Raw genomic sequence first — 112,989 nt, 5'->3', positions numbered from 1 at the left:
TCGAGCTGCGGCGCCTCTTCGAACGTGGTGTCGGCCAGCAACTGCATGCCAGCCAGATCGCGAACCGGGTTCTTGTCCTTCCAGAGCGTAAAGAACGACGAATTGGGCACTCGCGCCAGCGCTTCGAAAGGTCCAGTGAAATCGCACTGGTCCATGCCCGGAAAGATGATGCCGCCAATTTTCAGGTGAACGTCCAGAGGAACAGTCATATCCGTCTCCTTTTGGAAAACAGAACAGCAAGGGTGACCGGCGAGAAGGCGGACAGTCGATTACCGCCCTCTCGCCAGGTGCTTCGGCGCCTGGTGCTTAACCCTGCCAGGCGTATTGCTGGAACATCGCTTCGAGCGGCGGATTGGCGACGCTGCCGGTATAGTTCGTCATGGTCGACGCAGCGCTAACCAGGATGACATCGAGCACCAGCGCCTGCGCGAAACCGGCGGCCGTGAACGACGCGACGTCGTGATCGTCGAGACGGCCACGCTTGTCGATCAACGTGCGTGCGAGATGCGAGAGCGCCGCAAGCTTCTCGTCGGCCGGCAGACGACGGGCGCGGATGGCATGCACATCGGCTTCGCTGAGCCCTTCCTTGAGTGCGAGGCAGGTGTGGAAGGCGACAGCCCAGGTACTGCCATTGGTGACGGCATTCGTGAGCAACAGGGTCTGAACCTGTGCTTCCGTGAAATTGCCGCCATGAACCTGCTGAAACACGCCGGTCAGGCCGTTGATCAGTTTCGGCGAACCGGCAATTGCGCCGGCAATATTGGGGACCATGCCGAATGCTTCAGCAAGCCATTTCAATCCCGGCTTCGAGCCTTCAGGAGCCGATTCGAGTGTATAGACGGGGAAGTTAGCCATGATATTTCCTTGGGAGTTGGACGCATGCATCAAGGGGCGATGAACCGACAAGCAAAGAGTAGTCATGCGCCGCAGGCTCGCCAATTACATAGCGTGTAATAGAAACTGCTCGATGCAAAAAAGGGGAATCGAACAATGCACCATCTAGGCATCGCGGTCATCGTGTTTGCATGCGTGTTTAGTAGCGCCCTGCTCGGCTTGTGTCTGCACGCCTTGCTGCCGGCGCACCATCTCGGCGACGAATCGGTCAGCGTCATTAAACTGACGATTGGATTGATAGCCACGATGGCCGCATTGGTGCTCGGGCTGCTGATCTCGTCGGCGAAAAGCTCATTCGATGCCGCGAACGCCGCGGTCGTACGCGACGCCACCGATATCATTCTGCTCGATCGCACACTGGCCCAGTATGGTCCGGAGACGCAGGAGATCCGCGCCTTGCTGAAGCAGAGCGTCTCCATAGGTGTACAGAAGATCAGCTCTGGCGATCCGGCTCAGCTGGCAAGCATGCGCAGCCCCGAGGAGCTCAAACGCGGCGAAAATATTCAACGCAAGCTGGCGGAACTGTCGCCGAACAACGAAGCGCAACGTCTGCTACAGGCGCGCGCCATCCAGATCGCCGGTGAAGTGCTGGCGATGCGCGAGCTTGCGCTGCTGCAGGCGGCAGGCTCGACTCCGATGCCGCTATTGCTCACGCTTGTGCTGTGGCTGTGCATCATCTTCGGCTCGTTCGGGCTCTTCACGTCACCCAACGCGACGCTCGTCGCCGCGTTCTTTCTCGGCGCGATATCCACTTCCATCGCCATCTTTCTGATCCTGGAAATGAACACGCCACTCGGTGGAATCGTCTCTGTCTCTCTTGCGCCGGTGCATGAGGCGCTCTCCATACTTGGACAGTAGCCGTAGAAAGTTCGGACGAAATCAGACCTTCGCAATGACACGGTTGCGTTCTGTATCGCAGTGTATCTGCTCGCCGCATTGATACGTGCAATCACAAAAGCCCCCCTTCCTCGACACATTCGGGATACGTCTGCGCGCTCAAATACGCCCGTCGCGCGGCGAGTACGCACAGAACGCAATCGCCAGATGTTGCAGATGCAACACGACAAAGACGTTCTGTGCCCGTTGTCATGGGTCGACGTGATCCCACGGACAACCGGTCGCTGGAGATCGGCGGCTGCGCTGTCGCGCAGTCATCGCAATCCATCGTGCGTCAAATCACACCGCTATCAATCGAGAACTGGCTTCATCGCCAATGGGAACACTTATGCCGGACGATATTCTTCTCCCTTCGCCGTCTCGCCGCCGCTTTGTCAGCGTGGCCGCGGCTGCCGTTGCTGCCGGCTCGCTGAGTCAGCTGGCTTTCGCGCAGGAAAATCAATCCATCACGGACGCTGCCGCGGCAACTGGCGACGACAAGACCGCTATCCGTGAGCTTCGCATCCATGTGCCGGAGTCGCAGTTGATCGACTTGCGGCGACGCATCAAGGCGACGCGATGGCCGGACCGCGAGACAGTCGCCGACGATACGCAAGGCGTTCCGCTCGCAATGACTCAGGAAGTCGCGCGACATTGGTCGACCGATTACGACTGGCGCAAGGTCGAAGCGAAACTGAACGCGTTGCCGAACTTCGTGACTGAAATCGACGGCGTGGACATTCATTTCATTCACGTCCGTTCGAAACATGCGAACGCGATGCCGCTCGTGGTCACGCACGGATGGCCCGGCTCGGTCATCGAGCAACTCAAGATCATCGATCCGCTGGTGAATCCGACCGCGTATGGCGCGAGCGCATCGGACGCCTTCCATCTGGTGATTCCGTCCTTGCCGGGCTATGGATTTTCCGGCAAACCGAAAGAGACCGGATGGGGACCGGAGCGGACGGCGCGCGCCTGGGTCGTGCTGATGAAGCGCCTGGGCTATGCGAAATTTGCCGCGCAAGGCGGCGATCTAGGCGGGATCGTGGCGAACATCATGGCGAAGCAGGCGCCGCCTGAGTTGATCGGCATTCACGTCAACTTTCCCGCGACGGTTCCGCCTGCAATAGCAAAAGCGCTTGTAGCCGGCGATCCGGCGCCTGCCGGTCTCTCGGCTGACGAGAGGCTCGCTTACGGCCAGCTCAGCGCCTTGTCGAAGCGGCGCGCCTACGCTCTCGAGCAGGGCACGCGTCCGCAAACGCTCTATGGATTGGCGGACTCGCCCATCGCGCTGGCAAGCTGGCTTCTGGATCACCCGGACGGTTATGCGCAGCCGGCGGCGGCGCTCACGTCAGCGGTGTACGGACGCACGATCAACGGACATTCCTCAGGTGACCTGACCTTGAACGACGTGCTCGACGACATCACGCTGTACTGGCTGACGAATACGGGCGTTTCAGCAGCGCGCTTCTACTGGGAATCGCACTTCAACTTTTACGCTGCCGCAGATGTTTCCGTCCCCGCCGCCATCAGTGCGTTTCCCGGCGAGAACTATCAGGCGCCGCGCAGTTGGACGGAGCAGGCGTATCACAACCTCGTCTATTACAACAGGCCCGATAAAGGCGGTCACTTTGCGGCGTGGGAACAGCCAATTTTGTTCGCGCAAGAGGTTCGCGCGGGCTTGAGACCGCTGCGCACGTAACGGATCTGAAGGAGGCTTGGGCCTCCCCTTGTCTCGCTCCTGAACGGCGCGAGACGCACAGGACACGACGCCACACGCCGTCTCAGTTAGAGACGGCGTGCGCTTCATCGCCAGACCTGGTCAGACGAAAATGCTTACGACCCGCCAAAGAACACCGGCTTCATCCCAGTCGGGCTGGCCGGATGGCCCATCTGCGATGTGCCGTTCATTGCAGGGCCGTAGCCGCTACCCTGGCCTGCCGCACTTGCATCGGCGGCCGGCATATTGGAAGGAAAGTCGACCGTATTCGCATTGGCCGGATTGAAGCCGGCTTGCTGAAGCTGAGCGATCTCGGCCTGCACCTGCGCGCGCGTCAGCCCACCTTCCGACTGCGCCAACGATGCAATTGGCACAGCAATGACGGCGACCGCGCAAACTGTGTGGACTAGCGTCTTCATAGTGGCCCACCTCCGGGTTAGTGACACCGGCTGACACGTGCTGCAAAAGGCCCGTTTATCCGAACCCTGGTTCGACCCCTTGCCAGACTTTGCAGCGCTCAAGCGTTATCGTTGTCGTCTGTTTCGATCGTATGCGCGGGAGATCGTTTTGGCCTCCATCATTTGATGGAGACTGTCAAAAGGCCGGAAGGCAAAATGTGCAGTCCATTGCTCAGGGCGTTACCGCCGAGGCCTGCGAAACTGTGCCGCGAGACTGGCCAGGATGGCCAGTGTTCCCATCGTTTCCAACAAGGCGCAGAGCATGGTGTCCTCACTGATTAGCGATGTAACAGCATGGGCGTATACGTTTTCACGAAGAACGCCAGCGTGATGCAGGAGGTGACAAGCAACGTTATGGCGCGGATGATTCGCGGCGGCGCCCGGCGCCCGATCCGGGCGCCACTGTATCCCCCGATGATTGCGCCCACGAGCATGGAGAGCGTCTCTGGCCAGTGCACCGCGTTGGCCACGATGAAGGCAAGTACCGCCACCAGATTTGCCGCGCTGACCAGCAACGTGCGCGGCGCGTTGAGATGCTTCAGATCCGAGCTGTCGAGCAGTCCCCACATCGCAATCATCATGATGCCGACCGCGCCGCCAAAATAGCCGCCATAGACACCGAGCGCGAACTGAACAGCCAGTACCGCGTTCGCGTGAATGTGCCAGCGTGAGCGCAACGCCTCGCCAATGCGCCGCCCGAACGCGAGCGCGATGGAAGCAACCAGCAGTAGCCATGGCAGCACGAACGTGAACGCTGCCGACGACGTCCACAGCAACAGCAGCGCGCCGGCAAAGCCGCCGCAAAGCGTCGTAGCCAGGAGCGCGCGAAGCGATACGTCGCCCACCGGTCGCAATCCGTCGCGGTATGCCCACGCACTCGCCAGCCCTCCCGGGAACAGCGCTACCGTGCTGGAAGTATTCGCCTGAACCGGAGGCACGCCAGCCGCGATCATCGCCGGCAAACTAACGAACGAGCCGCCGCCGGCCAGCGCATTCATCGCGCCGGCCGCCAATCCTGCGGAAAAAACCAAAGCCATCGAGTTCATGGAAAGGATGTTAATCGCCAGCCTGCGTTCTCACAATCTGGCAATTCCGGTGCTAGACTTCGGAAATTCCGAAGAAATGACAACCAGCTATGCGCTTCGACTTGACGGATATGCGGCTGTTCCTGACCGTGGTGGAATGCGGAAGCCTGACACAAGGTGCCCGCGCGATGCATCTGGCGCTCGCATCGGTGAGCGAACGCATTGCAAGCATGGAAGCCGCATTGGGCGCGCCGCTACTGGAACGCAACCGTCGTGGCGTGCGGACTACCGCTGCAGGCGACGCGCTGGTCCGCCATGCCCGTTCGATCCTGGGTCAGGTCGAAATGATGCGCGGCGAACTGCGAACCTACGCAACGGGCCTGAAAGGCCGCATCAGGTTGCTATCCAACACGGCCGCCATGGCGGCGTTCCTGCCGCCGCAGCTTTGTCGATTCCTGGCGGCTCATCGCGACCTGTCGATCGACCTGGAGGAACGGCCCAGTGCGGACATCGTCCAGACTCTCGTGGACAGGCGCGCAGACCTGGGCGTCGTTGCGGACATAACGGATCTCGGCACACTGCAGACGCATCTGATCGCCAGCGACCAGCTCGTCGTGGTCGTCAGCCGTTCGCATCGTTTCGCCCAGCAGCCGAACGTGGCCTTTGCCGATATCCTCGATGAGCCGATCGTGGGCGTGGCGGACACGGCGCTCGAAACCCATCTCGCGGAGCGTGCGTCACGTCTGGGACGCCAGCTCGACTACCGCATACAGTTGCGCAACATCGAACATGTGGCCATGCACGTCGAGGCAGGCATCGGCATTTCGATCCTTTCCGATGGGTTAGCCAGGAAACTGCGCGGCGGCTTGACCGTCTTGCCGCTGGCGGAAGCCTGGGCCACGCGGCGCCTCTACCTCTGTGCGCGCGACTTCTCCGCGCTGACTCCGCATGCCGGCCTGCTCGCGCAGCAGCTGCGCGAGTGCGCGCCGTAGGCGCCACACATCGTCGTTGCCAGATCTCGGCGCCGGTCTTGGCGGGCGCTTATCGGGCGGGTATCGACAAGTCTTCTTGCGCGAGCCGGGTCAAGACGTCAGCAAGTGTGTGAATCTTGTACTGCCCCGCGCGTTGCGAGGGATAGACGAGGAAATAGCCCAGACCGTTTTGTGCGATCTCACTGAATGGCATGACGAGTGCCCCCGACTCGAGGCGTTCCTTCGCCATTCGAGGGTCGCCAATTGCAACGCCATGCCCCTGTGCCGCGGCAGTGAGCGTCAATTCGAGGGTATCGAGGACGAGTCCGCCATTGGTGTCGATCTGGGTCGCGCCAACATGATCGAGCCAGCATTGCCACTCTCCATGGCCGTGCCCCGGATGCAGCAGTTTGACCCGAGCAAGATCCGCAACGGATTTCAGCGATGCGGCCAGGTCGCTCGTGCACATCGGCGTCAAGCGCTCCTGAAACAAGGGTATCGCGTCCATACCCGTCCAAAGTCCAGCGCCACGCACAACGATTGCATCGACGTCGGGCGTCGTGAAATCCGGCGTGTCGTCTGCCGATGTAAAGATGCGCAATTCTGTCCTGGGCAGCGCGAGATTGATCGCAGACAGCCGCGGCAGCAACCAGCGAATCGCAAATGTGGACGGTAGCCGCAGAGTGAGAACAGACGCGGATTGAGCGAGAACATCTGCGTGTCGAACCAGTTGCGTGAGCAGGTTCACGGCCACCGTCAACAGAGCATTGCCTTCCGCTGTCAGCGTGAGCCCTGACGCATGGCGCACGAACAGCGCACATCGATAATGGGTTTCCAGTTGCTGGACTTGACGGCTCACTGCGCCCTGCGTTCGGCACAGATGGTCGGCGGCCTTGCTGATACTGCCTAGTTCTGCCGCGGCGACGAACGCCTGGTACGCAGACAGTGGAGGCAAGGCGCGCGTGAGGTCGGCCAGAGGATATGCACGATCTGCATACCCGGGTTGCGAATTTTTCGATTGTTCGGTCATCGCTGCGTCGATATCGTGGCTGCGTCAGATCCGCGCCCTTTCGTGCGGGCAGACCTGTCAACATACATTCGGAGAATGCTAGTGGATTCATCATCGGAAGCACTATACACGCGGCAGATTCGCACCTACCTGCGCGAACTGGAGCGCGGCGATGTCGCCGCAATCTGCGCCTTGTTCGCAGCGGACGCACAGATATACTCGCCTTTTCTCGGCTGGATGCACCCCGCGCCCTTCTTCGCCAAGGTGAATGCAGCATCGGGAGAAAGCCGGATCACGCCCATCGATATCTGCGTCAGCACGACGGGAGCCCAACGGGCGACCGGTTATTTCGTCTACGACTGGGGGCTGAAAGACGGTTCGACGGTGAAATTTGAGTGTGTCGACGTATTCGAGTTCGACGAAAGCGGTCGCATCGCGCGGATGATCATCGTGTATGACACGCATCCGGTTCGCACCACGGTGGGCGATAAATACGCGTAGTAAGGGTTGCGCATTTGCCACGCGATGGAATCTCTGGCCTCACCCTTCGAACCGCTCGCCCATGCGTAGCAACATCGCGACGACCATCATCATGCCGGGAACGAGATAAGCAGCATGATGATGGACGCGGGTGAGGAAGGAACCCGCAAAAATAACGGCGAGTATCCACACGCCCGTGAGATGCAGCTTTTTCCAGTTGGCCGGACCAATGAGACGCGCCGGCGTCGCGAACGATGTGATCGAAAGCAGCAGAATCATCAAGTAGCCGATGGAACCCGGTATGTTTGTCGCAGGCGTACGCCCCACCCAGAACGCTTCTGGCGCGATCCTGATGTAGATGATGAGCGCTATCGCGTGCAGTAATTGCGAAGCAGCGAACGACAAACCGATGTAGCGCCGCTCCCTGACCAGGGCGCGGGTTAGCGCCGATGGCACGAGTCTCGCAAACGAGGTGGCCAGGAACACCGCCAGAAACAGGACAAAGGACGTGCGAGCCGTTGCTCGTATCGCGTATTGCAGCGACTCCACGCCGTTCGGCGCTATCGCATAGGCCGTCAGGGCAAATAGCGTGACGATTACGGTTAGTACGCCAAAAAGATTCCAGCGAGTCATATAGCGTGTCCCAGCATAGTTAGGCGACTTGACGACATGGTGTGACAGTCGCCATCTCCACCGATTGACCGGCCTGCACCGGCGTGTGAGTTCGAGTGGCTTAGAGACTACGCGGACCAAACCCCGAATACGAACGCAATTGGCTGATCTGGGGTTGCGCCAGGTAGCCAGCCTTGACCAGAGGGAGTTCGCCCAGGAGTTGTCTCAGCCCGTCTTCGTCATCGGCTTCCGAAATCATGCAGGCGCCCCCTTCTGCCCTCAGCCATACCTGCCGGACGATCCCGGAGGCGTAAAGGCGGCGGACAAACTCAGCCTCCGCCTCGACTTCATCCCTATGAAGTGACATGGATGACGCGTTTTCGGAACGGGAAATCATCACGAGGTATTGCATGTTGCTCTCCTGGGTATGGCACTGCGATCAGGTGGGTGGCTTCGTACGAACAATACGAACAGCGACCTTGAAAACTATGTTTTTCATAGTAGCAACATTTCTCTCCGCATGTAAACCCATCATCTCTCGCTTTGAATCCGCGAAAATATCCGCAACCCCGCTATGGGATTCATGCCTAACTTTACACTATGTTTTTCATATCTACAATGCCGGAACAGAGAGGCTTCACCTCTAGCTGAACCGCCATTGCGACACCTGGGCGCGCTGGTCGACCGCGTCGGCGCGCGCCATGTTGCGACCGCGGGCGCACTCACGGTCGCCATCGCGTTCGCTTTTGTCGCAGCGGGCGCACGCAGCCTGGTGTGGTTGATCGTCGGGATGGTGTTGCTGGATCTGGGCAATCGCGCGAGTTTCATTGCCAACCAGGCGCGGATCTACGCTCTGCGCCCCGAAGCCCGCAGCCGCCTGAACACCGTTTTCATGGTTTCGTACTTTCTTGGCGGCGCAGTCGGTGCGGCACTCGGCGGTGCAGGGGCCCTGCACGCTGCCTGGCTCGGCCTCGCCGCGATCGGCGCCCTGCTCTCGCTCGCCGCCGTGGCGGTCAATACGCTCGCATACGCACGATCCAGTTCAGCCGTTGCTGACGGGCACGCATGACCCGGCCACCCGAAAACATCACTCTCCGTTTGGCAACGGCTCAATAGCTCGAGCCATCGGGAATCAATTTGCTCAGGAGAATCGAATGACCTTCAAAGCACTGCTCGCGACGAAACCGCGTGAAGCGATCTCGACGCGCATCGTCAATATGCGCGAGCAAGACCTCATGCCCGGAGACGTTACCGTTGCGGTCGAATATTCGACTGTGAACTTCAAGGACGCACTCGCCATCTCCGGACGCGCTGAGATCATCCGCGAGTTTCCGTTGATCGCGGGCATCGACCTGGCCGGCACCGTCGAGGCATCCACGTATCCCGGCATCGCCGTCGGCGACCGTGTCGTCCTCAACGGGTGGGAACTCAGCCAGAACCATCACGGCGGGTTCGCGCAAAAGGCACGCGTGAAGGGCGAGTGGCTCGTCAAGCTTCCAGAGGCCTTCTCCACGCGCGACGCGATGGCTATCGGCACGGCCGGATACACGGCCATGCTTGCCGTGTTGGCGCTGGAACATGGCGGCCTCTCGCCACTCAGCGGCGACGTCCTCGTCACGGGCGCCAACGGCGGCGTCGGATCGATCGCAATTGCCGTTCTGTCTGGCCTTGGCTATCGCGTCGTCGCATCAACCGGACGCCCCGCAGAAGCCGACTATCTGCACAGCCTCGGCGCGGCGGAAGTGATCGACCGGCGCACGCTCTCTGAACCAGGTACGCCGCTCGCCCGCGAACGCTGGGCGGGTGCCGTGGATTCCGTCGGCCATCACACACTGGCAAACGTGTTGGCCCAGACGCAGTACCGCGGCGTGGTCGCCGCCTGCGGCCTCGCACAGGGCTCAGGCCTCCCAGGTTCGGTCCTGCCCTTCATCCGGCGCAACGTGACGCTCGCGGGCATCGATTCGGTCAATGCCCCGCGGTCGGTGCGCATCGATGCCTGGACGCGGCTTGCGCGTGACCTCGACTTGAGCAAACTCGGCCGTGCGACGAAGGTCATCGGACTCGCTGACGTTCCTGCTGTCGCGGACCAGATACTGGATGGCAAAGTACAGGGCCGCACAGTCGTAGACGTCAACGCATAGACGTTTTCCCCCGCAACGCGCCTGAGTTCCGGAGTTCATCATGTCTGCCGTTCCTTCCTCGCCCGATCGGAGCGAACCGTCGTCGCTCGATGCCCGCGCGCTTTTCGCGGCGTTCGCCGGGCTCCCGCCTTAACGACTACGCGCTCGTATTCCTGTGCGGCGCGGGTGCACTCGCGCTAGCGTTCGTCGCAGACTTTCTGTTGCAAGCGCGGCGCAGCGTAGATCGGACGATAACCCGTTACGCGCTGACGGAACTATTCAGATCTTGCCTTCGCGGCCCGATATGTCTCGCGCCTTTTCTCGCGCTCTTTCGCAAACGAAGCGCTCAAGGTCGCGTCGAGATCGCGGCGTTCGACGTACTCGCCGCACGACGGGCAGATATAGTCGAGGCCAACCTCGTGCCCGCACACACGATGCGTAAAATGCACAGCGACTTCCTCGCCTTTGCTCTTGCACCAGGTCTCACCCCAAGTGCGTAGCGCCTGGATCACCGGATAGTACGCCCGGCCTTTCTCCGTGAGACGGTACTCGTAGCGCAACGGCCTTTCCTGATACGGATGGCGCTCGACCATCCCGTCCGCTTCGAGGGACTTCAGGCGCGTCGCCAGCATCTGGGGCGTCGCCTCCGTCTGAATCTGGATTTCCTCGAATCGGGTCGCGCCCATGTACAGTTCGCGCAGTACAAGCGTCGTCCACTTGTCACCGACAACTTCGGTCGACCGCGCCACCGGGCACACCGTGGCCGCCCCTCTTTCTCTGCGTTTCATTTTGCCTCCACCGTAACTACGGTTTTCATAGTAGCACGGATTTCGTCGCGGCGATGGCATCGGCATCCGGGGTAAACAAGGCGTTCTATACGCTCGAGACGCGTATGGTGTTTATGCTTCAGTTGAAACTATGAAATTCATATATATACTTTCTTCGTGAGCCATCGAAGTGCTCGACGTTGTGCAACAGTTCCGCGCAACAGGTGTCGGTTGTGCCACGTCCCATCCCGCATCGCTTTTCCGGGGAACATCATGTCGGACCCTGTCTATCACGCCGAACACACCGGTCTTTTGCTGGTCGACCCGTACAACGACTTCCTGTCACATGGCGGCAAGATCTTTCCGATGATCGAGGCAGTCGCCAATGACGTTCGGCTCCTCGACAATTTGCGCGCAACGGTGGGCGCCGCACGCAAGGCTGGTATTCAGGTGTTCTACGTGCCGCATCGCCGCTGGCAGCCTGGCGATTACGAAGACTGGGACCATCCGAACCCGACGCAACGGCTCGTGCAAAAGCGCCAGACCTTCGCAAAGGGCACATGGGGTGGCGAATGGCACCCCGATTTCGTTCCCCAGGAAAACGACATCGTCATCCACGAGCATTGGGCGCAAAGCGGCTTCGCCAACACGGACCTCGACTTCCACCTCAAGCAACACAAGATTTCGCACGTTATTACCGTTGGCCTGCTCGCGAACACCTGCATCGAATCCACCGCGCGATTCGCGATGGAACTCGGCTATCACGTGACACTCGTGCGCGACGCGACCGCCGCCTTCACGCCGGAACTGATGCGGGCCGCCCACGTACTGAACGGACCCACGTTTGCTCATTCGATCGTCACGACGGCCGAATTGCTGGCAGCATTGCCGGCGTAAGCGTCATGCCGACGACGGAGTGAAGCCGTCAATCCACTAATAACAAACACCAAAAGGACTCACGCATGATTACCATTTGGGGACGTGCCAATTCGGTCAACGTCCAGAAGGTCTTGTGGCTTTGCGAAGAGCTTTCCCTACGCTATAACCGGATAGACGCCGGTCTGCAGTTCGGACACAACACCGAAGCCGACTACCTCGCGATGAATCCGATGGGCAAGGTCCCCACCCTCGTCGACGGCGATTTTGTGCTTTGGGAATCGAACTCGATCCTGCGCTATATCGTGATGCAGTACGGTGGACCCGGCACCCTTTATCCCGCCGATCCAAAGGCGCGGGCCAGCATCGACCGCTGGGTGGACTGGTCGCTGTCGACTTTGCAGCCGGCCGAGCGACCCGTGTTCTGGGGAATCGTCCGCACACCCGAGGCCGAGCGGGACATCGAGAAAATCGCCGCCGATGTCGTAAAGGTCGCGGAAGTCTGGAAAGTGCTCGATGCGCAGTTGAGGGGTCGTGGCTTCGTCGAAGGCAAGTCGTTCACGATTGCGGATATCGTGCTCGGCGCCTTCGCGAAGCGGTGGTTTGGCATGCCGGGCATAGAACGTGCTCGAATGCCCGACCTCGAGCGGTGGTATGCGTCGCTCGCCACGCGTCCGGGTTTCAACACGCATGTCGATGTCGAATTGACCTGAATCCATGAAGACCGAACCGATCACGCTCTATGCATGGAACACGCCCAATGGCCGCAAGGCCAGCGTCGCGCTAGAGGAAATGGCGTTACCGTACGTCGTACAGCCTGTGAATATCGGCAACCGCGAGCAGTTCGAGCCGTCATTCCTATCCATCAGCCCGAACAACAAGATTCCGGCCATCGTCGATCCGGACGGCCCCGATGGCCAGCCTATCAGCGTGTTCGAGTCGGGTGCGATTCTTCTCTATCTTGGAGAAAAGACCGGCCGATTTCTCCCACGCGGTCTACGCGAACGGGTGCCCGTGATCGAATGGCTCATGTGGCAGATGGGTGGTTTCGGACCGATGCCCGGACAGGTGCACCACTTCGCCGCCCTCGCTTCCGAAGGCGACAGACGCTACGGTCTCAAGCGCTTCTCAGACGAAACACGGCGGCTTTATTCGGTGCTGAACGAAAGACTCGCCGGCCATGAGTACGTGGCCGGCGAGCTTTCGATCGCCGACTTTGCCATCATTGGTTGGGCTTGGCGGCACGAGCGGCACAAGGTCGATCTTGCGGACTACCCAAACGTCAAGCGATGGTACGACGCCATGTTCGATCGCCCCGCGGTGCGTCGCGGCTTCGAGGTCAAGCTTGACTAAAACAATTCCATAGTCATCCTGATTGACTCTCTATGGAACGTCACCTCCAGGCCCGTGAGTTCAATTCAAGCTGGGTCTGATAACGCGCGATCGGTGAACAGCGCGAGGGATTCCTTCACGAACGCGCGAACGGCGGGGGAAAGCTCTCGCCGCCTGCTGGCCAATGCGAGATGACACGGATACTCGAAATCCGCGATCGGCCGATAGCAAATGCCTGGCTGTGTGAAGTTGCGCATCGATTCCTCGCAGCTTGCGCCGGCGGCGATGCAGACGACCCGATTTGAGTCGCGCGCCGCCCGCCGACAAACGCTCACCCTCTCCGCTCAAGCCTCATCGACAAAACCGCAGAATCGCATCCGCAACGTCCTCGGGCGCCTCGCGCTGCGGAAAGTGGCCTACGCCATCGAGTACCTTCCGCTCATACCGCCCAAGGAAATAAGCCTCGCGCCCGCTGGAAGTGTCGGGATGGTTGCAAGTGTCCGCGCCACCGTGCAGCACCAGCGTTGCCACCGACAACTTCGGTGCGGGATTCAGACGCGCCTCATCCTCTGCATAGGCAGGGTCACCATCGACAAAGCCCCAACGGTGCCGGTAGCCATGGAGCACGACCTCGGCCCAATCGTCGCCCTCGAATGCCTGCGCCGCTTCGTCGAAGTCGGCCGGCGCATACCAGCCGGCTGGCGCCCAGGTATCCCACATCTGCCGGGTGAACGCCTCACGTTCCTCCCGCACCACACGTGCGCCTCGCGGCGTGGCCATGAACCAGTGATACCAGTAATTGCGCACCTGCTGCAGGGTCAGTACCTGGTGCGGATCATTCGTGCCGTATCCCACGGATAGCATCACCAGATGAGAAGCCACACCGTCTCGCAGGCCGCACGCATTCGCTACCGCGCGTGCGCCCCAATCATGGCCGACCAATACCGGCTGCTCGATGCCCAACACGTCGAGGAAATCAAGAAGATCGCGGCCCAATGCGGACAACTGCCCGCTACGCGGTGTGGCCGTATCGCGAAACCGGGTGGGCGCAAACCCGCGCAATGCCGGCGCAAGCACGCGGTAACCCGAATCGGCCAGAATGGGCGCGACGCGTTTCCAGCACTGCGGGCTGTCCGGCCAGCCGTGGAGCACCACGGCTGTGCGCGCGCCGTGCGGGTTCCATTCGAGCCAGGCGATATCGAGGCGCCCGGTGGCGGCGTGGTGGTAGGTGTTCATGGTTTTCCTCGTGTAGACAGCGAAGTCCCACGATAGCTCGACGCCTCGTGCCGATTAGTGAATAATCACTGATCATTGGTGATTTTTCGTGTTGAATGAGCTAATGGACATTCTGCCTACTGCCGACGGTGTTCCGCTCGATACCGTGTTGCTGCGCACCTTTTTTGAAGTCGTGGACAGCGGCAGCTTTGCCACGGCCGCCGAGCGTCTGGCGCTGACCCCTTCGGCCGTGAGCGGACATATCAAGCGCCTGGAACAGATCGCGGGCGTAGGCCTACTGATACGCACGACCCGCCATCTGGAGTTGACGCAGGCCGGCGACACCTTGTACGCCTACGGCCGAAACATCCTGGATCTGGAACGCGAGGTCCGCGCGAAACTACGCGGCACGCCGCTGCGTGGGCTGCTGCGAGTCGGTGCATCGGAGGATTTCGCCGGCACCTGGCTGCCTCAGGTCTTGCAGCGTTTTCGCCAGCAGCATCCCGAAGCGACCATCGACCTGAAAGTCGGCATCACAGCCGATCTGTTGCGCCAGCAGGAACGCGGTCGTCTGGATCTCGTGTTCGGCAAGCAATGCAGCCGCGTCGGAAAAGGCGGCACGCTGCTCTGGGAAGAGCCGCTAGTCTGGACGTACGCGGAAGACGAGACCCTCGATCTTGACCAGCCGCTGCCGCTGGCCGTTTTCCCCGATCCCTGTATTTATCGGGAGTCGGCGATCACCGCACTCAACAAGGCCGGTCGAGCGTGGCGCCTGGTGTTCGAGAGCAGCAGCATGGCGGGCTGCCTGTCGGCGGCGAGCTCGGGTTTTGCAGTCACGGTCATCGCCGATAGTCAGCGAGTCGAAGGCTTGCGCCTGTTGGGTCGCAACGAAGGACTGCCTGCATTGCCGGTTGTGCGTTTCTACGCGTTTTCTCGCTCCGACTCGCCGGCCTGTGCGGCTTTGATCGATGCAGCACGCCGCGCGGGCCAGCAGGGCCGCTTCAGGGCACGCGCAGTTCGCGGGTGACCGGTCCGTCGTTTGTGTCGCGCGGCGACACGGTCAACGAGACGTTGCGCCTGCCGCTCGCACACGGCAAGGATGAAGTCTTGCGGCCATGCTTATCAGTTCAGCGAGCGAGCCGGCGTTCATCTTTCTCATGACGTGCCTGCGGTGCACCTTCACTGTAATCTCGCAGATGCCCAATTCGCCTCCCACTTGCTTGTTCATCAGGCCCGTCACCACCAACGCCATCACCTCGCGCTCGCGTTGACTGAGCGCGGCGTAGCGCTCATGGATCGCCTTCATCTCGGCCTCTTCGCTCAATGCAGCGCGGCTACGCTCGATTGCGTACAGGATGGCATCGAGCATGACCTGATCGTCAAAGGGCTTGGTGAGAAATTCGATCGCGCCCGCTTTCATGGCCCGGACCGTCGTCGGCACATCGCCGTTGCCGGTGATGAAGATGATCGGCATGCCGGTACGCTCGGAAGCAATCAGATTCTGCAGCTCGAGGCCGCTGAGATCGGGAAGACAGACCTCCAGTACCAAGCAATTCGGCCCCCTGGTGGGCGGATGCCCGAGAAAGTCGTACGCGCAGGCGAACGTTTTCGGCTTGTAGCCGGCACAGCGGATCATCGCATCGAGTGACTTGCGCACCGAAAGGTCATCGTCGACGACAAAGACTTCCGGCGTGGCGCTCGCCGGCGGCGATTCCAATTCGCGTTCGACGGGATAGGCTCGTGCCATTGCGAACTCCATTTGTATAACTAAATGAATCATCCGACTGACGCGATCACGATCGCTTCAATTTCGCGAGTCTCGCGTTCGGATTCGCCAAGCCCCGATAACCGGCCTATTACCAGCCTATTGCCGCCTGCGCTGTTGCCGTCGACGGCACAACGGTTGCCGTACACGCCGCCCTCGTATCCGCCCTTCGATACTCCTCATTCATCTATCTATTGAAAGATAGATGTTCGGACCCGAAAAAAGGCGATGTTCGATCGCCTCGGTGCATGAGCTTTACCATATCTACCGCTAGATAGACTGTCAAGCGGTTTTTGTTACCCTATGCCGGAAGAAGAACGCTCGATAGTACGCGCGTCCAACCCTTGCGGTTTGTGCGTCATCTCCCCGCTCGCTTGACCAGAGCCGATCCGAAGTGATGGATCGATTGCCGTTTATACCAACGTACAATTTATTTCTTTCTGGCGCTCCAATAAGCTGAGCGCCAATCATCGAACAAAGGTATCCCGCTCACGCATTCGTTCCGTGTTCCTGGTTCGTGCCGCGGTTCAATTGTGGATTGCTTCCTGACTGAAAGCTAACCAGACAGTCTCCCGGACCGGGGAAGTTCATTTCATTATTAAAGGTGTGCTAAATGATATCTTTGTCCGCCAGCATCCCGAATTCGCTGAAGGCCGCACTGGATCACGAACACGCAAGAACAGGAAGAACGTATTCCTCTATTCTTACGGCCGCCCTATCCCAATACCTGGATGTAACGGTACATACGCTGTTTCAGGTTTCGACTTCGGGGGCCTTGGTCGCGGGCGTATTCGACGCCGAGGTCTGCGTTAAATCTGTTCTCGAACACGGTGATTTCGGTCTCGGTACTTTTGCTAACCTGGATGGAGAAATGGTGGTACTCGATGGGCGCTCGTATCAGGTTCAGGGCAACGGTCACGTCTCGGAAGCGAGCAACGAAGCCGGAGTCCCCTTCGCAGTGGTAACCCGGTTCTCGCCGCAAATCGACGAAGAGTCGGCTCCCGTTTCCAGCTTCAAGGAACTGGAGATGTGCTGCGATCGCTATCGCACGTCGGGCAACATCTTCTATGCGATTCGGGTGGATGGGCACTTCCAACACATTCGGACTCGCGCCGTCAATCCTCCGGAGCCAGGTACGCGCCTCGCCGATGCGGCGAAGGCACAGACCGAATTTCATTTCGAATCGATCGATGGAACACTCGTTGGCCTGTGGTCGCCCGGCTTCTCGAGCGCATTCAGTGTTGCCGGGTATCACTTTCACTTTCTGTCCAGCGATCGCCAGCACGGCGGACATCTTCTGGATGTTTGCGCGGGCCCGCTTCGACTTCGAATTGAAGCGTTGACGAGCTTCCATCTGGCATTGCCGGAATCCGAAGCATTCCTGAAAGCCGACCTCGGCAAGAACACCGCCGAGGAACTCGCCTACGCCGAACAAGCCCATTGAGAGATTGCCATGAACGGAAAACCTGCAGATGCACAGCATATTGGCGCCGACCTGATCGTCAGCGCTCTGGAGGCACACGGCGTCACGCACGTGTTCGGCGTACCTGGTGCCAAGATCGATGCGGTCTTCAACGCGCTGGTCGACTCGAAGATCGAGACCGTCGTTTGCCGACACGAGCAGAACGCCGCCTTCATCGCTGGGGGCATTGGACGCATGACAGGCACAGCCGGTGTTGCCATCGCGACTTCCGGTCCGGGCATCTCCAACCTCGTAACTGGCCTCGCGACGGCCAACTCGGAAGGAGACCCCGTGGTTGCCCTCGGTGGTGCGGTGGCCGCAGACGAAGCGCTCAAACAGATTCACCAGACCATGGACGCCGTATCCATCCTGAAACCGGTGACGAAGTTCAGCGCCACGGTCGGTGCACCCGAGCAGATCAACGAGGTCATGGCCAATGCCTTCAGGGCCGCCGAAGATGGCCGCCCTGGGGCGGCTTACGTCAACTTGCCCAAGGATGTGATGGCCAAACCCTGTGCCAATGCGCCTCTGCTGCCTCCTGCATTTGCAGGCCTGGGTCTGGCCGACAGCGCAGCAATCAGGGAGGCTGCCAGGCTGATCAACGCGGCGTCGACGCCCGTGGTATTGCTCGGCATGCTGGCCAGCAAGCCCGCGAACGCTGACGCCCTGCAGGCGTTCATCGGCAAAGGCAACCTCCCGGTGGTCGGCACGTTCCAGGCGGCCGGTGCCGTTGGTGCGTTGATGTTCAGCAATTTTGGCGGCAGGGTCGGTCAGCTTGCCAATCAGCCAGCGGATCGACTGCTCGATTCCGCCGACCTCGTCATCACGATTGGCTACGACCCGGTGGAGTATTGGCCTGCGTTGTGGAACAAGGGCAAGCAGCGCAGGATTGTCCATGTCGATGTGCTTCCCGCGGACCTCGACAATTCCTATTGTCCTTATGTGGAGTTGACGGGTGACATTGCGCAGACGCTTCAGGCGCTGACGTCGCTGGTCGATCGCGCCGGAAAGTCGGCAATGTCATCGGGGATTCTCGAATTGATCCAGGCAGAGCGCCTTCAACTCGCCAGGGACTCCGCCGCCCGCAACGGCACGCCTGTCCATCCACTTCGGCTTGTCCACGAACTGCAGCAGTTTGTCAGGGACGACATCACCGTATGTCTGGACATGGGCTCTTTCCATCTGTGGATCGCACGCCATTTATACAGCTTCAGGCCGCGGCAGGTACTCATCACCAACGGCCAGCAGACGTTGGGCGTCGCGCTGCCGTGGGCGATCGCCGCCTCGATCGTCCGTCCTCACGAAAAGGTACTGTCCATTTCCGGTGACGGCGGATTCCTCTATTCCTCGATGGAACTGGAAACAGCCGTTCGACTCAAGGCGAACATCGTGCACATGGTCTGGATAGACGGCACATACGACATGGTAGCAACGCAGGAAAAGCTCAAGTACGGAAGATCTTCGGGAACCGACTTTGGTCCTGTCGACTATCTGAAATACGCTGAAGCCTTCGGCGCAAAAGGCCTCATGATCAATAAGCCGGACGAGATCCCTTCCGTCATGAAGACGGCTTTCGACACGGCAGGGCCCGTGATCGTCGGGGTTCATGTGGACTATCGCGACAACTATCAGCTGTTTGAAATGCTAAACGCAGACAGCATCCACTAACGTCAGTTCGCGTTTGGCTCCACAGAGCCTTTCGTGCAGCAGTCGATGGACGGTTGCGGGTATCGTGTGAGCGAGAAAGTCACCATCAATTTTCCCGCGCCGATACCCGCAACGACCGATGCGCTACCGCTGCGGCACGCCGTTGCGCCATTCACCCCAATGCGTGACGATGTCCTGCACTAGCGGATTGCCTGCGAGGAACAGATTGTCGATCGCGATCGTGAAGCCGCCTTGCGACGCGTAGTTGAGCAGATTGTCCGCGCTCGATTGACCTGCGTACGGCCGGTCGAAGTCCGAGCCGGCACGCAGCACCGCGACACGGTTCAGGTCGACGCGATGCACGGTCGCCGCGCGCGTCAGCGCCTCGAAGGTGGCGTTGTCTTCCTGCTGCGTCGTGCAATAAGTGCCCTTGCCGTCGGTCAGGATCTTCGTCCATTGCCGCGCACGCTCGCCGAGGTCGGTGCCCGACCACCAGGTATCGCCTGCCAGCGTGTCGCACTGGATCACGGTCGGAGGACGGTTTGCAGGCGCATAGCTGTATTTGGCGCGTGCGGCCTGCGCCTGTGCGTCGTCGGTGAGCGTCACGTTGCGCGACAGCGCGAATGCCGCATTCGTAAGCGCCGGATTTAGCTGGAACACCTCGGTGCGATAGTCGAGCGGCGGCTTCTGCGTCGGGCCCGTCGTGTTGATGCCGAGATAGCCGGTGTTCCAGCCCGACGGAATTTCGCGTCCGTCGATCTCCCACTGAATGCCGAAGTCGACGAGCCAGTTCGCCCAGGCAGCGGAACCGACGGTCCCCTGAAGCGGATCGATACCCGCGATGCCCGCCACCATGAAATACGTATGGCGTAGATCGAAACGCGGCGAGAACGTCAGCGCCATGATCGACGCGGCGGCGTTCGCGTGCCCCATGCCTGTCGTCATCACGCAGACATCCTGCCGGTTGCAATGCACGGCCGGATAGTCAGGGGACAGACCCGCGACGGTGATGTCCTGCCACGGTCCGAGATGATCCAGCCACACCTGGCCTTCCGGACCGAACATCGAAATGATCATCACCTTGACCGCTCGCCCATGCGACGCGCCGTCGTCCTGCGCGAAGCTGTCGTCGGCATGCGCGATGGATGGTGCAGCGGCGGCGCCGACCACGAGCATCGATGAAATCACTGCGCCAAAAGCACGATTTAGCATAATAGGTCCCACCCGTTATGTAAGAACCGCGGTTGCGAAACGTAAGTCGCGTGCCGTGTTGTCGACTGGCGTCGTGTTTTTTCTCGGCGTGCAGCGTGGGACCTGGGCGTGAGCCAATCAGGCGACAGCGAGTATAAACGGAGAAAAAAAACGGTATTGGCAAACGGCCGCTATTGTCGACAGCGACGACACGGCCAGGTACGGCGGCTATATCGGCGGGTCGGTGACGATCCGTTTCCTCTGTTACGACCTGCAACGACTGCGACTGAACCTCTGCCTCGAACCGTCGTCTCACTCGGAGCATTCGGCAAGGGACCACGCAACTGTCGACGGTCATCGTGCAGCACGACTGCGCTGCATGTAGCAAGCCCCGTCGGCGGTCGAACGCGGTCCCGCCTTTTAACCGCGATTGGAGGAAATAGAACATGCCAAAGAAGCGCTCAGTTCGAACGGCCGCCAGCGGTGGCAGCGACCGCGTTCTCGCCGCACCGGTTTTCTCGCAGCCCCAGCCTACGCCAGATCCGCAAACCTTCATCGTCAGGCACGCATCCGATGTGGCGGCCTACAGAATCATCGACGAACTCAATCGCGAGCACAAACTCAAGGCCCTTCCGTTTCCTGCGCCGCGCGGCGGCGTCGAGCCCCGCCTGACATTCGCGAACGTGATTAACAACGATCAGACCATCCTCGACCAGATCAACGCTAACGGACAGATCGTTTTCCACTCAACGGGCGATTGCGGCAGTACCCGAGGCCCGAAAACACAGAACGAAGTCTCCGACAAGATGGTCAGCGACTTCGACGAAACCGATCCAGCCGAAGTACCGCAATTCAATTTTCTGCTGGGCGACATCGTCTACAGTTTCGGCGAAGCGCAGTACTACTACGATCAGTTCTACGAGCCCTATCGCGACTATCACGCACCGATCCTCGCAGTCGCGGGCAATCATGACGGGATGATCTCGCCTTTGCAGCATGAGAAGAGTCTGCAGGCGTTTCTGCGGAACTTCTGCTCCGACTGCTTTGAGGTCTCTCCCGATGCAGGCAATCTTTCACGTACCGCGCAAATTCAACCGGGAGTCTTCTTTACATTCGAAGCGCCGTTCGTGCGCATTCTCGCGTTGTATAGCAATACACTCGAAGATCCTGGCGTGATTTCGAACAGCGACATCGGCAACAGCCAGCTGAAGTTTCTCAAGGCCGCGCTGACGCGGGTGAAAAAGGAAGGCTATACGGGCGCGTTACTGTTCGCGCATCATCATCCGCCCTATGTCGCGCGCGGACGTCACGGCTGGAGTGTCGAGATGCAGCAGCAGATCGATGCGATCTGCGACGAGGTGGGCGTGTGGCCCCATGCCGATCTTGCGGGACACGCACACAACTATCAGCGCTTTACACGCACACGTCCCGACGGCACCCACATTCCGTACATTGTGTGCGGCAACGGCGGACACAACGTACAGCGACTGACCACCAACGGACAGCCGCCGCTTCGTGCACCGCAGCTGATCCAGGCCGCCTCGAAGGACACGGATGCCGTTGTCATCGAAAACTACGACGACCAGAACTATGGCTATTTGCGCATCGTCGCGAACGCAACCCAGTTGAGGATCGAATATCACGCCGCCGTCGACGGACCGTATACCAAGGCGCCCGACGACCAGGTGACCGTCGATCTGGACACCCGCCAGCTTTCTCATTACGTGGCCCGCAATGCCGGCATACCCGAGCTGGCCACGCGTATCCGTGAATTCGCGCAAAGCGAGAAAGCGAGGCGCTGATCGGGAGGTCAGCGCGGGTGAGTTACCAATCAGCAGACGCGATGACCACAGCGCTATTCGTATGTTTTAGCCGCGGCCATCGCGTCAAGCGAATCGCCTCGCGAGCATGATCAGGCCGTCACGAATGCCTGCTCTCTGGTTTCTGCGCACGGATCTTGCCTTTCCTGAGGTTGATAAAGACTCTTATTCAAACCAAGCACTCGACATGGATCCCACCCGCGACTTGTGGTCGGATCTGTGCGGGACGCCTGGGGATTTTGCTGATGCCAACTTTACACACGGAGGTACCTGGACCGAGTAGCAGTTCCGCACCAATCGCCTGCTCAAAAGAGTTGAGTGTGGCAGACGGCGATGCAACGACAGGATCACCCCGGCCGCATCGGGCATCGCATCAAATTGTTCGTCGTTCTCCTTAGTAGTATCAATTCCTCTCCGACGCCGTGGCACATCGTATGCGCGACGCGGCTGTTGGCGTACGCGCAGAGTTTGTGCGCTGCACCGGCGCACTTTCGAAGCGGTTTGTACGAGGAAAGGGGCGGACGATGAACCTGGCGACGAAACACACGGCGACATGGGTGGTGGTTTTAGCGCTGACCGGTGCGGCTTATGCGGCGGCGGGTGGCAATGGCGGCGGCAACGGTGGTGGTGGCCACGGTGGGGGCGCGGGTGCCGGCGGCAATGGCAATGGCAATGGCAATGGCGGCGGTAACGGCAATGGCAACGGCGGCGGCCATGGTGCGGGTTCGGGCGGCAACGGCAATGGAGCCGGTGCGGGCGTCGGTGCAGGCGTGGGTGGCAATGGTGCTGGAGTGGGCGCGGGCGCAGGCGCAGGTGTGGGTGGCAACGGCGCTGGAGCCGGTGCGGGCGTCGGCGCAGGTGTGGGTGGCAACGGCGCTGGAGCCGGTGCGGGCGTCGGCGCAGGCGCAGGTGGCAATGGCGCTGGAGCCGGTGCTGGCGCAGGCGCAGGCGTGGGTGGTAACGGTGCAGGTGCGGGCGCCGGCGGCAATGGTGCCGGCTCGGGAGGCAGCGGTACCGGTTCGGGTGGCGCTGGCGCTGGTTCGGGCGGCGCGGGTGCTGGTTCGGGTGGCGCTGGTGCGGGTTCCGGCGGCGCGGGTTCGGGTTCGGGAGGGGGCGGCCACGGTGCGGGTAGTTCGGGTGCCGGTAGCTCCGGCGCGGGCAGTTCAGGCACAGGCAATTCAGGCACAGGCAATTCAGGCACAGGCAATTCAGGCACAGGAAACGCAGGTGGAGGCACCGCCGGCGGTGGTAACGCGAGCGCAGGCGGCCCAGGCATGGCATCGGCCAGCGTCCTGGGAAGCATGTTCGCCAGGTTGCGCATGAGGTCGAACACGATCGCGATAGTGCCCCGAACTGCGCCAGCAGCAAACGCCAGAGCGAGCGCCACGCCGGCAACTTACAGCCCACCGACCGCAACGGGTGCGGGCGGCAACATGAACGCCCGGGCGGTGGCGGCCTCGGATGGCGGCTACGGCTCGCCAGGCGTCACTGGCGCGGGGACCGGCGCTCGCAGCGCGGCGGCCGCCGTGCCGATTAGCACCGACTACAGCCCGCCGGGGGGCACCGGCATGAACATCGGTACGGGCCCCTGGGGCGGCTTCGCGGTGGATACCGGCGGTGATGAACCGCCTATCCTGACCCCCAACGGGCCTATGAAGTGATCAAGGATGGTTGCCACGCCGAGCCGCCACAGCGGCTCGTAAGCACCCGCCCCGGTGCGAGTTTGCGAGCCGCTTGCCCTGGCTGCTCTTTTTGATCGGCAGATCGCCACCTCCGCCCTGCTCGCCCGGATCAACACCGGGTGCACGACAGACGTCACGGACGACCTCGTCCACGACCTCGAAGACATGACCAGAGTGCCAATGTCTTCGAGGTCGCAGTTTTTTGGCAGCAAAGCACAATAATGAAAAGAATATCCAACCCACGACGCCAGGTCTTCGTGTGTCATCGCGCTCGGGAGGTCACCCATGAAAGTCCACGGCGTGACGGCAGACCTGTCGTTCCTGATGCGGCAGTCCTGCTATGCCGCAATGTTGCTCGGCTGCCTGACGAATCCCCCGGCAGCGCAGGAGCCAGAACGTGCGCGAGGCACGCCCACGGCCACCGCGCCGAGCTACAAAGTGGGTGACACGTGGACATTTATATGGGGGCGAACAGGCTCCACGCCCGGGACCCCACTTGTCATGACAGTAATCGCGGTAACAGGGACGCAGACGACGATGTCCTCCTCGTGGAACGGCGGCCGACCGAAGGAGGTCCATTACGACAATCAGGGGAACCTCACGCGAGATGGCAACGGAACAACGTACGAGCCGAGCAATGGAACCCTGAGTTTCCCAATGAGTGTGGGCAAGAGCTGGGACTTTCATCATGTCCGGCATTTCGCGTTCGGAACGATTGACGTCAGCGGCCACGATGAGATCGTTGCATTCGAGCGGGTACAGGTACTTGCCGGTTCATTTGACGCCTACAAAATAGTAAGCCATGGGGTGAACGCCAAGCAGCTCGATCGTTTGTACGATGCACCGTTCACCGAAACCTACTGGTATGCGCCAAGCGTCAAAGAGGTCATCAAGTCGGATTACGCGTTGTATCTCGATCATCAAACGCTGCTGACCCGCACTTCCGAATTGAGTGCTTTCTCACTTGCTCCGTGACGCTTGAAAGTGCTGTGCCGGATGCATTCAACCCTTGCTTCGCACTTGCGATCGATACCGGCTGGGGCTCTGACCAAACGTCCTTTTGAACGTCGAACTAAAAGAGGTCTCGGATGCGTAGCCAACGGCGGCGGCGATGCTCGCGAGATTTTCATTGCCCGTCTTCAAGGCATCTCTCGCAATCGTCATGCGCCAGCGAATCAGATATTCCAGTGGAGGCAATCCCACGAGGTCTTTAAAGCGCTCGATGAACGCGGTGCGCGACATGCCGACTTTCGACGCCAATTCGTCCACCTTCCACCGACGAGCCATGTCTTCATGCACCATCTTTAGCGCGGAGCCGATCCTTGGATCCGACAACGCGCCTAGCCAGCCGGTGGACCCCGAACTAGCGGCAAGATGCGCTCGCAGGATGTTCACGAGCACAATATTTGCGAGGCTGCCCGCCATCGCTGCCGCTCCGGGCCGGACTGATTCTGTCTCTGTCCTGATCAATTCAAGGGCCGCACGCAGCGACCTGGCATCCGCAGAATCCGCGGAAACGAGGACAAGCGGGGGCAAGATATTGAGCAACAGGCCGCTCATGTCTCCATCGAATTCGAACGTCCCGCCGACGCTGATCGTGCACATGTCTCCCTGTCCATAGCGAACGATTCCGTCCGCACCCACGTGCCTGGCAAACAGCTTGTCTCCGTCTTGCATTTCCACAGTGGGGTCACTGGCAAAACAGTAAGGCGATCCGTCGGTGAGGAGACAAAAGTCTCCCTCCTCCATTTTTGCGGGCGCGGTGACGCCTTCAATCCATACCCATCGAGCGCCCTTGATGACACCGCCGAACTTCACATGACGATAGGCGGGAAATCTCAGGGCCCACGGACCGGCTGCCTCAAAGCGCGCCGAGAGCACGCTTTTGACTTTCAGCAGCGAGAACACATCGGAAAGCGGGTCCATCAGAGATTTGTACGATTCAATAGAAAATACGATCGATTGATTATGGATTGAACGTACGTCATGAGCAAGAATGGCCGCTCCCAACCACTGCCGCCGCCGACGCACACAGGAGCGAGGTCCAGAATGTCTCAGACCCAATTTGCAACCACCCGTGACGAACTTGTCGCGCGTTTTATCCCCTTGCTGCATGAGATCAAGGACATGACCGCAAGCCCTGAGGTCGAGCAATGGCTGAATGCGAAATATGGCGTTGAAAGCGCGTTATACGGGGATCTGTCGCGACTCATTACCGCCGGCGTTAAGGAAGGCTGGGCAGCCGACACTGAGATCGCGGGTCCGCGCTATCGTCGCTCACGAGTTGTCGTGCCGAGCGCGGAGACGCACTTCTTCAGCGCCACCGCGGTGCTGCTGGACAGCACGGACAACACCCAGGACAACCCGGAAGGCAGCTTCCGCGCCGACTATCATTTGCACCCCTATGGCGAGATCAATCTGGTGGTGCCGCTCAATGAAGGCGCGGCGCTCGCCGGTCCGAATGGCTGGTGCTATGGCGGCTGGACAGCACCCGCGCCGGGCAGCCATCACTTTCCTGAAGTCAAGGGCGGTGCCGTCGTCTCGCTCACTTTTCTGCCTGCGGGACGCATTGCCTTCGACGTCAAGCCGCCGCGGCGCTGAAGTGTTCATGGACCGATCACGTGCCGCTTTTCGAACACAGTTGTGCTCAACGCGGCCAGTGCCTGCGAGAAACGACAGCAAAGCTTATGGCGATCGCACCTGTCGCTGCGCGAGGTTGTGTCTCGTGCGTCACGTCGCCGAAGCGCGCACGGCGACTGCGCCCTTTACGCGAACCGGAGTTGCTGACCAAGGTCGCATCGGACTCGCTGTCGACCGCCGTCTTGCCGATGGCGTCAGATTCAGGCGCCGTCCGGGGGCGGTCAGTCGTCAAGTTTCGGGTTGGCATTGCGAGTGATTTTCGAGTGGGAGACGTCTGTATTGAACTCCTTGCCTGTCAATCAGTAAAATGAATGTTCTTACCAAAATGATTACTTTTCCGAATGGAACTGAAATTACTGAGGACGTTTCTGACGGTCACCGAACTGCGCCATTTCAGTCGCGCGGCGGATGCGCTGCACATGAGCCAGCCGACCCTTAGCAAGCAGATCGGCGCATTGGAGGCGAGCCTTGGTGGCAGGCTGTTCGAGCGGGGTCGGCACGGTGCGCAGCTCACGCCATTTGGCGAGACGTTCCTGGCCGATGCGCAGGCGCTCGTACGCGACGCGGATGAAATCCTGCTGCGTGCGCGAGAAGCAAGCAGCGGCCGGCATGGTCACCTGCGCATCGGGATCTGCCTGTCCGTACTGACGATCGTGCCGAAACTCATTGCCGATTTTCGACAGCAGCATCCTGGTGTCGCCGTCACGCTGAGCGACCTCTCTTCCGCAGAGCAAACTCGCCGTCTTCTGGCGGGCAAGCTGGATGCCGGTTTCCTTCGCTTGCCGGCCGCGGAAGGTCTGTCATCGTTCAAGGTTGTCGACGAGGGACTGGCGCTCGCATTGCCGCCACAGCTTCAATACACACGCCTTCCTGCGAATCTGGACGTGCTCAATGAAATCGGCTTCATCTCGCTGCTGCGTCCACGCGGGCCGGGGCTGGCTGCACAGATCGACCGATGGTGCGCCGGGCATCGCTTTGTGCCGAAAGTGACACAGCAGGCCGAGGACATCCAGTCGGTCCTTACGTCGGTGGCCGCGGGAGTCGGCATCGCCTTCATCCCTTCTCGCGCACGACACCTGCTGCGGGATGCTACGGTACTGCCGCTCCATGGCAAGGAGGCGAAGTGGCGCGTGGGGCTCGCATGGCCTTCCATTCGGAAAGATCCCGTTACGGCGCGCTTTGTTGCGTTCGTACGCGCCGCAATGAAAGGCGGTTAGTGGATGCGGCGGCACGCTGGCTCTGCGGTGCCTGATCGATGAGGAATCCCCAGCTAGTGCGTCTAATTCAGCAGAGCGGCCCGAACATTCCGGGCCGCCCCGCTTCCAGCCAGGACCGACAAGCGGCCCATGCTGGCTTTAGTGCGTCGGCGTGAACGAAACGCCGCGCAACACTTCTGCAAACCCTGCGCTACGCACCGTGACGAACTGCTCCCGGTTGCCTGGAGCGGTCGTATTCTTCACCAGGTCGCGGATTGCCACCAGCTTGTTCGGGTCCGCGCCCTGGTCGCCGCTGCCGCTGACAGTCGACGTGATCGCCCACAGCATCACGGTACCGTCGCCCTCGACCCGGCCCGTCAGGTTACGCAGGCCGTCGGTTGCCGGTCCCCACGGCAGATTTGTTGCCTGGTTCGCTCCGGTCGGATAGCCGTCCACCGTGTACGGCTTGCCGAGGTTCAGGCCGTTCTGCAACGTGTACGCCAGCGTCCAGCTCTGCGTCTTCGCGTTGTACACCCACTTCTGCAAACCGGCGAGTTGCTGCGCGGCCGCATGCGTGTACAGATCCGAACCGCCCGCGTAGCCGTCGCCTTCGTCCGCCACGTACAGCGTATTCGCATCCGCGAACCACACGCCGAATGGGAAGTGCGTCGGATTCGTCGCCTTGTTCGACGTCGTCGGGAAGCCGCGGAGCACGCACATGTTGCTCGGCAGGCCGTTGGCCTGCAGCGTGGCGGCGCTATACGTGAGCGGTTGGGTCGGCAGCTTCGCGTTCGGCGCCGGCACGCCCACGCCATTCGGGCATGCGGTACCTGTCGTATCGAGGAAGTACACGGTGTTCACGCCGTTGCCGCCGCTGCCCTTCGTGTAGTACAGCACGTTGTTGTAGATTGTCAGGCCGCGGAAGTTGTCGTCCTTGCCAATCTTGTCGGCCTTGTCGCCAAGTTCGGTAACGGAAAAGCTGCCGACGGGCGTCGGCGTGCCCGGCGTTTGCTGCGCTTCGTGCTGCCTCGATTCGTCCATCACCTGCGCGCCGGCGCCGAGTACGACGCCGTTCGGCTGCGGGTTCCCACCGTTGCCTGCGTTGCCGGACGTGTAGACGATGTTCTGGCCGTTGCTGTTGTTGAGGATCGCGGCACGGCCATTATTACCGCTGTACGCGTTCGTTTCCGTGAACTTGAACTGGCCGTTTTCATCGACACGCGCCACTGCCCGATAAAAGTTCTCGCCGACCGGATTGGTCGGATCGACTGCGCCCGGCGTGTTCGAGTTGGACACATCGATGGCGTTGACCGGGGCGACGTAGCCCATGAACGTCAGATACTTGCCGTCCGTTGAGAGGTTCAGCGCCATTTCCGACTTCGACGAGAAGCTCGTCACCATCTGGTCGCCACCGTGGCCCGGATGCATGCTGTTCGGCACCTCGAGCGTGTTGACGAGCCGGCCGCCCGGCGTGATCTGGTCAAGGAAGGCTCGTGCAGTGATGCCGAAGCTCCCGTCATAGATCGCGTTGTTGAACACGTACGGAAACGTACCGTCGTTCGTCGCGCCAGTCGCTGCCGAGCAGCCGCCTTGCGTGCTTGCGCAATTCGGCGGCAGCACCGTGCCCGGTTGAACGTTGCTCGACAGATTGTCATAAACGCCGCGGCTGACGACCAGGTTGCCGGGCTGAAACTGGCTTGCATGGGCCACTTGGGTAGCCACGCCGGCCGCGATCAAGGTGAGGGCAATCGCAGGCCGCAGGAAAATTGTTTGCATGTACAGACTCCCAATATTATGAAGAAATCGATTTAATCTTCTGGCTCTCTGTCTGACACAACGTGGGCACGACGCTGCGACTTTAGATATCCCGAATGAAGGAATGATTGCCGCGACCTTTCAAACTTACTGGAACTTACTAACAGGTACGTTGCAGCCGCAACCGGATTCGGCTGCAAGGGGCCGTTTCGGCGTCAACTGGGGAAAGTCAGAAAAGCGCCGGTCATGGCAGCGATCGGAAGCCGCGAACCGGTTCCGCCCGGCTGTCACGGAGCGCAGTCCGTAGTGCAAGAAGATCCTCAGCGGCGCGCAATCGCCACGCGACTGCACCCATTTCCTCAGCGAGTTCGATCGCTTCCAGTAGCAGCCCCTCAGCCCTCCTGGGTGCGCCCTGCAAGGAGCGGATCGCGGCGTCCACACGCAGCAGCTCCGGCAGGCACCACCGCTCGTGCTGCGCCGCTGCGCGCGCGAGTGCTGCTTCGATCGTCGCCCGTGCTTCCTCGACTCTCCCGCCCCGCGCGAGCGCTTCCGCAAGCATGCTCATGTAAATCGGGGCGCGGATGGCAGAGCCGGCAACGAGCAGATCAGAGATCGACTGGTCCAGCAAGTCAATCCCGTTTTGCTGTCCGCGCTGAATCATCAATACGCTTCGCAAGCAACGACTCGACTGTGCCCAAAGCGTTAGTCTGCCACGCTCGAACTGTTGCTGTAGTAGGTCGATATAGCGCTCAGCATCGTCAATCCGGCCGCTCCAGAGTGCAATCGGACACGCGGTGAGCGACAACACGTTACACAGCGAAAGCGCGTGTCCCGATGAGAGCGCCTCCTGGACGGTATTCTCCGCAAGCTCAGCTGCCTTCTCAGGCTCCCCGGTCAACCATAGGAGCATTGCGAGCGTAGTCCTGGTCGCAACTGCGCGATTGATTTGAAAGTGGGCGTGGCCGACGCGCTTTCCCCCTCCCAAACACAAAGCCGACAGACGATCCAGCCGCGCCTTCGCTGCTGGAAAATCGCCGAGGTACATCTCGGCCGCAGCCAAAAGCCGTTCACCGTCTGGGGCCGCGGATTGATCGCTTAGCATTCGACAGAGTTCGCCGAAGAAGTGCAGCCGATGCGCTGCATCCGTCGGTCGGCCGATGTGAATATCGTAGACCGCACGTCCCCAGTGAGCCTTCAGCCGGCATTCGACTTCGCCTGAGCGATCCGCCAATGACAAGGCAAGATTCCATGCGTCATCCGCCGCCTTTGTCAAACCGCGCGCGTACATGAGCGAACTTGCCAGCGCGAGTTGCAGCCGCGCCTCGGCACCAATGTCGGTCAATCCGGCGGCGCGCCCCTCCGAGAGCGCACGCGACAAGTGCGCGATGCCCTCGTCAAGAAGCGATAAATGCTCCCACATCGGGATGGCCGCCACCGTGATCCGAACGCCCAGCGCGACTGCCCCATCGCTGCCGAACGCCCACGTCAAAGCACTGCGCACATCGGCAACTCTTCCAGCGGAATTCGTTAGCCGAACCGCCGTAATGTCATCTTCCCAGTGGCCCTGCAAGCGTTCCAGCAATACACAAATATGCTCCGCATGGCGTTGCCTGATCTGATTGCAGTTCGGGTCATCGAAGAGCCGGTCGGCCGCAAACGCACGGGTACTATCAAGGAAGCGATAGTGCAGCGCGTCCTCCCGCGAGTCAGCGGACAACAGCGACTTTGATATCAGAGCGGCTGTTCCCTCAAGTGCCGCACTGGAAGGAACACCAGCCGCGGGCGCAACAGCGACGACATCGTCCACGGTGAATGCGCCAGCGTAGACGGCCAAAGCTCGAAGGATGGCTGCTTCGTGCGCAGAGAGGAGCCCATAGCTCCATTCAAGTGTCGCGCGAAGTGCCCGATGACGCGCAGGCACCTTGTCAGTGCCATGGTCCAGCAGATCGAATCGATTCCTCAGCAGACTCAGCAGCTTTGCTGGAGCGTAGGTCACCGTCTGTGAGGCGGCGAGTTCAATCGCCAGGGGTATGCCATCGAGCCTGCGACAAATATCGACAATGGTCAAGCAATCGGTATCGACGAGTTTGTAGCCGGACGCTTCAGACGCACGCGTCACAAACAGGTCGACAGCAGAGAAACTGAGGACTGTGACCATATCGCCAGCTTCGATACCGTTCGCTGGAACCTCAAGCGGGTCGATCCTGAGCACTTGCTCCCGCGCCAAGCGCAGGGGTTCACGGCTAGTGATCAGGAATTTTGCGTTTGGGAGGCCCATAGCGAGCCTTTCCGCCGCTGCGGCGACGGCGGGAATCAGGTGTTCGCAATTGTCGAGCACGAGCAGCATCAACTGGTCCTTGATCGATCGCATCGTTGCACCGAGCAGATCCTCACTGTCCGAGCGAATACCGAGTTCGGACGCGGTAGCCGATGCGAGGAATTGGGGATCGTTGACAGTCGCGAGATCGACGAAGGCAACGCAGTCGAAAAACTGATTGGCCAGACACTGAGCAGCGGCAATCGCCACTGAGGTCTTCCCGACGCCGCCCGCGCCCGCAATCGTCAGGAAGCCGCTTTTGTTGATGCCGTTACACACGGCCACGACCTCCTTCGCGCGGCCGATCAACGGGCTCGCAGTCGGAAGTGGTATGTATCGTGCCACTGACTTGTAGGTAATGGTATCCACGTGCTCTTGCCTCACGGGCTCCGTGAAGCGATAGCCGCGGACCGGGACGTTGGCGATATAGGTCTGCCGCCGGTCATACTTCTCGAGCACTCGACGCAGATGCGCGATATTGACCTTCAGGTTGCTGTCATCGACGATCGTGGTCGGCCAGGCTGCGGCGATCAATTCCTCCCTTGTGACGAGCGCACCCGCTCTTTCGACGAGCGAAGTGAGTATTGAGAGTGCCCTGCTTCCGAGATGCACGGGCGTCCCGGCATAGAAGAGAAGTTGTCGATCTCTCAGCAGCTCGAACGCACCAAATCGATAGACTGTCTCGCCGCCCATAGTCCGATATACCTCGCACGCGCTGGATCCATGCTCGACGTGCCGAACAACCCGTCGAAATGCGTTGTACTTCGATATGGAGTCGGTAAAAAACGGCAGGAGGCTATGGAGAGTCCTGGTTCCGCCGGCGGGCAGGATCGCCTGTTCAGTTTAACCAATACGACCATGTGAGGCGACCGAGCACGCGGCGGAGACAGGACCCGTGCGATCCGGCAAAAGTTAGGGGACTTCGCGCACTTGACGGCTTTGGGCAGCCAGGCGGCAGCCGAAACCACTCAGCAAGCGCGCCTGACGCGAGCGAAACGCCTATCGCGCTGCAATCCCCTGCGCTCCAGGCGGCACGCCGGTGACCGAACCGACCGGTTCGAGCGTGCCGTCAGGCATCACGCGAAACCCACTCACCGCGCCGTTGCCCTCACGCACATAGAGGAATTTGCTGCGACTGCTGAGCGCCATGTCGAGCGGAGCGCTGAGCGTACCTGCAGCTGCATTGAGCAGGGTTAGCTTGCCATCCGCGGCAATGCGCAGACTGCTGATCGTGCCGCTACCGGCGTTGGCCGTATAGGCAAACCGTCCATCCCCGGTTGTGACGAGCCAGCACGGAGCGGACTGACCCAGCGGGATCGACGCGCTGATCGAATCAAGAGTTTTGCCGTCCTGGACTTCGTATGAAGAAACCGAACCGGACCCGGCCTCGGAGACAATTGCGTAACCACGTGTCGTGAGGGAAAAGCCGAACGGCGTAACGCCGTTTGAGGCATGGGCGGTGGGAGTCGAGGCGTAGCCGGTAAAGCCGACGGAATACGTGTCGATGATCTGCGTGCCCTTCTCGGTCACCAGCAATTCATTGCCTTCCGGCGCGAACCGGACCTCCGCTGGCTGGGCGGTGGTTCCGCCCGCCAAGGGCCGCTGCGAGCCGGGTAACGCAACGAGGCGCTTGCCGAACGCATCGACAAAATAGCCACTGATGTTCGGTGTGCCGCCGGCATTGAGCACATACGCGATGGGGCCCTTGACCGTCACGCTGACGGGCATTTGACCGCCCGATGGCTTTCTGTCGAGCAGCGTCAGCTTGCTGCCGTCGATTGCGAAGAGCGAAACATCATTGCTGCCAGCATTCACCGCAAGCAGAAAGCCCGAATCCAACGTCAGCGCGCCCTGCGAGCCTAGCGGATCGGCTCCCGTTCCCGCGCCTTTTCCGCCGGTTTGATAGGTGGCCATGTAGGTCAGCGTTCCGTTTGTAGCTCGGGCATAAACAAGAACCGAGTTTCCGGAAGGCTGGTTCGACATGACATAGACTGCCCCGGGCGGATCGACATCAGAAGCGGTTTGCGCAAAGCTGCTTGAAGCGAATCCCAGCGCTGCGGCGAACGCGATGGTTCGCAATGGAAACGATGAAACGTACGTGACAAATGACATGACGAACTCCTTGCCTGATAGACATGACTTCGTTAGGGGAACTGCCACTGCACTGCGCGCTCGCTCTTCTCTCGCAACATCGATCCCGAATGTAATCAGTACGCCGAATTAATTAAAACGCGCTCCTGACAGCATTGATCATCCTCCCGACCGCCTCAATGCGCGCCGTTGGAAACGCGTGCCGCGCCGATAATTGCTCCGTCCGCCGACTGGATCAGTATTGCCGCCTGTTCACCGGCCGGCGCCGCAGGTTCGAGCTTCAACGGAGCACCCGTCCATTCACCGACGGCTTGTATTGAGCGAACGATATTTGACTCCCTGAGCGTACGACCCGTGTTTTCGCCTCGTCCGACCTCGGTCACGTGGTCGGTGTCATATCCAACCAGCAAGACCCGACCATGGCCGGTGCCGGGCCCCACCGTGACTGATAGCGTCCCGCCGTGGCGCACACCGCTGACATCCACCCCTGCCTCGTCCGCTTTCTGTGCGGTCTCGATTGCCGCCTCGGCTGCATGTCGATTCGAACCCACGAGTCCCTTCTGACCGTCGATCACCATTTCCGGCGTATAGGGGCTCTGACCAAAACGCGCGCTGTACTCGGCCTGGCGCTGCGTGGCAGCTTCCAGCGAGTAAGGGTCACGCCAGCCAAGGCCGTCCCAGTACGTCACATGAAACGCGAGTGGAAGCAGTTCCGGACGCCCACGTGATAGCTCAGACAGGTAAGCGTCTGCTGGAGGACACGAGGAGCACCCTTCCGAAGTGAACAGTTCGACAACGACAGGTCTCGCAGACGCCGCAACGGGCGCGACAAGAAAAAGGAACGCAATAGCAACGAGCCGTACGGACATGACCGGTCTCCAGAACGACGGGGCTGCCTCTTAATTCGTTCGAGTACGCATCCCGGTTACAGCCGGAGGTACTTTATTTCATCGGAGAGATCACGGAAGAAGCGCGCCTCGCAAGTCCTTACGGATTGACGTGGCGCGCAGCGCCTGGATCGAGGAAACGGGGAAGCGACGCAATGGCAGGCTTCGGCAGCGGCACGCTGTAGAGAAAGCCCTGCGCAACCTCACACCCATGTGCATCGAGAAACGCAGCCTGCTCTATCGTCTCGACGCCTTCGGCAACAACCCGCTGCCCGAGGCAACGCGCGATGGAAAGGATGGCCTTCACGAGTTCGGCATGGCGCCGGTCAGTCGTGACTCGCTGCACGAACGTACGATCGATCTTGAGCGTATCGATAGGGAATCGGGTCAAATAGCTGAGCGCGGAATAGCCGGTGCCGAAATCATCGATCGCAATGGAAACGCCCATGTTCTCGAACGTCAGAAGCGCGCTCAGGACTGAGTCGTCCTCCTCGAGCAGCAGACTTTCGGTGATCTCAAACTCCAGCCACTCGGGCCGACAACCGGTTTCATCGAGGACATCTCTTACCGTCAGTGCGAGGTCGCGCGACTGAAACTGTCGCGCGGAAAGATTAATCGACACCCTGTGGCGCGCGCCGCTCCTGGTATTCCATTCGACGGCCGAGCGGCAAGCCTCGAGCAGCACCCAACGCCCGAGATCGACGATCAGACCTGTTTCTTCTGCAAGCGGCACGAACTGATCCGGGCGAATGAAGCCCTCGCCGGGACGATTCCATCTCAGCAAGGCTTCCGAACCGATGACTTCCGCGCCACGAAGCGTAACCTGAGGCTGGTAATACAATGCAAATTCGCCCAGATCGATTGCGCGCCGCAGCTCCGACTCGAGCGAAAGGCGCGCGGTGGCCTCGATGGTCAGGTCCTTCGTGTAAAAGCGAAAACCGCGGCGCCCTGAGCGCTTCGCAAGGTACATTGCCGAGTCGGCATATCTCAGCAAGTCTTTCGCGTCGGTGCTGTCGACCGGATACAGCGCGATCCCCACGCTGCACGATACGAACACTTCTCTTCCATCGAGCAGGAAAGGTTCGTCGAGCCGCTTGATGATCATCGCGGAGATGTCCTCGACGATGCCGCGATCGGCAACCCCGGGCAGCAAAACCGCGAACTCGTCGCCACCAAAGCGGGCAACAGTGTCCTCCGGACGCACACATGTCACCAGGCGGCGCGCCGCCTCGCGCAGCAACTCATCACCGATCGCGTGGCCCATCGTGTCGTTGACACCCTTGAAGCGGTCCATGTCGATCATCATGACGGCCGTATAGCCGTCGTGCGCGCCGTTCGAGATGGCCAGACGCAAGTCTTCGTTGAACTGCACGCGATTCGGAAGCGCCGTTAGCGCGTCGAAATACGCCATCCGATGGATCTTCCCTCTGGAGGCGTGTAGTTCCGAGATATCCCGTCCCACGGCAAGGACGGTTTCCACCATGCCGTCCGGTCCCAGTTCCGGTGTCAACCGGATCAGCTGGCATAGCTCTCTGCTCTCGTCAGGCCCCCAGATCAGCTCGAATTCCCTGTCGCTTGCCGTTGCGAAGACTTCCCTGAGCTGCTGCTCATAGAGAACGGACCCTGGCCCACCTGGATACTCGGCCGGCGTCCTGCCGAGCAGCGCTTGCGCCCCTCCGATGGCGAGTGATGCGAAAGTGGGATTGACGTAGAGGCGTCGGCAATCGCGTCCGTAGCGGGCGACCGTATCGGGCGAGTTTTCGACGAGGGTTCTAAACTCACGTTCCCGGCGTGCGAGTCTCTCATCGAAACGCCGACGTTCAGTCATGTCGCGCGCCACGCAGAGCACACCCGCCACCATCCCTTCTGCATCGAACACCGGCAGGCGTCGAGTTTCGAGCAACGTCCGTTCACTGGTCGGCGGTGCGACCACCCACTCGTCGCTCACGCAAACGTGCATGGCATCGATTGCGGCCTTGTCGCGTTCCCGAAAGTAGTCCGCCAGCTCGGCATCGAAGATGTCGAAATCCGTTCCCCCGAGAATTTCAGCTTTCGACTTGCCGACAAATCGCTCGAAACTCTGATTGCAAATCAGGAAGACGCCCGCGGTGCTCTTCAACCACACCAAATCGGGGATGGTGTGCAGAACGGTCATCAACTGGGTGCGCGCGCCGGACAATTCGCGCGCCTTGTATTCGAGGCGTTCGTTGAGCTGAAGAATCCGCTCATATTGGGCACGCTGCTCGGACTCCGCCTGCTTACGCTCGGTAATGTCCAGAATGGCGCCAATCAAGCCGGCCTGATGGCCTTCATCGTCGTGGAAAACGGCCTTGCTGAATTCCACGTCGCGCACTTGTTTCTTTGCGTTCTGGACCTTGAATTCGTAGCGCTGGATCCCGCCTTTCGCAAACAGCTCCTCGTCCTTGGCGAAATAGGTTTGCGCCAGCTCGTGCGGACTCGTTTCGAAGACGGTCTTGCCGATGAACCGCTCTTTGGGGACGCCAAGAAATTCTTCGAAAGCCCGATTGAGGTGAAGGTATCGCCCTTCCCTGTCTTTCGAAAAGACAGGAATGGGCATGGTGTCGAGCAGCGATTCGAGAAATGACTCGCGTTCACGGAGTTTTGCCTCAGCACGTTTGCGCGCCGTGATGTTGAAATAGATCGCAAGCACCCCGGGAGCCGCTTCCGAAGCCGGATAGCTTACGAACTGCACCAGGTAGTGTTCGCCGTGCATGTGCGGCAGGCCGTCGAACGTCAGTTCCAGCTCACGTGCGACGCCGGTAGTCGCGACTTCGCGCACGGTATCGAGGTACTGCTGCAGCGCCTGGGGTGAAAAGATTCGGGCTTCGGCATTCGTCGCGCAGGCGCTTCCGGATGTGTCCCTCATCATCGCCAGGGCCGCGCTGTTCACGTAGCGTTGTTGACCTTGCGCGTCGTAACGGATGACCGGCATAGGGAGGTTGCTGACCGGCTCGCTGTACTGGCTTTCTGCGTCCATTTCAGGGTTTCTCATGCTGTCAAAGAGAATGTGTGCTCGTACAACGCCATCTACGCACTCGTTCCCTCAATCGGCAACTTCAACAACGCGCAACACGGCATGCCATCCACCCGCTAACGGCAGAATTCGAGAATTCTGAAGTGCGTCGAGTGGGATCCTATGGACTTGCGGCAAGCACATGGCGCGCATTGCCCGCGAATTCGTTCCGCGTTTGCGTGAGTTATCGCGCATGTCTCATCCTGGCATCGCGCCAAACGACATCGATGTGTTATATAGGCGCGGTGCCTACTCTCGCCGAACCTGCATGCCGCTCTTCGATTTGCGCACGGTCATCCTGATGTCTTCCGTCATGCCAGGACTGATGGCAATCGCCTTGTTTTCGCTCGCCCGAAGCTTTCCTCAGAACATACGCGGGGTCCGTCATTGGGCATCAGGTGCGCTGGTGGTCAGCGTATCGGTGCTCCTGCTCGCGTTCCGCGGCAGCGTGCCGGACTGGCTTTCGATCCTTGTTGCGAATTGCGGAATCGTCTTTGGCACGGGGCTGGGACTCGTTGGCACCCAGCACCTCTATGGGTGCCGACCCAGCTGGCGATTTGTCTCGCTGCTGCTCTTCATCGCCGCCGCCGGCATGATCTGGCTGTGGCTGGTCCATCCATCCGTTGCGGGCCGCACTGTCGTGATCACCGGGGTACTCGCGCTACTCTACGGCACGCATGGCGTGGTTATGCTCCGCCTTGGGCGTCCCAGCCGCATGGCGCTTTTCGTTGGCGCACTGCTTCTTGCAGAATGCGCGGTTGCCGGCGCACGCGCTATCTCCGTCGCGCTTGCGACGCGGGGCCTGCCCGACCTCTTCCATCCGGAATGGATGCAGACGTTCTATCTCACCGCGGGTGCCGCATTTTCCTTGCTCGTGACAGTGGGCCTTCTGCTGATTGCAATGGAGCGGCTACGCACACAGCTTGAGCGGCAGTCGTACTGCGATCCGCTGACAGGTTTGCTGAACCGCCGCGCGCTCGCGCTCGCATTCGAAGAGGAACGTGAACTGGCAAAGCGCAATGGAGGCATGCTCTCCATGCTCCTGATCGATCTCGACCACTTCAAGCGGGTCAACGACGAGCATGGGCACGATACGGGAGACAACGTCCTGATCGACTTCGCGGAGCGCGCCAGTGCGGCAATGCCGCCGTCAGCCTATCTCGCGCGCTGGGGAGGAGAAGAGTTCGCCGTGTTGCTGCCGGCACTCTCATTGCAAAAGGCGCACGAGCTGGCCGAAGTGATCCGCACGCGAATCGCTGAGCCCGGCATCACGGCGCCTGGCATTCGATACACATGCAGCATCGGCGTGGCCTGCCTCGCCGCCGCCGAGGCGACGATCCAGCAATTGGCGCGCGATGCCGACAATGCGCTCTATCACGCCAAGCATCTCGGCCGCAACCGCGTTGAGATCTGCGACCGCGCATTTGCTGCCTGAAACAGACAAGCAGCCTGGTACTCAACGCAATCAGTTCTTCACCGGGAAAAACCAGAGATTGCGATCGGTATAGCCGAACTGTCTGATGATCGACCCCAGCGTTCCATCGGCGCGAAGTTCGTCGAGCGTTCGAGACACCGCGTTGTTCAGATCGACGTCGCCCTTGCGCAAAGCGTAGCGCGCGTAGCCGTATTCCTGCGGTAGCGGCCTGTAGTCAGCCACCATTTGCATTGCTGCAGATGGATGCTGTTTCAGGAATTGCCCGATCTTGATGTCGTCTTCCATCGCAACGTCAATTCGCCCCGCGATCAGATCGGAGAACTCCGCCTCGTTACTCGTGTAGAGCTTGAGCTCCTTCAGGTCCTTGCGCCCTTCGAGCAACTGGTGATTGATGCTCCCGCGCACCGTGCCAACAGTATGGCCGGCGAAGTCGTCCCATCCATGAATCTTCGACGGATTGCCACGCTGCACCGCGATGCCCGACCCGTACCAGTATGCCGGGCTGGTGAAGGCTACGACGCGCAGCCGCTGCTCGTTTTCGTGCAGGTTGTCGACGATGATGTCGGCGCGACCGGCGAGCAGTGCAGGAATCATCGCGTCGAACGGCACGATGTCCCACGTGACCTTCGTGATATTGAGCCGCTTCATGATTTCGCGGAAGATGCGCACATCAGCACCGTCGAACGTGTGCGTTTTTTCGTCCCGGAAAGTCGACGGCGGATCGGCGGCGATCACGAGCGTGATGCCGTTCTTGAGCGCGCGCGCGTACGAGCCGTCTCCGCCATCGAAGCGCACGTCGGTGATCGCCGCGCTATCAGCCGCGTGGGCATTGGACGACAACGCCGCAACACCCATTACTATCGATGCGAATGCCAGCGTAGCTTTGCGCATGAAACACCCCGAATTAGTTAGTTATCCAGATGTGATGATGTGATCCTGCCATTCGCCCGCGTACAGTTTTCCGCCCCTCGTGCGAGCGCACCGGTCATCGCGCACGCACTGCGGGACTCGCCGTGCGCGTGGTGCCCATCTTGCGCTCGAGCCAGTGCACGACCAGGGCGCTCGGCCACGAAAATGCCAGATACAGCGCGCCGACCAGCGTGAATATCGTGACGTACTGGAAGTTCGTCGACGAGATGATCTGGCCGGTGAACATCAGCTCCTTGACCGTCACGATCGACACGAGCGAGGTGTCCTTGAAGAGCGAAATCGCATAGTTGCCAAGCGGCGGCACGACGATACGGATGGCTTGGGGAAGCACGATCAGACGCAACGTCTGGCGGCCGGACATGCCGAGCGCCTTCGCGGCTTGCGTCTGGCTCTTCGGCACGGCTTCGATGCCAGCGCGATACACCTCGGCGAGATACGCCGAGTAGTTGATCGACAACCCGATTACACCCGCCGTGAACGGAGCGAAGCGAATCCCGAATGAGGGCAGCACGAAATAGATGTAGAACAGTTGCAGCAGCGCGGGCGTGCCGCGAATGACCTCGATATACACCGATGCAATGGCTCTCGGCAGCCGTGCGCGGCTGAGTCTCGCGATGGCAAGCAGCAGTCCGAATGGCAGGCTGAGCGCGAGAATGCTGAAAGTCAGCTCGATGCTCGTGAGCGCCCCTTTGAGCAGATCAGGCAGATAGCTGCTCGCATCGTGCAGATCGAACAGGTCGAAAAAGGTGGTCAGCATGAGGTCCTCGCCCCCGTCGCGGGGGGCACCAGTGTTCCGACAGGCAGAGGCGCGCTAGCTCGCCGCGCCGCTTTGCGGGCCAACCTGCGCGCCGAGCATCCGGCTGATGCGTTCTGCATGACTGCGCAGCGTGCGCCCCAGCGCGTGCAGGTCGTCGTCATCCAGTCCGTTCTTGAGCGTCGTCACGCTGATCGCCGCCACCCCCTCGCCCTCGCGGTTCGTAATCGCCGCGCCCACGCAAACCACGCCCAGATTGTCTTCTTCGTCATCGAATGCGTAGCCGCGCTCGGCGACCAGGATCAGATCCTTCATCAGCTCCGCGGGTGTCAGGCAGGTGTACTCCGTGCGGCGCGGCATGCCGGTGTGCGCCAGCAGCTTGACGACCCGCGCGGGCGGCAATAGCGCGAGCAGCGATTTGCCGAGAGCCGAGCAATGCGGAAGCTCACGTTGTCCGAGGGCGGACGCGATCCGCACGATCCCCGGCGCCTCGACGCGGTTGATTGCGACTGCATAGCCGTTCTCGTCGAGCACCGCAAGGCGGGACGTGAGACCGGTCGTATCGGTCAGTTCGCGCAATACCGGCATCGCAAGCTGGGAGATGCCGACGTCTGCCGCCGCCCGGTCGCCGAGGTGCACTAGCGCAAAGCCGAGCCGATAGCGCCGTGAGCTGCCGAGGCGTACGTCGGTGACGTAATTGCGGGCGAGCAAGGTTTGCAATAACTCGAACGCCGTGCTCTTCGACACGCCGATGGCCGTCGCAATCTCGGCAACGGTGAGCCCCTCGGTACCGCTGCCCCCGAGCGTCTCCAGAACATCGAGCGCGCGGCTGACGCTGCGAAGCGCGTTGCGCTCCCCAATGGTTTGGTCTGTTTGTGTCATCTGTATTTCGTCTTTTATCCGATAGCCGGCGGTCAAGCGTAATAGCCAGCTTCGCGCTGCCAATATTGACACTCATCAAGGTGGAAACTACCATAAATAGGCTGCCGAACTGCGTTCGGTAGAGCCGAACACAAATATTTATTCGGCATACAGCACGCCCGATTCGTTGCGTGCGTTATCCAGGTAGAAGACAACAGGAGGCCGCAGGGCCGGTGGTGCGCTCGGGGCAAGTTTGCGCGGCGCCATATTCCGACGGCAAATAAAAAATGGGAACAATGTCAGAAAGGGGTTTGGACGGCGACGGCCAACCGAAAATGTCGGGCGCCTGTTCGTCGCGAGTCGCTCACGGCGACATCTTGCACATCAAATCCGTGATTCAGCGATTGTCTGCGGAGGACCTGAACGAGGCGCGTCTGCCCCCGTCCTATTGGCGAAAGCGCCTGCAGGAAATCATGCAAAGCCATCAACTGTCGAAAAGCCAGTTCGATGAAATCGACCGGCTACTCGCGACATTGAAGGAATAGCGGCGCTTGCTTGCCGCACTAATACAGCTGACTCACCGAGCCGATGCCGATACTGATCGGTCGGAACTCAGTCCAGCGCCTTGAGATCCGCCTCAATCTTTTCGAGCGCGTCCTGCGAGATGAGGCCACCCGCGAACTTCGCCGCCGTCGTCAGCGGCATGCCGCGCGCCATGTCGATCTGCGGATGTGAGGAGAGGCCTGGCAGGTGTTTTTCCACGATGGCCTTGGCCGCAGCGCTTCCCAGGAGGTCGCTCACGGTGGATTCTATTGAGTAGGACATCTGAGTTTTTTCCCGAGTCCCGTCCTTGGGGGCAGACGCCTGCGAATCGGCGGGTGCTGAACTGACCTGCAGCGAACCGAGGCTCTGAATGGCGGGCAATGGCGGCAGGGGTTCGAAGCGTGATTCACGCTTGGCCTGCCAGCCTGCGATGGCTTCGGACAGGTCCGAGGTATCGAATATGGCGCTCTGAAGCAGGGCCATGTGCTGCAACGACTCCGCGGTTCCGTGATCGCGGGCATAGTTCATCGCCGTCTTGCTTCCCGCCACTGCAAGCGGAGATTTCGATGCAATGCTGCGCGCCAGTTCCATCACATGGAGATGGAGCGCATCAGCGTCGGGCAGCACGGCATTGACGAGTCCCACTGCGAGAGCCCGTTCGGCACTCAACCGCTCACTGGTGTACGCCATCTGGCGCACTACGCCCGCCGGAATGAGCTTGGGCAGGCGTTGCAGCACGCCAAGATCGGCCACCATGCCGATCTGCGTTTCCTGCAGGCAGAAGAAGGCGTCCGCCGTGCAGACGCGAATGTCGCAAGCAACGGCAAGGTCGAGCCCGCCTCCGATGCACCCGCCCTGCACGGCGCAGATAACGGGGAAACGTGCCTTGTCGAGTACCTCGAAGCAGTCCATCAGATCTGCGAGAGCGCGCTGAAAACCGAGGCGTTTGCGTGGACTGCGGGTGTCGAAGTCGTTCGATATGTTGGCGAACACCTCGAAATCCATGCCGGCCGAAAAGTGCTTGCCCGTCGAACTGATGACGAGCACGCGAACCTCGCCACTCGCATCGAGTGCCTGCACGATTTCGCGCAGGCCCGTATAAAACGCAGGGTCCATCACATTGAGCCGGTCGGGACGGTTCAATAGAAGATGCGCGATGCCTGCTTCGGTACTGAGGCGAAAGTATTTTTCGTTCATGGATTGCTCGCGGCTTTATACGCGGGAAGAAGATGAGCCAGACGCGCGCCCATCTCGGCACCCAGCACCTGCAATGCGTTGAATGGCCGGATCATCACTTCGAATTCCACGATGCGCCCCGTCTCGTCGAAGCGGATCATGTCGATGCCTTTGAGTTGCTTGTCCTGCACGGTCGCGCTGAATTCGAGCACGACGTTCAGGCCGTCGCCGCTGGCGAACTGGCGATGATAGGTAAAGCCCTCGAAAATGGTGATCACCGTACGCAGTGCCATCAGCAATGCAGGCGCGGGACCGTAGGGCTTGAACGCCATCGGCGAGCGAAAAACGGCCTCTGGATGCACGATGGACTCCAGACGGCTGAGATCCTTGCTATCCACGAGCTCATGCCAGATCGCGAGGGACCGCGCGACAGCGGGTGGCAAGTTGAGTATGGCGTCGTTCATATCGAGTCCGTTTTCAGGTCGAGGAAACACGCAGCGCGCTCAAAACGAGGCTGCAAGCGTGGTGCCCTCGTGGATGGCGCGCTTGGCGTCGAGTTCGGCAGCCTCTGCGGCACCGCCGATCACGTGCACTTTGCGGCCGGCAGCCAGCAGCTGGTCGGCCAGTTCACGCAGCGGCTCCTGTCCCGCGCAGACCACGACGTTATCGACAGCGAGGGTTTGCGGCACACCGTCGATGCTCACGTGCAGCCCTTCGTCGTCGATACGCTGGTATTCCACCGAGGACGACATGCCAACACCGCGCGCCTTCAAGGCCGTTCGGTGAATCCATCCCGTCGTCTTGCCGAGGTTTTCGCCAACCTTCGAGCGCTTGCGTTGCAGCAGATGCACGCTGCGAACCGCCGGACCAACCGATGCACGGCGCAATCCGCCGCGTTCGGCATAGTTCGTGTCCACGCCCCATTCGGCGAAGAATTTTTGCGGATCAAGGCTCGCGGACTCGCCCTCATGCACGAGATATTCGGCCACGTCGAAGCCGATACCGCCAGCACCCACGATCGCGACGTCAGATCCCACCGGCTTGCCGTCGCGCAGCACGTCCAGATAGCCCAGCACCTTCGCATGGTGAGCGCCTTCGATGCGCAGCGCGCGCGGCAGAACGCCAGTCGCCACGACTACCTCATCGAAGCCCTCCTGCATCAACGCTTCGGCGCTCGCACGCGTGCCGAGGCGAAGCTCGACGCCCGTCAATTCGATCTGGCGGCGGAAGTAGCGCAGCGTTTCATTGAACTCTTCCTTGCCCGGTACCTTCTTGGCGATATTGAACTGGCCGCCGATTTCGGTGCTGGCCTCGAAGAGCGTAACGGCATGCCCGCGGCTGGCCGCCGTCACCGCGCAGGCGAGACCGGCCGGCCCCGCGCCCACGATCGCCACGCGCTTTGGCTGCGCGGCAGGCCGGATAAGGATTTCCGTCTCGTGACAGGCACGCGGATTCACGAGGCAGGACGTGACCTTGCCTGCGAAAGTATGGTCGAGACAAGCCTGATTGCAGCCGATACAGGTATTGATCTCATCGGCACGATCCTCACGAGCCTTGCGCACGAATTCAGCATCGGCGAGGAATGGACGGGCCATCGACACCATGTCGCACGCGCCGTCGGCAAGCAACTGTTCGGCAAGCTCGGGCGTGTTGATGCGATTGGTGGCGACGAGCGGCACCGAGACCTTACCCATCAGTTGCCGCGTGACCCAGGCCCATGCGCCGCGCGGCACCTTGGTCGCGATGGTGGGAATCCGCGCCTCGTGCCAGCCAATGCCCGTATTGATGATGGTGGCACCCGCCTGCTCGACAGCCTGTGCGAGCTGGATGACTTCCTCCAGTGTCGAACCGCCCTCAACCAGATCGAGCATCGAAAGCCGGTAGATGATGATGAAATCACGGCCGACGCGCTCGCGCACGCGGCGCACGATCTCCACCGCGAAACGTATCCGATTCTCGTAACTGCCGCCCCATCGGTCAGTGCGATGATTGGTACGCATCGCAATGAACTCGTTGATGAGGTAGCCCTCCGAGCCCATGATTTCCACGCCGTCGTAGCCAGCATGTTGTGCGAGGGCTGCGCAGCGGACGAAATCGTCGATGGTTTCTTCAACCTCGTCGTCACTCAGCTCGTGAGGGGTGAACGGATTGATGGGGGCTTGCAATGCACTGGGCGCGACCAGCATCGGCTGATACGAGTAGCGGCCGAAATGCAGGATCTGCATGGCGATCTTGCCGCCTTCCGCGTGAACGGCGCGCGTAATCGTACGGTGCCGCTCGGCTTCCTCCTCCGTGGTCAGCATCGCGCCGCCATGCATGGGGCGCGCGCGTTCGTTCGGCGCTATGCCGCCAGTCACGATCAACCCGACTTCGCCACGCGCGCGCTCCGCATAGAACGCAGCCATACGTTCGAAGCCATTCGGCACTTCCTCCAGACCGACGTGCATGGAGCCCATCAGCACGCGGTTCTTCAAGGTCGTGAAGCCCAGATCGAGTGGACGCAGAAGGTGGGGATAGCGATTTGTCATGTTCATGCAATGGGTTGGATGACGGCGAGGTCGATAATGCAACCAGTTGCATAGAGAATCAAGCGAATGCGAGGATTTCGAAAACCTCCTCTACAAGCCACCTGATCACTCTCTCTTTGATCAGACGTTACTTCCTCGCTCCGGTGTTTCGATTTATGTAAGTTCTAACTGCGTCGGATCGCACGCAAAGGAGTCGCACAGGTCGGCATCACTCCGCGAGTTCTCCCGTGCGCAAGCGCATTGACGCATCTGCTACCATTCGAAACGACAGTCCAGCGGCATAACAAAAAAAGAAATGGACTATGACATGGCGTTGCGTTGCGTCGCGCGCAGAAGCGGAATCTGAATCTATAAGCGGCTCCTTCAGAGCATGTCATCTGAGACTCGGTCCAACTCGATTGCAGATAGCAGCCAGGTGTTATGGCAGGATGGCGACCGAGTCTTTTCCCGCGCATGGCGCTCGAGCCTCGATGGCGCGCAGACTTCGGTCATGGAGTTGCGGCCTTCGGCCGCCGGCCTCACGCCCGCGAGCCTCGAACGCCTCGCGCACGAGTACCAGCTGAAAGACGAGCTTTCCGCCGATTGGGCCGTGAGGCCGCTCGAACTCGTGCAGGAGGGCAGTCAAACGGTACTGGTGCTCGAGGATTCGGGCGCCGCTCCGCTCGACCGGCTGATCGGCTCGCCGCTTCGGCTAGAACGCTTCCTGCAACTCGCCATCGATATCGTCGGCGCCCTGGGCAAGGCTCATCAGCAAGGCCTCATCCATAAGGACATCAAGCCGGCGCATATCCTGGTGAACGACGCAACGGGCGAGGTCAGGCTCACCGGCTTCGGTATTGCGTCGCGACTTCCGCGCGAACGCCAGGGCCCGGAACATCCGGAATTGATCGCGGGTACCCTCGCCTACATGGCGCCGGAGCAGACCGGGCGAATGAACCGGTCGATCGATTCGCGCAGCGATCTTTACGCGCTCGGGGTCACGTTGTACGAGCTGTTGACCGGAACCCTCCCTTTCACTGCGCTGGACCCGCTGGAATGGGTGCATTGCCACATCGCGCGGCAGCCCGCTGCGCCGGACGAGCGCGCCAAAGGCATTCCTGCCCTGCTCTCGGCCATCGTCATGAAGCTGTTGTCGAAACCCGCCGAGGATCGCTATCAAACCGCGAGCGGCCTCGAGTGGGACCTCAGAAGGTGCCTGGCGGAATGGGAAGCCACCCATCAAATCGAGCCTTTTCCACTCGGAACGCACGATACGACCCGACAGCTCCTGATTCCCGAGAAGCTCTATGGGCGCCGCATGGAAATCGCGACGCTTCTGGATGCCTTCGAGCGCGTCGCCACGCAAGGCACGCGGGAACTCGTCCTCGTGTCCGGCTACCCGGGCATTGGCAAGTCGTCCGTCGTCAACGAATTGCACAAGGTTATCGTGCTGCCACGCGGGATCTTCATCTCGGGCAAGTTCGACCTGCGCCTGCGGGACGTTCCCTACGCCACCTTGGCTCAGGCCTTCGCCGAGTTGATCCGGCAAATCCTGAACGACCAGCATGCCAACGTTGCGCGTTGGCGCGACGCGATCGAAGAAGCCGTTGGCCAACACGGACGATTGCTAACCGATCTGATCCCCGAACTCGCCGGCCTGATCGGACCGCAGCCTCCGGTTCCCGCGCTCTCGCCACTCGAAACCCAGTTGCGGTTTCAATCCGTCTTTCAAAAGTTCGTGAGCGTGTTCGCGCGCGCGGAGCATCCGCTGGTCATTTTCGTCGACGACCTCCAGTGGCTCGATCCGGCCACGTTGACCGTGGTCGAATATCTGATCACGCACGACCACACGCACCACCTGCTATTGATCGGCGCGTATCGCGACAACGAAGTCGCGCCCGGGCATCCGTTGTTGAGTACGCTCGGTTCGATTCGCAAGGCCGGAACGACGGTGCACGAGATCACACTCGGGCCGCTCTCGCCGCATGATTTCAGCGAGCTGCTTTGCGACGCATTCAGATGCAGGCGCGAGCAAGCTTTGCCTCTGGCCACGCTGGTTCACCGGAAAACCGGCGGCAATCCGTTCTTTGCGGGCCAGTTTCTGACGAATCTCGCTGAGGAAGGTCTCCTCGCGTTCGAGTCGAGTTCGGCCTCGTGGCGATGGAGTCTCGAACACATCGACGCAAAAGGTTTCACCGAAAACGTCGTGGATCTGATGATCCGCAGGCTCCAGCGGCTTTCGCCCACCACACAGGACGCGCTGATGCTGCTTGCCTGCCTCGGCAGCCAGGCCGATTTCGGCACGCTCGCGAGCGTCTGGGGCGGCTCCGAGGCCAAGGTCCATGCGGACTTTGCCGATGCCGTTCGGGCCGGCGCGATCATCTCCATGGACCGCAGCTTCAAGTTCGTGCATGACCGGGTGCAGGAAGCTGCCTACGCGCTGATCCCGCCCGCTGCGCGCGCCGGGCATCACTTGCGCATTGGCCGCCTGCTGTTGTCGCAGCTCGCTGACGCGGACATTTCGGCCAGGATTTTCGATCTCGTGAACCAGCTGAATCCTGGATGCGAGCTGATGGTCGAGCGGGCCGAACGACATCGCGCAGCGGCCCTCAACCTCGAAGCCGCAAGAAAGGCGAAAGCCTCCACCGCTTACCGTTCGGCCTGCAATTATCTGGCGACCGCTGCGTCGCTGCTTTCGCAGCAAGGATGGGACGACTGTTACGAGCTAACCTTCAGTGTCTGGTTCGAGCGGGCTGACTGCGAGTTTCTTCTCTCGCACCTCGACAAGGCTACCGAATGGATCGATGAAATATTGCTTCGCGCGCAATCGAAGATCCACCGCGCCGAAGCCTACCGGCTCAGGATGGTCCTGCAGCTGGTGACCGGCGACAACGCGTCCGCAGTCAGGACCGCCCGCGAATGTCTCGGCATGTTCGATATCGACTTGCCCGATCATCCCGCAGATCACGAAGTATCGGCAGAATACGAAGCGGTCTGGGCGCATCTGGGCGCACGGCCGATCGAAAGCCTCCTCGATCTCGCGATGATGGAAGACCCGGAGATGCGGGAGGTCATGAACATCTTCCACATGCTGGGGCAGACGGCCTATTTCACCGATATCAACCTCGCCCAGACAATTGCGTGCCGAATGGTCGTCGTGACGCTGCAATTCGGCACGACCGAATCGGCTGTAATCGCCTATGCGTTCCTTTCCATCCTGCTGGGCCCGTTCTTCCATCGATACCAGGAGGGCGAAGCGTTCGCCCGGCTGGCGGTCGCAGTGGCGGAGAAGCACCGCTTCGCGGCTCAACACGTGGCCGCACATTTCTTTATGCAAATGGCGGTGCTCTGGACGCAACCGATCGAAATCGCGTTAGGGTGCGTCGATACTGCCATCCGGTACGCGCAGGAAACTGGCGAGGTCATCTATGCCAGCTTCAGCCTCGAACATCGGCTAACGGATCTTCTGGCGCGCGGTGTACACCTCGATGAGGCGTGGCTCGAATCGATCAAGGCCATTGCGTTCGTCGAGCGAATCAACTTCCGTCACGTACACGATATTCTCACGGGCATCCAGCAATTCATTCAGAGGCTTCGCGGGCGTACTGGCGACCAGACGGTCATCGAAGACGCGACGATCGAAGCGCAAATCGCGGATAGCGGTATTGCCGTGGTCAACGGCTTCTACTGGATTTTGCGGGTGCAGCGCCACTATCTGTTGGGCGAGCACGAGAAGGCGCTCGCGTGCGCCGCCCGGGTCAAGCCGATTCTCTGGTCCGGACGCTGCCACCTCCAGTTCTCCAACTACTGCCTTTACTATTCGCTTGCGCTCGCTGCCGTTCACCACACCGCGTCGAGCGAGCGACAAGCCGCGATCGAAGCCGATATCGCCGCAAACATTCAGGCATTCGAAAGATGGGCACAAAGCAGCCCGGTCACGTTTGCGCACAAGCATCTGCTGCTGCGCGCGGAACGGGCCCGTCTGAACGGAGACGCCATGCAGGCCTTGCGGCTTTTTGAGGATGCTGCGCGCCTGGCAGGCGAGCGAGGCTTCGTTCAGGAACAGGCGCTGGCCAACGAACTGGCTGGGCAGTGCTGCCTCGCCGCTGGCCTCGAGCGCGCGGCGCACGCCTACTTGCGCGAGGCATGGGACGGTTATTCGCAATGGGGGGCACACGGCAAAATCCACCAACTCGAGCAGCGCTACCCCGCGAGCAAGCCCGAAGCGGCGTCTGTCTCGCGCGCGACTATCGAGGAGTCCGCCGGGCAACTGGACGTTGCAACGATCGTGAAGACGGCTCAGGCAATCTCCAGTGAAATGGTGCTCGAGAATCTGATCAAGTCCTTGATGGTGACCGCGGTCGAGCACGCTGGCGCCGAACGCGGCCTGTTGATCCTTCCACAGGGCGCCCACCTGCGCATCGAGGCCGAAGCCACGACTCAAGGCGGCCAGGTCGTCGTGCAATTGCCGCAACAGTCGCCGAATTCGTCCGCGTTGCCCGAGTCGCTCCTGCACTACGTCGCAAGCACGCGCGAGCCCGTCATCATCGACGACGCCTCTGCCGAAAACCGCTTTTCCGCCGATCCCTATATCCGCCAGACACGTGCGCGTTCCGTCCTTTGCCTGCCGTTGCTCAAGCAGGCCAGGCTGATCGGCGCCCTCTACCTCGAGAACAACCTCGCGTCCGGCGTTTTTGCCCCGAAGCGCATCGCCATGTTGAAGCTGCTCGCCTCGCAGGCGGCGATTGCACTCGAAAACGCCGGCCTGTACCGCGATCTCGCAGAACGCGAAGCGAAGATCCGGCGCCTCGTCGACGCCAACATCGTCGGAATCCTGATTGGGGACGTCGAGGGCCGCATCCTCGAAGCCAACGACGCGTTTCTTCGTATGCTGGGATACGACCGTGACGATCTGCGGCTTGGGAATCTCAGCTGGAGGGACCTCACACCTACCGAATGGGTCGAGCGCAGCAGACTAGCGTGGGAGGAGCTGGAGAAGACGGGGATAATACGGCCCTACGAGAAAGAATACTTCCGCAAGGATGGCAGCCGCGTGCCGGTGCTGATCGGCATTGCCACGCTCGACGAGAAGGCGGTGCAAGCTATCGCGTTCGTGCTCGATCTGAGCGAGCTGAAACGGGCCGAAGCGCAGGCGCGCCAACTGCAGCTCGAGCTTGCCCATGCGAACCGCGTCACGGCCATTGGGCAGCTCGCGGCGTCGATTAGCCACGAAATGAAGCAGCCGATCGCGGCGACGGCCGTCAACGCGTCAACGGGTCTGCGCTGCCTCGAGACCGATCCGCCCAACGTCGGGGAAGCCCGCCAGGCGTTCGCCCGTATCGTGCGTGACACGAAACGCGCCGGCGAAGTGATCAAGCGGATTCATGGCCTCGTCATCAAGGCCCCGACGACCAACGAGATCCTGCAGATCAACGAGGCGATCCGCGAGGTCCTGGCGCTCGCAGCCAGCGAAGCAAACCGGAACGGCGTTTCTGTGCGGCTGCAGCTTGCGGAAGCCTTACCGCCCATCAACGGCGACCGCGTGCAAATCCAGCAGGTGATGCTGAACCTTATTATCAATGCCATCGACGCGATGAGCGCCGTTGAAGATGGACCGCGGGAATTGACGATCAGCACCGCCACGAATGAGCCGGATGCCGTTCTTGTGGCCGTGCGCGATTGCGGCCCGGGTATCGCTGCGCAGAATACCGAGCGCCTGTTCGAGCCGTTTTATACGACGAAGGCCAGCGGGATGGGTATGGGGCTCTCGATATGCCACTCGATCGTCAGCGCGCATGGCGGCCGATTGTGGGCGAGCGCCAACGTCCCGCGCGGTGCGCTCTTTCAGTTCACGTTGCCAGTCCACCCCGCCGAATCTGCGTAAGCCGGCCCAAAACCGACACCAAGGTATATTGACTCCCCGTTCCCAAAAGCCGATTGTTGTAGCGTCAGGCGCGCCGCAAAGGGACGGAGATGGACAACGAACTCAGTCGTACTGTGGATGCGCTCCCGGGGCTGGTATGGACTGCCTTTCCCGATGGCCGCATCGAGTTCGTCAATCGACGCTGGTGCGAATATACGGGGCTCTCCGTTGATCAGGCGGCGGGCGAAGGCTGGCACACGGCGTTCCATCCCGACGACCAGCCCGCGTTGCTCGAAGCATGGCGGAGCGTCGTTGCCTCCGGCGAGCAAGGCGAGGCGGAAGCGCGAATGCGCCGCTTCGATGGCACGTATCGCTGGTTCGCATGCCGGGCCAGTCCGATGACCGATGCTGCCGGTGAAGTCGTAAAGTGGTGCGGGATCAACTCGGACATCGAGGACCGTAAGCAGACCGAAGCGGCGCTGCGCGCACAAGAGCAGCGCTTCGGGCTGATCGTCGATAGCCTCCCCACCCGGGTCGTCCTTTTTGCACCCGACGGTGACGTGTTGCACGCCAACCGCCATACGCTCGAATTCGCCGGGGTGACCCTCGACGAGCTGCGAGCATGGAAGACCAATGGCCTGACCCACCCTGACGATCGGGACGCTGTACTCGCCCGGTTTCGTGCGTCGATCAGCAGCGGCGAGCCCTATGATGCGGAGTCGCGCCATCGCAGCGCCGATGGCGTCTACCGATGGTTTCGCGTCCAGGGCTTTCCGTTGCGTGACAACGAGAAGCGAATCGCGCTCTGGTATTTCCTTCAGACCGATATCGACGACCGCAAGCGTGCCGAGGCACTGCTTGCGGGCGAGAATCGCCTGCTCGAAATGATCGCCACGGGGCAGGCGTTGCCAACCGTGCTCGATGCGCTGTGCCGGCTCGTCGAAGAGATCGCGAGCGATTGCGTCTGCAGAGTCACCTTTCAGGATACCCACGGCACGGCGTGCCGGCACCTGGGGTCTCCTGGCCTCCCGAAGCGCTTTCTCCCGCGGTCCGGCGCACGCGCCGCCTCGTATGACTCCGGCCCACTCGGCATGGCAGTGTCCCTCAAGGCACAAGTGATCGTGCCCGATGTCGCATCAGACGTCCGCTGGACCAGGGCGTGGCGGGAGCGCAGCCTCGCGCACGGACTGCGGTCCTGCTGGGCGACACCGATTCTGTCGCGTACCAACGAAGTGCTCGGAACATTCACCCTGTTCCGGTCTGATGCCGGCAATCCCACGCCTCTGCAGCACGACCTGATCGCACAGCTCACGCACATTGCGAGCATCGCCATCGAACGGGCACACAGCATCGCGGCACGTCAAGAAGCCGATGAGCGGTTACGACAAAGCGCGGCGCTGATGGCCAAAGTGGAGCAGCTTAGTTCGAGCGGAAGCTTTTGCTGGTGCCCGCAGACCGGCTCGATCACGTGGTCGGAGCAGATGTATGGCATCTTCGGCATCGAACCCGGCGTGCCGATTACGTTAGACATGATTGCGGCGCGCTTCCACCCCGGCGACCGTCTGATACTCGATGAAATGATCGAGCGCGCGCAAGCAGGCAAGGATCTGGAGTTCGAGCACCGCCTGCTGATGCCCGACGGCTCGGTCAGGCACATTCACATCCAGGCGCATCCCACGCGCGACACGCAAGGCGGCCTCGACTACATCGGCGCCGCTCAGGACATGACGGAACGCCGGGAGTCCGAGGGGGCCCTCCTCGCGCTGCGCGCCGAACTGGCGCATCTGAGCCGGGTCAATAGCCAGGGCGCCTTGACGGCCTCCATCGCGCACGAAATCAACCAGCCGCTGGCTGGCATCGTCACCAACGCCAGCACCGGGCTGCGCATGCTGAGTGCGCAGCCGCCCAATGTCGAAGGCGCGCTCGAGACGGTACGGCGCACGATCCGTGACGGGCACCGAGCGTCGGAGGCGATGGCACGCCTGCGTGCGCTGTTCAGCAAGAAAGCCGCGACGACGGATGCGGTCGATCTGGTCGAAGCCACACATGAGGTGATCGAACTACTGCAGTGCGAGGTTCGCAACAAGCGGATCGTGCTCCACGTGAAGGCGGCCGACAACCTGCCGCCGGTCACCGGGGACAGGATCCAGCTCCAGCAGGTGGTGCTGAGCCTGCTTCTCAACGCCATCGAAGCGATGAGTGGCGTCGATGAACGCCCACGGCAGATGCGGGTGAGCATCGAGCGCGACGATGGCGACTGCGTGCGCCTCGCCGTGACCGATTCCGGCGTGGGCATCGACCCGCAACACGCGGCCAAGCTCTTCGATCCGTTTTTTACGACCACGCGTGAAGACATGGGCATCGGCCTGTCTGTGAGCCGCCGCATCATCGAAAGTCACGGCGGCCGCCTGTGGGCTTCATCCAACGCAGACCCGGGCGCCACCTTTACGTTTTCCATCCCGCTTGCGACGGACAGAGCGGCCGCTGCCGGTCAGACCGTACCGACCGGTCGCCCTGCGCGAGCAGACGCTGAGCAGACCGAAAGGAACCCGTGATGGCACAACGCCCGCTAATCGCGGTAGTCGACGATGACGAGTCAGTACGCGAATCGCTGCCCGACCTGCTGCGCGTCTTCGGCTTTGCCGCGCGGGCTTTTGCTTCGGCAGAGGAGTTTCTGGCATCTGGCTGCGCGGGCGAGGCGGGCTGCCTGATCCTCGACATCGCCATGCCCGGCATGTCCGGCCAGGACCTGCAGCGCGAACTCAAGCAGCGCAGGCAAGCCGTTCCGATCGTCTTCATCACGGCGCATGGAGACGAGGTGCTGCGCCCATACGTGCTCGAACAGGGCGCCGTCGACTGCCTGTTCAAACCCTTCAGCGACACCGCCCTGCTCGGGGCGATCCAGGCCGCGCTCAAGGTCGAATGATTCCTGTCGGGGCCTGTAAATGGAGTTCGGAATGACGCCCGCACATGCAGTTGAATTCGCATCGAAATCGTCGTCGCCGCAAGCTGCGCCGGTTGTCTTCGTCGTCGACGACGACGTCTCGGTGCGCGAGTCAATCGAAGCCATGATCCGTTTCGCGGGTCTGAGGGCGGAGACGTATGCTTGCGCTCAGGACTTCCTTATCCGCCCGCGCGCGACGGTTCCGAATTGCCTGGTGCTAGATGTGAGCCTTCCCGATCTAAGCGGCCTGGACTTGCAGAATCTCATAGCATCCGAGCGCACCGACATGCCGATCATCTTCATCACCGGCTACGGCGACGTGCCGATGACGGTACGAGCCATGAAAGCGGGCGCGGCCGAGTTTCTCACCAAGCCGTTTGACGACCAGGTTCTGCTCGACGCCATCCGGCACGCCATCGAGCGCAGCCGCGCGGCATTGAGCAAGGAAGCCGGCATGCAGTCGATCCGCGATCGCTACACGTCGCTCAGCCGACGCGAGCGGGAGGTCATGGCGCTGGTGGTTTCAGGATTACTGAACAAGCAGGTGGGCGCGGAGCTGGGCATCAGCGAGATCACGGTGAAGGTGCACCGCCGGCATGTCATGCGCAAGATGGACGCCCGCTCGCTCGCGGAACTGGTCAACATTGCGGGAAAACTGCACACTGAGAGTGCAACCGCGTGACGGCCGCGTCAGCGCACTCGAGGCGCTCGTCAGGCCCGTTTTGGGTCGTTCGCCGCCCCGATCGCGAACACGACAACGCATGCGGCTTTGGCAACGCACTCGACGGTCGAGACGAGCGCTATGGCGACGCTGTGCGCATACTCGAGAGGCAATGCCGGCGCTACGGCCAACACACTTGCTGCGCAAATGAAAGCGAAGACGTGACGGGCAAAGCGCACACGGGCGATGGCGGCAAAACCGGTGAGGCACACGAGTGCCTTCGAAACCAACACCGCGAGCAGTGCGGTCGAACTGATCGATCCGCTGAGTTCCAGCGGCGTCTCGATCAGTATCCAGCAACAGACCGCAACGACAGACCGCTTGAATGGACGCCCGGCTCTGGGCACCAGGTCATCGGCATCCGCCCGTAATCCCGCCAACACCTCATGCCTGCCGCGAACGCGCTTCGTCGGATTGCCTGATCCGTAATTCATCACGCGGTCCTCCACACGGACATGGCCGGCCGGGCTCGCGCGGGCGGATACACATTCCACGATCCGTCGTCGTGACGGAAGAAGAAAATCGACAGCAGGCCGCTTGCGCGCGCCGCCTCGATGCACACGCAGCGCCGATGCCTCCCGGTACGGCGGACCCGCACGACATGCGCGGGCGTTGCAGTCGTCGGTGCGAGCCACTTCTCGACGGCCCAGCGCAGCGTCATTCCGGTCGTGCTCATGGTGGCCTCCTTCGCGTCGTTGTCCAGATCAGGGTTGAGTGACGGGATTCACGCTGACCACCGCGCGACCGGTTTTGCTCAGGCTGCCGATGAAGGTGCTCACAAGACACAGCAGCGCGTGAACGCCCGCGAGCGGATGTCTGATGCATGCATGGACTTGTTCGCTGCGGCTTTCGCCGTGCAGGCACCACGTGCAGAAGTGCTCGCAGTTATTGGTCAACAGGCGATAGCGGCTTTCGCCAAGGCGCGAGCGGGCGCGCAGCACGGCTTGCGTGCCTGAATATTTCGCAAGCTGACGCGAGCGCACAGAAACGCTGTGACCATCGGCGAACTGTTCGATTGGCACTTCTTCGACAGGGCCGCGATACACGAACTTCGCGAAACCCGCGTAGTGAATGACCCTTCCGCAACCGACATAGATGCCGTGATGTTCGTAGCCGTGGCGTTTCGTGATCAGGTGGGCACCGAGCGCGAGTGCACCAACCGATCCATCAAGTGCGATATCCGCAGACGCATGAGCGGCTGCGCAGTCTCGTTCACTGCATGATTGGCGGCGGTCTCGGTCCATGGCTTTGCTCCAGCGCCGATGAGTGTCGGCATGGGACTCAATCTAGGGTGTGCCCGGAGGAGCCGCAATTACACTTTGGGTTCAAGTCGAGCCACTACAGGCATGCGCGGGTGTCGCTAACACCATCGTGTAATGGCGCGCTCCACCGCCTTCTGCCTAACTTTCACTGTGCGGACGAAGTTCTTTGGAGTCGATCCATGCACGAGAGAGCCCGGCATTCCACGCATGCCCCCCTGAAGGCCAGCCACGTATTCGAAGAGTTCGCGAGGACCCTCTGGTATCTGCGTGCACCGCTTGCAGCGCTATTTCTGCTGTTTCTTCTGCTATCGGCTGTCATGTACTACGCCGGCGGTCCAATCGATACGGGGAGCAGGACGCCATCCTCGCTTGGGGACACCCTCTACTTCTGCACGATCACCGCACTCACAATCGGTTACGGCGACGTGGTGCCCACCACGCTCCTCGGCAGGATCGATTCGGTATTGATAGGCGTGCAAGGCGTACTGGTAACGAGTATGGTCACCGCCGCATTCGTACGCGCTGTTCAGGAGGCCGCGCGCCGCGCCCACGAGGAAGACGAGCCCGGGGGCCCTCGCAGCGGCGATCGGTCCAGCACGGGCGAGAACCAGCAACCCCATCCGGCATGCACTGCCGAGCCCGACACTCGGCCAACCGTTCCCGCGCGGTGCGGCCAGCAGGACGGCTGCGTTACACCATCGTGCAATTGAGCCGCACACCCCCACTGCATAGAGTGGCTCTGTACGGGCAACGTGTCTCAACGCGGGCGTTGCTCAAACGCAGCCATTCGCACACCGTAATGGGAACGCCATCATGCTCACTGACGTACTCCACCTTTCGCGAGCCCAGTTCGCGATGACGACGCTCTTCCACATCGTGTGGCCGATCCTCACCATCAGTCTCTCCGCATTCCTGCTGCTGATCGAAGCACTGTGGGTCCGTACCGGCGACGTGATGTACTACCGCCATGCACGCTACTGGAGCAAGCTGCTCGCGCTCAACTTCGCGGTCGGTGTGGTCACTGGCATTCCGCTGGAATTTCAGTTCGGCACCAACTGGTCTGGTTTTGCGCAGTACAGTGGCCAGTTCGTCGGCAACATCCTGGGTTTCGAAGGCGCGATGGCGTTCATGCTCGAAGCCGGATTCGTTGGCGTGATGATGCTCGGCTGGGGGCGCGTGCCGCGTGGCGTCCACCTCTTTGCCACAGCGATGGTGGCGCTCGGGTCCACCATTTCCGCATTCTGGATCATGGTCGCCAATTCGTGGATGCAGACGCCCGCCGGTTTCGCCGTCGTCAACGGCAGGATCGTCATCACCGACTATCTGGCGGCCATCTTCAACCCCGACATGGTATGGGCCGTCTCGCACATGTGGACGGCCGCGATCGAAACCGGCATGTTCGTGATCGCCGGCATCTCCGCGTACCATCTGTTCCGTCGTCGACATGCCGAGTTCTTTGCGCGTTCGTTCAAGGTCGCACTGACCGTGCTCGTCTTCATCGCGCCGCTTCAGGTCTGGCTGGGAGACTCGAGCGGCACCAGCGTGTTCGCCACGCAACCCGCGAAAGGCGCGGCAATCGAAGGGCACTGGCAGACCAACAAGCCCGGCACGGGCGCCGCATGGTCGCTCGTTGCGTGGCCCGATCAGCAAAAGCAGCGTAACGACTGGTCAATCGAAGTACCGGGACTCCTGAGCATCCTCGGCACGCACTCGCTGCACGGCCGCGTTTCGGGTCTCACGGATTTCCCGCGCGCCGACCAGCCGCCCTTGGTGCCGCTTCTCTACTACGCGTTCCGCGTGATGGCCGGCATCGGCTTCGCGTTCATGCTGCTCGCGTTCTGGACCGCCTACGCGCTGCATAAGGCACGCGGCAGTCTCGAGCGCCTCGTCGCGCAACGCAAGCTCCTGCTCGCGTGGGTGCTGTGCATCCCGCTGCCCTACGTCGCTGTCGAGGCCGGATGGATCGTGCGCGAGGTAGGACGCCAGCCGTGGGTTGTGTATGGCCTGCTGCGAACGAGTCAGGCGGTATCGGCGGTGCCCGCTTCGTCTGTTACGGCCAGCATGGCGATGTTCTTCGCTTTCGACGTCGTGTTGCTCATCACCTTCTTCCTTCTCGCGCGGCGTTGGCTGAAGAACGGCCCCGATCTCGCGGCCACGCCGCCCGCGACCACCACCATCGTCCCGCCTCAGGCGGCGGCGACCGAATACTGAAACTTCGTTCGCCAACTGACAGGAGATTGTTCGATGGACAGCACGACTCATACCCTGCTTACCCTCACGTGGTTCGGCCTGATCGGCCTGATGCTGGTCTTTTACGTCGTGACGGATGGATTCGATCTCGGCGTGGGCATGCTCACACTGCTGTGCAGAAAGCGCGAAGACCACGACGTGATGATTCAAACCATCGGTCACGTGTGGGACGCGAACGAAACATGGCTGGTGGTGGTCGGCGGGGGCTTGTTCGGCGCGTTTCCCGCTGCCTACGCGATCCTGATGCAAGCGCTTTATCTGCCCGTCATGGCGATGATTGCCGGACTGATCATGCGGGGCGCGGCCATCGAATTCCGTCACAGTTCACAGCATGGTCGACTATGGGACACCGTGTTCGGCGTGGGCAGCCTCGTCGCAGCGATCACGCAGGGCATCATACTCGGCAAGGTGATCACGGGCTTCTTGCCTGATGGTCCCAGCACCGCGTTCATCACCGTGACAGCCATTGGGGTTGTGAGCGGCTATGCGCTGCTCGGCGCGACCTGGCTCGTGAAGAAGGCGGCAGGCCCGATCCAGCGTTGGGCGCGACGGCTGGCCGTGGTGAGCGCGCAGCTCACCGTGGCTGCCGCGCTCGTCCTCACCGCCGCGACCTGGTTGGGCAGCGTGGCGGTCCATGCCCGCTGGTTCCAGCCGGGCGTGCTCGCCCCGCTTGCGGTGCTTGGCGCGCTCGCGGTCCTCTCGTTCGTGTGGCTCCTCACATCGCTCTATCGCGGACGCGAGAGTCAGCCCTTCCGGGCGGCGGTGACGCTCTTCATGGTGTCGTTCGCTGGCCTGACGATCAGCCTCTATCCGGACTTCATCCCAGGCCGGCTGACGATCTGGCAAGCGGCATCGGACACGCTGACCCTCGCATTCATGTTGATCGGGATTGGCCTCGTGTTCCCTGTGATGATCGGCTACAACCTGTACCAGTACGCGGTTTTCCGCGGCAAGGTGATCGACACGACCCGCGCGTGAAACTACGCGATTTCATCGAAACGACTCGATTCCAGGAGCAATCCATGAAAGCGAATGAGTACGCCGCAGCAGACACCGAACAAGTCCAGATCGAAATTCTCGAACGGTCTGAAAACATACTCGTCATTCGCTGGGTGGAGCCCGGACGATGCCATTATGGCGAGCAGCGCTGGCGCCGCCGCCATGCGCGCGCGTCTGGCGTGTGCGTTGTGTCTCGACGCGCAATCCGCCGCGGCGATGCCGTCTTTCGCCCGGCCGAACGCCCCGCCCCTTCGAACGCAGCGGCGATGATCGCCGTGGAAGCGTTCGGCTATTGAGCGCGCGGCGTCGGCGTCGATTCCACGGGATCCAGACGTTGCGTGTCGTCCGGATTCGTTTCCTCATAAGCGACGCTGCGTTGCAGCGTCCTTCCCCCAGACAACTTGCATCGAAAAATAAAAAGCCGCTCAAGCGAGCGGCAAATATGCAGGGCTGTGGAGCCACAAAATCCCGTCAAGCGAGCCGGATATCCGGTTGAGCCAGCCCGTTGATCTGTTCGGCCGTCCAGAGCAGCGTTGCCCGGCGAAAACCGTGCAGCGCCTGCTGATGGCGTCGGTACAGCATCGCGTGGCTCAGCTGAGCGAGTTTGCCCCGGATGAGCCCGCCGGGAAACAAGCCAAAGCGCCCCAACGTGCCAAAGGAATCGTACTCGCTCAGTGACACGAGCGAACCGAAATCGCGGAATGCGAAGCCCGGAAGTGGCTTGTCGTAACGGATCCATTCCGGCAGATGGCGCGCCAGGTGTTCCGCCTGTTGCGCGGCGACCTGCGCAGTAGGCGGCAGCGGACGCTGTGCGCCTTCCGGCGTGAGTGAAGCGCAATCTCCGAGCGCGAAAATAGTGTCGTCGTGCAGCGACTGCAGCGTACCCGATACCACGATCTGGTTCGCACGGTTGGTCTCGAGGCCCGCAAGCCGGTTCATGAAATCAGGCGCCTTCACACCGGCAGCCCATACCATCAAATCCACTTCGACAAGTTTCCCGTCTCCGTAACGCAGGCCGCCCGGTTCAACGGCGGAGACGCCCGTCGAGGTCATGACGCGAAAGCCAATCTTCTCGAGTCGCTGCTGGCTCGCTGACGAGATCTCCGGCGGGAAGGCCGGAAGCACACGTGGTCCGGCTTCGAGCAGCGTCAAACTCAGCCTTTCTCTGATCCCGGGATCGCCATAGCCGGCCGCAAGCTCGAAGAGGTGACTGAGTTCGGCAGACAACTCGACGCCGGTCGCGCCGGCGCCCACGATCGCCACCCTGAGTCCCTCATCCTTGACCACCGAGCGAAGAGAACGCTCGCGCAGCGCGACGTTGAATGCCTCTGCCTGCTGCTGGCTGTCGATGAGATGGCAATGCTCCATGACTCCAGGCACGCCAAAGTCGTTCGCACGGCTGCCTGTGCACAGCAGCAGCACATCGTACGGCACGGCTCGCGGCTCGAGCATCAATCCGCCCTCATGCGCCTCGATGGCGGCAAGCTGGACTTCACGCCGTTGCCGGTCCAGTCCGCACATCTCACCCGGTTGATACGTGAAGCCGTGTTCACGCGCATGAGAGAGATAAATGACGCGCTGCTGATTCACATCGCGCGTACCTGCCGCAATGGTGTGCAGCATCGGTTTCCAGATATGCGTGGGGCTGCGGTCGATCAACGTGACACTAGCCTCACCCAAACGGCCCAGCTCGTCGCCAAGCCTGGTTGCAAGCAGAATCCCGGCGATTCCTCCACCTACGATAACGATACGACGACCTGGTTTTTTCATGGCAAGCACTCAATGAATGAAGGACGACTTCCAATACGTTTCGCCGATGGCAACCCACAGGTTGGGCAATAGCGCCGGCGTCAATGAGGCCCATCGGTACTTGCGCAACTTAGGGTATGCAGCAAACCGCTGCAATTACACCTTGGGCGCAGGATTTGAGCGCGCCTTTCCCCTTGCACCAAAGTGTCGTTACACCATCGTGCAATTGAGCCGCATGGCGATGCCTCATAAAGTTGGTGTCCATGAGCAAGGTCTTCCGAAATCGACATCGCTCAAACCTTTTAAGGATGCCAAATGACTACGACTCGCACCATCTCGAGCAACGTTTCTCAGGGAACGCTTGCATCGGGACGATTGTTTCTCCTTGAATTGAGCAGCAACTCGATTCACTCGATGAATCCGGACGGCTCCGACCGCAAGACGATCGTCACGGACTGCCGCCTTCCCGACGGCATCGCGGTCGATGCGGACGCCGGTCATATCTACTGGACCAACATGGGTGGCTCTCTGAGCGCCAATGACGGCTCGATCGAGCGCGCCGACCTCGACGGCAGCAACCGCGTCGTCATCGTCGCACAAGGCCTCATACATACGCCGAAGCAGCTCCAGCTCGACAAGGACGGGGCCAAGCTTTATTGGTGCGACCGCGAAGGCATGCGCGTGATGCGCGCGAACTGCGACGGCTCACAAGTCGAAACGCTGGTCGAGTCCGGCCGCGGCGACAATGACCGGCTCGACCAGAACAAGTGGTGCGTCGGGGTCGCCGTCGATCGCAAGGCAGGGAAGCTGTACTGGACGCAAAAGGGCCCGGACAACGGCAACCAGGGCCGCATCTTCCGTGCGAACCTGGAGATTCCGACTGGCGAAGATCCGGCCACCCGCTCCGACATCGAAGTGCTGTTCGACCACCTGCCGGAACCAATCGACCTCGAGTTCGACCGCGCAAGCCGCGTCCTGTATTGGACGGACCGCGGAGATCCCCCGCGCGGCAACACGGTCAATCGCGCCCTGGTCGACGCAGCCGCGACGCCCGAGATCGTGGTCACCCACCTGCTGGAAGGCATCGGCATCACGCTCGACGTGGCCGGCAACCGCATGTTCGTCACGGATCTGGGCGGCTCGGTCTATTCCGCGCAGCTCGACGGAAGCAACCTGCGCAACTTCCTCTATGCCCAAGGCAATCTCACCGGCGTTGCCTACGCCGAAGTCTGACCCGTACATTGGAGAAACCACATGAGCGACACCAAACCCATTCGCCGCGTCGCCATCATCGGCACGGGCGTGATCGGCGCGAGCTGGGCCGCGCTGTTTCTCGCCAAAGGATTGCATGTCGTGGCTACCGACATCGCGCCGAACGCGGAAGCGTCATTGAGAAAATTCGTGGAGTCCGCATGGCCGGCGCTCACGAGATTGGGCCTCTCGCCCGGTGCGTCGCTCGCCAACCTCACGTTCACGCCCGTGCTCGAGCAAGCACTCGTCGGCGCAGATCTGGTGCAGGAAAATGGACCCGAGCGGATCGATTTCAAGCAAAAGCTCTACGGGCAACTCGACGAGCTGCTGCATGCCGACGTGATCATTGCATCCAGCTCGTCGGGGCTCACCATGAGCGAAATCCAGAAAGGCGCCGCGACACATCCCGAGCGCTGCGTCATCGCGCATCCGTTCAACCCGCCCCACTTGATTCCGCTCGTCGAGATCGTCGGCGGTGCGAAGACCTCGGAAGCGACCATCCAGCGCGTGGCGGACTTCTATACGTCGATCGGTCAGCGCACGGTGCGGGTCAACAAGGAGATGCCAGGCCACGTCGCAAACCGGCTTCAGGCCGCATTGGCACGCGAGGTGTACTACCTCGTTGCCGAGGGCGTGGTGAGCGCCGCCGATGTGGACACGGCCCTCTCGTGGGGACCGGGTCTGCGCTGGGGCGTGATGGGCAACATGATGCTCAACCATCTTGGCGGCGGCCCTGGCGGCATCGAGCACTTCTTCCAGCAGTTCAGCGGCCCCATGACCGCCTGGTGGAAGACCCTCGGCACGCCGGTTCTTAGCCCCGACGTACAACAGAAGCTTATCGACAGCGTCCACGCCGAGACCGGGTCGCGCTCCATCGAGACGCTGGAGGCACAGCGCGATGAAGTTCTGCTCGGTCTACTCGAACTGCGCCGCAATGCTCGTAGTCCGCAGTAGAGTCAATCGCCAGATTCCGCTGCGCGGTCTGGCTGCAAACGACGAATCGCTCGCCCACCTAATGCGTCATCTCTGGATTTCAAGCCAGAGCAACAGGAGTCGCAAATGTCCACTACTGCCGCAGAAAGCAACGCTGCCCCGAAGCAGCTTCCGCCGCCGAACAGTGACTTCTATCACTTCGCAGAGACCTTGAGCGAAGGCGAGCGAGCGGTACTTCAGCGGGTCCGCACGTTCATGGAGTCCAGCGTCGCGCCGATCATCAACAAGTATTGGGTTGAAGACGCCTTTCCGTTTGAGGTGATTCCCGGGTTCAAGGAGCTGGGTATCGGCGGACTCGGTATCGAAGGGCACGGCTGTGTGGGCGGGAGCCAGTTGCTGTTCGGTCTCGCGATGATGGAAATGGCGCGAGTCGATGCCTCGATCGCAACCTTCTTCGGCGTTCATACGGGCCTCGCGATGGGTTCGATCGAAATCGCCGGATCGCAGGAGCAGAAGCAAAAGTGGCTGCCGCCGATGGCGCGCATGGAAAAGATCGGCTGCTTCGGACTGACCGAGCCGCTCGTCGGATCGGGAGCCGGTGGCGGACTGACCACGACGGTAAAACGCGAAGGCGACACCTGGGTTCTCAACGGCCAGAAGCGGTGGATCGGCAACGCGCCATGGTGCGACATCTCGATCATCTGGGCGCGCGACGTCGACGACAACCAGGTCAAGGGCTTCATCGTCGAGAACAAGACTACGCCCGGTTTCAGCGTCGAAAAGATGCTGGGCAAGGTCGCGCTCAAGGTCGTGCAGAACGGTCAGATCACGATGAAGGACTGCCGGGTGCCGGAAGCCAATCGGCTCGCCGCAGGCGTTCAGTCCTTCCGCGACACTGCGCGCGTGTTGCGCGGGACTCGATACGTCGTGGGTTGGGAAACGACCGGCTGCCAGATGGGCGCCTATGAGCATGCGCTCAAGTATGCACAGGAACGATTGCAATTCGGAAAGCCGATTGCCTCGTTCCAGCTCATCCAGGAACTCCTTGCGAAGATGCTCGCCAACATCACGGCGTGCCAGGCCATGGTCGTGCGCACGGCGCAGCTCGCGGACGAAGGCAGGCTGACCGACCAGCAAGCGGCACTTTCAAAGGCGTTCACGACGGCCAGGACACGCGAGACGGTTTCGTGGGCGCGAGAGCTGCTGGGCGGCAACGGCATTCTCGCGGACTACAACGTCGCGCGTTTCTTCGCCGACGCGGAGGCGCTCTATTCCTACGAGGGCACCTTCCAGATGCAGAACCTGATCGTCGGCAAGGCGATCACCGGGTTCAGCGCGTTCATTTAATACCGCAGGCGCGACGGTGAGATTGACGTCGTCACGCCAACGATCAGGATAGCTAATCATGTCATCGACAACCGTAGCGGATTCGTCTTCACCCCGAGCAGGGCTTGACACCTCACCGGCAGAAGTCATAACGCTCGCAAATGTCCTGTACGAAAAGCGCGATGCGATCGCTTATGTAAGCGTGAACCGACCCAAAGTGCTCAATGCCCTGAGCACGCAGACATGGAAGGATTTGCGCATGGCTTTCGAGGCGGCACGCGAGGACGCTTCGGTGCGCGGCGTGATTCTCACCGGTGCGGGGGACAAGGCATTCATCGCCGGCGCAGACATCAGCGAGCTGGCGCACGCGAGCGCGATCGAAGCGGAGCAGTCGAGCCGATTTGGGCAAGCCGTGCTCGACTTGATCGAGAACCTTGGCAAGCCCGTGGTCGCGGCGATCAACGGCTTTGCACTCGGCGGCGGCTGCGAAACGGCCATGGCGTGCACCCTTCGCATTGCCGCGGAGCACGCGAGGCTTGGCCAGCCCGAGGTCAAGCTCGGCTTGCTGCCCGGCGGCGGCGGCACGCAGCGGCTGCCGCGCCTCGTCGGCAAGGGCCGCGCGCTCCAGCTCATTCTGTCCGCGGAGCTGATCAGCGCACAGGAAGCCTGGCGCATCGGGCTCGTCAACGAGGTCGTTCCGGCAGCCGATCTCATCGGGCGCGCTGAAGCCATCCTGAAGACGATCGCCTCGAACGCCCCCATCGCCGTGAAGCTATCGCTCGAAGCGGTAAACAAGGGACTGGACGCGGGCCAGAGCGAGGGCCTCGCCCTCGAAGCCGCCTACTTCGGACTGTGTGCCGGGACAGAGGACAAAAGGGAGGGCACGACTGCCTTCCTCGAAAAACGCGCCCCGCAGTTCCTGGGACGATGAAACAAGCGCCACGATTCAGGAGAGATTCAATGGCAAGCGACAACATTTTTGCTGGACTCAAAGTGGTCGACTTTTCCAGCTTCGTCGCGGCGCCGGGCGCCGCCGTCATCCTGTCGGACTTCGGTGCCGACGTCATCAAAGTCGAACCGCCGGGCGGCGACCCGTGGCGACATGGGCACAAGATCGCGCCACAGCCGGCGGCGGATGAACCGTATCAATGGCATCTAGCCAACCGCAACAAGCGCAGCATGACGCTGAACCTGAAGTCGCCCGGCGCCCAGCAGGTCCTCCAGCAGCTCGTCGCGTGGGCGGATGTGTTCATCGTCAATACGCCCCACCCCGCGCGCAAGAAACTCAAGCTCGAATACGACGACGTGGTGCGCTGGAACCCGCGTCTGATTTACGCGGATCTCACTGGCTATGGCGAAAGCGGGCCGGATGCGGAAATGCCGGGCTTCGATATCACGGCGTTCTGGGCCCGTAGCGGGCTACTCTCCATGACGCGCGATGCCGGCGCACCGCCGACCTGGCCCGTGGCCGGCAGCGGCGACAATGCAACGGCGCTCGGAATCTACTCGGCGATCGTCACTGCGCTCTACCGGCGCGAGCGCACAGGTAGCGGATCTTATGTCACGACTTCCCTCCTTGCATCGGGTGTCTGGTCGGCAAGCGTCGCGATCCAGGCCGCGTTGGCTGGCGCGAAGTTCGCTCCGCCGCACGATCGCAAGCATCCCGCGAATGCGGCGCTCAACGTCTACCGCGCGGCCGACGGCACCTGGTTCGTTCTCGTCGTGACACCCGACAAGCTGGCCGCAGTCGCCAACGCCATTGGCCGCCCGGATCTGCTGACCGATGAACGGTTTTCCGATCCTGCGAAGCTGCCGGCGAATATGCCGCAGCTCACAGCCGTTCTCGACGAAGTCTTCGGCTCGCAACCGATGACGCACTGGCACGACGTGTTCAGTGGCGCACACGTCACATACGGCGAGGTGCGCGGACCGCAGGAGGTCATCGACGATCCGCAGTTGCGCGCAAACGATGTCATCGTTCCGCTCGAAGGCGCAGGCGGCAAGCTGACTTCGACTATCAGCAATCCGATTCAGGTGCATGGCGTTGTCAAAGTGCCGGCGCGGCGTGCACCCGACCTTGGTGAGCATAACGAAGCGATCCTCCGCGAGTTGGGATTCGGCGCGAAGGACATCGACAGCTTGCGCGAAACCGGCACGGTGCCGAGCCTCAACACGCAAGTAGCTTGACACAAGCGCGACAGAGAGTTTGGAGCAAACCATGAGTGACATCATTACCGAATCGACTGGCGACGGCGTTCTTCGTGTCGCATTCAATCGTCCCGAGAAGAAAAACGCCATGACGGGCGATATGTACTCGCGCCTCGCGGATATCCTCAACGAAGCCTCCGGAAACGACGCAGTCCGCGTTGTGCTCTGGCACGGCATTGGACAGTCGTTCTGCGCGGGAAACGACATCGGGGACTTTCTCGATCGTCCGCCCAAGCCGGGCGATTTTCCGCAGGGCCGCCTGATGGAGGCGCTCATCGCGTTCGACAAGCCGATCGTCGTGGCTGTGCAGGGCGCGGCGGTCGGCAGCGGAACCACCATGCTGACTCACTGCGATTTCGTCTACGCGGGCGAGAGCGCAAAGTTTCTGATGCCGTTCATCAATCTCGGCCTGGTTCCGGAATTTGGATCGAGCTTTTCGATACCCGCTCGCGTGGGTCATCTCAGGGCAGCGGAGTTGTTCCTGCTGGGTGAGCCCTTCGCTGCCCAGCGAGCGGTCGAGTTGGGCCTCGCGACTCGTGTGGTGCCCGACGACGATCTGCTCGCGACCGCCACAGCAACGGCCCAGCGGCTCGCAGCAAAACCGCGCGACGCGTTGCTGGCTGGCAAGAGGCTGATCAAGCAGGCTTCCATCGACCCGCTCAACGAGGCGGTGACCGCTGAAAACCAGGAGTTCATGGTGCGGGTTGGCTCAGCAGAGGCGAAGGAAGCGCTATCGGCATTCCTCGAGAAACGTCCGCCTGATTTCACGAAGATTCCAAAGCAACCGGTGGCCAAATAGTCCTTGCCTCCAACGACTCCACTTTTGAGCGAGATTCATATGTTGACCGACAGCCAACGCGACATCATCAAGGCCACCGTACCGCTGCTGGAATCGGGCGGCGAAGCCCTGGCAAGATACTTCTACAAGCTCATGCTCGACGGGTATCCGCAGGTGCGCCCGCTGTTCAACCAGACACACCAGGCGAGCGGCTCCCAGCAACGAGCGCTAGCCAACGCCGTCCTCACATACGCGCGCAACATCGACCACCTCGAGGCGCTTGGCCCGCTTGCAACACGGATCGTCAGCAAGCACGTGGCGCTACAAATCCAGCCCGAGCACTACCCGATCGTGGGCACCTGTCTGCTGCGCGCCATTCGAGAGGTGCTGGGTCCGGACGTCGCGACCGACGCGGTCATCGAGGCATGGGGCGTGGCGTACCAGCAGCTTGCCGATCTGCTGATGAACGCCGAGCGTCAGGCATACGACGCCCTGGCCAGCGCGCCGGGAGGATGGCGAGGCGAGCGCGCGTTCCGCGTGGTCCGCAAAGCGAAGGAAAGCGAAGAGATCACCTCGTTCTATCTGGAGCCGGTCGACGGTGGCGCCTTGCTCGACTTCACCCCGGGCCAGTACATCGGTCTTCGTCTGAACGTGAACGGCGAAGAGATCCGCCGAAACTATTCGCTGTCGGCCGCCCCCAACGGACGTAGCTACCGGATCAGCGTCAAGCGCGAGCCCAACGGCGTCGCTTCGAACTTCCTTCACGACGACGTTCGCGAAGGAAGCGTGCTGAAGCTCTTTCCGCCTGCTGGCGAGTTCACCCTCCGCGATAGTGACAGACCTCTTGTGCTGATCAGTGGGGGCGTAGGTATCACACCCACGCTAGCCATGGCGCAAGCGGCTTTGGACGGCAACAAGCGGGACGTCATTTTCATTCACTATGCGCGCAATGCGCTGGTACATGCCTTTTCTGATGTACTCAAAGCGTGGCACGCCCGCTTTCCGCGGCTGAAGTCTTACGTCGTCTATGAAGAGACTGATGCACGGGGAACGCGCGTCCCCGACGGGCACGTCCAGGACGGGCATGTCCCCGACGGAGTAGGTCGGCCGACCCTCGAGCAATTGCGACAGTGGCTTCCGCCGACCGACGACCTCGACGCCTACTTCCTAGGTCCGAAACCGTTCATGGCTTTCATCAAGCGGACACTGCGCGAACTGGGCGTACCCGATGACAGAAGCCGATGCGAGTTCTTCGGCCCCGCGGAAGCGCTGAATTGAGCTTCAATCCGGGCGGCCGCGATCGGGCCGGCCGGATCGACGTTGGCCGCGCTGAACCTGATAGCGCGATTTAACATGCAAAAGACGTTACCAACCGTTCGAGCCCTTGATAACCCGACAATCCGCCAAGCAGCATTTTTTACGAAAACTTGACGCCGCTCCCGATAAGATCAGGGCACGCTACTGAAAACGGCGGCCGATATGACACACCCAGTGCCGGTCCTGCGCACTCTCCTTGCATTTGGCAGAACGCCGCTCCCCCGACGGTCACGACCGGCGCCTGGCCGCGTCGTGATGATGCACGTCACCCTCGACGCGCAGCACGCCACCCCGCTGCGTCAGGCGCTGATTCGCGATTGCGCGGGCCAGCCATGGACGATCCGCGTTGCGGCGCTGCCCGGAACGGAACGCGTGCGGCTTTCGCTCTATCTGCCGAGAGACGCTGTGAGCGGTGCGATCCAACGTGTGGCGCATGTGGCGCCGACTGCCGAGCTAGGACAACTCTTCGAAGTTCCCGAGACACCCACCGACGCCTGGCAGGACTTAATGAACCCGGCCCTTTCTGTGCGTGCCGACTCGACTGCTCCACCGAATGAAATCGCAGCGGGAGAGGACGGGCTTGCACAGCTGCTCACTCCGGATCACGTGCTGCTGGATTTCGAGGTCGCTGACCGTAAGTCACTCTTCGTCGAATTGGGACGCGTTTGCGAACAACGTTTCGGGGTGCCGGCGGCCAGCGTGACCGCAGGACTCGAAGCGCGGGAGGCGTTGGGCTCGACCGCACTCGGGCAAGGGGTTGCCGTTCCTCACGGTCAAATCAGGGCGCTGCGTCGCGCCATGGCGTTGTATGTGCGTCCGACGGTACCCATTCCCTTCCATGCCCCAGACGGATACCCCGTGTCCGACGTGGTCGTGCTTCTGATTCCGCAATGGGCCTACGCCATGCATCTGCATCTGCTGGCCGACGTCGCGCAACGCTTTTGTGACCATCTGTTTCGCGAGCGGCTTCATGCGTGCGCCGATGCACAGGACGTATGCCAGCTGTATGCGACCTACGAGGCATCCTGAGCCGCACCGCCTGCTACGACTACGTGTCCGCAACCCTGTCTTCGTCCTTCGGCGCGAACACCATCCCCGAGCCGTCAGTTGAGCATCTGTTCGCCGGGCCGCAACGTCAAGACCCGTACGCCGTTGCGGGTCACGGCGACGGTGTGCTCGAATTGCGCGGAGAGTTGCCCGTCGCGTGTCACGACCGACCAGCCATCGTCTTCGGTCGAAACAGCAGCACGCCCCTGGTTAATCATCGGTTCGATGGTGAACACCATGCCTTCCCGCAACATCAAGCCCGTTTGCGGTTTGCCCCAATGCAGCACCTGAGGATCTTCGTGCATTTCCCGGCCAATGCCATGTCCGCAGTATTCCCTTACGACCGAATAGCCGTTTCTCCGGGCGTGCCGCTCAATGGCATGACCCACGTCGCCAAGCCTGGCGCCGGGGCGAACGGCCCTGATGCCTTTCCACATCGCCTCGTAGGTGACTTGCACGAGCCGTTTGGCCACTGGCGATACTTCGCCAACCAGATAGGTTTTACTGGAGTCAGCGATATATCCGTTCTTCTCTAGCGTGATGTCGAAATTGACGATGTCCCCGCTTTGCAAAACGTCTGTCGTGGAAGGCACACCGTGGCAAACCACGTTGTTGCGGGAGGCATTGAGCGCGTAGGCATACCCGTACTGCCCTTTGCTTGCCGGGCGTGCGTTGAACTCGTTGACGATGAGGCTATCGACCATGTCGTTCACCTGCATCGTCGACATGCCGATCAAGTTCAATGTGTCCAGATAGCCAAACACGTCCGCGAGCAACCTGCCCGACTCCGCCAGCAATGCGATTTCTTCCGGCCGTTTGGTCATGGCGTAGCCACGTTCACGGCTTGTGGTTCAACGCCCGCGGCCCGGAGCTCGCGGGCAACGATCTCATTGAACCCCATTGTCGGATTCATTTCGCACAACATACCGATCTTGATCCAGAAGGCTGCTTGCGCGTTGATCGACCGGCACGAAACTGCGCTTGCCTTTCGTATCTGATCGTGCAGATCGTCGTCGATATTCACGATGCCCATTTGCCTCTCCATATATGAAACGTATACGAATCATATATTAGTATAAGGCGGCAGTGCAAGCGCGTTCTGGTTGGACGCTCGCATTGGCCGCTGGCGGATGCGGATCGACGTCAGTTCGAGATTCCGGCTGCACAGCATCACGTTTGGGCTCGACTACAGGGGAGTAAACGGCGCGCAGGAAGGCGTACCATGAGGAGGCGAGCGAACGCCAGGCTCATCCCGGCCTGAGCGTGCAACGTCTCCGTAGCTTGGGGGACCGCCATGATCCAGTACCACTCCACTCCCGATTCGCCCGTCGTCGAAATATCCGTCGAAGGCAAAATCACCGACCACGAACTGCGCGAAACCATCGAGCGCATGCGTGGTGATCTTGAACTGAACGGCAAGACCCGCGTGCTCGAACGCATCGAGCATTTCAGCGGTATCGAGCCGAAGGCGCTGTGGACCGACATGACACTCGGCGTCTCCTTAGCCCGCAAGGTCACACGCGCCGCGGTGGTGGCCGACGCGGGCTGGATTCGCGCCTCGATGCATTTGGCGCGATTCTTCACAAAGGCCGAAATCAAGGCGTTCCACACAAACGAGCTGGAACAGGCGCGAGCCTGGATCAACGCCTGAACGCCGATGAAAGACCTCAACGCCTTGCTGATCTTCACGAAAGTCGTCGAGGCAAGCAGCTTTTCCGAAGCGGCGCGACGCCTGAAGATGCCGACCTCCAGCGTGAGCCGCCGCATAGCCGCACTGGAGGATCAGCTTGGCGTGCGCCTGCTCGAACGTTCGACCCATCATCTGCGGCTGACCGACGTCGGAGCCGACGTGTTCGAACTCGCACGCCATACTGCCGAGGTGAGCGAGGCAGTCGACGACGTCATCTCCAATCGGCTGCCGGAAGTGTCCGGCAGCCTGCGTCTGTGCGCGCCGCCCAGCATCTCCGACTCGCTCGTCGCGCCGGTCGTCAGTGCGTTTCAGCAGGCGTATCCGAACGTGCGGGTGCACGCCTTCGTCACCGAACGCATCGTCGACCAGATGGCCGAGGACGTCGATATCGCGTTCAAGGTCGGCACCTTTACCGATCCGCCGCTCGCCGCCCGCAGGCTGCTGACGTACCGGCACCAGCTGGTCGCGAGCCCGGCCTACCTCGCCCGGCGCGAGCCGCCGCAAACGCCGCGCGATCTGCTCGATCACCGCCTGTTCGCGTTTTCCTTCTGGCGGCCGGACTACCGCTGGCGCTTCGTGCATGCGAATGGCCGCGATGCCGAAACGCTGTCCTTTCAGCCGGCTGTCGCGATGAACGACTACACGGGTCTCGTCGTGGCGTTGCTGGAAGGCTGCGGCATCGGCGAGCTGCCGCCCATCGTGCAGCCCGAACTCATGCGCAAAGGGCTGCTCGTCGAGGTCATGCCGGACTGGCGTCTGCCGGTGTTCGATCTGGCCATCGCCAACCTGCGCGATCGCTACGTGCCGCGGCAGGTCCGCATCTTCTGGGACTTCGCCGCGCGCATGGTGCCTGGCCTCTTTGCCTCATTGCCTGTGTGAAGCGCAGAACCGGCATGCCTTGCACCACCTCTGAAATGATCAGGATACCGATTCATTCTGATTGCACTCCAGCCGGGCGCATAGACGGCGCTTATTCCGGCAGATCGGGAAACAAACTTGGCGCCACTTCTATGGCGAAATCCTTGAACAGTCGGCACGGCTTCGAAATGTGCCGGTTGCCGAGATGGACGAGCGAAAGATTGAGCGTTTGCAGGCGCCAGCTCGGCATGACTTCGACGAGCTTGCCTTCGCGCACGAGATCGGGCCGCACGAGCGGCGGCAACTCGCCGATGCCGCCGCACGTCAGCAGCGCAGGCGCGAGACCGGCGAAATCGTTGATCGTGAAATACGGCTCAAAAGTGAGCGTCTCCTTGTCCCGCCCATTGCTGTGCACGAAGTTCCAGACGCTCTGCGGCTTCCATTGCGAGAAGGCCAGCAAGCGGTGCTCGAGCAGGTCGCGCGGCTGCTCCGGCGGCCGGCAGCCGCGCAAATAGGCCGGCGTCGCAACGAGCCGGTGCCGGTACGCGAGAAGGCGGCGTGCCACGAGCGAGGAGTCGCGCAACGCCCCGACACGCAGAACGAGGTCCACGCCGTCCGCGATGTGATCGACAAAGCGTTCGGTGACGAGCACCTGGATACGCACGTTCGGGTAGCGCTCCTGAAAGCCGATGACGAGCGGCGTCAGCAGCGTGCCGGCAATGCTCGGCGGGCACGACAGCCGCAACACGCCCGAGACGTCGGAGAGCCGGCTGGACACAACCTGGTCGATCGCCGCGCCGAGCTGGGCCGTGCGTGCGGCATGCTCGAACACTTCGCGCCCCAATTCGGTGAGCCGCAACGTGCGCGTGGACCGTTCGAGCAAACGCACGCCCAGCGCCCGCTCCAGCTCGGCGACGCGGCGGCTCACGGTCGAAACCGGCACGTCGAGAAGACGCGCAGCCGCGGAGAAGCTGCCCGCTTCGACGACTCTGGCGAACATCACGAGCGCGTTGAGGTCGACCATCGCTTTTCCATAAATGGAAAATTCATTGTGCGTCACCGTCGCGAAGCCTTACAAGCAACTGCGGCCGCGAAGTCACGGCGGCACACGGATCGGCCCGGCGACCGTCTTATTTTCCCGGAAATGAAAAACCGATTCCCGTTCCTTCGCCTAACGTGGAAAGAGCGGCTGCGATACCGTTCGTACGATCGAAAGAGCGTGAAGGAGCGAGGCCGCATGACGCGCGTTGAGGAATTCGTATGAATAAATTCTCCGACATGACCACGTTCGTGACGGTAGTGGATGCGGCGAGCTTTTCGGAAGCCGCGCGGCGGCTGGGGACCACCAAATCGATCGTCAGCGAGCGTATCCAGCAACTCGAAAAGCGGCTCGGATGCGCGCTTCTCGAGCGCGGACGCCCGCTGCGGATGACGCAGGCCGGGCTGGTGTTCTATGAGAGCGCGGCGCGCGTTCTGGAAGACGTGGAGCGCGCGGAAGAGTCCGTGCAGGACGCGCAGTCGAGCCTGGGCGGCACGTTCCGCATCGCCGTGCCGATGGCCTTCATGACGCGCCATCTCGCGCCGCTCCTTTCGAAGTTTGCGATGATGCATCCCAACCTGTGCCTCGACGTGGAAGCGCAGGATCGTGTCGTGAGCCTGCAGGATGGGCAATACGACATGGCGATCCGCATGGGCGAACTCTCGGACTCGAGCCTCGTCGCGCGGACCATCACGGTCAACCGTCATCTGATCTGTGCGAGCCCGGCTTATCTGGAGCGGCAGGGTACGCCCGCGCATCCTGGCGAGCTTGCGCAGCATGCCGGGCTCGTCTACTACAACCGCGAACCGAACGGCATGTGGAGCCTGCCGCTCGACGGCCGGCGCCAATCGTTCCGCATCGGCACGCGCATGCGCACCGACTCCGGGCACTTGCTGCTCGAAGGCGCACGCGCGGGGCTGGGTCTCGCGATCCTGCCCACCTTTCTTGCTGCCGGGCCGATGCTCGCGGGCGAGCTGGTCGCCGTGCTGCAGGCGTACTCCCCTTCTGGCGGGCAGATCTCCGCGGTCTATCGCAAGACCGTGCGCACGCCGCCGAAGATCCACGTGCTGATCGATTTTCTCGCCGACGAGATCGGCCACCCGTCGCGTTGGGACGCCGAACTGATGAAGGCTGGGCTGATCGGCGAGCACTCCCCTGCCCAGGGCCTGGCGTGAGTGTCAACCGTCCCTGAGCGCATCGTCGCGACGTTCGCCTCAACCGAACATCGGATTCGGCCCACGCTATCTGTTGCACACGCTCCGACGCGTCTATTGTTCAGGCCATCAGCAGGTTCTGAACGGAGTTCGCGATGCAATACGCCAATACAGCCATCGGTTCGCCACGCGGTTCGCGGGTCGCCGACGTCGTGATCGTGGGTGGCGGCTCGGCGGGCGCGGTGATGGCCTCGCGGCTGAGCGAGCGGATTCACCGCTCGGTGGTGCTGCTCGAAGCCGGCCCCACGTATCCGGCATGGTCCTATCCGCACGTCATCGCGAGCAGCGATACAGTGGGCGGCGACGCGGCGCACGACTGGGGATTCCAGAGCGACGCGGGCCATATCGGACATCCCGTCAATACGATCCGCGGCAAGGTGCTGGGCGGCAGCTCGGCAGTCAACGGCGCGGTCGCGATTCGGGCGCGGCCGCAGGACTTCGCGAACTGGAACCTGCCTGGCTGGCGTTATGAGGAGATGCTGCCGGCGTTCAAGCGCCTCGAGCGGCGCGATGCCGGTTGTGCAAAGCTGCACGGCCACGACGGACCGCTTCCCGTGCGGCAACTGACGTGCAGCGAAACGACACCGATGCAGCAGGCGTTCATTAACGCAGCGCTCGAAAACGGCTTTCGCCTGATCGACGACTTCGACGGCTCCGACGCACACGGCGTCGGCCCGTATCCGATGAACATCGTCAACGGCGTGCGAGTCAACACCGGCATGGCGTATCTGGGCGACCGTGTAAGAGCGCGAGACAACCTGCGCATTCGCTGCTGCGTGCTGGTCGACAAGGTGCTGTTCGACAACGGGCACGCGGTAGGCGTACGGCTTGCGGATGGAGAGGACGTGCACGCACGCGAAGTGATTCTGTGCGCAGGCACCTATGGCAGCGCGGCGATCCTGCTGCGCTCGGGAATCGGCGCGCGCGCCGATCTGGAAGCGCTGTCGATCCCGCAGATCGCGGATCTGCCGGTGGGACAGCGGCTCAAGGATCACCCGTTCTACTACAACGCGTACGCGGCGCGCCCGGAGCGAATCGGCAGGCAGTCGCCCGTAATTGGCGCGAAGCTATGGACCCACAGCTCGACCGCGAGAGCCGGCGATCTCGACCTGCACATCACGGCAACCCATTTGTTTGCGCATGACCAGAGCCCTACCGGTGTGGGCTTCGTGCTGGCGGTCGCACTCACGCGCCCCGAGTCGATCGGCTCGCTGCGCCTCGCGAGTCGCGATCCGAACGTACCGCCGCGCATCGACCTGAATTTTCTCGCGGAACCGATCGACCGGGCGCGCCTGCTCGAAGGCGTGAAGCTCGCGCGGCGGATCGGCCGTACCGCGCCGCTTTCGACGCTGATCGAAACGGAACTGGCGCCCGGCCCGACGGCGCAGAGCGACGAACAAATTTTCGCGTCGATCACGGCGACGCTCGACACGTATCACCACCCGACCTCGACCGCACCCATGGGGCCGGCCGGCGATTCACACGCGGTGGTCGATCCCGAAGGCCGCGTCCACGGGCTGGAAGGGCTGCGTGTCGTCGATGCATCGATTTTTCCGGATGCGATCTCAGTCGCCACCAACGTGACGACGATCGCCACCGCCGAACATATTGCCGAACGGTACTACGACTGAAGAGCACCACCACTCTGAGCGGAAGCGGCTCAATCCATCAATCAGGAGCACGAAATGAATGCAGCGGAAACAGCAGTCGACGAGGCACTGAAGCAATACGAGGCGGCGCTCAATGCGTCGGACACCGAGGCGGTCATGCGCCTCTATGCGGACGATGGCGTATTCATGCCACAGAACTTTCCGTCGAGCGTCGGCGCCGGGGCGATCCGGGGCGCGTACGACACCGTATTCGGCGCGATCCAGCTCACCGTGAAGTTCGCCGTGCAGGAGATCCGGCAGATCGGCGAAGGCTGGGTGCTGGCGCGCACCAACTCCGCGGGCACCGTGAGGGTTCACGCCACTGGCGCGGACACCCGCGAGGCGAATCAGGAGCTGTTCCTGTTCCAGAACGTGGGAGGCGCATGGAAGATCGCCCGCTACGCGTTCTCGACGATCAACCCGGCCTGAGGGCGAGGCATGCCATGAACGGTTCGACATCACTGGAACGAAGCGTCCCAAGCGCAACGAGCGTCCAGGGCGCATACGCGGCGTTCGCAACGCAGCAGCATGACGAACTCGCTACGATGCCCGACCCGCCGTCGAGCCGGGATCATCAGTTGCATCCGCTGCTGGCCGAATCCGACGTGCAGAAGATGCACCACTACGGCAAGGTCGTTTTTTATCCCGCAGGCGCACGTATGACGGAGACGGGCAAGGCGATACCGGGCATGTTCGTACTGCTCGCCGGACGCGCACGCGTTTCCCGTCGCGATGGCCTCGGGCGCACGCGGGTGCTGGTCGAACAGACGCCGATGCACACCGTGGGCGAGATCGGCCAGTTGTCGGGCTGCCCTTCCCTCGTCGATGTGCATGCGATCGACGACGTGACGGCGATCCTCATTGCGCCCGAGCGGCTGCGCAAGCTCCTGATCGACCAGGCCGAGCTTGGTGAACGCCTGATGCGCTCGATGATCCTGCGTCGCGTGCGCCTGATCGAGGGCGGCAGCGGCCCTGTCATCGTTGGGCACGAGGGCGACGCCCGCGTGGTCGCGCTGCAGGAATTTCTGGCGCGCAACTCGCATCCGCATGCGGTGATCAATACGTCGGACGCGCCCGAAAGCGCGGCCTGGCTGCGCCGCTTGACGCAATCCAGGCAGGACCTGCCGCTCGTCATTTGCCCCGACGGCACGGTGCTGCGCGCGCCCAGCGAAGCGCAACTCGCCTCCGAGCTGGGCTGGCTCTCGCATTTCGACGCCGAACGAGTGTACGACGTCGCCGTCGTCGGAGCGGGGCCATCCGGCCTCGCCACGGCAGTCTACGCGGCATCCGAAGGCCTCTCGGTTGCGGTGTTCGATGCGTGCGCGCCCGGCGGGCAGGCCGGCGCCAGCATGCGTATCGAAAACTATCTCGGCTTTCCTACCGGCATCACCGGCCAGGCACTGGCGGCACGCGCGTTCGTGCAGGCGCAGAAGTTCGGCGCGCACATCGTGATTCCGGCCCACGTCCGCTCGCTCGACTGCGGCGCTTCTCCGCGCGTGCTCACGTTCGACGATGGCCGTCGCGTGCAGTGTCACACCGTGGTGATCGCGACGGGCGCGACGTATCGCAAGCCGCGCATCGACGGGCTGGAAGCGTTCACCGGACGCGGCGTCTGCTACTGGGCCTCTCCGGTCGAGGCAGAGCTTTGCAAGGGCAAGGAAGTCGTTCTTGTCGGTGGCGGCAACTCGGCGGGACAGGCCATCGTGTATCTCGCCTCGCGGGTCGCGCACGTTCATGTGCTGGTGAGGGGCGAAGACCTCCAAGCGAGCATGTCGCGCTATCTGATCGAGCGAATCGGTGCGTTGCCGAACGTCACGCTGCACATGCGGACCGAAGCGACCGGCGTCGAGCAGCAGCGCGGGTCGATCACGGGCGTGCGTTGCTCCGGGCCCGACGGCAAGCGCACGTTGAACACCGCGCACCTCTTTTTCTTCACGGGCGCGACCCCGAACACGTCGTGGCTGCACGACTGCGGTGTCGCGACCGACGCAAAAGGCTTCGTGCTGACGGGTCCCACGCTTGACGCAAGCAACGGCGCTTGCGCCGGTCACGCGTCGCTCGAGACGAGTGTCCAGGGTGTGTTTGCGATTGGCGATGTGCGTTCAGGATCGATCAAGCGCGTCGCGGCGGCGGCCGGCGAAGGCGCCGCGGTGGTCGCACACATTCATGAATTTCTCGCGGACACGCGCAACAGTGCGCGCCACCGTGCCCTTTCCTGATGCGCGGCGTCTCGACACGCACATCGTTTCTGCAACTGGCTGGAGGAGTGAATCATGAAGCACCGTTTCGTCATCGGCTATGCCGTCACTATGCTTATCGCTGCGCTGCTTGCGCTGGGCGCTTCGGTAACGCTTGCCGCAGGCGCTGAGGACAGCATCCCCTACTCGTCCGACCCCGCGGCAAGCACCGCGCAGCACGAAGTGTACGACGTCGTGAACCGCTACCAGGCCGCTCTCAACGGGAAGGACACGCAAGCCATCGTCGGGCTCTTCGCAGACGACAGCGTGGCCGAGTGGAACAACAAGCGCACCTACTCGACGCGAGAACAGCGGATCTCCGGCTACAACGATTTGTTCAGGCTCGCGAATTTTTCAACGCACTTTGCCTACGATGCAATCAATGTCTACGGTGACACGGCGGTCGTGCGCACCCATCATCATGTGGGCGCGGCGGTAGTCGAAAACGGCAAGAAAGTGACGGACTACAACCGCGAAGTGTTCGTACTCCGCAAGATCGACGGCGAATGGAAGATCGTCTTGTACACGTTCAACACCGACCCGAAGCAAGGCGAAGGCTGATGACATTGCGGGCGATTTTCCGCGCACTGGCGCACAACTGTATGGATGGAGAATGACGATGTCGACAATGACGGCAGCAGTGATTCACGAGGCGGGCGGCCCGGACGTGCTCAAGCTGGAGACGCGTCCAATCCCCTCGCCGAAGCCAGGCGAGACACTGATCCGTGTGCGGGCGTTCGGACTCAACCGCTCTGAGCTGTTCACACGTCAGGGACTCTCACCCGGCGTGCGGTTTCCGCGTGTTCTGGGTATCGAGGCGGCAGGCACCGTCGAGGAAGCACCTGGCGGAGAGTTCGGCAAAGGCGACAAGGTCTTCACCGCCATGGGCGGCATGGGGCGAGATTTCGATGGCAGCTACGCCGAATATGCGTGCGTTCCGTCGAGCCAGGCCAAGAGGATCGAGAGCAGCTTGCCGTGGGATGTGCTCGGCGCAATGCCCGAGATGCTGCAGACGGCGTGGGGCGCACTTTTCAAGGCGCTCTCGCTCGAAAGCGGCGAACGCCTGCTCGTGCGGGGCGGCACCACCTCGGTGGGGCTCGCCGCAGCGGCGATTGCAAAGCAGAGCGGAGCATTCGTGATCTCGACGACACGCAATCCGGCGAAAGCCGACGCGCTGCGCGAGAACGGAGCCGATCAGGTGCTCATCGACACGGGCACCCTGGCCGACCAGTTGCGCGAGGTTTCGCCCGGCGGCGTCGACAAGGTGCTGGAACTGATCGGCACCACCACGCTGATGGACTCACTGCGTTGCGCCAAGCCCCAAGGCGTGGTCTGCATGGTCGGGATGGTAGGCAACAAATGGTCGTTCGACGACTTCAGCCCGATGGAGGCGATTCCCAGCACGGTTCGGCTCACCATTTACGACGGCGGCGCCGCCGACTTCATGGACACACCCTACATGAAGCTGCTTGAGCAGGTCGAGCGCGGCACGTTGCGGCTTCCCATCGGCAGGGTGTACCGGCTGGCTGAGATCGTCGAAGCGCACCGCGCGATGGAAGAGAACCGGGGCGGCGGGAAGATCGTGATATTGACGTGAGCGGCCACGGGCCACGGGTTTATCACGCGCCACAAAAAAACGGAACAAATTGTCCTCTCCGGCTGTTCTCCATTGGAGACCCGCTAAACGCGACTCGGACGCGAACCATAGCTGAAGCAATCAGGCAGACAATGTGTGGGAAGACATGCCGGGCAATGCAGATGTTATTGTCGTGGGAAGCGGGATAAACTCGCTCGTGTGCGCGGCTGTGCCGGCCCGGCCAACGTGTGTTCGTGATCGAGCGGAACGCCAAGCTGGGCGCGTGCATTCGCAGCGAAACGCTGTTTTCGGGCTATACGCACGACATCCTGTCCGCGTGGCATCCGCTCTTCGTTGGCAGTACAGCCTATGCGGCAATCTCAGTTGACGAGGCATCGACATGGTTACGGACCTTGCACGCTCCTGGTTGACCTACAGCGCTCCGGTGGCTGCCGCGCGGGCCGCCGGCCGCCCAATCGTGGCGCTGGAATCGACCATCATTGCCCACGGCATGCCCTACCCGGAGAACGTTCGCACCGCGCGCGAAGTGGAGGCCTTGATCCGTGACGCGGGCGCTGAGCCCGCGACTATCGCGCTGATCGGTGGGCGAATCCGCATCGGCCTGACGAACGACGAACTGGAACTGATCGGCCGCTCGGACCGGGTACATAAGGTCAGCCGCCGTGACCTGCCGGCCGTACTAGCTAGCGGCGGCCTCGGCGCCACGACCGTAGCTGGCACGATGATATGTGCCGCGTTGGCCGGCATCGAGGTCTTCGTCACCGGAGGCATTGGCGGCGTACACCGGGGTGCGCAGGAAACCTTCGACATCTCGGCCGACCTGCAGGAACTGGCGAAGACCTCGGTGGCGGTCATCTGTGCCGGTGCGAAGTCCATCCTGGACATCGGGCTCACACTGGAATACCTGGAAACCTACGGCGTGCCTGTCCTCAGTTGTGAACAGGACAATTTCGCGGCGTACTACATGCGCGACAGCGGCTTTCGCGCGGACTTCAGACTGGACGACCCGGCGGAGCAGGCACGGTTCATCCGCACCAAGTGGAACCTGGGCCTCGAGGGCGGTGTGGTGTTGAGCACTCCGGTGCCGGTAGCGGCAGCGATGACGTTCGAAGAGATCGACGCGCTGACTCAGCAGGCGCTCGACGAGGCCACTGCGAAGGGAATCACGGGTAAGGCTTTGACCCCCTTCCTGCTGGATCGCGTCAATGCGTTGACAGGCGGACGCAGCCTGGCGACAAACATCGCGATCGTGAAACACAATGCCGAGGTCGGGGCACGGCTGGCGCTGGCGTTGGCGCACATAGAGCGCGGGACAAGCGCGGCATAGTCATCGCAACGTCCGGTTGCCAATCACTGATCCGTCCCGGTCAGTCGTGACGCCCGGCCAAGGCAGCAAACACCGGCTGGCTCCCTACGCTCTCGCGCTCCAGCATTCTTGCGTACCAGGCTTGAAGTGCCTCGCACTCGGCAGGCACCGGTAGCTTCACAAGCGCCGCAAAGATCAACCCGCCGATGACGGTGATGTCGGCCATCGAGAAAGCCTCGCCGGCGACATAGGGTTGCGCTTTCAGAACGGCATCGAAGTAGCGCATACCCCTCAGCGCTTTGTCGCGTTGACGGAACCCCCACTCCGGGTTTTGATACGTCTCGACATTCGGGCCCAGTCCCGGCGTGCCGTGATGAAAATAGACACTGACGGCATCGAGCAGCTCCAACTCGGCGCGCTTGCTCATCATGTGGATCACGCCCTTTTCGCGCGGTGTGCTACCGGTGAGCGTGGGCGCGCCATCGAGCGCGTCGAGGTATTCGGTAATGGCGGTGCACTCGGCAATACAGGTTCCGTCATCGAGTTCGAGCACCGGCAGCGTACCCGAATAGTTCTTGTTGGCCATGAACGCGGGCTTTTTGTGCTCCCCCTTGTAGAGGTCGACCATCACGAACTGGACGCGCGATTGCAGCCCCTTTTCAGCCAGAGCGATGCGCACGCGTGTCGGATACGGCCCTGTCGGGAAGTCGTGGATCTTCATCATGGGTACCTGCGTTGCGTCGCAATCGACGGTATGGGAAGTCATTGCCGGGGCGCTCCGTAGTGGGTTGCATCGGATTGGGCGGCGTGAAGGCACATCGTCCGAAAACCTACCTAACGTTTGTTAGGTTAACCATAGAATGTACAATGCAGGGTGTCAACACCTATTTCCCGTTCACGGAGGCTGAAGCAGTGAGCAACGATGCGAGTTCGAACTCGAGGGAAAGAATCCTGGCGGCCGCCACGAGGCTCGCGCAGGCGCACGGCTACGGCGGTCTGAATTATCGCGATCTCGCGGACGAAGTGGGTATCAAGGCCGCGAGCATCTACCACCATTTCGAAAGCAAGGCCGATCTCGGCGCTGCGGTAGCGAGGCGTTACTGGGAGGACTCGGCGGCGGCTCTGGAAGACATGCTGGCCAGATCGCAGGATCCGCTGCGCTGCCTTCGCGACTATCCAGGCACATTCCGCAAGGCGCTTGAGACCGGCAATCGCATATGCCTATGCAGCTTCATGGCCGCCGAAACTGACGACCTGCCGGAAGTCGTGATGAAAGAAGTCCGGACCTTTGCTGACGTGAATGTGGCGTGGCTGAGCAAGGTTCTGTCCGCAGCGGCCGTGGTCGGTCCCCGGGAGAGCAAACAGCGGGCTCGCGCTATCTTCGCTGCGATCGCCGGCGCTCAGCTCATCGCGAGAAGCCGCTCCGATATCGCTCTCTATGACGCACTCATCGAAAGCTATCGAAAAGCCGGCCTTTTGCCTACGTAGCAGTGCAACGGTCCATGAGCGTGCTTCTCTGTCGCGTAGGCGATTTGGCCAGACTCCGAAACGGGCCTGACCGCGATAAGGCGTGTCATGAAAGCCGGGGGCACAGTCGCGATCGGTTTCACCACCTATTCGGGCCAACAGACTGGTGGATTGATCGAACGACTAACAGCTGCTGGCTTCGTCGAAGCGAGGCTTGTCGAAACAGTGAAGGCTTTTTGCGTGCTCGCCGTCAAACCGTGAACGAACCGATTTCAAGGGCGAGTATGACGACATCGGCAAACCGACGTCGACGGATGGCAAGGCGCTTCGTCGCAAGAAGCACTGCGCTCAGATAATCGAGTCATTCGGCCGCGCGGCCGGTCTCCGCATACCGGACCGCGCGCCGCGAACTTCAGTCGAGCCCACCCTGGCACAGATACTTGATGCTGAGGTAGTCGTCGAGGCCATACTTCGAGCCTTCGCGACCATAGCCAGATTCCTTTACGCCGCCGAAAGGCGCCGCTTCGCTGGCCACGGCGCCTTCATTGATGCCGACGATACCGACTTCCAGCTTTCGCGCCACGCGATCGATTCGGCGCACGTCGTTGGTGTAGAAGTAAGCAGCGAGACCAAAAGGCGTATCGTTGGCAACCCTAATGACGTCATTCTCATCCGTGAAGCGGAACAATGGCGCAACAGGACCGAACGTTTCCTCGCAGCACAGCACCATCGCGTCGGTCGCGTCGGCGAGCACGGTGGGCGCGTAGTAGTTCGGTCCCAGTTCGCGAAGCCGCTTGCCGCCCGTGAGCACGCGCGCGCCATTCGCCACGGCATCCTCGACGTGCTTCGCGATCTTGTCGATCGCACGCTCGTTGATCATCGGGCCGATCTGCGCCTTCGGGTCCGTTGCGGGTCCCACGTGAAGCTCAGCGACGCGCCGCGCGAGCAGATCTCCGAATCGTTCGTACACCGACTCATGCACGTAGATGCGGTTCGGGCACACGCAGGTCTGGCCGCCGTTGCGGAACTTGGCTGCCATCAGGCCGTTGACGGCCGCATCGAGGTCGGCGTCCTCGAACACGATAAACGGCGCGTTGCCACCCAGTTCCAGCGAGAGCTTTTTGAGCGTGCCCGCCGATTCGCGCGCCAGATGCTTGCCCACTGCCGTCGAGCCCGTGAAGGTGATCTTGCGCACGCGGTCGTCGGCGAGCCAGTCGGCAACAGCGGCGATGCCTTCGTCCCGCGCGGCCGAGATCATGTTGAGCACGCCGTCGGGCAAGCCCGCTTCCTGCGCAAGCGCGGCTAGCGCGAGCGCCGTGAGCGGCGTGTCCTCGGCGGGCTTCGCCACGACCGTGCAGCCGGCCGCGAGCGCCGGGGCGATCTTGCGCGCGATCATCGCGAGCGGGAAATTCCACGGCGTGATCGCGGCTACCACGCCAATCGGCTCCTTGATCGCGCTCATGCGCTTGCCGCGCTGTGTCTGCGGAATGATGTCGCCGTAGATCTTCGTCGCCTCTTCGGCGAACCACGCGACGTACGACGCACCATATGCGACCTCGCCGCGCGCCTCCGCGAGCGGCTTGCCCTGCTCCATCGACATGAGGCGCGCCAGATCCTCGGTGTTCTCGATGATGAGCGCGTGCCAGCGGTTGAGCACGTGCGCCCGCTCGCGGGGCAGCTTGTCGCGCCAGGCGGGCAACGCGCGGCTCGCGGCATCAGTCGCCGCGCGGGCGTCGGCAGCGCTGCTGTTGGCTACCTGCGCGAGCGTGTCCTGCGTCGCCGGATTCGTCACGGCGTAACGGTTGCCACCGGCGGCGGCGATCCACTTGCCGTCGATGAAATTATCTTGTCGAAGCAGTTCGCCTCGCGTCAACTCCAAACTCACTGCGTGCTCCTTTCTACAAGGGATATCGTGATCCGTTGAACCGTCGCGACGGGTCTGACCGGCGAACCGGCCGCGCGCGGCACTATTCTGCCGTGCGCACGTCCGCGAAATCGCGCGCGAGCTTGCGTGCCGCGTTCGCGAACATCAGGATGTCCACGCCCGTCGCGACGAACGTGCAGCCGAGTTCGAGGTAATGACGCGCAAGCGCCGGGTCGGACGTGAGTGTGCCCGCCGCCTTGCCCGACGCGACGATCGTGCGAATCGCGCCGTCGATCGCCTGCTGCACTTCGGGATGCGTGGCCTTGCCGCGATAGCCCATCGATGCCGCGAGATCGGCCGGCCCAATGAACACGCCGTCCACGCCGTCTACCGCGCAGATCGATTCGAGGTTGCCCAGCGCCGTCGTCGTTTCGGCTTGCACGAGCAAGCACACTTCGTCATCCGAAATATCGAGGTAGTCGGTACGCAGGCTCCAGCGCGACGCGCGGCCCACGGCGCTGCCGACGCCGCGAATGCCATGCGGCGGATAGCGCACGGCGGAGACGAGCGCGCGTGCTTCGTCGGCGGTATCGACCATCGGCACGAGCAGATTGCGCGCGCCGATATCGAGCAACCGCTTGAGCAGCGCCGGATCGCCATTCACGGGGCGCACGACCGGCTCGCCCGGGTAGGCCGCCACGGCCTGCAGTTGCGCGAGGATCGTGCGCAGCTCGTTGGGTGCGTGCTCGCTGTCGATGAGGAGCCAGTCGAAGCCCGCCGTCGCACTCACTTCCGCGAGATACGGATCGGCCATGGAAAGCCAGAAGCCGACTTGCTTTCTGCGCGCGGCGAGCGCCGCCTTGAACGGATTAAGCCCTGACGTCTGCGGGTTCATGAATGCGTGTCTCCTGTGAGGGGTCGCCGAATTGAATGGGTTCCACCTTCCCGAGGAGGAACAGATAGTTGACGATCGCAATGCCGATCAGCGCCGCCGAGAACAGCAGCGCGGCAACGAACGAGCCGGTCGCGCCGACGATGGCGCCCGTGACGATCGGGCCGACCACACCGCCGAGATTCGACACCGAGTTTTGCAGGCCCGCGATCATCGAAACCGCATTGGGCGGCGCGACGTCGCCGGGCAGCGCCCACACCTGCGAGGCCGCGACCGTGGTGCCGGACTTCGCGATGCACAGCAGCAGCACCGCCACGAGCGCCGAATGCGCGAACGCCGCGAAACCGATGCTCGACGCCATCACGAGCCCGATCACGAGAAAGAGCTTGCGCGTTGCCGTGAGAGAGAGCTTGCCGCTCGCGAATACGCGATCCGAAGCCCAGCCCGCGAAAATCTCGACGACGATCGACACGAGCAGCGGCAACGAGGCCATCCAGCCCATTTGCAGCACGCTCATGCCGCGCTCCTTCATCAAATACGTGGGCAGCCACGTGATGAAGAAGTACGAGTTGTAATTGATCATGAAAAAGCCGATGCACATCGCCCACACATTGCGGTGCGCAAGCAGCTTGCGCCACGGCGGACGCACGGGCGGCTGCGCGCTGTGCACGCCTCTATCGCTTTCGATGTGCGCGAGTTCCGCCGCATTCACGCGCCGATGATCGGCGGGGGAATCGGTGAAGCTCACTAACCACACGACGAACCACACAATGCCGAGCAGGCCAGTGAGCACGAAGGTCATCTTCCAGTCGAACGCGGCCAGCATCCACGCGATCAGCGGCAAAGCGATCGCGCCGCCCAGCTTCGAGCCGCTGTCGAAAATGCCCGCGACGGTCGCGCGCTCCCTGCGCGGAAACCATCGCGTGGCGATGCCAGCGTTGCTCGGGTATGCACCCGCCTCGCCCACGCCCAGCGCCACGCGCAACCCGACGAGCGAGCGAAAACCGCTCGCGAGGCCCGTCATCGCCGTCGCGAGCGACCACCAGAGCACTGCGAAACCCAGCACCTTCTTCTGGCCCAGGCGATCGGCGAGCAAGCCCGCGGGCAATTGCAGCAGCGCATATGACCAGAAGAACGCCGACATGACGATGCCCATCTGCATCGCGTCGAGATGAAACTCCGACTGAATTTTCGGGGCCGCCGCCGAGAGCACCGTGCGATCGATATAGTTGATCGCGATCGCGGCCCACATGAGGCCCGCGACCCACCAGCGCATCTTCGAGCGGCCATGCCGTTGTGCAGATTCGAGCATCTGCTGTCTCCCTACCTGTTCTATTGATACCGATTCAAGGCGCGCAGTTACGTGCCTTCAGCTCACGATGCCCATGTGCCAGGGCACGAATTCGTTGTCGCCGAGTCCGAGCAGCTCGCTCTTCGTGCGCTCGCCAGAAGCCGCGCGAACGATCAGATCGAAGATGTCCTGACCCATTTCCTCGATCGTGCGTTCGCCGTCAATCACGAGACCGCAGTTGATGTCCATGTCCTCTTCGAGGCGTGTGAACATGGGCGTGTTGCTCGCAAGCTTGAGCGTCGGCGCGGGCTTCGAGCCGAACATGGAGCCGCGCCCCGTCGTGAAGCAGATCAGGTTCGCGCCGCTCGCAATCTGCCCCGTCACCGCGACAGGATCGTACCCGGGCGAATCCATGAACACAAAGCCCGCGCGATCGATCGGCTCTGCGTACTCGTACACGGCCTGCAGTGGCGTCGTGCCGCCCTTCATCGCGGAACCGAGCGATTTTTCGAAGATGTTGGCGAGACCGCCCTGCTGGTTGCCCGGCCCGACCACGCCGTTGAACTGGCCATTCTGGCCATGCGTATAACGTTCCCACCACGCGAGACGGTCAAGCAGCTTCTGGCCGACTTCGGGCGACACGGCGCGGCGGGTGAGCATGTATTCGACGCCATGAATCTCGGGCGTTTCGGAGAGGATCGCGGTGCCGCCGTGCCGCACGAGCAGGTCCATCGCCGCGCCCAGCGCGGGATTCGCGGTGATGCCCGAGAAGCCGTCCGAGCCGCCGCATTCGAGACCGATCTTCAGATGGCTGACGGGCACCGGCGTGCGCACGATGTCGTTCGCGGCGGGCAGCATGTCCTGCACGGCCTTGATGCCGGCTTCGATCGTCGCGCGCGTGCCGCCCGTATCCTGCATCACCAACGCGTGCACGGCCTTGCCCGTCTTCAACCCTTGTGAGTCGAGCAGATCGCCGACCTGATTGCGCTCGCAACCCAGCCCGACGATGAGTACGCCGCCCAGGTTAGGATGACGCGCGTAGCCCGCAATGGTGCGCCGGAGCACGTCGAAATGCTCGCTCGGCGAGGACATGCCGCAGCCGCTGGTTTGCGCAAACGCGACCACGCCGTCGACATTGGGATAATCGCGCAGGCGTTCGGACGTGAAGTAATCGGCGATATGGCGAATGACCGTGGCCGAACAATTGACCGACGCGATAATACCGACGAAGTTGCGCGTGGCGACGCGGCCGTCGGGCCGCACGATGCCGTTGAACGTCGCGCGCTGCTCCGGCGCGACGTAGTCGACGGGCCTCACGTCGAGGCCGAAGCCCGGATCGCGATCGAAATCGACGAGCGTGATGTTGTGCGTGTGGACGTGGTCGCCGGGTTCGATATCGCGCGCAGCCACGCCGATCACGGTGTCGTACTTGCGGATAGGCTCGCCCGCCGCAATGCGCCGCGCCGCCACCTTGTGGCCCGCCGCGACCTGGGCGCGCAGGCGAATCGCTTCGCCTTCGATCTGGACTTGATGCCCGATCGTCAGCGGTTCGCGCGCGATCAGAACGTTGTCGTTCGGGTTGAGCCGGATCAACGGCCCGTTATAGGACTTGTTGGACTGGAGCATTCGCCTGTCTCCGCTGACGATCCGGAGGGCGCGCAGGGGCACCTGCTCCGGTCCCATGCGAGATGGTTGCTGGCCGCGCAGGGGAACGCGCCGCCTTTCGTTCTGGAACAAAGTTACCGGTTAATGTAACCGGTAACATAGATGTCATCGTAGTACAGTTTTGGGATAATTGCCAACACCTTTTTGCAGCAGGAGCGCCCGCGCCCGTGACCAAGACCTCGACAGAATTCGCCCCGCCCGCCGCCGGCACCGCGTCGCGGCGTGCCCGCAAGAACACCGGCCGGGTCACGCTCAGCGATCTGGCCCGTCTGACCGGGGTCACGAAGGTCACGGTTTCACGCGCCCTCAACAATCCCGAACTCGTTTCGGTCGAAACGCTGGAACGCGTGCGCGAAGCCGTGCGGCAAACAGGCTACACGCCCGACCTGATCGCGGGCTCGCTCGCCTCGAATCGCAGCCACCTCGTCGTCGCGCTGATCCCGGCGATGGCGGGCAGCGTGTTCCAGGAAACCGTCGCGGCCCTGACCGTAGAGCTGGAGACGGCCGGCTATCAGTTGCTGCTCGGCCAGAGCGGCTACGACGAATCGCGCGAAGAGGCGCTGCTCGACGCCATCATCGGCCGGCGTCCGGCAGGCATCGTGCTCACCGGCGTGATCCACTCGGAGGCGTCGCGGCAAAAACTGCGCGCGGCCGGCATTCCGGTGGTCGAAACGTGGGACATCACGCGCTCGCCGCTCGACATGCTGATCGGCTTCTCGCACACGCGCGTGGGCGAAGCGGCCGCGCGCTACCTGCGCGAGCGCGGCGCGCGGCACCCGGCCATCGTCACGCCGGGCGACCGCCGGGCGAAGTTGCGCGCCGACGCCTTCATCGAAGCCTTCGGCAGCGAGCGCGAGATTCCCGTGGCCGCCGTGCCCTCGCCCGCGCATCTCGGCGACGGACGGCGCGCGTTCGCGAAGCTGCTCGACGAACATCCGCAAATCGACGCGATCTTCTGCGGCGCCGACATCATGGCGCTCGGCGTGCTCATGGAAGCCCATGCGCGCAGGCTCGACGTGCCGGGACGCCTCAAGGTGATCGGCTACGGCGACCAGAATTTCGCCGCCGACACGGACCCGCCGCTCACGACCATTCGCATCGACGGCACGAAGATCGGCAAGCTGGCGGCGTCCATGCTGATCGAGAAAATCGAGACCGGCACGAGCAAGCGCGCGAAAGTCGACGTCGGTTTCACGCTGATCGAGCGCGGCTCGGCTTGATGTTCGTCGCTTCGCGATGACTACGCAAAAAGGCCTCGCAAACATCGCGAGGCCTTTTGCTTTTCGCACGTGAAAGCGCGATCAGAACTTCGTGCGGATGCCCGTGAACACGTCGACCTGGCGATTCGTGGACGACGCGCCGCCCGCATACGCGATCGCCGCGATCCGGCTATAAGACGAGCCCACGCGCGTCGATGCGTCGCCGGCCGCAAGCTGGTACGTGCCCGAAAGGTAGACGTCCGTACGCTTAGAGAGCGCGTAGTCCACGCCCAGCGTGAACTGATGCCACTTCGGCTTGAGCGTCGCGCCGCCCGTGCCCGGCAGGCCGTTCGCGCGGCCGTCCGTGAACGTGTACACGCCGATCAGCGTCGTGGCCGGCGTGAGCAGGTAGCGCATGTTCGCGTCGTAGTTGTTGAACTTGCGCGTGGAACCGTCGTTGTAGTTGAGTTCGGTGTGGCTGAACGCAAAGCCCGCAATCGCGCTGCCGATCTTGTAGTTCGCGCCGGCCACCGCGATCTGCTGACGGGCCACGCCGCCGTCGAGGCCGTAGAAGAACCCGCCGCTGTAGTCGTCGCCGGTCGTGCTGGATGCGCCGCCGATCGCGCCGCTCGTGTTGGTCGTCGTGTTCGGATGGTCGAGCAGCACGTAGCCGCCGCCGATGGAAAGCGGCCCGTTCACGTAATTCGCTGCGATGCCCCAGGCGCGGTTGTTGCCGAAGCCTTGCCCGGCCGAGCTGCTCGCCTGGTTGCTGAACGCGTACATGCCGTCGACGGTAAAGCCCGCGATGGTGTCGCTGCGGAACTTCACCGCGTTGTTGATGCGGAACGTCTGGTTCAGGTTATCGTTGTCGCCCACGTGCGTGGACGGCGACCACGTGCCCGGACCCGCGTATTGCGCGACGAGATCCGCAAGCGGTTCATACTGGCGGCCAAGCGTGAACGTGCCGATGCCGCTCTTCGCAATGCCCACGAACGCGCTGCGGCCGAACAGGCGCCCGCCCTGTGCGGCTGTGCCGTCGCTGGGCTTGAAACCGCCTTCGAGCGTGAACACTGCGCTCAAGCCCCCGCCGAGATCCTCGTTGCCTTTCAGGCCCCAACGGCTGCCGCTCAGGCGGCCGCTCGTCAACTGGAACGCCGAGCCGCCCTTGATGTTATTGACATAGCCGATACCGGCATCGACGAGACCATACAACGTGACGGAACTCTGGGCCTGCGCCACGACGGGTGCGACGGACAAAAGCCCGGCCGCTGCGAAAAGTGCTTTTTTCATACAGGTGACCTGTCTGGTTTTAATATTTACAGGAGTACTACTGATTCCGGCTTGAGAGGATCAGCGGAAATTCTTCGATCGACGAAACGAAGGCCGAACCGGTGGATTTACGGGGCGTTGCTGTACTCGCGCGCCTGCGGCTGCGTCGACGCGCCGTCGAGACGAATCGGCTCGACCTTGCCCAGCAGGAACAGATAGTTGATGATCGCCACGCCGATCAGCGCCGACGACACCACGAGCGCGGGCACGAACGAACCCGTCGCGCCGACGATCGCGCCCGTGACGATCGGGCCAACCACGCCGCCGATGTTCGATACCGTGTTCTGAACGCCCGCAACCATCGACACGGCGTTGCGCGGCGCGACGTCGGCCGGTAGCGCCCACACCTGCGAAGCGGCCACGGTCGTGCCCGACTTCGCGATGCACAGGAGCAGCACCGCAACGGCGGCCGAATCGGCGAACGCGGCGAAACCAATGCTCGATGCCATCAGCAAGCCGATCACGAGAAAGAGCTTGCGCGTGGCGGTGAGCGACAGCTTGCCCGAGGCGAACACGCGATCCGACGCCCAGCCCGCGAAAATCTCGACCACGATCGAGACGAGCAGCGGCAGCGACGCCATCCAGCCCATTTCCATCATCGTCATGCCGCGCGCCTTCACGAGATAAGTGGGCAGCCAGGTGATGAAGAAGTACGAGTTGTAGTTGATCATGAAGAAGCCGATACACATCGCCCAGATGTTGCGATGCGCGAGGAGCTTGCGCAGCGGGGGCCTCGCCGCCCTGTCGCTTTGCTCCGCCAGCAAATCGCTCTCGATGTGCGCGAGTTCCTCGGAGTTGACCCGCTTGTGGTCACGCGGCGAATCGCTGAACGTGAATTGCCACACCACGTACCAGATCAGGCCGAGCAAACCGGTCAGCGCGAACGTGATCTTCCAGTCGAACGCCGTGAGCATCGCGGCGATGAGCGGCAGCGCAATGGCGCCGCCGAGCTTCGAACCGCTGTCGAAAATGCCAGCGACCGTCGCGCGCTCGCTGCGCGGGAACCACTTCGACGCAATGCCCGCGTTGCTCGGATACGCGCCCGCCTCGCCCACGCCAAGCGCCACGCGCAGCGCGACGAGCGACTTGAAACCATTCGCAATGCCCGTGGCCGCCGTCGCCAGCGACCACCAGAGCACCGCGAAACCCAGCACTTTCTTCTGGCCCAAACGATCGGCGAGAAAACCCGCGGGCAATTGCAGCAGCGCATACGACCAGAAGAACGCCGACATGACGACGCCCATTTCGACCGCGCTCAGGTGGAATTGCGACTGGATGCGCGGCGCCGCCGCCGACAACACCGTGCGGTCGATGTAGTTGATCGCGATCGCCGCCCACATGAGGCCGGCAACCCACCAGCGAATCCTGGAACGGTTCCGCACGTTGGTGGCGAGATGCATCTCGTGTCTCCTGTTCTATTAATAATGGTCGCTTCCGGCCGCTCCGGGGGTGAAGCCCGGCTTTGCCCGCCGCAATGTTACCGTTTACTGTAACCGGTAACATTGGGCGCAATCGTAGTATGGCCGCCGGAGAAATGCCAGCGTCTTCTTCTTGGGGTAATTGCGGATACCCACCTTTCAATTCGCAAGGATTGCCAGCGTCGGCGGGCTTCCAACAGCGTGGGACTGGGAACCGGAACAGGCTGATTGATATTCGCGCGGGCTTTCATGCAGACGAGTGACAGACCTAGCGCGCCATGAACTCTGAACGCGACGCCGATTCATCCGCGCGAATAGTAGGAGTCTTAACTAATGCTTCCCTGCACACGTAGCGCACATCAAATCTGTCGACACTTTCAGATCGAGGCGCGCCGTTAGCCAGGCGACAGATATTCGAGTTCTAAACTAGCCGCCGCCCCTAACCCGCTCCCAACCGTGCCTCACAGCCGTCTTGAAACGCTCCCACCCGCTTTCCGGATATCGCGACTCCCAGTTCGCGCGTGCGCTCGCTTCCACGCCCTGCCAGTCGGCCCCGCGAAACCGCTCGTCGCGTCCGAGCGTGGCTCCGTGTGAGTAGGCACGTCGATACTCGTCGTATGACGCACCCGTGTCCGCGTAATGTGCGTCGTAGTCCTTTCTAAATTCTTTGTCGTACGGGTTTTGGTCGTCCTGGTGGGTGCCGAGACCCGGGTCGCCCATGAAGCCCGTTCCCGATGGACGCTGGGCGTTTGACGCAGCGGCGTGGCCGTCGGGCGCCTGCGCGCTGTGCGCTTTGGCGCCGGCATCCGCATTCGCGCGCGCGAACCCGGCTTCAGACGCGCCCGATGCGTGCGGCTGCTTCTGCACGTGCAGTGTCGATCCGCGCTCGTCTGTGCGCGTCGATGCCTGCCGCTGCCCCGCAGCGGTGTTCGCAGTGGTCGACGAAAATGCGGTGCCGTGCGTGGCTTCCTGCTGCCTCGCGTGTTCGCCGGCCGTGGTGCCGGCTGGATGCGCCGTGTGTTCCGGACCTTGTGCCTTCGCAGAACCCGTACGCCACGCGTTGGCGCGCTCCTCGATGTCGGCAGCGCCCATGCGGATCATCGTTTCAATCGCCAGATCGACTTGCGCTTCAGAAACATCGGCGCTAACTATCGTGCCGCCGCGACGGATGAATTCCCTGTAATCCTCCGCATCGGATGGATACCCTCCTTTCGTGAAGATGCGCGCGAACAGCTGCTCCAGTCGATCGAAGACCTTCTTGTGATGGTGCGTATCGACCGCACCCTGGACATAGACACGTGGCCCCTTTTCGCGGGGAGCATCAACCGATATCGAGTAGATGGCAATTTCCGCTTGCGCAACCCCAGCCTCGCCCAGTGCGCGCTGCGCGGAACGCGCATTCGCGTAGCTGTCGTACACGCCTAACACGGTTGGCCTCATGACTTTCTCCCTCCGCAATTGGCGGGCGGCGTCCTCGCCGCCGTATCGGCGCGAAGCGCATAACTCGTGCCCGCGTCCGTCGTAAAGCCGCCCACGAAGAAGCCGGGCAGTCCTTCGATTGTAGGCCGTGGCGAGTATGCGCGTAACATAGGTACGTAGAGTACCCCGGCAGTAGTCCATTTACCGGATGGAGAGGCGGACATGCGGCTGGCAGACTTTATCGTGCAAGAGATGGAGGCAATACTCGCGGCGTGGGAAGCATTCGCAGCCACCCTGCTGCCGGCGTCGGCAGAATTGGAATCGGTAGACTTACGCGAAGAGGCGGAACAAATGCTGCACGCCGTTGCCGCAGACTTGCGCACCCCGCAGACCAGAGAAGCCCAACACAAAAAATCGTTGGACCAGGGCCCCACGCCGATCGGGACATCCGAATCAGCCGCACGAACGCATGGTTTCCTGAGGGCTCGGGCCGGCTTCACGGTCAACCAGGTTGCCGCCGAATATCGAGCGTTGCGCGCAAGCGTGCTTCGTCTGTGGATGGACGATTGCGCGCCGCAAGCGCCTGACCTCGGAGACTTGATTCGTTTCAATGAGGCGATCGATCAGGCGCTTGCCGAATCGGTCACCTCGTTCAATCTGCAGATCGAGCAGAACCGGAACCTTCTGCTTGGCATGCTGGGGCACGACATGCGCAGCCCCCTCCAGGCGATTCAGGCGACCTCATCGTATCTGGCAGCGTTGAATGCCGGTGAAGATGTGTCGCAGGCCGCCGGCCGCCTGATACGCAGCGGGGCCCGGATGCAGGGGTTGCTCGATGACCTGACGGAATTCAACCGGACGAAACTGGGCTTGGGCATCAACGTGTCGCCTATGCCTATCGATCTTGCGGATGTGCTTGCTGAGGAACTGGACGAGTTGCGTGCCATCCATCCCGAGAGACAGATTGAGATGCACGTGACGGGTGACCTGCGGGGGGTCTGGGACCGCCAGCGCCTGCAGCAATTGCTGGGAAATCTTGTCCTCAATGCCATCAAGTACGGGACACAGAACACACCTGTGCGCGTGGCGATGACGGGTGATGCAACACATGTCCGAATTGACGTCAGCAACTGCGGTGCGGCGATCGAACCCGCAACGCTCGCCCGCATCTTCAATCCGCTGGAACGAGGACAAAACCATCAGAATGAGGACGATAAATCGGGTAGTCTCGGCCTCGGCTTGTATATCGCAAGAGAGATCGCCAAGGCCCACCACGGTGCCATCGAAACACGGTCGGACGAGACGGAGACCATTTTTTCGGTGTCACTGCCGCGAGCGAAGTCGTAACTCTCGCGTCATCTCACGCGCCCACCGCAGACGCATGACGATCGAACGCCGCTTTATTGCGCTCGCCTTATCTCGTGCACCTTTTTGAAGAAGCTACAGCCGAGTGCAAGATCAACATGGTGCGGGATTCACCGAATCCACTGTGAACCGCTCAAAGCGCGTCAGCGTCGCAACGCTACACACCATGGTTTCGTACAGGTCGATAGCCAGCCCGGTCTCGACACCGCAGCGTTCAAGCCCGGATATCCGGCGCTCCTGTTCAGCCACCAGTTCGAAAGCGCGCGCAACGCGCTGATGCTGCCGATCCGCTATTGTCGCTGAGATGCCCGTTTCGCCCGCCCGGTACACGGCCTGGTGCGGAATCGATGGCGCGCGTTCGCTTCCACAATGCTTACTCTCCGAAAGGCTTGCAAGGGCGTCGAGAAGCATGCCTGGGTCAAAAGGCTTGTGGAGAAAACCTTCGGCAGCAATACCGGCATCGGTGTCGTCCCCGGACATGAGAATCACTGAAACACCGCAAAACCGCGGGATGGCTCTCAACATGGATACAGCGTCCGGTCCCTCGAGAACGGGCATATGAACGTCTGAGACGATCACCTCCGGCATGACCGCCAGGGCCGCCGAAACCGCTTCCAGGCCGTTTCCGGCCGTCGTCACATCGTGCCCTGCGTCACCGAGCAATGTCTGAAGCGCATCACGAAAGGCTGTATCGTCGTCAGCCAGCAGCACGCGGCTCATCGCTATTTCCCATACAGTTAGCTGCTTCGCCGCATCGGGCGTTCCCACTGACAAATACCGGGCACCAATTTCGGGACCCGCGGAGCGGTCGTGCCCCGAATCGCGGCATTGCTCCGTTGATGTGTCGCCATCGGCCTCGACTGAAAACGATGCGCTTCGAAGGGATCGTCAGGCTCCAGCGAGTGAGTCGGAGCCAAATTTTGCGAGCAGTTCGCTCGCTGCTTCCCAGGCCTCCAGAGCTGCTTCCTTGTTGCCACAGACTCGCGCGGCGACGATCGCCCCATCGATCAGCAGCATCAACTTGCTCGCGTAGCCTGGCGCTGCGTCGCCACCTGTCAGTGGTTCGAGTAGACGCTCCAGAAAAATTTTCAAATGCTGTTTCTGATCGGCGGACGCTTGCAGTATCCGTGCATCACTGGCGGCATACTCAGAGGCAGCGCTAATGAACATGCATCCGTGGAAGGATTCGTCTTTTATCCATTCGTCGTGCCATTCGAACACAGCGCGGACTCTGGCAAGCGAATCCTGGCGCTCGTTCACAAACGCAACGAGACCGGCTGCAACATCGACCTCGCGCTGCTGGAGCACCTCCACGACCAGATCATTCTTCGATGGGAAGTATTTGTACATCGTCATCTTGGAAACCCCGGCTTCGTCGATGATCCTGTCGATGCCCACGGCCTGATACCCAAACTGCGAAAAGAGCCTTGTCGCGGTATCCAGCACATCCTGTCGTTTCGCGCTCATTTGAATCACCTTTCCAATTTCATACCGATAGTATACAGACTTGTCTGTATACGATACATTGCTTCGCCTGTTCGCCGCTGGCCGGTACATTGTGGCGACAACTGGACCCTGGCCCAGTGTGATGTTTGAGTGTGGATGGGGTAACACCAACGTCGGAGAGTATGATGGAAGATGCAACCACGCAGTTGTTCGGTCCTAGGCACGATGACTTTGCATCTGCGCATGACGATGTGTTACCCAAGGTAGTCATTCATTTCACCGTTCAACCTTGCATAACCTATTCGTGGTGTGTTGCCGCCGATGCCGACCTGCGAGTGTTCGGCGCGCAAGTGTGGCTCACACGAATCCACTCCCCCTATGATCACTGGCTGGCACCCGGTACGCAAATGCGGTTGCAGGGCGGCGAACGCGTGTGGATCAGCACGGAAGGCCCTTGTGCCGCGCGTATTTCGATGACGAGCCTTCTGCCGGTCGTCCGCAATCCCCTGCGTCGCTGGCTGGGTCGGCTTTTGAAGCTGGATCTCGGTTCCATCGCGCCGCTCCGTTAGTGATGGCGAGGCCGCCGCTCTTCAATCAGACCATCTGGATGCTTCAGTGCCCCACTCGATCAAACGTCGAAATCTGCTGATTGGCCTTCCCCTCATTGTTGGCATGAGCGCTGTACCGGTGCTCCACGCGGCCGAATCACCGATCGCTGAAGTCGAGCGCCGGTATGGTGGACGCCTCGGCGTATTCGCTGTCGATACGGGATCGGAGCGTACGTTGAGCCATCGCGCTGACGAACGCTTCCTGATGTGCAGCACATTCAAGGGGCTCCTCGCGGCACAGACACTCGCTCGCGTCGATAGCGGCGAGGAGCGCCTCGACCGCCTCGTGCCCTACACCGAGAAGGACCTCATTTTCACGTCGCCCGTGACCAAGGCCAATCTCGCCAAAGGCGCGTTGCCGGTCGAAACGCTCTGCCAGGCAATACTCGAACAGAGCGATAACACGGCCGCCGTCCTGTTGATGAGAAGCGCCGGTGGTCCTGCAGGGCTGACCCAATTCGTTCGCGGACTTGGCGACACCGTCACCCGCTCGGACCGGTACGAGCCCGACTCGAACCACTACAACGGCGCGCTCGACACCACGACGCCGAGAGCGATCGCCACAGTCGCTCGCAGCCTTCTGCTTGGCGATGTCCTGAGCCCCAGGTCGCGCGCGCAACTGGAGCGTGGAATGACCGCGTGCAAACCCGGGCTCAACAGGATCCGCGCGGCTTTGCCTGAAGGCTGGCAGGCGGCCGATCGGCCTGGAACAAGTCTGACCGGGGAAACAAACGACTACGCGCTCGTGCGCCCGCCTGGGCGCGCTCCTTTGCTCGTCGCCGCATACTACGATGCGCCTGGCGTTAGCATGCAGACTCGCGAAACGGTCTTGCGCGAAGCTGGCGCAGCATTCGTGCAATGGGCCAGGAACGCGGCATGACGTCCGCCGCCGTAAGGAATCGGAAGATCGATCTGGCCATCCGCCAGGAAAAGGGCCAACAATGAAAACCCACCGCGTGCTTTGCTTCGGCCGTAATGACGAGAGCGGCAACGCTGCGATCGTCGTCGATGAGTCAGCGTTGGCCAGATCGGAGCGGCTAGCGTTCGCGCAGCGTCAAGACGCAAGCGCGACGGTATTCGTGGACACGAATGCTGCCGGTGACAGGGAACTCGACTACTACTACCCGTATGCCCGCAGTCCGCTTTGCCTGCATGCGACGCTCGCGGCGAGCGCCGTGTTCTTTGAGCGGTCCCCGGACATCGGACGAACTCAATTCGTCACGAGCATGCATCGGCAGTTGCTCGAGATCGCGCGAGACGACGACGGCATTTTTGTCGGCGTCTCGGCGCAGACTTGCCCAACGTTTGCCGTCGACATCGCAGAAACAGCGGAGTTGCTACGCGTTGAACCGGCGGCGCTAGCGGGCGTGCCTCGACTCGCATCGATCGGCAGCGCAAAGCTGTTGGTCGAAGTGGCGGCGCCGTCCGTGCTGGCCGCGTTGACTCCCGATCTTGCGGGCATTGCCAATTGGAGTCGCACGCACGGCATCTCTGGCATGTACGCTTATTGCCGCTTGCGTGACGGTGTCTATGAAGGGCGAAATTTCAATCATCTGGACCCGCGCCTGGAAGACGCCGCGACGGGCGTGGCGGCGGGCGCGCTCGCCTTGTCGCTCGAGCGAAGCATCACGTTGCTGCAAGGCGACGCGCTCGGCAAGCCGTGCACGGTGCTTGCCCGGTACAACGACGGGGCCGTGCAAGTTGGCGGACGAGCGGTCAGGAGCGCAGTCTGACCAACCCGTTCTGGCTCGAACCTGTCATTCATTCCCGCGGGTCATTGGTCAACGCCTGTCGGCAGGGATACGCCAGCTGCGGGGATCCTTGCCGATTAGGCTCATGCCTGGCGGGTTTGCTTTTCAGCCTGGAGCGAGAACCCCGCCGGCGCGGCGCATAGTGCGAGACGCACGTGCGCCGCGTTCAGCCACTACTGACTTGCGCCCTGTCCAACACCCGCCTTCTTTTCCGCGTTCTGAATATCCTGCGGATAGTTCTGATCATTGGCGCGGCCGGGTTGATAGCCCGCAGCTTCAAGCTTCTTCAATTCGGCGTTCTTCTTTGCCCGAGCTTCCTTGCGGGCCTGCTTGCGCTCCGCTTTGGTTGGCTTGGCAGCCGACGCGCCCTCCATCGCTGCGGCAGTTCCCGCACCCGAAGCCTCGTTCTGGGCGAGGGTTGGTGTGACTGCACCAATCCCAAGCGAGGCTGAGGCGAGCAGGACCAACATATGTCTGGCGATACGCATTTTCTCCCTCCTGTTCCCGGTTATTTGATGCAGTGAAGTAGCCCAGGAAAGCGGCCCAAACGAAAGTACCCAGTATAGGACAGTGAACTTCGCGCAGGGCTGGGACGTGTATCCGGCCCTGCGCTGCGGCCCACCCGGCGAATCGGGCGTAATGCCGTTCTCTCTGATTCAGGTCAAACGAGTAATGCCGGAGTACGGTCCAATCAGGATCAGGCGCGCACGGCGTGCACGAGGCGAGGAGATCACGATGAAGCTGACGTTTCTGGGCGCGGCGCAAACCGTCACGGGATCGCGATATCTGCTGGAGGCGGCGGACAAGCGGGTGCTGATTGACTGTGGACTGTTCCAGGGCACAAAAAACCTCCGCCAGCGCAACTGGGATCCGCTGCCCTTCCCCGCCGACTCGCTCGACGCCGTGATCCTCACTCATGCCCACCTCGATCACTGCGGCTACCTGCCAGTCCTTGCGCGCAACGGCTATCGCGGGCCGGTCTTCTGCACGCCGGGGACGGCGGCCCTGTGCGAAGTCATGCTGCGCGACAGCGCAAGGCTCCATGAGGAAGACGCCGCGTTCGCGAATCGCCACGGCTATTCAAAGCACCACCCAGCCTTGCCGCTCTATACGCTGCAAGACGCCGAACAGGCGTTGCGGCTCATCGGGCCACGCGAAGTCGACACGTCCGTCGCGCTGGCGCGGCAGTTGAGCTTCCGGCTGCTTCCCGCCGGCCATATCCTCGGCGCCGCGAGCGTTGTGCTCTGTTGCGGACACACAATCGTCGCGTTCTCCGGAGACCTCGGTCGTCCCGACGACCCGATCGTGCGCGCGCCGTTACCGCCGGCACACGCCGACTACCTGGTCGTCGAATCGACGTACGGCGACCGGCTCCACGACGCGCTCAATCCCGAGGACGAACTTGCCGACGTCTTCGCACGCACCTTCGCGCGCGGCGGCGTTGTCGTGATGCCCTGCTTCGCAGTGGGCCGCGCGCAGGAAGTCCTCTACTACATCGCGCGGCTCAAGGAGACGGGACGCATGGCCAATGTTCCCGTCTATCTCGACAGCCCGATGGCGATCAGCGTGACCGACCTGTATCGCCATCACATGCGTGAACATCGATTGACGGTCTCGCAATTGCACGCCATCGATCACGCGGCGTTCATGACACGAACTGTCGACGAATCGAAGGCCATCGCTTCGCGCCAGGGACCGATGATCATCATCGCGGGCAGCGGCATGGCGACTGGCGGACGCGTGCTGCACCACCTGAACCTCTATGCGCCCGACCCGCGCAACACGATCGCATTGGTCGGCTACCAGGCGCCGGGCACGCGCGGCGCAGCGCTCGAAGCCCACGCGCCGACCATCAAGCTGCATGGTGACTACGTGCGCGTGCGCGCCGAGGTTGCCTCGATCTCCTCGCTCTCCGCACATGCCGATTACCGGGAAACGCTGCGCTGGCTCAGTGGCATGACGTGCCCGCCTCTGCGCACGTTCGTCACCCACGGGGAGCCCGCCGCAGCCGATGCGTTGCGCCGGCGTATCGCCGAAACGCTGCACTGGGACTGCAGCGTGCCCGAACCAGGCGAATCGGTCGAACTGCCGGAGGAGACGGTGCGTGTATGCCCGCCGCGCGAACCGGAAATGCCGGCCTGAGCGGACGTGGCACGGCACGGCCGGCGCGCCCAACTTTTTCGCTACGCGTTCTTGTGGCACTCATACAATGGCGGCAAGCCCCCGTGCGACGGCAGACGCCGGGTATCCCTGCATTGAAGTCGATACTTCATACGTGAATGGCTCATGCACCGGTTCCGCGCAAGCGAGTCGCCCCGGACAGTCCCGATGAGTACGGGCGCTAAACCGCGGGCACGCCTCGCGCGAGGCGCGGCGAGCATCCTCGTCGCCGGTACCGCGGCGGCCGCCGCATTCGCGCTCGTCGTTGGTCGGCTCACGCGCTCGAACGCGACGCCCCCGAAAGCGGGCGGCGCGCCGGCACTCAGCGATGCGCGCATGATGGCAATCATCCGTTCCTCGATGGAAGCGATCATCACCGTCGATGAAGCGCAGCGGGTCGTCATCTTCAATCCCGCGGCCGAGTTCGTATTCGGCCTTGCGGCCACCGAGGCGATCGGCTCCCCTTTGTCACGCTTCATACCCGAGCGATTCCGCGAAGCGCACGGGCAGCACGTGAACCGGTTCGGCGAGACAGGCGTGACCGAACGGCAGATGGGCCAGCACCAGCGCGTGCTCTACGGGCTACGTGCCAACGGCGAGGAATTTCCGATTGAGGCGTCGATCTCCCAGATCCGCGACCACTCCGGCAAGCTTTATACGGTCATGCTGCGCGACATCACGGAACGCCTGCGCGACGAGAATGCGCTCAAGCGATCGCGCGAAGAACTGCGCGAACTGTCCGCCAATTTGCAGAACGTGCGTGAAGCCGAAAAAACGCGTATCGCGCGTGAGCTTCACGACGACCTCGGCCAGCAACTCACTGCGCTCAAGCTCGATCTTTCCGCACTCGCACATGGCCTCGGCGATGACACTACGCCGGAGACCGCCGCACGTCTGACCGGCATGAGCAAGCTGATCGACTCAACCGTCGCGGCCGTGCGACGCATCGCAGCCGACCTGCGGCCCGTCATGCTCGACGATCTCGGCCTCGTGCCGGCCATCGAATGGCTCGCGAACGATTTCACGAGCCGCTACGGTATCGCAGTCGAGCGGCACGTCGACACAGACGGAGCGGAATTTTCAGGCGCGGCTGCCTCAACGCTGTTTCGCATCGTTCAGGAAGCGCTGACCAACGTCGCCCGACACGCCGAAGCCACACGTGTCGTGCTCACCCTGACCGTAGACGGGCAACGCTGCGTGCTGCGCATCGCAGACGACGGCGTCGGCGCGCTCAGCGATTCTGGCGACACACAACGCCGCGGCCCTCAGGACAAAACCTTTGGTCTGCTTGGCATCCGCGAACGGGCGCATATGTTCAACGGCACCGTTTCGATCGATACCGCGCCTCGCGAGGGCTTCGCCATGACCGTCACGTTTGCGCTCGACGCCCTTCAATCCGAAGAGGCCGCCTGATGATCAAGGTGATCCTCGCCGACGATCACACGCTCGTGCGGGAGGGGTTGCGGCGCATCCTCGAAAGCGCGCGCGAATTCGAGGTCGTAGGCGAAGGCTGCGATGGACCGACAACACTCTCATTGGTGCGCGAACGTGTCGCCCAGGTGCTGGTGCTCGATCTGTCGATGCCTGGGCGAAGCGGCGTGGATCTGATCAAGCAGATCAAGGAGGAAAAGCCAGCGCTGCGCATCCTCGTGCTGACCATGCATGCGGAGCAGCAATATGCCGTGCGCGCCTTCAAGGCCGGCGCCTCGGGTTATCTCACCAAGGAGAGCGCGAGCGCGGAGTTGGTGAATGCCGTCACGAAGATCGCCGCAGGCGGCGTTTTCGTCAGCATGGCGATGGCCGAGCGTTTCGCCCAAAGCCTGAACGAGCCCGCCGAAACCCTGCCGCACCAGCGGCTCTCAGACCGCGAGTTCGAAGTCTTCCGGCGTATTGCGGCTGGCGAGACCATCACGGAGATCGCCCAGACGCTTTGCGTGAGCGCCAAAACCGTGAGCACCTATAAAGTGCGCATTCTTGAAAAGATGCAGATGCCGCATGAGGCCGCGCTCGTCCGTTATGCGGTGCGTCACAAGCTCCTCGACGACCCGGACGAGCCCTGAGCGCGCAGTTGCCGCGGCATTTCACCACATGATTGTAGGAATCGCCCTACATACCTTCCGTTCCGCGTACGCGAATTTCAACCGCCGCCGATACTTTTTCGAGATCGCACCGCCAATACTGGCTACATGGAAGCCAGTGCGAACCGCCAGTACCTGCAAGTCTTCCTCGTCGAGGACGCGGCGGTCGTGCGCCGCAGAATTGCCACGGCGTTCACTGGGATGTCATCAGCGCTTGTGAAACAGCGCGCCGACACCGCGCGCTGAACCGGAGACGATCATGCACGCTGCGCCCGCCTGCGACACTTCCCGGACCGTATCGCCCACGCCGCTGCCCGTGTGGCGTTTGCACCCGCCCGTGCACGAGGCAGCACGCCACGGTCCGGCCACGCGCTGCTCTACCTGCTCGCTGCGTGCGGTCTGCATGCCGCACGATCTCACTTCAAGCGAACTCCAGCAGCTCGACACCATCGTTCACACCACGCGCCATGTCCGGCGTGGCGAAGCACTGTTTCGCGCACTCAGTCCGTTCCAGAGCCTCTACGCCGTGCGCACCGGCTCATTCAAGACGATCGTGATGCATCGCGAAGGCGCTGAACACATCACCGGCTTCCAGATACCGGGTGAACCGCTCGGACTCGACGGCGTGTGTTCCGGCACGCATACCTGCGAAGCCATTGCGCTCGAGGACAGCACGGTCTGCATCATTCCCTTCGGACAACTTGAAATGCTTTGCCGCGAAAGCCCGCGAATGCAACACCATCTGTACCAACTGATGAGCGGGGAAATCGTGCGTGAATCGAGTCTGATGATGCTGCTCGGCACGATGACCGCCGAGCAACGCCTCGCCACATTCCTGCTGGACCTGGCGGCGCGCTTTCGGGCTCGCGGCTACTCCGGCGTGCAGTTCCATCTGAAGATGAGCCGCGAGGAGATCGGCTGCTTTCTTGGCATCAAGCTCGAAACCGTGAGCCGGATGTTTTCGCGCTTTCAAAGGGAAGGTTTGGTCGAGCCGAACGGCAAACAAATCCGCATCATCGACGCCGAGGGTCTTGCGCGCATCTGACGTGTGAAGCACGCAAACTCCACATTCGAGGAGACAGCCGGTGCCACGCAGCCGCCCCGCCGAGCGCATGAATTAGTTACGCAAACGCACAGCACCGTGCCCTGCGGCACCGGCAATTGGCGCCGATCTCAGTTCGTGCACAGCGGCATCGAACACCGCACGCATCGCGGCTATCGGATCTTCGTTCTCGCCATGGGCGATCGGCTTGAACTCGCGCGAGACCGACAGGAGTTCGAGCCGAACGTCGTACGCGAACTTCCTGCCACTAGTGGTACCCAACTGCTCGACGGCGAGATGACAGCCCGACAACATGCCGCTGAACCGGTCGAGGCGCAGCAACTGCACGCCGGCTTCCGCATCGAGCGCAGACGAACCCGCAAAACCCAGATAAACGATTTGCATCCCGAGTCCCATCGCCAGGCCCTCCGTGTCGCCTTTGCTGGATCCGCTCGCGGGTCGTTCGCCAGAGGGGGCTAGATATCGAACGCGTGACGGCTTTTGAGATCTACCCACACCATGCCCTCGCGTAAGCCCTCCAGCACCGCCGCGACCTCGCTCTCGAAGATGCGATGATGGGCAAACGCGTGGTGGAAATGCTGCTCTGCCGAACCGTGCGCGACGCTGATCAGGCAACAGAAGCCACCCTGCTCAGCCTGTGAGGTTTCTGCCTCGACGTGCCACACGCCCGAGTCGACGGTGCCCTTCAATGTCATGATTTCACTCTCCGTTTCGCGGGTGAAACGGGCTCCCCGCCAATCCAGCGCGCAGGGCCACTGGCTCCGCGCGCCCTCCCGCTTCACCTTCACGCATTCATTCAATCTGCAGGCGCTTTTGCTCGGCAGCCGCCTTTTTCGGCAGCGTGAGCGAGAGCACGCCGTCCTGGTACTGCGCGCTGGCCGCACTCTCGTCGATATCGCTCGCTAGCGAGAACGTGCGCCCGAACGCGCCGCTGTAGCGCTCCCGGCGAATCACACGCTCCCCGTCCTTTTGCTCGGCGCTGCGCTCGATCTTTGCGTGAATGGACACGACGTTTCCGTCGATCTTCACGTCGATGTCCTTCTTTTCCACGCCCGGCATCTCTGCCTTTACCGTGTAGGTATTGCTGCTCTCGGTCACGTCGATCTTCATCGCCGGGACTCCGCCTTCGTCGGCCGCGAGCATGCCTCGCAGCGGCCGGAACATCCCCTGAAACAGATCGGACACCGGCTCCATCGCAAACGGGTCATAACGCGTCAGATTGCTCATTGATTGCCTCCTTTCGGCCGTTGGTGCGCGTCATGCCATGCGGCACGCACCGTATTCAATCTAGGCAGGCAAGGCGTTTTCCGATTGATCTGCCTCAACGACTCCTGTTTTTGCGGGATCTATGCGCGCCTTCGGCGCACATAAAAATAACTGATTCAAATCAATCTCATGGTGCCCCTCGACTTTAGACTCAGAGGACGTTGTGAGCGTCGAAGTGCACGTCAACCCTTCGCTGGAGATTGCAATGAGCTACAAGACCATCATGGTTCACATGGACACGAGCGCATGCGCCAACGCGCGGCTCTCGCTCGCGCTGAGGCTGGCGCGCAAGTTCGGCGCACATCTGGAGGGACTCTTCGCGAGGTTCGAACCCAACCCGCGCGAGTTCTACGTGATGGGTGGAACAGCCGACTATTACGAGACGCATCGCACGCTACGCATGGAGCAGCGCGGCGCGATTGAACGGCTCTTCCGCGCAGAAGTGTCTCGTGCGCAGATCGATGGCACCTGGGTTATCCCAGAAGGCGACCCGGTTGCGGCGATCATGCAGCGCAGCCGCACCGCCGATCTCGCGATTCTCGGACAAGCCAATCCGGACGACCCGGAGTCCTGGCTTGCGGACAGTTTCCCGGAGAGTGTTCTCCTGGGAGCGGGAGGGCCCGTGCTACTGGTGCCATACACGGGCCGATTCGAGTCGTTCGGCGAACGCGTGCTCATTGCGTGGAACGCAAGCCGCGAAGCTGCCCGTGCGGTTCACGACGCGCTGCCGTTCATCCTGCGAGCGGTGCACGTGACGATCCTGGCGCCCGAGCAGCCGTACGCGTCGTGCTCTGACCTTGCCGCCATGCTGGCACGGCACGGTGCCAGGTCGGTGGACATCGCCATGCTTGACCATCACGCGACTGAATCCATCGGCGACACGCTGCTGAACCATGCCGCCGACGGTGCGTACGACCTGCTCGTCATGGGCGCGTATGGCCATGCGCGATTCCAGGAGCTGGTTCTGGGTGGCGCCACTCGGTCCATCCTCTCCACGATGACGCTGCCGGTACTCATGTCTCATTGACCGACCGCACGCAGCGCCGCGATCGAACGAGGCCGCGCAAGGTCCCCGGTGGTAAGCCACCGGGGACGAGACACTCTTACATCCCCGTGAACACAACCGGATATCCGAGGTGGTCTTCGACTCCCCTGACGCCGGATACACGCTCCGCGGCGACGAGGATCGCCTTGCGCTCCTCTTCCGAGTTCACGGTGCCCCAGAAATGGACAACCCCTTCCTTGACGACGACATTCTCTGCCGCCATCGCCCAGCGGTGCCCGTCCAGTGCATGAAGTACGTCGCGCTGAATCGCCTCGTCAGACGCGACCGCAGCCGGATCGGGGTGCGCCGCGCTCGCCAGCGCGCGTATCAGGTTCGCGCGGCTCACGATACCCACGAGCCTGCCCTGCTCCAGCACAGGCACGCGCTTGATATGGTGGCGCTCCAGCAGTTCGGCGATCTCGCTCAGTTCGGCTTTCGGCGAGACGTAGATGACATTGCTCGTCATGATGTCGCCGACCTTCACGGCATTTTCCTTCAGGTATTCACTTGCGAGCCTGCGAGTCGAGTGGAGGAACTCACCCAGCCAGCTGCGTTGCGGCTTGCCTGTCCCCGTTTCCACGCGATGCAGCAGATCACCCTCACTGAGAATGCCGACAACAGCGCTGGTGTCGTCTACGACCGGGACGCCGCTCACGTGATGCCTGGTGAGCAATGTCGCGGCCTCGAAAACCGTCGCGTCAGGACGCAGGCTGACGACGTCCGTGGTCATGATGTCCAATGCTTGCATGAGTTCCTCCGTTACCGGCTAACGCCGCACTGGAACCCAATTTAGAGATCGGTTGCGCACGCGCATTGACCTAAATCAATCAAGCGGACTCGGTGCGATACGACGTTTCGTCGCCCGGTATGACATGCCCGCTTCGGGGGACGATATCGAGGTGATGGGCGCGGCAGCGTCCTCCCGGCCGACTCCGGTGCGACGCGGCCACGTGCCCGACCTTCACGCTACCTCGTCCCTCTCAGGTACCGCACCGCCCCAGGCCGGGAAAGGATCCCGGTATTCGCTCCATGCCTGCGGACCCACCGACATTTCCGCGTCCAAAAGCAGACAGGCGTCCAGACGGCGACGTAGCGCCGCTTCGTCCATGTCGATGCCGATCAGCACGAGTTCCTGACGCGCATCGCCAACGCCCTGAATCCAGTTCTGTTCGATTAACTCGAGCGACTCGGCATCCGTCGGCCAGTGGTGCTTCGGTACTGCCGCCCACCAGAGGCCAGCCGCTCCATGGCGGCACACCGAGCCGGCCTGCGACCATGACCCGGCGTGCGCCGGCCTGCTCGCGAGCCAGAAGAAGCCCTTCGAGCGGACCACGCCAGGCCATTCGCTGTTCACGAGATCCCAGAAACGCTGTGGGTGCATCGGCCGCCGCGCGCGCCACACGAAGCTGCCAATGCCATACTCCTGCGTTTCCGGCGTGTGCTCGCCGCGCAGTTCCTTGAGCCAGCCCGGAGCCTTTGACGCCTCTTCGAAGTCGAACAGCTTCGTGTCGAGCACGCGCTCGAGGGGCACCTTGCCGAACTCGGCAATTTCGAGCCGTGCGCGCGGATTCAGGCCACGCAGGATTGCCATGAGCCGTTCGCGATCCGCGGAGCCGATGAGGTCCACCTTGTTGATCACGATGACGTCGCAGAATTCGATCTGTTCGATGAGCAGGTCGACGACGGTGCGGTTGTCCTCTGCCCCGAGCGATTCGCCCCGCGCGTGCAGACTGTCCTGTGAGCTGTAGTCGCTCAGGAAGTTGAACGCGTCGACCACCGTCACCATCGTGTCGAGGCGCGCAACGTCCGACAGACTCTGGCCGGTGTCATCGGCAAAGGTGAACGTCTCGGCAACCGGCAGAGGCTCCGAAATGCCTGTGGATTCGATGACCAGTTGCTCGAACCGCCCTTCCTTCGCGAGCCGGTTGACTTCCAGCAGCAGGTCCTCGCGCAGCGTGCAGCAGATGCAGCCGTTGCTCATCTCGACGAGTTTTTCGTCTGTGCGCGACAGTTGCGCTCCACCATCACGCACGAGCGCCGCGTCGATATTGACCTCACTCATGTCATTGACGATGACAGCCACACGCCGGCCTTCACGGTTGTTGAGGATGTGGTTAAGCAGCGTGGTCTTGCCGGCGCCAAGAAACCCGGAGAGGACCGTCACCGGCAGTCGTGAATCCATCGAAAGGCTCCTTGTATGCGATAGGGTTACCGGATGTGAAATGTTATAACATTGCATATCCGGTTGCAACAAGGGTAGCAATACAGTCGGAACGCGGCCCCCTGAAAGGTCAACGGCGGATGCTTGCGGGTCGACGTGTTTCCCGTTTCCTGTGGAAGTAGCCGGGTTGCGATTCCGGCGTGCCGTTCAATTATGGATCTCCGCATGGACGGCACGCAGTGCGAGGAGATAACTCTCGATCCCGAAGCCGCAGATCTGCCCTTTGACGATATCGGCGAACACCGAATGGTGCCGGAATGGTTCCCTCGCATGGATGTTGGACATGTGCAGTTCGATGACCGGACAGGTCAGGATCGCGAGCGCGTCGCGAATGCCGTAGCTGTAGTGCGTCCATGCACCGGCGTTGATCAGCACGGCGTCCTTGCGCTCTTCGAAAGCTCGATGGATGCGCTCGCACATCGCCGCTTCACTGTTCGTCTGAAACGATTCGACCTGCACACCCAGTTCCTCGCCCAACACCTGCAGCCTGGCATCGATGTCGGCGAGCGTAACCGTTCCGTATTGCGCGGGGTCGCGCTTGCCGAACATGTTGTGATTGATGCCATGAAGCATCAGGACGTTCTTCATCGGGATCTCCTTTGCGCACTCAGTCGAGCGGCACGGTGAGGCGGTCGATGACCGCGGCCGTCAACGGTCGCACGCCGCGCCACCATGCAAAGGCCTCGGCCGCCTGTTCGACCAGCATGCCCACGCCGTCGGCGATACCGTGTACGCCGGCGTTGCGCGCGAGCCGCAGGAACGGCGTGAGCCGCTTTCCGTATGCAAGCTCGTAGGCAGTGCCATCCGGGCTGAACACGCCCGGAGGGACGGGTGGCAGGTCGCCCGTCAAGCTTGCGGACGTCGCGTTGACCACAAGGTCGAAGCGGCCTCGCGACGCGAGACCACCATAGCCGCAGGCGCGTAAGCCCGTACCGCGCGAGCCTACCTGGGCGACCAGCGCCTCGCCTTTGGACACATCGCGATTGGCGACGACCAGTTCAGCGGGACCCGCGGCGAGAAACGGCAGCAGCGCGCCACGCGCTGCGCCGCCCGCGCCGAGCATCAGCACGCGTTTGCCGGCAAGCGGAACGTCGAGATTGACTTCGATATCGCGCAACAAGCCAATGCCGTCGAAATTCTCGGCAATGATCCGGCCGTTCTCGAACTTGAGCGCATTGGCGGCACCCGCCAGTGTCGCGCGCTCGCTGCGCTCGTCGGCGAGCGCGAAGGCCTTGAGCTTGAACGGCGCAGTGACGTTCATGCCCTTGCCGCCATCCGCCACGAACTGGCGCACGGCCTTCGCGAAGCCATCGTCAGGGTCGAGCGGACCTTCGATTGCGGCGTAGGACATCGCCTGATGTGTCGCTTCGGCAAACAGGCCGTGAATCAAAGGAGATTTCGTGTGTCCGATCGGGTGGCCGATCACTGCATACGGGTCAGTCATGGTGTCTCACTTCGAGTAGAGAACGCCTTCGCATTGCATCGCGTCGATCTCGGCAGCGGAAAAGCCGAGCGATTGTGCGACCTCCGTGTTGTGCTGCCCGAGATCCGGCGCGACGTCGCGAATGGTCGTATCGCAATCAGAAAAGCGGAAAGGCAGGTTGGGCAAACGCAGCGTTCCATAGCGCGGGTGATGCTGCTCGACCACCATGCCGCGCGCCTGGATCTGCGGATCGTCGAGCACCTCGTCGATGCGCTGCACCTTTGCGCAAGGCACATCGATGCCATCCAGCAGTTCGAGCACTTGCGCGACGGGCCGCGCGGCGACCCACGGCTGCACGACAGACAGAATTGCCTGCCGGTGGGTGTTGCGGCCGACGCTATCGTGAAAGCGCATATCGCTGCCGAATCCGGCGGGCCCGCCGTGCACTTCGATCAGCGCAGCGAGGCGCATCCACGCGTCGTCCACCTGTGCCGCAATCACGAGGTCGCCGTCCGCGGCGCGAAACACACCATAGAGTGTCGAGGTCGGCATGTCGTGCCCCGTCTGCTCCGGCAGCACACCCCGAAGCGTGTAGCACTGCACCGCGTATTCGTGCATCGAGACGAGCGTGTCGTAGAGCGCCATGTCGATGTGCTGGCCGCGGCCGCTCTTCACGCGGCCGAGCAGCGCCGCGTTGATCGCCGCCACCGCGTGGATGCCCGTGTACATGTCGCCGAGCGAAATGCGCAGCAACGGCGGCGGCTCGCCTGGCGTGCCCACCATCTGCATGATGCCGCTCTTCGCCTCCGCGATCAGGCCGAATCCGGCGCGATGCGCGTCGGGGCCCGTATGGCCGTATGCCGAGATCGAGCAGTAGACGAGGCCAGGATTGCGCGCGGATAGCTCGACATAGCCCAGTCCGAGCTTGTCCAGCGCGCCGGGACGGTAGTTCTCGACGAACACATCTGCCGAATCGCACAAGCGGCGCATGAACTCCTTGCCGCGCGCATCTTTCATGTTGACGCTGACGCCGCGCTTGCCCATGTTCAATTGCAGGAAATAGCCGCTTTGCTGGCCATCCAGTACGGTCGCGTGCTGGCGACCTGCGTCACCGCTGCCCGGACGCTCGACCTTGATGACTTCGGCGCCGAGCGCCGCGAGGCAGCGGCCCACGTAGGGACCGGCGAGGAAGTGGCTATAGTCGACAACGCGAATGCCTTCGAGAGGACGGCCCTGCATCAGTAGGCTCCCGGCCGGCGCGGCACCATCAGACGATGTTCGCCGCGCTGAACCACCTGGTTATCCTGATTGATCAGTTCGGAGGGCAGCACGACGATGCCCCAGCCGGGGCGGCTGTTGCTCGGCCGCATGGCGCCGACGCGAAATTTCACGTGCAACACATCGTCGACCTTGATCGGCAGCAGGAAATCCCACGTCCACCCGAGCGACATACCGGGCAGAAAGCGATAGTCGCTCTGTGTCTTGAGGCCGTCGGCAATCGACAGACCGAAAAGCCCATGCGCGACGAGACAGCCGAAGTGGCTCGCTTTGGCGTATGCCTCGTCCACGTGCACAGGCGTATGGTCGCCCGTGAGGTCGGCATAGGCGAGGATGCGTTCCTTCGTCACGGTGTAGCTTGGGCTCGCGCACTCGTCGCCTTCGCGGGCGTCGTCCCAGTACTTCTCGATGATCGTCATGCTCACGCCTCCGCGCGCGGGTTGATGGTCAGCGCC

General features: G+C 61.9%; 109 protein-coding genes and 1 pseudogene (2 of these 110 cut by a window edge). 58 read left to right on the top strand and 52 right to left on the bottom strand.

Annotated features, from left to right (window positions below; all coding sequences use genetic code 11):
- Both E1N52_RS20080 and E1N52_RS20075 read right to left on the bottom strand, forming a co-directional pair.
- On the bottom strand, positions 1–209 hold the 5' portion of the coding sequence (locus E1N52_RS20080; RefSeq protein WP_133184477.1) for a DJ-1/PfpI family protein. The gene continues 511 nt to the left of window position 1, outside the view; 209 of the gene's 720 nt are visible here — the first part of the coding sequence; it begins with the start codon at positions 207–209; the stop codon falls past the left edge of the window.
- A 97-nt stretch (positions 210–306) separates the two neighbouring features.
- Positions 307–855 carry a carboxymuconolactone decarboxylase family protein gene (locus E1N52_RS20075; RefSeq protein WP_133184476.1) on the bottom strand — a complete coding sequence of 183 codons (549 nt, stop codon included), beginning with the start codon at positions 853–855 and terminating at the stop codon, positions 307–309.
- 135 nt (positions 856–990) lie between these two features.
- Here E1N52_RS20075 and E1N52_RS20070 point away from each other — a divergent pair, with 135 nt between their 5' ends.
- Both E1N52_RS20070 and E1N52_RS20065 read left to right on the top strand, forming a co-directional pair.
- Positions 991–1,752 (top strand): bestrophin-like domain, encoded by a 762-nt coding sequence (locus tag E1N52_RS20070; protein WP_133184475.1) that lies wholly within the window; start codon positions 991–993, stop codon positions 1,750–1,752.
- Between the two features lie 367 nt (positions 1,753–2,119).
- Positions 2,120–3,472 carry an epoxide hydrolase family protein gene (locus tag E1N52_RS20065; protein WP_133184474.1) on the top strand — a complete coding sequence of 451 codons (1,353 nt, stop codon included), beginning with the start codon at positions 2,120–2,122 and terminating at the stop codon, positions 3,470–3,472.
- Positions 3,473–3,606: 134 nt separating this feature from the next.
- Here the strand turns inward: E1N52_RS20065 and E1N52_RS20060 are convergent, their stop codons facing one another.
- Positions 3,607–3,909 carry a DUF4148 domain-containing protein gene (locus tag E1N52_RS20060; protein ID WP_133184473.1) on the bottom strand — a complete coding sequence of 101 codons (303 nt, stop codon included), beginning with the start codon at positions 3,907–3,909 and terminating at the stop codon, positions 3,607–3,609.
- A 317-nt stretch (positions 3,910–4,226) separates the two neighbouring features.
- A complete protein-coding gene (locus E1N52_RS20055) occupies positions 4,227–4,994 on the bottom strand; it encodes a sulfite exporter TauE/SafE family protein (protein WP_133184472.1) in 768 nt (255 codons plus the stop codon).
- Between the two features lie 89 nt (positions 4,995–5,083).
- On the opposite strand from E1N52_RS20055, the gene E1N52_RS20050 reads away from it, so the two are divergent.
- The gene (locus E1N52_RS20050; RefSeq protein ID WP_133184471.1) at positions 5,084–5,965 is read left to right on the top strand and encodes a LysR family transcriptional regulator; all 882 of its coding nucleotides are present in this window, start codon (positions 5,084–5,086) and stop codon (positions 5,963–5,965) included.
- Between the two features lie 49 nt (positions 5,966–6,014).
- Here E1N52_RS20050 and E1N52_RS20045 read toward each other — a convergent pair whose 3' ends face one another.
- Positions 6,015–6,974, bottom strand: coding sequence for a LysR substrate-binding domain-containing protein (locus tag E1N52_RS20045; protein ID WP_133184470.1), 960 nt, complete (start codon positions 6,972–6,974; stop codon positions 6,015–6,017).
- Between the two features lie 81 nt (positions 6,975–7,055).
- On the opposite strand from E1N52_RS20045, the gene E1N52_RS20040 reads away from it, so the two are divergent.
- Positions 7,056–7,454, top strand: coding sequence for a nuclear transport factor 2 family protein (locus tag E1N52_RS20040; RefSeq protein ID WP_205965636.1), 399 nt, complete (start codon positions 7,056–7,058; stop codon positions 7,452–7,454).
- A 39-nt stretch (positions 7,455–7,493) separates the two neighbouring features.
- Here E1N52_RS20040 and E1N52_RS20035 read toward each other — a convergent pair whose 3' ends face one another.
- Both E1N52_RS20035 and E1N52_RS20030 read right to left on the bottom strand, forming a co-directional pair.
- A complete protein-coding gene (locus E1N52_RS20035; protein WP_205965635.1) occupies positions 7,494–7,982 on the bottom strand; it encodes a hypothetical protein in 489 nt (162 codons plus the stop codon).
- 184 nt (positions 7,983–8,166) lie between these two features.
- Positions 8,167–8,457, bottom strand: a complete 291-nt coding sequence (locus E1N52_RS20030; protein WP_133184467.1) for a muconolactone Delta-isomerase family protein — start codon at positions 8,455–8,457, stop codon at positions 8,167–8,169.
- A 246-nt stretch (positions 8,458–8,703) separates the two neighbouring features.
- Here E1N52_RS20030 and E1N52_RS20025 point away from each other — a divergent pair, with 246 nt between their 5' ends.
- Positions 8,704–9,114: an MFS transporter gene (locus tag E1N52_RS20025; RefSeq protein ID WP_205965634.1), complete on the top strand. Its 411-nt coding sequence runs from the start codon at positions 8,704–8,706 to the stop codon at positions 9,112–9,114.
- An 85-nt stretch (positions 9,115–9,199) separates the two neighbouring features.
- Positions 9,200–10,186: an acrylyl-CoA reductase (NADPH) gene (acuI, locus tag E1N52_RS20020; protein ID WP_133184465.1), complete on the top strand. Its 987-nt coding sequence runs from the start codon at positions 9,200–9,202 to the stop codon at positions 10,184–10,186.
- Between the two features lie 254 nt (positions 10,187–10,440).
- Here the strand turns inward: acuI and E1N52_RS20015 are convergent, their stop codons facing one another.
- On the bottom strand, positions 10,441–10,953 hold the full coding sequence (locus tag E1N52_RS20015; protein ID WP_133184464.1) for a winged helix-turn-helix transcriptional regulator: 513 nt from the start codon (positions 10,951–10,953) through the stop codon (positions 10,441–10,443).
- Positions 10,954–11,205: 252 nt separating this feature from the next.
- Between E1N52_RS20015 and E1N52_RS20010 the strand changes: the two genes are divergently transcribed.
- The 3 genes from E1N52_RS20010 to E1N52_RS20000 all read left to right on the top strand — a co-directional run bounded on the left by E1N52_RS20010 (position 11,206) and on the right by E1N52_RS20000 (position 13,161).
- Positions 11,206–11,829 carry a cysteine hydrolase family protein gene (locus E1N52_RS20010; RefSeq protein ID WP_133184463.1) on the top strand — a complete coding sequence of 208 codons (624 nt, stop codon included), beginning with the start codon at positions 11,206–11,208 and terminating at the stop codon, positions 11,827–11,829.
- A 65-nt stretch (positions 11,830–11,894) separates the two neighbouring features.
- Complete coding sequence (locus E1N52_RS20005; protein WP_133184462.1) at positions 11,895–12,521, top strand: glutathione S-transferase family protein; 627 nt, start codon at positions 11,895–11,897, stop codon at positions 12,519–12,521.
- 4 nt (positions 12,522–12,525) lie between these two features.
- Positions 12,526–13,161, top strand: coding sequence for a glutathione S-transferase family protein (locus E1N52_RS20000; protein WP_133184461.1), 636 nt, complete (start codon positions 12,526–12,528; stop codon positions 13,159–13,161).
- A gap of 330 nt (positions 13,162–13,491) precedes the next feature.
- Here E1N52_RS20000 and E1N52_RS19990 read toward each other — a convergent pair whose 3' ends face one another.
- Positions 13,492–14,376 (bottom strand): alpha/beta fold hydrolase, encoded by an 885-nt coding sequence (locus E1N52_RS19990; RefSeq protein ID WP_133184460.1) that lies wholly within the window; start codon positions 14,374–14,376, stop codon positions 13,492–13,494.
- A gap of 103 nt (positions 14,377–14,479) precedes the next feature.
- Here E1N52_RS19990 and E1N52_RS19985 point away from each other — a divergent pair, with 103 nt between their 5' ends.
- Complete coding sequence (locus E1N52_RS19985; RefSeq protein WP_133184459.1) at positions 14,480–15,382, top strand: LysR substrate-binding domain-containing protein; 903 nt, start codon at positions 14,480–14,482, stop codon at positions 15,380–15,382.
- 33 nt (positions 15,383–15,415) lie between these two features.
- Here E1N52_RS19985 and E1N52_RS19980 read toward each other — a convergent pair whose 3' ends face one another.
- On the bottom strand, positions 15,416–16,102 hold the full coding sequence (locus E1N52_RS19980) for a response regulator transcription factor (protein ID WP_133184458.1): 687 nt from the start codon (positions 16,100–16,102) through the stop codon (positions 15,416–15,418).
- Positions 16,103–16,733: 631 nt separating this feature from the next.
- On the opposite strand from E1N52_RS19980, the gene budA reads away from it, so the two are divergent.
- Both budA and alsS read left to right on the top strand, forming a co-directional pair.
- Positions 16,734–17,564 carry an acetolactate decarboxylase gene (gene budA / locus E1N52_RS19975; protein ID WP_133184457.1) on the top strand — a complete coding sequence of 277 codons (831 nt, stop codon included), beginning with the start codon at positions 16,734–16,736 and terminating at the stop codon, positions 17,562–17,564.
- Between the two features lie 9 nt (positions 17,565–17,573).
- A complete protein-coding gene (alsS, locus tag E1N52_RS19970; protein ID WP_133184456.1) occupies positions 17,574–19,250 on the top strand; it encodes an acetolactate synthase AlsS in 1,677 nt (558 codons plus the stop codon).
- Between the two features lie 123 nt (positions 19,251–19,373).
- Here the strand turns inward: alsS and E1N52_RS19965 are convergent, their stop codons facing one another.
- Positions 19,374–20,405, bottom strand: a complete 1,032-nt coding sequence (locus E1N52_RS19965; RefSeq protein WP_425468097.1) for a purine-nucleoside phosphorylase — start codon at positions 20,403–20,405, stop codon at positions 19,374–19,376.
- Between the two features lie 461 nt (positions 20,406–20,866).
- On the opposite strand from E1N52_RS19965, the gene E1N52_RS19960 reads away from it, so the two are divergent.
- Positions 20,867–22,222 carry a metallophosphoesterase family protein gene (locus tag E1N52_RS19960; protein WP_133184454.1) on the top strand — a complete coding sequence of 452 codons (1,356 nt, stop codon included), beginning with the start codon at positions 20,867–20,869 and terminating at the stop codon, positions 22,220–22,222.
- Positions 22,223–22,806: 584 nt separating this feature from the next.
- Here the strand turns inward: E1N52_RS19960 and E1N52_RS44135 are convergent.
- Entirely contained in the window at positions 22,807–22,956 is a 150-nt protein-coding gene (locus E1N52_RS44135) for a hypothetical protein (RefSeq protein ID WP_165979420.1), read from the bottom strand.
- Between the two features lie 25 nt (positions 22,957–22,981).
- On the opposite strand from E1N52_RS44135, the gene E1N52_RS44130 reads away from it, so the two are divergent.
- Positions 22,982–23,563, top strand: coding sequence for a hypothetical protein (locus tag E1N52_RS44130; RefSeq protein ID WP_165979419.1), 582 nt, complete (start codon positions 22,982–22,984; stop codon positions 23,561–23,563).
- Positions 23,564–24,207: 644 nt separating this feature from the next.
- Positions 24,208–24,897 carry a hypothetical protein gene (locus E1N52_RS19950; protein ID WP_133184453.1) on the top strand — a complete coding sequence of 230 codons (690 nt, stop codon included), beginning with the start codon at positions 24,208–24,210 and terminating at the stop codon, positions 24,895–24,897.
- 27 nt (positions 24,898–24,924) lie between these two features.
- Here the strand turns inward: E1N52_RS19950 and E1N52_RS19945 are convergent, their stop codons facing one another.
- Positions 24,925–25,848, bottom strand: a complete 924-nt coding sequence (locus E1N52_RS19945; protein WP_133184452.1) for an AraC family transcriptional regulator — start codon at positions 25,846–25,848, stop codon at positions 24,925–24,927.
- Positions 25,849–25,971: 123 nt separating this feature from the next.
- Here E1N52_RS19945 and E1N52_RS19940 point away from each other — a divergent pair, with 123 nt between their 5' ends.
- On the top strand, positions 25,972–26,523 hold the full coding sequence (locus E1N52_RS19940; protein ID WP_133184451.1) for a 4-hydroxylaminobenzoate lyase: 552 nt from the start codon (positions 25,972–25,974) through the stop codon (positions 26,521–26,523).
- 380 nt (positions 26,524–26,903) lie between these two features.
- Positions 26,904–27,779 (top strand): LysR family transcriptional regulator, encoded by an 876-nt coding sequence (locus E1N52_RS19930; protein ID WP_133184449.1) that lies wholly within the window; start codon positions 26,904–26,906, stop codon positions 27,777–27,779.
- A 138-nt stretch (positions 27,780–27,917) separates the two neighbouring features.
- Here E1N52_RS19930 and E1N52_RS19925 read toward each other — a convergent pair whose 3' ends face one another.
- From E1N52_RS19925 to E1N52_RS19905, 5 genes are all read right to left on the bottom strand, one after another.
- Positions 27,918–29,534 (bottom strand): hypothetical protein, encoded by a 1,617-nt coding sequence (locus E1N52_RS19925; protein ID WP_246089144.1) that lies wholly within the window; start codon positions 29,532–29,534, stop codon positions 27,918–27,920.
- Positions 29,535–29,757: 223 nt separating this feature from the next.
- A complete protein-coding gene (locus tag E1N52_RS19920; protein WP_133184448.1) occupies positions 29,758–32,523 on the bottom strand; it encodes an ATP-binding protein in 2,766 nt (921 codons plus the stop codon).
- Between the two features lie 306 nt (positions 32,524–32,829).
- Positions 32,830–33,942, bottom strand: a complete 1,113-nt coding sequence (locus tag E1N52_RS19915) for a lactonase family protein (protein WP_133184447.1) — start codon at positions 33,940–33,942, stop codon at positions 32,830–32,832.
- A 155-nt stretch (positions 33,943–34,097) separates the two neighbouring features.
- Positions 34,098–34,790, bottom strand: a complete 693-nt coding sequence (locus E1N52_RS19910) for a DUF1223 domain-containing protein (protein WP_133184446.1) — start codon at positions 34,788–34,790, stop codon at positions 34,098–34,100.
- Positions 34,791–34,908: 118 nt separating this feature from the next.
- On the bottom strand, positions 34,909–37,806 hold the full coding sequence (locus tag E1N52_RS19905) for a bifunctional diguanylate cyclase/phosphodiesterase (RefSeq protein ID WP_165979418.1): 2,898 nt from the start codon (positions 37,804–37,806) through the stop codon (positions 34,909–34,911).
- 178 nt (positions 37,807–37,984) lie between these two features.
- Here E1N52_RS19905 and E1N52_RS19900 point away from each other — a divergent pair, with 178 nt between their 5' ends.
- Positions 37,985–39,277, top strand: coding sequence for a GGDEF domain-containing protein (locus E1N52_RS19900; protein ID WP_246089143.1), 1,293 nt, complete (start codon positions 37,985–37,987; stop codon positions 39,275–39,277).
- A 30-nt stretch (positions 39,278–39,307) separates the two neighbouring features.
- On the opposite strand, the gene E1N52_RS19895 is transcribed toward E1N52_RS19900, so the two are convergent.
- From E1N52_RS19895 to E1N52_RS19885, 3 genes are all read right to left on the bottom strand, one after another.
- On the bottom strand, positions 39,308–40,168 hold the full coding sequence (locus E1N52_RS19895; RefSeq protein WP_133184444.1) for a substrate-binding periplasmic protein: 861 nt from the start codon (positions 40,166–40,168) through the stop codon (positions 39,308–39,310).
- 94 nt (positions 40,169–40,262) lie between these two features.
- Positions 40,263–40,964, bottom strand: coding sequence for an ectoine/hydroxyectoine ABC transporter permease subunit EhuD (gene ehuD, locus E1N52_RS19890; RefSeq protein WP_133184443.1), 702 nt, complete (start codon positions 40,962–40,964; stop codon positions 40,263–40,265).
- A gap of 54 nt (positions 40,965–41,018) precedes the next feature.
- Positions 41,019–41,879, bottom strand: coding sequence for an IclR family transcriptional regulator (locus E1N52_RS19885; protein ID WP_133184442.1), 861 nt, complete (start codon positions 41,877–41,879; stop codon positions 41,019–41,021).
- Positions 41,880–42,133: 254 nt separating this feature from the next.
- On the opposite strand from E1N52_RS19885, the gene E1N52_RS19880 reads away from it, so the two are divergent.
- The gene (locus E1N52_RS19880; protein ID WP_133184441.1) at positions 42,134–42,367 is read left to right on the top strand and encodes a hypothetical protein; all 234 of its coding nucleotides are present in this window, start codon (positions 42,134–42,136) and stop codon (positions 42,365–42,367) included.
- Positions 42,368–42,434: 67 nt separating this feature from the next.
- Here E1N52_RS19880 and E1N52_RS19875 read toward each other — a convergent pair whose 3' ends face one another.
- Genes E1N52_RS19875 through E1N52_RS19865 form a run of 3 tightly spaced genes read right to left on the bottom strand, consistent with a single transcriptional unit; the run spans position 42,435 to position 46,069 of the window.
- Entirely contained in the window at positions 42,435–43,562 is a 1,128-nt protein-coding gene (locus E1N52_RS19875) for an enoyl-CoA hydratase-related protein (RefSeq protein WP_133184440.1), read from the bottom strand.
- Entirely contained in the window at positions 43,559–44,005 is a 447-nt protein-coding gene (locus tag E1N52_RS19870) for a nuclear transport factor 2 family protein (protein WP_133184439.1), read from the bottom strand. Before E1N52_RS19870 ends, E1N52_RS19875 begins: the two co-directional genes overlap by 4 nt.
- 39 nt (positions 44,006–44,044) lie before the next feature.
- Positions 44,045–46,069 (bottom strand): NADPH-dependent 2,4-dienoyl-CoA reductase, encoded by a 2,025-nt coding sequence (locus E1N52_RS19865; protein WP_133184532.1) that lies wholly within the window; start codon positions 46,067–46,069, stop codon positions 44,045–44,047.
- Between the two features lie 490 nt (positions 46,070–46,559).
- On the opposite strand from E1N52_RS19865, the gene E1N52_RS19860 reads away from it, so the two are divergent.
- The 4 genes from E1N52_RS19860 (at position 46,560) to E1N52_RS19845 (ending at position 55,537) form a co-directional block, all read left to right on the top strand.
- Complete coding sequence (locus tag E1N52_RS19860) at positions 46,560–51,932, top strand: trifunctional serine/threonine-protein kinase/ATP-binding protein/sensor histidine kinase (protein ID WP_246089142.1); 5,373 nt, start codon at positions 46,560–46,562, stop codon at positions 51,930–51,932.
- Positions 51,933–52,021: 89 nt separating this feature from the next.
- A complete protein-coding gene (locus tag E1N52_RS19855; RefSeq protein WP_133184437.1) occupies positions 52,022–54,466 on the top strand; it encodes a PAS domain-containing protein in 2,445 nt (814 codons plus the stop codon).
- A complete protein-coding gene (locus tag E1N52_RS19850) occupies positions 54,466–54,837 on the top strand; it encodes a response regulator (protein ID WP_133184436.1) in 372 nt (123 codons plus the stop codon). The genes E1N52_RS19855 and E1N52_RS19850 overlap by 1 nt, the downstream gene beginning before the upstream one ends.
- A gap of 31 nt (positions 54,838–54,868) precedes the next feature.
- Complete coding sequence (locus tag E1N52_RS19845; RefSeq protein WP_133184435.1) at positions 54,869–55,537, top strand: response regulator transcription factor; 669 nt, start codon at positions 54,869–54,871, stop codon at positions 55,535–55,537.
- A gap of 29 nt (positions 55,538–55,566) precedes the next feature.
- On the opposite strand, the gene E1N52_RS19840 is transcribed toward E1N52_RS19845, so the two are convergent.
- From E1N52_RS19840 to E1N52_RS19830, 3 genes are read right to left on the bottom strand one after another with little or no spacing between them, the layout of a single operon-like run.
- A complete protein-coding gene (locus tag E1N52_RS19840) occupies positions 55,567–56,010 on the bottom strand; it encodes a hypothetical protein (protein WP_133184434.1) in 444 nt (147 codons plus the stop codon).
- Positions 56,010–56,252, bottom strand: a complete 243-nt coding sequence (locus E1N52_RS19835; RefSeq protein ID WP_133184433.1) for a hypothetical protein — start codon at positions 56,250–56,252, stop codon at positions 56,010–56,012. Before E1N52_RS19835 ends, E1N52_RS19840 begins: the two co-directional genes overlap by 1 nt.
- Before the next feature lie 28 nt (positions 56,253–56,280).
- Positions 56,281–56,820 (bottom strand): lecithin retinol acyltransferase family protein, encoded by a 540-nt coding sequence (locus E1N52_RS19830; RefSeq protein WP_133184432.1) that lies wholly within the window; start codon positions 56,818–56,820, stop codon positions 56,281–56,283.
- On the opposite strand from E1N52_RS19830, the gene E1N52_RS45445 reads away from it, so the two are divergent.
- The 4 genes from E1N52_RS45445 (at position 56,796) to E1N52_RS19810 (ending at position 60,383) form a co-directional block, all read left to right on the top strand.
- Positions 56,796–57,548 carry a potassium channel family protein gene (locus E1N52_RS45445; RefSeq protein ID WP_342777876.1) on the top strand — a complete coding sequence of 251 codons (753 nt, stop codon included), beginning with the start codon at positions 56,796–56,798 and terminating at the stop codon, positions 57,546–57,548. The two genes, E1N52_RS19830 and E1N52_RS45445, sit on opposite strands and share 25 nt — an antisense overlap.
- Positions 57,549–57,651: 103 nt before the next feature.
- Positions 57,652–59,049, top strand: a complete 1,398-nt coding sequence (locus E1N52_RS19820) for a cytochrome ubiquinol oxidase subunit I (protein ID WP_133184430.1) — start codon at positions 57,652–57,654, stop codon at positions 59,047–59,049.
- Positions 59,050–59,082: 33 nt separating this feature from the next.
- The gene (locus tag E1N52_RS19815) at positions 59,083–60,066 is read left to right on the top strand and encodes a cytochrome d ubiquinol oxidase subunit II (protein WP_133184429.1); all 984 of its coding nucleotides are present in this window, start codon (positions 59,083–59,085) and stop codon (positions 60,064–60,066) included.
- Between the two features lie 44 nt (positions 60,067–60,110).
- The gene (locus E1N52_RS19810; protein WP_133184428.1) at positions 60,111–60,383 is read left to right on the top strand and encodes a DUF3331 domain-containing protein; all 273 of its coding nucleotides are present in this window, start codon (positions 60,111–60,113) and stop codon (positions 60,381–60,383) included.
- A gap of 175 nt (positions 60,384–60,558) precedes the next feature.
- Here the strand turns inward: E1N52_RS19810 and E1N52_RS19805 are convergent, their stop codons facing one another.
- Entirely contained in the window at positions 60,559–61,857 is a 1,299-nt protein-coding gene (locus E1N52_RS19805; RefSeq protein ID WP_133184531.1) for an NAD(P)/FAD-dependent oxidoreductase, read from the bottom strand.
- Between the two features lie 16 nt (positions 61,858–61,873).
- On the opposite strand from E1N52_RS19805, the gene E1N52_RS19800 reads away from it, so the two are divergent.
- The 9 genes from E1N52_RS19800 (at position 61,874) to E1N52_RS19760 (ending at position 70,678) form a co-directional block, all read left to right on the top strand.
- Entirely contained in the window at positions 61,874–62,155 is a 282-nt protein-coding gene (locus tag E1N52_RS19800; RefSeq protein ID WP_133184427.1) for a hypothetical protein, read from the top strand.
- Positions 62,152–63,069: a 3-hydroxyacyl-CoA dehydrogenase gene (locus tag E1N52_RS19795; RefSeq protein WP_133184426.1), complete on the top strand. Its 918-nt coding sequence runs from the start codon at positions 62,152–62,154 to the stop codon at positions 63,067–63,069. Before E1N52_RS19800 ends, E1N52_RS19795 begins: the two co-directional genes overlap by 4 nt.
- 21 nt (positions 63,070–63,090) lie before the next feature.
- Complete coding sequence (locus tag E1N52_RS19790) at positions 63,091–64,041, top strand: 3-hydroxyacyl-CoA dehydrogenase NAD-binding domain-containing protein (RefSeq protein ID WP_133184425.1); 951 nt, start codon at positions 63,091–63,093, stop codon at positions 64,039–64,041.
- 105 nt (positions 64,042–64,146) lie between these two features.
- Positions 64,147–65,367, top strand: coding sequence for an acyl-CoA dehydrogenase family protein (locus tag E1N52_RS19785; RefSeq protein WP_133184424.1), 1,221 nt, complete (start codon positions 64,147–64,149; stop codon positions 65,365–65,367).
- A gap of 127 nt (positions 65,368–65,494) precedes the next feature.
- Positions 65,495–66,277 carry an enoyl-CoA hydratase-related protein gene (locus tag E1N52_RS19780; protein ID WP_165979421.1) on the top strand — a complete coding sequence of 261 codons (783 nt, stop codon included), beginning with the start codon at positions 65,495–65,497 and terminating at the stop codon, positions 66,275–66,277.
- Between the two features lie 29 nt (positions 66,278–66,306).
- On the top strand, positions 66,307–67,533 hold the full coding sequence (locus E1N52_RS19775) for a CaiB/BaiF CoA transferase family protein (RefSeq protein WP_133184422.1): 1,227 nt from the start codon (positions 66,307–66,309) through the stop codon (positions 67,531–67,533).
- Between the two features lie 31 nt (positions 67,534–67,564).
- Positions 67,565–68,353, top strand: coding sequence for an enoyl-CoA hydratase (locus E1N52_RS19770; protein WP_133184421.1), 789 nt, complete (start codon positions 67,565–67,567; stop codon positions 68,351–68,353).
- Positions 68,354–68,392: 39 nt separating this feature from the next.
- Complete coding sequence (hmpA, locus tag E1N52_RS19765; RefSeq protein WP_133184420.1) at positions 68,393–69,610, top strand: NO-inducible flavohemoprotein; 1,218 nt, start codon at positions 68,393–68,395, stop codon at positions 69,608–69,610.
- Between the two features lie 294 nt (positions 69,611–69,904).
- Positions 69,905–70,678, top strand: a complete 774-nt coding sequence (locus tag E1N52_RS19760; protein WP_246089140.1) for a PTS sugar transporter subunit IIA — start codon at positions 69,905–69,907, stop codon at positions 70,676–70,678.
- Positions 70,679–70,752: 74 nt separating this feature from the next.
- Here E1N52_RS19760 and map read toward each other — a convergent pair whose 3' ends face one another.
- A complete protein-coding gene (gene map, locus E1N52_RS19755) occupies positions 70,753–71,520 on the bottom strand; it encodes a type I methionyl aminopeptidase (RefSeq protein ID WP_133184418.1) in 768 nt (255 codons plus the stop codon).
- On the bottom strand, positions 71,517–71,729 hold the full coding sequence (locus tag E1N52_RS19750; protein WP_133184417.1) for a ParD-like family protein: 213 nt from the start codon (positions 71,727–71,729) through the stop codon (positions 71,517–71,519). The genes map and E1N52_RS19750 overlap by 4 nt, the downstream gene beginning before the upstream one ends.
- A gap of 261 nt (positions 71,730–71,990) precedes the next feature.
- Here E1N52_RS19750 and E1N52_RS19745 point away from each other — a divergent pair, with 261 nt between their 5' ends.
- Both E1N52_RS19745 and E1N52_RS19740 read left to right on the top strand, forming a co-directional pair.
- Positions 71,991–72,347: a SpoIIAA family protein gene (locus E1N52_RS19745; RefSeq protein WP_133184416.1), complete on the top strand. Its 357-nt coding sequence runs from the start codon at positions 71,991–71,993 to the stop codon at positions 72,345–72,347.
- Between the two features lie 6 nt (positions 72,348–72,353).
- Positions 72,354–73,265 (top strand): LysR family transcriptional regulator, encoded by a 912-nt coding sequence (locus tag E1N52_RS19740; protein ID WP_133184415.1) that lies wholly within the window; start codon positions 72,354–72,356, stop codon positions 73,263–73,265.
- Between the two features lie 91 nt (positions 73,266–73,356).
- On the opposite strand, the gene E1N52_RS19735 is transcribed toward E1N52_RS19740, so the two are convergent.
- Entirely contained in the window at positions 73,357–74,268 is a 912-nt protein-coding gene (locus E1N52_RS19735) for a LysR family transcriptional regulator (RefSeq protein ID WP_133184414.1), read from the bottom strand.
- Between the two features lie 236 nt (positions 74,269–74,504).
- Between E1N52_RS19735 and E1N52_RS19730 the strand changes: the two genes are divergently transcribed.
- From E1N52_RS19730 to E1N52_RS19695, 7 genes are all read left to right on the top strand, one after another.
- A complete protein-coding gene (locus E1N52_RS19730) occupies positions 74,505–75,458 on the top strand; it encodes a LysR family transcriptional regulator (protein ID WP_133184413.1) in 954 nt (317 codons plus the stop codon).
- A 134-nt stretch (positions 75,459–75,592) separates the two neighbouring features.
- Positions 75,593–77,128 (top strand): GMC family oxidoreductase, encoded by a 1,536-nt coding sequence (locus E1N52_RS19725; RefSeq protein ID WP_133184412.1) that lies wholly within the window; start codon positions 75,593–75,595, stop codon positions 77,126–77,128.
- A 54-nt stretch (positions 77,129–77,182) separates the two neighbouring features.
- Positions 77,183–77,575 (top strand): YybH family protein, encoded by a 393-nt coding sequence (locus E1N52_RS19720; protein ID WP_133184411.1) that lies wholly within the window; start codon positions 77,183–77,185, stop codon positions 77,573–77,575.
- Between the two features lie 14 nt (positions 77,576–77,589).
- Positions 77,590–79,365, top strand: coding sequence for an FAD-dependent oxidoreductase (locus tag E1N52_RS19715; RefSeq protein ID WP_133184410.1), 1,776 nt, complete (start codon positions 77,590–77,592; stop codon positions 79,363–79,365).
- A 54-nt stretch (positions 79,366–79,419) separates the two neighbouring features.
- Positions 79,420–79,944 carry a YybH family protein gene (locus E1N52_RS19710; RefSeq protein ID WP_133184409.1) on the top strand — a complete coding sequence of 175 codons (525 nt, stop codon included), beginning with the start codon at positions 79,420–79,422 and terminating at the stop codon, positions 79,942–79,944.
- A 58-nt stretch (positions 79,945–80,002) separates the two neighbouring features.
- Positions 80,003–80,980 carry a zinc-binding alcohol dehydrogenase family protein gene (locus E1N52_RS19705; protein WP_133184408.1) on the top strand — a complete coding sequence of 326 codons (978 nt, stop codon included), beginning with the start codon at positions 80,003–80,005 and terminating at the stop codon, positions 80,978–80,980.
- A 379-nt stretch (positions 80,981–81,359) separates the two neighbouring features.
- A complete protein-coding gene (locus E1N52_RS19695) occupies positions 81,360–82,307 on the top strand; it encodes a pseudouridine-5'-phosphate glycosidase (RefSeq protein ID WP_133184407.1) in 948 nt (315 codons plus the stop codon).
- A gap of 40 nt (positions 82,308–82,347) precedes the next feature.
- On the opposite strand, the gene E1N52_RS19690 is transcribed toward E1N52_RS19695, so the two are convergent.
- Entirely contained in the window at positions 82,348–83,052 is a 705-nt protein-coding gene (locus tag E1N52_RS19690) for a glutathione S-transferase (protein WP_133184406.1), read from the bottom strand.
- A 146-nt stretch (positions 83,053–83,198) separates the two neighbouring features.
- Here E1N52_RS19690 and E1N52_RS19685 point away from each other — a divergent pair, with 146 nt between their 5' ends.
- Entirely contained in the window at positions 83,199–83,774 is a 576-nt protein-coding gene (locus tag E1N52_RS19685; RefSeq protein WP_205965638.1) for a TetR/AcrR family transcriptional regulator, read from the top strand.
- Positions 83,775–83,861: 87 nt separating this feature from the next.
- Positions 83,862–84,014, top strand: a complete 153-nt coding sequence (locus E1N52_RS19680; protein ID WP_205965633.1) for a hypothetical protein — start codon at positions 83,862–83,864, stop codon at positions 84,012–84,014.
- Between the two features lie 151 nt (positions 84,015–84,165).
- Here the strand turns inward: E1N52_RS19680 and E1N52_RS19675 are convergent, their stop codons facing one another.
- From E1N52_RS19675 to E1N52_RS19660, 4 genes are all read right to left on the bottom strand, one after another.
- Complete coding sequence (locus tag E1N52_RS19675; protein ID WP_133184404.1) at positions 84,166–85,638, bottom strand: NAD-dependent succinate-semialdehyde dehydrogenase; 1,473 nt, start codon at positions 85,636–85,638, stop codon at positions 84,166–84,168.
- 82 nt (positions 85,639–85,720) lie between these two features.
- A complete protein-coding gene (gene hpaI / locus E1N52_RS19670) occupies positions 85,721–86,512 on the bottom strand; it encodes a 4-hydroxy-2-oxoheptanedioate aldolase (protein ID WP_133184403.1) in 792 nt (263 codons plus the stop codon).
- On the bottom strand, positions 86,487–87,821 hold the full coding sequence (locus E1N52_RS19665) for an MFS transporter (RefSeq protein ID WP_133184402.1): 1,335 nt from the start codon (positions 87,819–87,821) through the stop codon (positions 86,487–86,489). Before E1N52_RS19665 ends, hpaI begins: the two co-directional genes overlap by 26 nt.
- 57 nt (positions 87,822–87,878) lie before the next feature.
- Positions 87,879–89,426: a UxaA family hydrolase gene (locus tag E1N52_RS19660; protein WP_133184401.1), complete on the bottom strand. Its 1,548-nt coding sequence runs from the start codon at positions 89,424–89,426 to the stop codon at positions 87,879–87,881.
- A gap of 206 nt (positions 89,427–89,632) precedes the next feature.
- On the opposite strand from E1N52_RS19660, the gene E1N52_RS19655 reads away from it, so the two are divergent.
- Complete coding sequence (locus E1N52_RS19655; RefSeq protein WP_246089139.1) at positions 89,633–90,685, top strand: LacI family DNA-binding transcriptional regulator; 1,053 nt, start codon at positions 89,633–89,635, stop codon at positions 90,683–90,685.
- Positions 90,686–90,766: 81 nt separating this feature from the next.
- On the opposite strand, the gene E1N52_RS19650 is transcribed toward E1N52_RS19655, so the two are convergent.
- The 3 genes from E1N52_RS19650 to E1N52_RS19640 all read right to left on the bottom strand — a co-directional run bounded on the left by E1N52_RS19650 (position 90,767) and on the right by E1N52_RS19640 (position 94,851).
- Positions 90,767–91,954, bottom strand: coding sequence for a porin (locus tag E1N52_RS19650; protein WP_133184399.1), 1,188 nt, complete (start codon positions 91,952–91,954; stop codon positions 90,767–90,769).
- Between the two features lie 107 nt (positions 91,955–92,061).
- The gene (locus E1N52_RS19645; RefSeq protein ID WP_133184398.1) at positions 92,062–93,393 is read right to left on the bottom strand and encodes an MFS transporter; all 1,332 of its coding nucleotides are present in this window, start codon (positions 93,391–93,393) and stop codon (positions 92,062–92,064) included.
- A 444-nt stretch (positions 93,394–93,837) separates the two neighbouring features.
- Positions 93,838–94,851: a hypothetical protein gene (locus E1N52_RS19640; RefSeq protein WP_133184397.1), complete on the bottom strand. Its 1,014-nt coding sequence runs from the start codon at positions 94,849–94,851 to the stop codon at positions 93,838–93,840.
- Between the two features lie 201 nt (positions 94,852–95,052).
- Between E1N52_RS19640 and E1N52_RS19635 the strand changes: the two genes are divergently transcribed.
- Positions 95,053–96,177 (top strand): sensor histidine kinase, encoded by a 1,125-nt coding sequence (locus E1N52_RS19635; RefSeq protein WP_133184396.1) that lies wholly within the window; start codon positions 95,053–95,055, stop codon positions 96,175–96,177.
- A 111-nt stretch (positions 96,178–96,288) separates the two neighbouring features.
- Here the strand turns inward: E1N52_RS19635 and E1N52_RS19630 are convergent, their stop codons facing one another.
- On the bottom strand, positions 96,289–96,915 hold the full coding sequence (locus E1N52_RS19630; RefSeq protein ID WP_133184395.1) for a response regulator: 627 nt from the start codon (positions 96,913–96,915) through the stop codon (positions 96,289–96,291).
- Between the two features lie 168 nt (positions 96,916–97,083).
- Entirely contained in the window at positions 97,084–97,662 is a 579-nt protein-coding gene (locus E1N52_RS19625) for a TetR/AcrR family transcriptional regulator (RefSeq protein ID WP_133184394.1), read from the bottom strand.
- A 164-nt stretch (positions 97,663–97,826) separates the two neighbouring features.
- On the opposite strand from E1N52_RS19625, the gene E1N52_RS19620 reads away from it, so the two are divergent.
- The 3 genes from E1N52_RS19620 to E1N52_RS19610 all read left to right on the top strand — a co-directional run bounded on the left by E1N52_RS19620 (position 97,827) and on the right by E1N52_RS19610 (position 99,982).
- Entirely contained in the window at positions 97,827–98,210 is a 384-nt protein-coding gene (locus E1N52_RS19620) for a DUF2917 domain-containing protein (RefSeq protein ID WP_133184393.1), read from the top strand.
- Positions 98,211–98,313: 103 nt separating this feature from the next.
- Complete coding sequence (gene bla / locus E1N52_RS19615; RefSeq protein ID WP_246089138.1) at positions 98,314–99,129, top strand: class A beta-lactamase; 816 nt, start codon at positions 98,314–98,316, stop codon at positions 99,127–99,129.
- A 61-nt stretch (positions 99,130–99,190) separates the two neighbouring features.
- Entirely contained in the window at positions 99,191–99,982 is a 792-nt protein-coding gene (locus E1N52_RS19610) for a PhzF family phenazine biosynthesis protein (protein WP_133184391.1), read from the top strand.
- Positions 99,983–100,173: 191 nt separating this feature from the next.
- Here E1N52_RS19610 and E1N52_RS19605 read toward each other — a convergent pair whose 3' ends face one another.
- Positions 100,174–100,488 (bottom strand): DUF4148 domain-containing protein, encoded by a 315-nt coding sequence (locus E1N52_RS19605; protein ID WP_133184390.1) that lies wholly within the window; start codon positions 100,486–100,488, stop codon positions 100,174–100,176.
- A gap of 247 nt (positions 100,489–100,735) precedes the next feature.
- Here E1N52_RS19605 and E1N52_RS19600 point away from each other — a divergent pair, with 247 nt between their 5' ends.
- The 5 genes and pseudogenes from E1N52_RS19600 to E1N52_RS19585 all read left to right on the top strand — a co-directional run bounded on the left by E1N52_RS19600 (position 100,736) and on the right by E1N52_RS19585 (position 105,283).
- The gene (locus E1N52_RS19600) at positions 100,736–102,142 is read left to right on the top strand and encodes an MBL fold metallo-hydrolase RNA specificity domain-containing protein (protein WP_133184389.1); all 1,407 of its coding nucleotides are present in this window, start codon (positions 100,736–100,738) and stop codon (positions 102,140–102,142) included.
- A 183-nt stretch (positions 102,143–102,325) separates the two neighbouring features.
- Positions 102,326–103,573: pseudogene (locus E1N52_RS19595) on the top strand (PAS domain-containing sensor histidine kinase); the annotation flags it as partial.
- Positions 103,573–104,220: a response regulator gene (locus tag E1N52_RS19590; RefSeq protein WP_133184387.1), complete on the top strand. Its 648-nt coding sequence runs from the start codon at positions 103,573–103,575 to the stop codon at positions 104,218–104,220. The pseudogene E1N52_RS19595 and the gene E1N52_RS19590, both read left to right, overlap by 1 nt.
- Positions 104,221–104,346: 126 nt before the next feature.
- Positions 104,347–104,484 (top strand): hypothetical protein, encoded by a 138-nt coding sequence (locus E1N52_RS44125; RefSeq protein WP_165979417.1) that lies wholly within the window; start codon positions 104,347–104,349, stop codon positions 104,482–104,484.
- Positions 104,485–104,497: 13 nt separating this feature from the next.
- On the top strand, positions 104,498–105,283 hold the full coding sequence (locus E1N52_RS19585; protein WP_133184386.1) for a helix-turn-helix domain-containing protein: 786 nt from the start codon (positions 104,498–104,500) through the stop codon (positions 105,281–105,283).
- Between the two features lie 72 nt (positions 105,284–105,355).
- On the opposite strand, the gene E1N52_RS19580 is transcribed toward E1N52_RS19585, so the two are convergent.
- From E1N52_RS19580 to E1N52_RS19570, 3 genes are all read right to left on the bottom strand, one after another.
- Positions 105,356–105,685 (bottom strand): hypothetical protein, encoded by a 330-nt coding sequence (locus E1N52_RS19580; RefSeq protein WP_342777873.1) that lies wholly within the window; start codon positions 105,683–105,685, stop codon positions 105,356–105,358.
- 71 nt (positions 105,686–105,756) lie between these two features.
- On the bottom strand, positions 105,757–105,996 hold the full coding sequence (locus tag E1N52_RS19575) for a UDP-glucose 4-epimerase (RefSeq protein WP_133184384.1): 240 nt from the start codon (positions 105,994–105,996) through the stop codon (positions 105,757–105,759).
- A gap of 97 nt (positions 105,997–106,093) precedes the next feature.
- On the bottom strand, positions 106,094–106,528 hold the full coding sequence (locus E1N52_RS19570) for an Hsp20/alpha crystallin family protein (RefSeq protein WP_133184383.1): 435 nt from the start codon (positions 106,526–106,528) through the stop codon (positions 106,094–106,096).
- A 244-nt stretch (positions 106,529–106,772) separates the two neighbouring features.
- Here E1N52_RS19570 and E1N52_RS19565 point away from each other — a divergent pair, with 244 nt between their 5' ends.
- Positions 106,773–107,594, top strand: a complete 822-nt coding sequence (locus E1N52_RS19565; protein WP_133184382.1) for a universal stress protein — start codon at positions 106,773–106,775, stop codon at positions 107,592–107,594.
- 76 nt (positions 107,595–107,670) lie between these two features.
- On the opposite strand, the gene E1N52_RS19560 is transcribed toward E1N52_RS19565, so the two are convergent.
- From E1N52_RS19560 to E1N52_RS19530, 7 genes are all read right to left on the bottom strand, one after another.
- Entirely contained in the window at positions 107,671–108,342 is a 672-nt protein-coding gene (locus E1N52_RS19560; protein ID WP_246089137.1) for a CBS domain-containing protein, read from the bottom strand.
- Positions 108,343–108,573: 231 nt separating this feature from the next.
- The gene (zigA, locus tag E1N52_RS19555; RefSeq protein WP_133184380.1) at positions 108,574–109,794 is read right to left on the bottom strand and encodes a zinc metallochaperone GTPase ZigA; all 1,221 of its coding nucleotides are present in this window, start codon (positions 109,792–109,794) and stop codon (positions 108,574–108,576) included.
- A gap of 186 nt (positions 109,795–109,980) precedes the next feature.
- Entirely contained in the window at positions 109,981–110,421 is a 441-nt protein-coding gene (gene aroQ / locus E1N52_RS19550; protein WP_133184379.1) for a type II 3-dehydroquinate dehydratase, read from the bottom strand.
- Between the two features lie 19 nt (positions 110,422–110,440).
- Positions 110,441–111,277 (bottom strand): shikimate dehydrogenase, encoded by an 837-nt coding sequence (aroE, locus tag E1N52_RS19545; RefSeq protein ID WP_133184378.1) that lies wholly within the window; start codon positions 111,275–111,277, stop codon positions 110,441–110,443.
- 6 nt (positions 111,278–111,283) lie between these two features.
- The gene (locus E1N52_RS19540; protein ID WP_133184377.1) at positions 111,284–112,495 is read right to left on the bottom strand and encodes a CaiB/BaiF CoA transferase family protein; all 1,212 of its coding nucleotides are present in this window, start codon (positions 112,493–112,495) and stop codon (positions 111,284–111,286) included.
- Positions 112,495–112,953, bottom strand: a complete 459-nt coding sequence (locus E1N52_RS19535; protein ID WP_133184376.1) for a MaoC family dehydratase — start codon at positions 112,951–112,953, stop codon at positions 112,495–112,497. The genes E1N52_RS19540 and E1N52_RS19535 overlap by 1 nt, the downstream gene beginning before the upstream one ends.
- Before the next feature lie 2 nt (positions 112,954–112,955).
- Positions 112,956–112,989 carry the 3' end of a VOC family protein gene (locus E1N52_RS19530; RefSeq protein ID WP_133184375.1) on the bottom strand. It continues 359 nt past the right edge of the window, so only the last 34 of its 393 coding nucleotides appear in the window; its start codon lies beyond the right edge, outside the window; it ends in the stop codon at positions 112,956–112,958.

The sequence above is a fragment of the Paraburkholderia guartelaensis genome, assembly GCF_004353905.1.
Taxonomy (GTDB): Bacteria; Pseudomonadota; Gammaproteobacteria; order Burkholderiales; family Burkholderiaceae; genus Paraburkholderia; species Paraburkholderia guartelaensis.
The sequence above is the reverse complement of the archived record's forward strand: the minus strand, read 5'-3'. Positions and strand labels throughout refer to the sequence as shown.

Coding starts and splice junctions, on each gene's coding strand:
- E1N52_RS19585 (WP_133184386.1), top strand. CDS start 104,498: ATGCACGCTGCGCCCGCCTGCGACACTTCCCGGACCGTATCGCCCACG.
- ehuD (WP_133184443.1), bottom strand. CDS start 40,964: ATGCTGACCACCTTTTTCGACCTGTTCGATCTGCACGATGCGAGCAGC.
- E1N52_RS19630 (WP_133184395.1), bottom strand. CDS start 96,915: ATGAGCCGCGTGCTGCTGGCTGACGACGATACAGCCTTTCGTGATGCG.
- E1N52_RS20075 (WP_133184476.1), bottom strand. CDS start 855: ATGGCTAACTTCCCCGTCTATACACTCGAATCGGCTCCTGAAGGCTCG.
- E1N52_RS19800 (WP_133184427.1), top strand. CDS start 61,874: ATGAAGGACGACTTCCAATACGTTTCGCCGATGGCAACCCACAGGTTG.
- E1N52_RS19945 (WP_133184452.1), bottom strand. CDS start 25,848: ATGGACCCGCTTTCCGATGTGTTCTCGCTGCTGAAAGTCAAAAGCGTG.
- hpaI (WP_133184403.1), bottom strand. CDS start 86,512: ATGAACCCGCAGACGTCAGGGCTTAATCCGTTCAAGGCGGCGCTCGCC.
- E1N52_RS19640 (WP_133184397.1), bottom strand. CDS start 94,851: ATGAGGCCAACCGTGTTAGGCGTGTACGACAGCTACGCGAATGCGCGT.
- E1N52_RS19930 (WP_133184449.1), top strand. CDS start 26,904: ATGGAACTGAAATTACTGAGGACGTTTCTGACGGTCACCGAACTGCGC.
- bla (WP_246089138.1), top strand. CDS start 98,314: ATGAGCGCTGTACCGGTGCTCCACGCGGCCGAATCACCGATCGCTGAA.
- E1N52_RS19850 (WP_133184436.1), top strand. CDS start 54,466: ATGGCACAACGCCCGCTAATCGCGGTAGTCGACGATGACGAGTCAGTA.
- hmpA (WP_133184420.1), top strand. CDS start 68,393: ATGTTGACCGACAGCCAACGCGACATCATCAAGGCCACCGTACCGCTG.
- E1N52_RS20000 (WP_133184461.1), top strand. CDS start 12,526: ATGAAGACCGAACCGATCACGCTCTATGCATGGAACACGCCCAATGGC.
- E1N52_RS19605 (WP_133184390.1), bottom strand. CDS start 100,488: ATGCGTATCGCCAGACATATGTTGGTCCTGCTCGCCTCAGCCTCGCTT.
- E1N52_RS19760 (WP_246089140.1), top strand. CDS start 69,905: ATGATGCACGTCACCCTCGACGCGCAGCACGCCACCCCGCTGCGTCAG.
- E1N52_RS20065 (WP_133184474.1), top strand. CDS start 2,120: ATGCCGGACGATATTCTTCTCCCTTCGCCGTCTCGCCGCCGCTTTGTC.
- zigA (WP_133184380.1), bottom strand. CDS start 109,794: ATGGATTCACGACTGCCGGTGACGGTCCTCTCCGGGTTTCTTGGCGCC.
- E1N52_RS20045 (WP_133184470.1), bottom strand. CDS start 6,974: ATGACCGAACAATCGAAAAATTCGCAACCCGGGTATGCAGATCGTGCA.
- E1N52_RS19795 (WP_133184426.1), top strand. CDS start 62,152: ATGACTACGACTCGCACCATCTCGAGCAACGTTTCTCAGGGAACGCTT.
- E1N52_RS19560 (WP_246089137.1), bottom strand. CDS start 108,342: ATGACCACGGACGTCGTCAGCCTGCGTCCTGACGCGACGGTTTTCGAG.
- E1N52_RS19645 (WP_133184398.1), bottom strand. CDS start 93,393: ATGCATCTCGCCACCAACGTGCGGAACCGTTCCAGGATTCGCTGGTGG.
- E1N52_RS19990 (WP_133184460.1), bottom strand. CDS start 14,376: ATGAACACCTACCACCACGCCGCCACCGGGCGCCTCGATATCGCCTGG.
- E1N52_RS19965 (WP_425468097.1), bottom strand. CDS start 20,405: ATGCTCGTGGTCGGCGCCGCCGCTGCACCATCCATCGCGCATGCCGAC.
- budA (WP_133184457.1), top strand. CDS start 16,734: ATGATATCTTTGTCCGCCAGCATCCCGAATTCGCTGAAGGCCGCACTG.
- E1N52_RS19745 (WP_133184416.1), top strand. CDS start 71,991: ATGATCCAGTACCACTCCACTCCCGATTCGCCCGTCGTCGAAATATCC.
- E1N52_RS19720 (WP_133184411.1), top strand. CDS start 77,183: ATGAATGCAGCGGAAACAGCAGTCGACGAGGCACTGAAGCAATACGAG.
- acuI (WP_133184465.1), top strand. CDS start 9,200: ATGACCTTCAAAGCACTGCTCGCGACGAAACCGCGTGAAGCGATCTCG.
- E1N52_RS20015 (WP_133184464.1), bottom strand. CDS start 10,953: ATGAAACGCAGAGAAAGAGGGGCGGCCACGGTGTGCCCGGTGGCGCGG.
- E1N52_RS19820 (WP_133184430.1), top strand. CDS start 57,652: ATGCTCACTGACGTACTCCACCTTTCGCGAGCCCAGTTCGCGATGACG.
- E1N52_RS19875 (WP_133184440.1), bottom strand. CDS start 43,562: ATGAACGAAAAATACTTTCGCCTCAGTACCGAAGCAGGCATCGCGCAT.
- E1N52_RS19815 (WP_133184429.1), top strand. CDS start 59,083: ATGGACAGCACGACTCATACCCTGCTTACCCTCACGTGGTTCGGCCTG.
- E1N52_RS20055 (WP_133184472.1), bottom strand. CDS start 4,994: ATGAACTCGATGGCTTTGGTTTTTTCCGCAGGATTGGCGGCCGGCGCG.
- E1N52_RS20060 (WP_133184473.1), bottom strand. CDS start 3,909: ATGAAGACGCTAGTCCACACAGTTTGCGCGGTCGCCGTCATTGCTGTG.
- E1N52_RS19580 (WP_342777873.1), bottom strand. CDS start 105,685: ATGCAAATCGTTTATCTGGGTTTTGCGGGTTCGTCTGCGCTCGATGCG.
- E1N52_RS19625 (WP_133184394.1), bottom strand. CDS start 97,662: ATGAGCGCGAAACGACAGGATGTGCTGGATACCGCGACAAGGCTCTTT.
- E1N52_RS19725 (WP_133184412.1), top strand. CDS start 75,593: ATGCAATACGCCAATACAGCCATCGGTTCGCCACGCGGTTCGCGGGTC.
- E1N52_RS20010 (WP_133184463.1), top strand. CDS start 11,206: ATGTCGGACCCTGTCTATCACGCCGAACACACCGGTCTTTTGCTGGTC.
- E1N52_RS19590 (WP_133184387.1), top strand. CDS start 103,573: ATGATCAAGGTGATCCTCGCCGACGATCACACGCTCGTGCGGGAGGGG.
- E1N52_RS19730 (WP_133184413.1), top strand. CDS start 74,505: ATGAATAAATTCTCCGACATGACCACGTTCGTGACGGTAGTGGATGCG.
- E1N52_RS19865 (WP_133184532.1), bottom strand. CDS start 46,069: ATGACAAATCGCTATCCCCACCTTCTGCGTCCACTCGATCTGGGCTTC.
- E1N52_RS19535 (WP_133184376.1), bottom strand. CDS start 112,953: ATGACGATCATCGAGAAGTACTGGGACGACGCCCGCGAAGGCGACGAG.
- E1N52_RS19665 (WP_133184402.1), bottom strand. CDS start 87,821: ATGCTCGAATCTGCACAACGGCATGGCCGCTCGAAGATGCGCTGGTGG.
- E1N52_RS19715 (WP_133184410.1), top strand. CDS start 77,590: ATGAACGGTTCGACATCACTGGAACGAAGCGTCCCAAGCGCAACGAGC.
- E1N52_RS19790 (WP_133184425.1), top strand. CDS start 63,091: ATGAGCGACACCAAACCCATTCGCCGCGTCGCCATCATCGGCACGGGC.
- E1N52_RS45445 (WP_342777876.1), top strand. CDS start 56,796: ATGATTGGCGGCGGTCTCGGTCCATGGCTTTGCTCCAGCGCCGATGAG.
- E1N52_RS19575 (WP_133184384.1), bottom strand. CDS start 105,996: ATGACATTGAAGGGCACCGTCGACTCGGGCGTGTGGCACGTCGAGGCA.
- E1N52_RS19845 (WP_133184435.1), top strand. CDS start 54,869: ATGACGCCCGCACATGCAGTTGAATTCGCATCGAAATCGTCGTCGCCG.
- E1N52_RS44125 (WP_165979417.1), top strand. CDS start 104,347: ATGGAAGCCAGTGCGAACCGCCAGTACCTGCAAGTCTTCCTCGTCGAG.
- E1N52_RS19810 (WP_133184428.1), top strand. CDS start 60,111: ATGAAAGCGAATGAGTACGCCGCAGCAGACACCGAACAAGTCCAGATC.
- E1N52_RS19775 (WP_133184422.1), top strand. CDS start 66,307: ATGGCAAGCGACAACATTTTTGCTGGACTCAAAGTGGTCGACTTTTCC.
- E1N52_RS19920 (WP_133184448.1), bottom strand. CDS start 32,523: ATGGGCGGCGAGACAGTCTATCGATTTGGTGCGTTCGAGCTGCTGAGA.
- E1N52_RS19835 (WP_133184433.1), bottom strand. CDS start 56,252: ATGAGCACGACCGGAATGACGCTGCGCTGGGCCGTCGAGAAGTGGCTC.
- E1N52_RS19950 (WP_133184453.1), top strand. CDS start 24,208: ATGAAAGTCCACGGCGTGACGGCAGACCTGTCGTTCCTGATGCGGCAG.
- E1N52_RS19635 (WP_133184396.1), top strand. CDS start 95,053: ATGCGGCTGGCAGACTTTATCGTGCAAGAGATGGAGGCAATACTCGCG.
- E1N52_RS19660 (WP_133184401.1), bottom strand. CDS start 89,426: ATGCTCCAGTCCAACAAGTCCTATAACGGGCCGTTGATCCGGCTCAAC.
- E1N52_RS19940 (WP_133184451.1), top strand. CDS start 25,972: ATGTCTCAGACCCAATTTGCAACCACCCGTGACGAACTTGTCGCGCGT.
- E1N52_RS19610 (WP_133184391.1), top strand. CDS start 99,191: ATGAAAACCCACCGCGTGCTTTGCTTCGGCCGTAATGACGAGAGCGGC.
- E1N52_RS19985 (WP_133184459.1), top strand. CDS start 14,480: ATGGACATTCTGCCTACTGCCGACGGTGTTCCGCTCGATACCGTGTTG.
- E1N52_RS19980 (WP_133184458.1), bottom strand. CDS start 16,102: ATGGCACGAGCCTATCCCGTCGAACGCGAATTGGAATCGCCGCCGGCG.
- map (WP_133184418.1), bottom strand. CDS start 71,520: ATGACCAAACGGCCGGAAGAAATCGCATTGCTGGCGGAGTCGGGCAGG.
- E1N52_RS19830 (WP_133184432.1), bottom strand. CDS start 56,820: ATGGACCGAGACCGCCGCCAATCATGCAGTGAACGAGACTGCGCAGCC.
- E1N52_RS19895 (WP_133184444.1), bottom strand. CDS start 40,168: ATGCGCAAAGCTACGCTGGCATTCGCATCGATAGTAATGGGTGTTGCG.
- E1N52_RS19960 (WP_133184454.1), top strand. CDS start 20,867: ATGCCAAAGAAGCGCTCAGTTCGAACGGCCGCCAGCGGTGGCAGCGAC.
- E1N52_RS19650 (WP_133184399.1), bottom strand. CDS start 91,954: ATGAAAAAAGCACTTTTCGCAGCGGCCGGGCTTTTGTCCGTCGCACCC.
- E1N52_RS19860 (WP_246089142.1), top strand. CDS start 46,560: ATGGAGTTGCGGCCTTCGGCCGCCGGCCTCACGCCCGCGAGCCTCGAA.
- E1N52_RS44130 (WP_165979419.1), top strand. CDS start 22,982: ATGGAGCCGGTGCGGGCGTCGGTGCAGGCGTGGGTGGCAATGGTGCTG.
- aroQ (WP_133184379.1), bottom strand. CDS start 110,421: ATGAAGAACGTCCTGATGCTTCATGGCATCAATCACAACATGTTCGGC.
- E1N52_RS20050 (WP_133184471.1), top strand. CDS start 5,084: ATGCGCTTCGACTTGACGGATATGCGGCTGTTCCTGACCGTGGTGGAA.
- E1N52_RS19900 (WP_246089143.1), top strand. CDS start 37,985: ATGGCGCGCATTGCCCGCGAATTCGTTCCGCGTTTGCGTGAGTTATCG.
- E1N52_RS19770 (WP_133184421.1), top strand. CDS start 67,565: ATGAGTGACATCATTACCGAATCGACTGGCGACGGCGTTCTTCGTGTC.
- E1N52_RS19735 (WP_133184414.1), bottom strand. CDS start 74,268: ATGGTCGACCTCAACGCGCTCGTGATGTTCGCCAGAGTCGTCGAAGCG.
- E1N52_RS19540 (WP_133184377.1), bottom strand. CDS start 112,495: ATGCAGGGCCGTCCTCTCGAAGGCATTCGCGTTGTCGACTATAGCCAC.
- E1N52_RS19600 (WP_133184389.1), top strand. CDS start 100,736: ATGAAGCTGACGTTTCTGGGCGCGGCGCAAACCGTCACGGGATCGCGA.
- E1N52_RS19565 (WP_133184382.1), top strand. CDS start 106,773: ATGAGCTACAAGACCATCATGGTTCACATGGACACGAGCGCATGCGCC.
- E1N52_RS19840 (WP_133184434.1), bottom strand. CDS start 56,010: ATGAATTACGGATCAGGCAATCCGACGAAGCGCGTTCGCGGCAGGCAT.
- E1N52_RS19905 (WP_165979418.1), bottom strand. CDS start 37,806: ATGGACGCAGAAAGCCAGTACAGCGAGCCGGTCAGCAACCTCCCTATG.
- E1N52_RS19805 (WP_133184531.1), bottom strand. CDS start 61,857: ATGAAAAAACCAGGTCGTCGTATCGTTATCGTAGGTGGAGGAATCGCC.
- aroE (WP_133184378.1), bottom strand. CDS start 111,277: ATGACTGACCCGTATGCAGTGATCGGCCACCCGATCGGACACACGAAA.
- E1N52_RS20030 (WP_133184467.1), bottom strand. CDS start 8,457: ATGCAATACCTCGTGATGATTTCCCGTTCCGAAAACGCGTCATCCATG.
- E1N52_RS19690 (WP_133184406.1), bottom strand. CDS start 83,052: ATGACTTCCCATACCGTCGATTGCGACGCAACGCAGGTACCCATGATG.
- E1N52_RS19750 (WP_133184417.1), bottom strand. CDS start 71,729: ATGGGCATCGTGAATATCGACGACGATCTGCACGATCAGATACGAAAG.
- E1N52_RS19785 (WP_133184424.1), top strand. CDS start 64,147: ATGTCCACTACTGCCGCAGAAAGCAACGCTGCCCCGAAGCAGCTTCCG.
- E1N52_RS19910 (WP_133184446.1), bottom strand. CDS start 34,790: ATGTCCGTACGGCTCGTTGCTATTGCGTTCCTTTTTCTTGTCGCGCCC.
- alsS (WP_133184456.1), top strand. CDS start 17,574: ATGAACGGAAAACCTGCAGATGCACAGCATATTGGCGCCGACCTGATC.
- E1N52_RS19870 (WP_133184439.1), bottom strand. CDS start 44,005: ATGAACGACGCCATACTCAACTTGCCACCCGCTGTCGCGCGGTCCCTC.
- E1N52_RS19570 (WP_133184383.1), bottom strand. CDS start 106,528: ATGAGCAATCTGACGCGTTATGACCCGTTTGCGATGGAGCCGGTGTCC.
- E1N52_RS19695 (WP_133184407.1), top strand. CDS start 81,360: ATGGTTACGGACCTTGCACGCTCCTGGTTGACCTACAGCGCTCCGGTG.
- E1N52_RS19710 (WP_133184409.1), top strand. CDS start 79,420: ATGAAGCACCGTTTCGTCATCGGCTATGCCGTCACTATGCTTATCGCT.
- E1N52_RS19705 (WP_133184408.1), top strand. CDS start 80,003: ATGTCGACAATGACGGCAGCAGTGATTCACGAGGCGGGCGGCCCGGAC.
- E1N52_RS20070 (WP_133184475.1), top strand. CDS start 991: ATGCACCATCTAGGCATCGCGGTCATCGTGTTTGCATGCGTGTTTAGT.
- E1N52_RS44135 (WP_165979420.1), bottom strand. CDS start 22,956: ATGGCCGCCGCCGTTGCCATTGCCGTTACCGCCGCCATTGCCATTGCC.
- E1N52_RS19915 (WP_133184447.1), bottom strand. CDS start 33,942: ATGTCATTTGTCACGTACGTTTCATCGTTTCCATTGCGAACCATCGCG.
- E1N52_RS19680 (WP_205965633.1), top strand. CDS start 83,862: ATGAAAGCCGGGGGCACAGTCGCGATCGGTTTCACCACCTATTCGGGC.
- E1N52_RS19925 (WP_246089144.1), bottom strand. CDS start 29,534: ATGCAAACAATTTTCCTGCGGCCTGCGATTGCCCTCACCTTGATCGCG.
- E1N52_RS19620 (WP_133184393.1), top strand. CDS start 97,827: ATGGAAGATGCAACCACGCAGTTGTTCGGTCCTAGGCACGATGACTTT.
- E1N52_RS19855 (WP_133184437.1), top strand. CDS start 52,022: ATGGACAACGAACTCAGTCGTACTGTGGATGCGCTCCCGGGGCTGGTA.
- E1N52_RS20005 (WP_133184462.1), top strand. CDS start 11,895: ATGATTACCATTTGGGGACGTGCCAATTCGGTCAACGTCCAGAAGGTC.
- E1N52_RS19740 (WP_133184415.1), top strand. CDS start 72,354: ATGAAAGACCTCAACGCCTTGCTGATCTTCACGAAAGTCGTCGAGGCA.